General features: G+C 59.6%; 109 protein-coding genes, 9 tRNA genes and 2 pseudogenes (2 of these 120 only partly in view). 58 read left to right on the top strand and 62 right to left on the bottom strand.

Features of this window, described 5'->3' with window-relative positions; translation table 11 throughout:
* The 4 genes from HGP16_RS06345 to HGP16_RS06330 all read right to left on the bottom strand — a co-directional run.
* Window positions 1–1154 carry the start of a vitamin B12-dependent ribonucleotide reductase gene (locus HGP16_RS06345; protein ID WP_168839136.1) on the bottom strand. The gene continues 2650 nt to the left of window position 1, outside the view, so only the first 1154 of its 3804 coding nucleotides appear in the window; it begins with the start codon at window positions 1152–1154; its stop codon lies beyond the left edge, outside the window.
* Between the two features lie 770 nt (window positions 1155–1924).
* Window positions 1925–2422, bottom strand: coding sequence for a xanthine phosphoribosyltransferase (gpt, locus tag HGP16_RS06340; protein WP_168839135.1), 498 nt, complete (start codon window positions 2420–2422; stop codon window positions 1925–1927).
* Window positions 2423–2738: 316 nt separating this feature from the next.
* Window positions 2739–3584 carry a universal stress protein gene (locus tag HGP16_RS06335; protein ID WP_168839134.1) on the bottom strand — a complete coding sequence of 282 codons (846 nt, stop codon included), beginning with the start codon at window positions 3582–3584 and terminating at the stop codon, window positions 2739–2741.
* Between the two features lie 114 nt (window positions 3585–3698).
* A complete protein-coding gene (locus HGP16_RS06330; RefSeq protein WP_168839133.1) occupies window positions 3699–4472 on the bottom strand; it encodes a competence/damage-inducible protein A in 774 nt (257 codons plus the stop codon).
* Window positions 4473–4711: 239 nt separating this feature from the next.
* Between HGP16_RS06330 and wrbA the strand changes: the two genes are divergently transcribed.
* Entirely contained in the window at window positions 4712–5311 is a 600-nt protein-coding gene (gene wrbA, locus HGP16_RS06325; RefSeq protein WP_168839132.1) for an NAD(P)H:quinone oxidoreductase type IV, read from the top strand.
* A gap of 75 nt (window positions 5312–5386) precedes the next feature.
* On the opposite strand, the gene HGP16_RS06320 is transcribed toward wrbA, so the two are convergent.
* Window positions 5387–5472 (bottom strand) — tRNA-Leu (locus HGP16_RS06320).
* Between the two features lie 352 nt (window positions 5473–5824).
* Between HGP16_RS06320 and ilvA the strand changes: the two genes are divergently transcribed.
* Complete coding sequence (ilvA, locus tag HGP16_RS06315) at window positions 5825–7075, top strand: threonine ammonia-lyase (RefSeq protein WP_168839131.1); 1251 nt, start codon at window positions 5825–5827, stop codon at window positions 7073–7075.
* A 37-nt stretch (window positions 7076–7112) separates the two neighbouring features.
* Window positions 7113–7451 (top strand): HlyU family transcriptional regulator, encoded by a 339-nt coding sequence (locus tag HGP16_RS06310; RefSeq protein ID WP_168839130.1) that lies wholly within the window; start codon window positions 7113–7115, stop codon window positions 7449–7451.
* A 114-nt stretch (window positions 7452–7565) separates the two neighbouring features.
* On the opposite strand, the gene HGP16_RS06305 is transcribed toward HGP16_RS06310, so the two are convergent.
* Complete coding sequence (locus HGP16_RS06305; RefSeq protein WP_168839129.1) at window positions 7566–8342, bottom strand: SDR family oxidoreductase; 777 nt, start codon at window positions 8340–8342, stop codon at window positions 7566–7568.
* A gap of 105 nt (window positions 8343–8447) precedes the next feature.
* Between HGP16_RS06305 and HGP16_RS06300 the strand changes: the two genes are divergently transcribed.
* A complete protein-coding gene (locus HGP16_RS06300) occupies window positions 8448–9029 on the top strand; it encodes a TetR/AcrR family transcriptional regulator (RefSeq protein WP_168839128.1) in 582 nt (193 codons plus the stop codon).
* 53 nt (window positions 9030–9082) lie between these two features.
* Here the strand turns inward: HGP16_RS06300 and HGP16_RS06295 are convergent, their stop codons facing one another.
* Window positions 9083–9697 carry an FMN-dependent NADH-azoreductase gene (locus HGP16_RS06295; RefSeq protein ID WP_168839127.1) on the bottom strand — a complete coding sequence of 205 codons (615 nt, stop codon included), beginning with the start codon at window positions 9695–9697 and terminating at the stop codon, window positions 9083–9085.
* 137 nt (window positions 9698–9834) lie between these two features.
* On the opposite strand from HGP16_RS06295, the gene HGP16_RS06290 reads away from it, so the two are divergent.
* A complete protein-coding gene (locus HGP16_RS06290) occupies window positions 9835–10803 on the top strand; it encodes a LysR family transcriptional regulator (protein ID WP_168839126.1) in 969 nt (322 codons plus the stop codon).
* A gap of 45 nt (window positions 10804–10848) precedes the next feature.
* Here HGP16_RS06290 and HGP16_RS06285 read toward each other — a convergent pair whose 3' ends face one another.
* Complete coding sequence (locus tag HGP16_RS06285; RefSeq protein WP_168839125.1) at window positions 10849–12837, bottom strand: bifunctional 2',3'-cyclic-nucleotide 2'-phosphodiesterase/3'-nucleotidase; 1989 nt, start codon at window positions 12835–12837, stop codon at window positions 10849–10851.
* Window positions 12838–12975: 138 nt separating this feature from the next.
* Window positions 12976–13353: a PilZ domain-containing protein gene (locus tag HGP16_RS06280; protein WP_246703232.1), complete on the bottom strand. Its 378-nt coding sequence runs from the start codon at window positions 13351–13353 to the stop codon at window positions 12976–12978.
* Window positions 13354–13494: 141 nt separating this feature from the next.
* Between HGP16_RS06280 and HGP16_RS06275 the strand changes: the two genes are divergently transcribed.
* Complete coding sequence (locus HGP16_RS06275; protein ID WP_168839124.1) at window positions 13495–14298, top strand: endonuclease/exonuclease/phosphatase family protein; 804 nt, start codon at window positions 13495–13497, stop codon at window positions 14296–14298.
* A gap of 6 nt (window positions 14299–14304) precedes the next feature.
* Here HGP16_RS06275 and HGP16_RS06270 read toward each other — a convergent pair whose 3' ends face one another.
* The gene (locus tag HGP16_RS06270) at window positions 14305–14766 is read right to left on the bottom strand and encodes an Lrp/AsnC family transcriptional regulator (protein WP_120663731.1); all 462 of its coding nucleotides are present in this window, start codon (window positions 14764–14766) and stop codon (window positions 14305–14307) included.
* 152 nt (window positions 14767–14918) lie between these two features.
* On the opposite strand from HGP16_RS06270, the gene ald reads away from it, so the two are divergent.
* Complete coding sequence (ald, locus tag HGP16_RS06265; RefSeq protein WP_168839123.1) at window positions 14919–16037, top strand: alanine dehydrogenase; 1119 nt, start codon at window positions 14919–14921, stop codon at window positions 16035–16037.
* A gap of 6 nt (window positions 16038–16043) precedes the next feature.
* On the opposite strand, the gene HGP16_RS06260 is transcribed toward ald, so the two are convergent.
* The 5 genes from HGP16_RS06260 to HGP16_RS06240 all read right to left on the bottom strand — a co-directional run bounded on the left by HGP16_RS06260 (window position 16044) and on the right by HGP16_RS06240 (window position 19903).
* Window positions 16044–16553: a DUF1203 domain-containing protein gene (locus tag HGP16_RS06260; RefSeq protein ID WP_168839186.1), complete on the bottom strand. Its 510-nt coding sequence runs from the start codon at window positions 16551–16553 to the stop codon at window positions 16044–16046.
* Between the two features lie 80 nt (window positions 16554–16633).
* Entirely contained in the window at window positions 16634–17248 is a 615-nt protein-coding gene (locus HGP16_RS06255) for a GNAT family N-acetyltransferase (protein WP_168839122.1), read from the bottom strand.
* Entirely contained in the window at window positions 17203–18060 is an 858-nt protein-coding gene (gene sseA / locus HGP16_RS06250) for a 3-mercaptopyruvate sulfurtransferase (protein ID WP_168839121.1), read from the bottom strand. Before sseA ends, HGP16_RS06255 begins: the two co-directional genes overlap by 46 nt.
* A 60-nt stretch (window positions 18061–18120) precedes the next feature.
* Complete coding sequence (locus HGP16_RS06245) at window positions 18121–18858, bottom strand: alanyl-tRNA editing protein (RefSeq protein ID WP_168839120.1); 738 nt, start codon at window positions 18856–18858, stop codon at window positions 18121–18123.
* A gap of 4 nt (window positions 18859–18862) precedes the next feature.
* Entirely contained in the window at window positions 18863–19903 is a 1041-nt protein-coding gene (locus HGP16_RS06240) for a cysteine synthase A (RefSeq protein WP_168839119.1), read from the bottom strand.
* 295 nt (window positions 19904–20198) lie between these two features.
* Between HGP16_RS06240 and HGP16_RS06235 the strand changes: the two genes are divergently transcribed.
* The gene (locus tag HGP16_RS06235; RefSeq protein WP_168839118.1) at window positions 20199–21029 is read left to right on the top strand and encodes an SDR family NAD(P)-dependent oxidoreductase; all 831 of its coding nucleotides are present in this window, start codon (window positions 20199–20201) and stop codon (window positions 21027–21029) included.
* A 248-nt stretch (window positions 21030–21277) separates the two neighbouring features.
* The gene (locus HGP16_RS06230) at window positions 21278–22390 is read left to right on the top strand and encodes a sn-glycerol-3-phosphate import ATP-binding protein UgpC (RefSeq protein ID WP_168839117.1); all 1113 of its coding nucleotides are present in this window, start codon (window positions 21278–21280) and stop codon (window positions 22388–22390) included.
* 166 nt (window positions 22391–22556) lie between these two features.
* On the opposite strand, the gene HGP16_RS06225 is transcribed toward HGP16_RS06230, so the two are convergent.
* The 3 genes from HGP16_RS06225 to HGP16_RS06215 form a co-directional block, all read right to left on the bottom strand.
* Window positions 22557–23471 (bottom strand): ABC transporter permease subunit, encoded by a 915-nt coding sequence (locus HGP16_RS06225; protein WP_168839116.1) that lies wholly within the window; start codon window positions 23469–23471, stop codon window positions 22557–22559.
* Window positions 23472–23478: 7 nt separating this feature from the next.
* Window positions 23479–24363: an ABC transporter permease subunit gene (locus HGP16_RS06220; RefSeq protein ID WP_168839115.1), complete on the bottom strand. Its 885-nt coding sequence runs from the start codon at window positions 24361–24363 to the stop codon at window positions 23479–23481.
* A gap of 99 nt (window positions 24364–24462) precedes the next feature.
* On the bottom strand, window positions 24463–25815 hold the full coding sequence (locus HGP16_RS06215; protein ID WP_168839114.1) for an extracellular solute-binding protein: 1353 nt from the start codon (window positions 25813–25815) through the stop codon (window positions 24463–24465).
* Between the two features lie 328 nt (window positions 25816–26143).
* On the opposite strand from HGP16_RS06215, the gene HGP16_RS06210 reads away from it, so the two are divergent.
* Complete coding sequence (locus HGP16_RS06210; RefSeq protein ID WP_168839113.1) at window positions 26144–26701, top strand: sugar O-acetyltransferase; 558 nt, start codon at window positions 26144–26146, stop codon at window positions 26699–26701.
* A 4-nt stretch (window positions 26702–26705) separates the two neighbouring features.
* On the opposite strand, the gene HGP16_RS06205 is transcribed toward HGP16_RS06210, so the two are convergent.
* Window positions 26706–27017 (bottom strand): hypothetical protein, encoded by a 312-nt coding sequence (locus HGP16_RS06205; protein ID WP_168839185.1) that lies wholly within the window; start codon window positions 27015–27017, stop codon window positions 26706–26708.
* Between the two features lie 116 nt (window positions 27018–27133).
* On the opposite strand from HGP16_RS06205, the gene HGP16_RS06200 reads away from it, so the two are divergent.
* Together HGP16_RS06200 and HGP16_RS06195 are read left to right on the top strand one after the other, a co-directional pair.
* Window positions 27134–27208: transfer RNA gene (locus HGP16_RS06200), tRNA-Asn, on the top strand.
* Window positions 27209–27516: 308 nt separating this feature from the next.
* Window positions 27517–27936 carry a DoxX family protein gene (locus HGP16_RS06195; protein ID WP_168839112.1) on the top strand — a complete coding sequence of 140 codons (420 nt, stop codon included), beginning with the start codon at window positions 27517–27519 and terminating at the stop codon, window positions 27934–27936.
* Between the two features lie 216 nt (window positions 27937–28152).
* Here HGP16_RS06195 and HGP16_RS06190 read toward each other — a convergent pair whose 3' ends face one another.
* The 3 genes from HGP16_RS06190 to HGP16_RS06180 form a co-directional block, all read right to left on the bottom strand.
* Window positions 28153–28464: a hypothetical protein gene (locus HGP16_RS06190; protein ID WP_168839111.1), complete on the bottom strand. Its 312-nt coding sequence runs from the start codon at window positions 28462–28464 to the stop codon at window positions 28153–28155.
* Between the two features lie 210 nt (window positions 28465–28674).
* Window positions 28675–29781, bottom strand: coding sequence for a porin (locus HGP16_RS06185; RefSeq protein ID WP_168839110.1), 1107 nt, complete (start codon window positions 29779–29781; stop codon window positions 28675–28677).
* A 678-nt stretch (window positions 29782–30459) separates the two neighbouring features.
* Complete coding sequence (locus HGP16_RS06180; RefSeq protein ID WP_168839109.1) at window positions 30460–30906, bottom strand: acetyltransferase; 447 nt, start codon at window positions 30904–30906, stop codon at window positions 30460–30462.
* A 163-nt stretch (window positions 30907–31069) separates the two neighbouring features.
* Here HGP16_RS06180 and HGP16_RS06175 point away from each other — a divergent pair.
* A tRNA-Cys gene (locus HGP16_RS06175) sits at window positions 31070–31143 on the top strand.
* 858 nt (window positions 31144–32001) lie between these two features.
* Here the strand turns inward: HGP16_RS06175 and HGP16_RS06170 are convergent.
* Window positions 32002–32427, bottom strand: coding sequence for a Rap1a/Tai family immunity protein (locus tag HGP16_RS06170; RefSeq protein ID WP_168839108.1), 426 nt, complete (start codon window positions 32425–32427; stop codon window positions 32002–32004).
* Between the two features lie 452 nt (window positions 32428–32879).
* On the opposite strand from HGP16_RS06170, the gene HGP16_RS06165 reads away from it, so the two are divergent.
* The 3 genes from HGP16_RS06165 to HGP16_RS06155 all read left to right on the top strand — a co-directional run bounded on the left by HGP16_RS06165 (window position 32880) and on the right by HGP16_RS06155 (window position 37652).
* Complete coding sequence (locus HGP16_RS06165; protein WP_168839107.1) at window positions 32880–33548, top strand: protein-L-isoaspartate O-methyltransferase family protein; 669 nt, start codon at window positions 32880–32882, stop codon at window positions 33546–33548.
* A gap of 246 nt (window positions 33549–33794) precedes the next feature.
* Window positions 33795–34688: a PopZ family protein gene (locus HGP16_RS06160; RefSeq protein ID WP_168839106.1), complete on the top strand. Its 894-nt coding sequence runs from the start codon at window positions 33795–33797 to the stop codon at window positions 34686–34688.
* Between the two features lie 120 nt (window positions 34689–34808).
* Window positions 34809–37652 (top strand): valine--tRNA ligase, encoded by a 2844-nt coding sequence (locus tag HGP16_RS06155; protein WP_168839105.1) that lies wholly within the window; start codon window positions 34809–34811, stop codon window positions 37650–37652.
* Window positions 37653–37663: 11 nt separating this feature from the next.
* On the opposite strand, the gene HGP16_RS06150 is transcribed toward HGP16_RS06155, so the two are convergent.
* The gene (locus tag HGP16_RS06150) at window positions 37664–37855 is read right to left on the bottom strand and encodes a hypothetical protein (protein WP_168839104.1); all 192 of its coding nucleotides are present in this window, start codon (window positions 37853–37855) and stop codon (window positions 37664–37666) included.
* A 299-nt stretch (window positions 37856–38154) separates the two neighbouring features.
* Between HGP16_RS06150 and HGP16_RS06145 the strand changes: the two genes are divergently transcribed.
* The 3 genes from HGP16_RS06145 to exoR all read left to right on the top strand — a co-directional run bounded on the left by HGP16_RS06145 (window position 38155) and on the right by exoR (window position 40898).
* A complete protein-coding gene (locus HGP16_RS06145; RefSeq protein ID WP_168839103.1) occupies window positions 38155–39411 on the top strand; it encodes an OmpP1/FadL family transporter in 1257 nt (418 codons plus the stop codon).
* A gap of 361 nt (window positions 39412–39772) precedes the next feature.
* Window positions 39773–40102 carry a hypothetical protein gene (locus HGP16_RS06140; protein WP_168839102.1) on the top strand — a complete coding sequence of 110 codons (330 nt, stop codon included), beginning with the start codon at window positions 39773–39775 and terminating at the stop codon, window positions 40100–40102.
* A complete protein-coding gene (gene exoR, locus HGP16_RS06135; protein ID WP_168839101.1) occupies window positions 40095–40898 on the top strand; it encodes an exopolysaccharide production regulator ExoR in 804 nt (267 codons plus the stop codon). Before HGP16_RS06140 ends, exoR begins: the two co-directional genes overlap by 8 nt.
* Window positions 40899–40958: 60 nt before the next feature.
* Here exoR and xth read toward each other — a convergent pair whose 3' ends face one another.
* Both xth and erpA read right to left on the bottom strand, forming a co-directional pair.
* Window positions 40959–41750 (bottom strand): exodeoxyribonuclease III, encoded by a 792-nt coding sequence (xth, locus tag HGP16_RS06130; RefSeq protein WP_168839100.1) that lies wholly within the window; start codon window positions 41748–41750, stop codon window positions 40959–40961.
* 127 nt (window positions 41751–41877) lie between these two features.
* Complete coding sequence (erpA, locus tag HGP16_RS06125) at window positions 41878–42210, bottom strand: iron-sulfur cluster insertion protein ErpA (RefSeq protein WP_168839099.1); 333 nt, start codon at window positions 42208–42210, stop codon at window positions 41878–41880.
* 304 nt (window positions 42211–42514) lie between these two features.
* Between erpA and HGP16_RS06120 the strand changes: the two genes are divergently transcribed.
* The 13 genes from HGP16_RS06120 to HGP16_RS06060 all read left to right on the top strand — a co-directional run bounded on the left by HGP16_RS06120 (window position 42515) and on the right by HGP16_RS06060 (window position 57795).
* Window positions 42515–43732, top strand: coding sequence for a deoxyguanosinetriphosphate triphosphohydrolase (locus HGP16_RS06120; protein WP_168839098.1), 1218 nt, complete (start codon window positions 42515–42517; stop codon window positions 43730–43732).
* Window positions 43733–43787: 55 nt separating this feature from the next.
* Window positions 43788–45548, top strand: a complete 1761-nt coding sequence (gene argS, locus HGP16_RS06115; protein WP_168839097.1) for an arginine--tRNA ligase — start codon at window positions 43788–43790, stop codon at window positions 45546–45548.
* Between the two features lie 61 nt (window positions 45549–45609).
* The gene (locus HGP16_RS06110) at window positions 45610–48297 is read left to right on the top strand and encodes an SPOR domain-containing protein (RefSeq protein ID WP_168839096.1); all 2688 of its coding nucleotides are present in this window, start codon (window positions 45610–45612) and stop codon (window positions 48295–48297) included.
* A 126-nt stretch (window positions 48298–48423) separates the two neighbouring features.
* Window positions 48424–49437, top strand: coding sequence for a beta-N-acetylhexosaminidase (gene nagZ, locus HGP16_RS06105; RefSeq protein ID WP_168839095.1), 1014 nt, complete (start codon window positions 48424–48426; stop codon window positions 49435–49437).
* A 15-nt stretch (window positions 49438–49452) separates the two neighbouring features.
* On the top strand, window positions 49453–50304 hold the full coding sequence (locus HGP16_RS06100; protein ID WP_168839094.1) for a ScpA family protein: 852 nt from the start codon (window positions 49453–49455) through the stop codon (window positions 50302–50304).
* Window positions 50305–50341: 37 nt separating this feature from the next.
* Window positions 50342–51034, top strand: a complete 693-nt coding sequence (gene scpB / locus HGP16_RS06095; protein ID WP_168839184.1) for an SMC-Scp complex subunit ScpB — start codon at window positions 50342–50344, stop codon at window positions 51032–51034.
* Window positions 51035–51319: 285 nt separating this feature from the next.
* Entirely contained in the window at window positions 51320–51526 is a 207-nt protein-coding gene (locus tag HGP16_RS06090; RefSeq protein WP_015339687.1) for a twin-arginine translocase TatA/TatE family subunit, read from the top strand.
* Window positions 51527–51581: 55 nt separating this feature from the next.
* Window positions 51582–52283, top strand: coding sequence for a Sec-independent protein translocase protein TatB (gene tatB / locus HGP16_RS06085; protein ID WP_168839093.1), 702 nt, complete (start codon window positions 51582–51584; stop codon window positions 52281–52283).
* Window positions 52280–53107: a twin-arginine translocase subunit TatC gene (gene tatC / locus HGP16_RS06080; protein ID WP_168839092.1), complete on the top strand. Its 828-nt coding sequence runs from the start codon at window positions 52280–52282 to the stop codon at window positions 53105–53107. The genes tatB and tatC overlap by 4 nt, the downstream gene beginning before the upstream one ends.
* 99 nt (window positions 53108–53206) lie before the next feature.
* Window positions 53207–54490, top strand: a complete 1284-nt coding sequence (gene serS / locus HGP16_RS06075) for a serine--tRNA ligase (RefSeq protein WP_168839091.1) — start codon at window positions 53207–53209, stop codon at window positions 54488–54490.
* A 15-nt stretch (window positions 54491–54505) separates the two neighbouring features.
* Window positions 54506–55270: a 5'/3'-nucleotidase SurE gene (gene surE / locus HGP16_RS06070; protein ID WP_168839090.1), complete on the top strand. Its 765-nt coding sequence runs from the start codon at window positions 54506–54508 to the stop codon at window positions 55268–55270.
* Between the two features lie 4 nt (window positions 55271–55274).
* Window positions 55275–55928: a protein-L-isoaspartate(D-aspartate) O-methyltransferase gene (locus tag HGP16_RS06065; protein ID WP_168839089.1), complete on the top strand. Its 654-nt coding sequence runs from the start codon at window positions 55275–55277 to the stop codon at window positions 55926–55928.
* A 169-nt stretch (window positions 55929–56097) separates the two neighbouring features.
* The gene (locus HGP16_RS06060; RefSeq protein ID WP_168839088.1) at window positions 56098–57795 is read left to right on the top strand and encodes a peptidoglycan DD-metalloendopeptidase family protein; all 1698 of its coding nucleotides are present in this window, start codon (window positions 56098–56100) and stop codon (window positions 57793–57795) included.
* A 78-nt stretch (window positions 57796–57873) separates the two neighbouring features.
* On the opposite strand, the gene HGP16_RS06055 is transcribed toward HGP16_RS06060, so the two are convergent.
* A complete protein-coding gene (locus HGP16_RS06055) occupies window positions 57874–58746 on the bottom strand; it encodes an ATP-binding protein (RefSeq protein WP_168839087.1) in 873 nt (290 codons plus the stop codon).
* A gap of 204 nt (window positions 58747–58950) precedes the next feature.
* Here HGP16_RS06055 and yajC point away from each other — a divergent pair, with 204 nt between their 5' ends.
* The 5 genes from yajC to HGP16_RS06030 all read left to right on the top strand — a co-directional run bounded on the left by yajC (window position 58951) and on the right by HGP16_RS06030 (window position 63802).
* Entirely contained in the window at window positions 58951–59298 is a 348-nt protein-coding gene (yajC, locus tag HGP16_RS06050) for a preprotein translocase subunit YajC (protein ID WP_149637551.1), read from the top strand.
* 158 nt (window positions 59299–59456) lie between these two features.
* Window positions 59457–61997 carry a protein translocase subunit SecDF gene (gene secDF, locus HGP16_RS06045; RefSeq protein WP_168839086.1) on the top strand — a complete coding sequence of 847 codons (2541 nt, stop codon included), beginning with the start codon at window positions 59457–59459 and terminating at the stop codon, window positions 61995–61997.
* A gap of 4 nt (window positions 61998–62001) precedes the next feature.
* Window positions 62002–62388 carry an Mth938-like domain-containing protein gene (locus HGP16_RS06040; protein ID WP_168839085.1) on the top strand — a complete coding sequence of 129 codons (387 nt, stop codon included), beginning with the start codon at window positions 62002–62004 and terminating at the stop codon, window positions 62386–62388.
* Window positions 62389–62403: 15 nt separating this feature from the next.
* Window positions 62404–63264, top strand: a complete 861-nt coding sequence (locus HGP16_RS06035; protein ID WP_168839084.1) for a phytoene/squalene synthase family protein — start codon at window positions 62404–62406, stop codon at window positions 63262–63264.
* A 76-nt stretch (window positions 63265–63340) separates the two neighbouring features.
* A complete protein-coding gene (locus HGP16_RS06030; RefSeq protein ID WP_168839083.1) occupies window positions 63341–63802 on the top strand; it encodes a hypothetical protein in 462 nt (153 codons plus the stop codon).
* A gap of 26 nt (window positions 63803–63828) precedes the next feature.
* Here the strand turns inward: HGP16_RS06030 and trmFO are convergent, their stop codons facing one another.
* From trmFO to HGP16_RS06010, 4 genes are all read right to left on the bottom strand, one after another.
* Window positions 63829–65265 carry a methylenetetrahydrofolate--tRNA-(uracil(54)-C(5))-methyltransferase (FADH(2)-oxidizing) TrmFO gene (trmFO, locus tag HGP16_RS06025; RefSeq protein WP_168839082.1) on the bottom strand — a complete coding sequence of 479 codons (1437 nt, stop codon included), beginning with the start codon at window positions 65263–65265 and terminating at the stop codon, window positions 63829–63831.
* Between the two features lie 185 nt (window positions 65266–65450).
* The gene (locus HGP16_RS06020; RefSeq protein ID WP_168839081.1) at window positions 65451–65807 is read right to left on the bottom strand and encodes a VOC family protein; all 357 of its coding nucleotides are present in this window, start codon (window positions 65805–65807) and stop codon (window positions 65451–65453) included.
* Window positions 65808–66066: 259 nt separating this feature from the next.
* Window positions 66067–66210: a DUF1127 domain-containing protein gene (locus HGP16_RS06015; protein ID WP_007690982.1), complete on the bottom strand. Its 144-nt coding sequence runs from the start codon at window positions 66208–66210 to the stop codon at window positions 66067–66069.
* Window positions 66211–66513: 303 nt separating this feature from the next.
* Window positions 66514–66660 carry a DUF1127 domain-containing protein gene (locus HGP16_RS06010; protein ID WP_015339702.1) on the bottom strand — a complete coding sequence of 49 codons (147 nt, stop codon included), beginning with the start codon at window positions 66658–66660 and terminating at the stop codon, window positions 66514–66516.
* Between the two features lie 851 nt (window positions 66661–67511).
* On the opposite strand from HGP16_RS06010, the gene HGP16_RS06005 reads away from it, so the two are divergent.
* The 4 genes from HGP16_RS06005 to tig all read left to right on the top strand — a co-directional run bounded on the left by HGP16_RS06005 (window position 67512) and on the right by tig (window position 71266).
* Window positions 67512–68651 (top strand): DUF2157 domain-containing protein, encoded by a 1140-nt coding sequence (locus tag HGP16_RS06005; RefSeq protein ID WP_168839080.1) that lies wholly within the window; start codon window positions 67512–67514, stop codon window positions 68649–68651.
* Window positions 68648–69265 (top strand): GDYXXLXY domain-containing protein, encoded by a 618-nt coding sequence (locus HGP16_RS06000; RefSeq protein ID WP_168839079.1) that lies wholly within the window; start codon window positions 68648–68650, stop codon window positions 69263–69265. The genes HGP16_RS06005 and HGP16_RS06000 overlap by 4 nt, the downstream gene beginning before the upstream one ends.
* A 146-nt stretch (window positions 69266–69411) precedes the next feature.
* Window positions 69412–69496, top strand: a tRNA-Leu gene (locus tag HGP16_RS05995).
* 279 nt (window positions 69497–69775) lie between these two features.
* The gene (tig, locus tag HGP16_RS05990) at window positions 69776–71266 is read left to right on the top strand and encodes a trigger factor (RefSeq protein WP_168839078.1); all 1491 of its coding nucleotides are present in this window, start codon (window positions 69776–69778) and stop codon (window positions 71264–71266) included.
* 137 nt (window positions 71267–71403) lie between these two features.
* Here the strand turns inward: tig and HGP16_RS05985 are convergent.
* From HGP16_RS05985 to HGP16_RS05975, 3 genes and pseudogenes are all read right to left on the bottom strand, one after another.
* Window positions 71404–72213: pseudogene (locus HGP16_RS05985) on the bottom strand (phytanoyl-CoA dioxygenase).
* A 261-nt stretch (window positions 72214–72474) separates the two neighbouring features.
* On the bottom strand, window positions 72475–73050 hold the full coding sequence (locus HGP16_RS05980) for a flavodoxin family protein (protein ID WP_168839077.1): 576 nt from the start codon (window positions 73048–73050) through the stop codon (window positions 72475–72477).
* Window positions 73051–73234: 184 nt separating this feature from the next.
* Window positions 73235–73597 carry a DoxX family protein gene (locus HGP16_RS05975; RefSeq protein ID WP_168839076.1) on the bottom strand — a complete coding sequence of 121 codons (363 nt, stop codon included), beginning with the start codon at window positions 73595–73597 and terminating at the stop codon, window positions 73235–73237.
* A gap of 145 nt (window positions 73598–73742) precedes the next feature.
* Between HGP16_RS05975 and HGP16_RS05970 the strand changes: the two genes are divergently transcribed.
* On the top strand, window positions 73743–74315 hold the full coding sequence (locus HGP16_RS05970) for a TetR/AcrR family transcriptional regulator (protein WP_168839075.1): 573 nt from the start codon (window positions 73743–73745) through the stop codon (window positions 74313–74315).
* Between the two features lie 129 nt (window positions 74316–74444).
* Here the strand turns inward: HGP16_RS05970 and sthA are convergent, their stop codons facing one another.
* The 7 genes from sthA to HGP16_RS05935 all read right to left on the bottom strand — a co-directional run bounded on the left by sthA (window position 74445) and on the right by HGP16_RS05935 (window position 82178).
* A complete protein-coding gene (gene sthA / locus HGP16_RS05965) occupies window positions 74445–75851 on the bottom strand; it encodes a Si-specific NAD(P)(+) transhydrogenase (protein WP_168839074.1) in 1407 nt (468 codons plus the stop codon).
* A gap of 109 nt (window positions 75852–75960) precedes the next feature.
* Window positions 75961–76557, bottom strand: a complete 597-nt coding sequence (locus HGP16_RS05960) for a dual specificity protein phosphatase family protein (protein ID WP_168839073.1) — start codon at window positions 76555–76557, stop codon at window positions 75961–75963.
* Between the two features lie 262 nt (window positions 76558–76819).
* Window positions 76820–77566 carry a RadC family protein gene (gene radC, locus HGP16_RS05955; RefSeq protein WP_409526816.1) on the bottom strand — a complete coding sequence of 249 codons (747 nt, stop codon included), beginning with the start codon at window positions 77564–77566 and terminating at the stop codon, window positions 76820–76822.
* Complete coding sequence (locus tag HGP16_RS05950; protein WP_168839071.1) at window positions 77503–78459, bottom strand: IS481 family transposase; 957 nt, start codon at window positions 78457–78459, stop codon at window positions 77503–77505. The genes radC and HGP16_RS05950 overlap by 64 nt, the downstream gene beginning before the upstream one ends.
* A 268-nt stretch (window positions 78460–78727) precedes the next feature.
* A complete protein-coding gene (gene map, locus HGP16_RS05945; protein ID WP_168839070.1) occupies window positions 78728–79564 on the bottom strand; it encodes a type I methionyl aminopeptidase in 837 nt (278 codons plus the stop codon).
* Window positions 79565–79566: 2 nt separating this feature from the next.
* A complete protein-coding gene (sfsA, locus tag HGP16_RS05940) occupies window positions 79567–80316 on the bottom strand; it encodes a DNA/RNA nuclease SfsA (RefSeq protein ID WP_168839069.1) in 750 nt (249 codons plus the stop codon).
* Between the two features lie 14 nt (window positions 80317–80330).
* The gene (locus tag HGP16_RS05935) at window positions 80331–82178 is read right to left on the bottom strand and encodes an alpha/beta hydrolase (RefSeq protein WP_168839068.1); all 1848 of its coding nucleotides are present in this window, start codon (window positions 82176–82178) and stop codon (window positions 80331–80333) included.
* Window positions 82179–82338: 160 nt separating this feature from the next.
* Between HGP16_RS05935 and HGP16_RS05930 the strand changes: the two genes are divergently transcribed.
* From HGP16_RS05930 to recJ, 4 genes are all read left to right on the top strand, one after another.
* On the top strand, window positions 82339–82791 hold the full coding sequence (locus HGP16_RS05930) for a hypothetical protein (RefSeq protein ID WP_168839067.1): 453 nt from the start codon (window positions 82339–82341) through the stop codon (window positions 82789–82791).
* A 222-nt stretch (window positions 82792–83013) separates the two neighbouring features.
* Window positions 83014–84234 carry an LL-diaminopimelate aminotransferase gene (locus HGP16_RS05925; RefSeq protein ID WP_168839066.1) on the top strand — a complete coding sequence of 407 codons (1221 nt, stop codon included), beginning with the start codon at window positions 83014–83016 and terminating at the stop codon, window positions 84232–84234.
* 57 nt (window positions 84235–84291) lie between these two features.
* Complete coding sequence (locus tag HGP16_RS05920) at window positions 84292–85611, top strand: homoserine dehydrogenase (RefSeq protein ID WP_168839065.1); 1320 nt, start codon at window positions 84292–84294, stop codon at window positions 85609–85611.
* Window positions 85612–85664: 53 nt separating this feature from the next.
* Window positions 85665–87470, top strand: coding sequence for a single-stranded-DNA-specific exonuclease RecJ (gene recJ, locus HGP16_RS05915; protein ID WP_205926297.1), 1806 nt, complete (start codon window positions 85665–85667; stop codon window positions 87468–87470).
* Window positions 87471–87531: 61 nt separating this feature from the next.
* Here recJ and HGP16_RS05910 read toward each other — a convergent pair.
* From HGP16_RS05910 to HGP16_RS05890, 5 genes are all read right to left on the bottom strand, one after another.
* Window positions 87532–87606, bottom strand: a tRNA-Glu gene (locus HGP16_RS05910).
* Between the two features lie 140 nt (window positions 87607–87746).
* Window positions 87747–87821: transfer RNA gene (locus HGP16_RS05905), tRNA-Glu, on the bottom strand.
* Window positions 87822–87919: 98 nt separating this feature from the next.
* Window positions 87920–87994, bottom strand: a tRNA-Glu gene (locus HGP16_RS05900).
* Between the two features lie 171 nt (window positions 87995–88165).
* Window positions 88166–88960, bottom strand: coding sequence for a hypothetical protein (locus HGP16_RS05895; protein ID WP_168839064.1), 795 nt, complete (start codon window positions 88958–88960; stop codon window positions 88166–88168).
* A 202-nt stretch (window positions 88961–89162) separates the two neighbouring features.
* The gene (locus tag HGP16_RS05890) at window positions 89163–89603 is read right to left on the bottom strand and encodes a VOC family protein (protein WP_168839063.1); all 441 of its coding nucleotides are present in this window, start codon (window positions 89601–89603) and stop codon (window positions 89163–89165) included.
* 197 nt (window positions 89604–89800) lie between these two features.
* On the opposite strand from HGP16_RS05890, the gene HGP16_RS05885 reads away from it, so the two are divergent.
* The 3 genes and pseudogenes from HGP16_RS05885 to HGP16_RS05875 form a co-directional block, all read left to right on the top strand.
* Entirely contained in the window at window positions 89801–90379 is a 579-nt protein-coding gene (locus HGP16_RS05885; protein WP_092715668.1) for a cold-shock protein, read from the top strand.
* A gap of 13 nt (window positions 90380–90392) precedes the next feature.
* Window positions 90393–90893: a DUF192 domain-containing protein gene (locus HGP16_RS05880; protein WP_409526812.1), complete on the top strand. Its 501-nt coding sequence runs from the start codon at window positions 90393–90395 to the stop codon at window positions 90891–90893.
* Between the two features lie 151 nt (window positions 90894–91044).
* A pseudogene (locus HGP16_RS05875) lies at window positions 91045–91329 on the top strand (transposase); the annotation flags it as partial.
* A 44-nt stretch (window positions 91330–91373) separates the two neighbouring features.
* Here the strand turns inward: HGP16_RS05875 and HGP16_RS05870 are convergent.
* The 5 genes from HGP16_RS05870 to HGP16_RS05850 all read right to left on the bottom strand — a co-directional run bounded on the left by HGP16_RS05870 (window position 91374) and on the right by HGP16_RS05850 (window position 93214).
* Window positions 91374–91450: transfer RNA gene (locus HGP16_RS05870), tRNA-Arg, on the bottom strand.
* A 91-nt stretch (window positions 91451–91541) separates the two neighbouring features.
* Window positions 91542–91847 (bottom strand): ETC complex I subunit, encoded by a 306-nt coding sequence (locus tag HGP16_RS05865; RefSeq protein ID WP_168839060.1) that lies wholly within the window; start codon window positions 91845–91847, stop codon window positions 91542–91544.
* Between the two features lie 174 nt (window positions 91848–92021).
* Window positions 92022–92098, bottom strand: a tRNA-Pro gene (locus tag HGP16_RS05860).
* 255 nt (window positions 92099–92353) lie between these two features.
* A complete protein-coding gene (locus HGP16_RS05855; protein ID WP_168839059.1) occupies window positions 92354–92515 on the bottom strand; it encodes a hypothetical protein in 162 nt (53 codons plus the stop codon).
* Window positions 92516–92605: 90 nt separating this feature from the next.
* The gene (locus HGP16_RS05850) at window positions 92606–93214 is read right to left on the bottom strand and encodes a LysE family translocator (protein ID WP_168839058.1); all 609 of its coding nucleotides are present in this window, start codon (window positions 93212–93214) and stop codon (window positions 92606–92608) included.
* A 104-nt stretch (window positions 93215–93318) separates the two neighbouring features.
* On the opposite strand from HGP16_RS05850, the gene HGP16_RS05845 reads away from it, so the two are divergent.
* The gene (locus tag HGP16_RS05845; protein WP_409526811.1) at window positions 93319–93786 is read left to right on the top strand and encodes an Lrp/AsnC family transcriptional regulator; all 468 of its coding nucleotides are present in this window, start codon (window positions 93319–93321) and stop codon (window positions 93784–93786) included.
* A gap of 118 nt (window positions 93787–93904) precedes the next feature.
* On the opposite strand, the gene HGP16_RS05840 is transcribed toward HGP16_RS05845, so the two are convergent.
* The 4 genes from HGP16_RS05840 to HGP16_RS05825 form a co-directional block, all read right to left on the bottom strand.
* On the bottom strand, window positions 93905–94678 hold the full coding sequence (locus HGP16_RS05840) for an amino acid ABC transporter ATP-binding protein (RefSeq protein ID WP_168839056.1): 774 nt from the start codon (window positions 94676–94678) through the stop codon (window positions 93905–93907).
* 19 nt (window positions 94679–94697) lie between these two features.
* Window positions 94698–95852, bottom strand: coding sequence for an amino acid ABC transporter permease (locus HGP16_RS05835; protein WP_168839055.1), 1155 nt, complete (start codon window positions 95850–95852; stop codon window positions 94698–94700).
* Window position 95853: 1 nt separating this feature from the next.
* A complete protein-coding gene (locus tag HGP16_RS05830; RefSeq protein ID WP_168839054.1) occupies window positions 95854–97047 on the bottom strand; it encodes an amino acid ABC transporter permease in 1194 nt (397 codons plus the stop codon).
* 97 nt (window positions 97048–97144) lie between these two features.
* Window positions 97145–98170, bottom strand: a complete 1026-nt coding sequence (locus tag HGP16_RS05825) for an amino acid ABC transporter substrate-binding protein (RefSeq protein WP_168839053.1) — start codon at window positions 98168–98170, stop codon at window positions 97145–97147.
* Window positions 98171–98541: 371 nt separating this feature from the next.
* On the opposite strand from HGP16_RS05825, the gene HGP16_RS05820 reads away from it, so the two are divergent.
* Window positions 98542–99732, top strand: a complete 1191-nt coding sequence (locus HGP16_RS05820; RefSeq protein ID WP_168839052.1) for a cystathionine beta-lyase — start codon at window positions 98542–98544, stop codon at window positions 99730–99732.
* Here the strand turns inward: HGP16_RS05820 and HGP16_RS05815 are convergent, their stop codons facing one another.
* Window positions 99733–100896 (bottom strand): FAD-dependent monooxygenase, encoded by a 1164-nt coding sequence (locus HGP16_RS05815; protein WP_168839051.1) that lies wholly within the window; start codon window positions 100894–100896, stop codon window positions 99733–99735.
* A 28-nt stretch (window positions 100897–100924) separates the two neighbouring features.
* Entirely contained in the window at window positions 100925–101170 is a 246-nt protein-coding gene (locus HGP16_RS05810) for a zinc-finger domain-containing protein (protein WP_168839050.1), read from the bottom strand.
* Window positions 101171–101371: 201 nt separating this feature from the next.
* On the opposite strand from HGP16_RS05810, the gene HGP16_RS05805 reads away from it, so the two are divergent.
* Window positions 101372–102157, top strand: coding sequence for an alpha/beta fold hydrolase (locus HGP16_RS05805; protein WP_168839049.1), 786 nt, complete (start codon window positions 101372–101374; stop codon window positions 102155–102157).
* 98 nt (window positions 102158–102255) lie between these two features.
* Here HGP16_RS05805 and HGP16_RS05800 read toward each other — a convergent pair whose 3' ends face one another.
* Window positions 102256–103056 (bottom strand): enoyl-CoA hydratase-related protein, encoded by an 801-nt coding sequence (locus tag HGP16_RS05800; RefSeq protein ID WP_168839048.1) that lies wholly within the window; start codon window positions 103054–103056, stop codon window positions 102256–102258.
* Between the two features lie 76 nt (window positions 103057–103132).
* On the opposite strand from HGP16_RS05800, the gene cysE reads away from it, so the two are divergent.
* The 5 genes from cysE (at window position 103133) to clpA (ending at window position 108228) form a co-directional block, all read left to right on the top strand.
* On the top strand, window positions 103133–103996 hold the full coding sequence (gene cysE / locus HGP16_RS05795) for a serine O-acetyltransferase (RefSeq protein WP_168839047.1): 864 nt from the start codon (window positions 103133–103135) through the stop codon (window positions 103994–103996).
* Between the two features lie 125 nt (window positions 103997–104121).
* Window positions 104122–104325, top strand: a complete 204-nt coding sequence (locus HGP16_RS05790) for a DUF3126 family protein (RefSeq protein ID WP_112340852.1) — start codon at window positions 104122–104124, stop codon at window positions 104323–104325.
* A gap of 350 nt (window positions 104326–104675) precedes the next feature.
* On the top strand, window positions 104676–105041 hold the full coding sequence (locus tag HGP16_RS05785; protein WP_168839046.1) for a phasin family protein: 366 nt from the start codon (window positions 104676–104678) through the stop codon (window positions 105039–105041).
* Window positions 105042–105332: 291 nt separating this feature from the next.
* Window positions 105333–105686 (top strand): ATP-dependent Clp protease adapter ClpS, encoded by a 354-nt coding sequence (gene clpS / locus HGP16_RS05780; protein ID WP_069612294.1) that lies wholly within the window; start codon window positions 105333–105335, stop codon window positions 105684–105686.
* A gap of 10 nt (window positions 105687–105696) precedes the next feature.
* Complete coding sequence (gene clpA, locus HGP16_RS05775; protein WP_168839045.1) at window positions 105697–108228, top strand: ATP-dependent Clp protease ATP-binding subunit ClpA; 2532 nt, start codon at window positions 105697–105699, stop codon at window positions 108226–108228.
* Window positions 108229–108337: 109 nt separating this feature from the next.
* On the opposite strand, the gene HGP16_RS05770 is transcribed toward clpA, so the two are convergent.
* From HGP16_RS05770 to HGP16_RS05755, 4 genes are all read right to left on the bottom strand, one after another.
* A complete protein-coding gene (locus tag HGP16_RS05770) occupies window positions 108338–108766 on the bottom strand; it encodes an HIT family protein (protein ID WP_168839044.1) in 429 nt (142 codons plus the stop codon).
* A 141-nt stretch (window positions 108767–108907) separates the two neighbouring features.
* Window positions 108908–110095 (bottom strand): GNAT family N-acetyltransferase, encoded by a 1188-nt coding sequence (locus tag HGP16_RS05765; protein ID WP_168839043.1) that lies wholly within the window; start codon window positions 110093–110095, stop codon window positions 108908–108910.
* Window positions 110096–110217: 122 nt separating this feature from the next.
* A complete protein-coding gene (locus HGP16_RS05760) occupies window positions 110218–110937 on the bottom strand; it encodes a glycerophosphodiester phosphodiesterase (RefSeq protein ID WP_168839042.1) in 720 nt (239 codons plus the stop codon).
* Window positions 110937–111404, bottom strand: coding sequence for a RidA family protein (locus HGP16_RS05755; protein ID WP_168839041.1), 468 nt, complete (start codon window positions 111402–111404; stop codon window positions 110937–110939). Before HGP16_RS05755 ends, HGP16_RS05760 begins: the two co-directional genes overlap by 1 nt.
* A 135-nt stretch (window positions 111405–111539) precedes the next feature.
* Here HGP16_RS05755 and HGP16_RS05750 point away from each other — a divergent pair, with 135 nt between their 5' ends.
* A protein-coding gene (locus HGP16_RS05750; RefSeq protein ID WP_168839040.1) for a cell envelope integrity EipB family protein crosses the window boundary here: on the top strand, window positions 111540–112218 show its 5' portion. It continues 149 nt past the right edge of the window; only the first 679 of its 828 coding nucleotides appear in the window; it begins with the start codon at window positions 111540–111542; its stop codon lies off the right edge, out of view.

The raw sequence follows: 112218 nt of genomic DNA, 5'->3' as shown, positions 1-112218 counted from the left end.
TCCCAATCCGTGTCGTAGGTCTTGAATTCGAGATCCTTGTAGCCCTGGCGGGCGAACTGGATGACGCGCTGGACGTAGTTTTCCGGAACCTGGTCCTTCTTGGCGGCGCGGATCTCGCGCTTCAGGGCAGGGTTCTTGGCCGGGTCGAAGCAATCGTCATTGTCGCCTTCGCAGTTGACCGTGGCCTTCATGATCGCCTTCAGGTGCTTGGCGACGATCTTCGAGCCGGTAACGAGAGCGGCAACCTTCTGCTCTTCCTTGACCTTCCAGTTGATGTATTCCTCGATATCCGGATGGTCGATGTCGACGACGACCATCTTGGCGGCGCGGCGCGTCGTGCCGCCCGACTTGATGGCGCCGGCGGCGCGGTCACCGATCTTCAGGAAGCTCATGAGGCCGGAGGAGCGGCCGCCACCGGAGAGCTTTTCGCCCTCGCCGCGCAGCATCGAGAAGTTCGAACCGGTACCAGAGCCGTATTTAAAGAGGCGGGCTTCGCGAACCCACAGGTCCATGATGCCGCCTTCGTTGACGAGATCGTCCTCGACCGACTGGATGAAGCAGGCATGCGGCTGCGGATGCTCATAGGCCGACTTGGACTTCGTGAGCTTGCCGGTAAAGGGATCGACATAGAAATGGCCCTGGCCGGGGCCATCGATGCCGTAGGCCCAGTGCATGCCGGTGTTGAACCACTGCGGCGAATTCGGTGCGACGCGCTGGGTAGCGAGCATGTAGGCAAGCTCATCGCAGAAGGCGGAGGCATCTTCCTCGGAGGAGAAATAGCCGCCCTTCCAGCCCCAGTAGGTCCAGGTGCCGGCAAGGCGGTCGAAGACCTGGCGCGCGTCGGTTTCGGAGCCGCTATGCTGCTCTTTCGGCAGGTCCTTCATGGCCGCATCGTCGGGAACCGAACGCCACAGGAAGGAAGGAACGTCGTTTTCCTCGACGCGTCTGAGCTTGGCGGGCACGCCGGCCTTGCGGAAATACTTCTGCGCAAGGATGTCGGCGGCGACCTGCGAGAACTGCGCGGGAACGTCGATGTTTTCGAGGCGGAAGACGATCGAGCCGTCGGGATTCTTGATCTCGCTGGTCGCCTTGCGGAATTCGATATCCGCATAGGGTGACTGGCCGGCCTTCGTAAAACGGCGTTCGATGCGCATGGTCCCAATCCTCATTCGTTGGTGCGCGCCCGCATCAAGGCAGGGCGCAAAAATTTTCATTCCGGCATCGCGATTTCAACGCGCAGCCAGCTTTCAATCCGCTTTCTGACAGGAGGTGTCGTCCGGAGATGACTTTCCTGTATCTTGTGGTGATGGTGGCTGCAAACACTAAATATAGTATTAACAGCTTATTGCCGCCAGTCCCCGCACATATTTTTTCGACGGCATCGAGATCGACACAAAAACCCCCGCAGCGGTCACCGGCAAAGGTGAATCGCCTTGAATCCAGATCCGATTTCGAATTGAGAACCAGCCCTCGTTAACCCGCCTGGTCCAGTCGCCGCCGCAACGTCGTCCATTAACTTTGAAAGACCCGATTCCGTCAAGGGGTGGTTTGCGATGGATTGTTAACCACAATATCTTGTGGGCTCACCTGTGGAAATTGGGGAAACGCCAGTAGAGTAGAAGATTCAAGAGCTTGGTGGGAGATGCTCGCCCTTTGTGCGACCGAAGAAGGCGCAAGGCTCATCACTGCCGGAGTCAAAAACGACAAAATTGTGACCGTGACCGTGATGCCATTGGCAAGGCAGCGAAATCATGCCGTAGCGCATCATGATTCGCGCGGAAACCCTTGAATCCCACGCATTCTCGCTATTGTAACGCCTACTAAATCTAGTGGGCGCCGCAGCGCCCACCTCTATTACCGTCTTCCGGTTCCATTTTGACGCGCAGCAGAATCAACAGGTGATTCGCAAAGCGAACAAGCAGGCTTAACCGCGGGGACCCTTGGCGATCGGCTCCTGATAGGTGAAGCCCATGTCCCAGGGGAAGTAGATCCAGGTGTCCTGGCTGACTTCGGTGATGAAGGTGTCGATGGTCGGCACACCCTTCGGCTTGGCATAGACGCAGGCGAAATGCGCCTTCGGCAGCAGGTTGCGGACTTCGACGGCAGTCTTGCCGGTATCGGTCAGGTCGTCGATGACAAGGACGCCTTCGCCGCCGTCGACCATCAATTCCGGCGCGATGCCTTTCAGCAGGGTCATTTCGCCCTGGCTGGAATAGTCGTGATAGGAGGCGACGCAGACCGTCTCGATCAGGCGGATATTGAGCTCGCGCGAGATGATGGCGGCCGGCACGAGGCCGCCGCGGGTGATACAGACGATTGCCTTGAAATCGCGGTTGAGGCCGGCAAGCCGCCAGGCAAGCGCGCGCGCATCGCGGTGGAACTGATCCCAGGATACGGGAAAGGCTTTATCGGGCAGGGACATGGCAGAAGCTCCGGGGCATGGAATAATAACGCGCCGGCACCGCCGGCGACCCTGAGCAGACCCCGCGGCGGGCGCGGACCATGAACCAAATCCGGAACGCGATTCGCTTGCTATCTGCTTGAACAGGATCTCATCGGGAAAAAAGCCATATGCTTTTTCGGGACCATGCTCCGTCGACCGCGCGAACGGTTCCCTGGCGGGAATTCTGTCATCGGTCGCTGCTTTCTGCTGGATTTGCCGGCAAAAGGCAATAGTCGCAAAGCGGGCAATCGGTGCCCATCTATACCGGAAACCGTTTGATTCGAGCTTTCGCGGCTCAGCGGGCCAGAAGCGTCATCGCCGTCATCGATTGCAGCAGGGTACGCGTCGTGCCGCCGAAGATCATCTGCCATAGCCAGGAATGCGTATAGGCGCCCATGACCAGCAGATCGATGCTGTCATCCGCCAGGCGGTTTTCGATGACCTGCGACGGCGTCAACTTGCCGGTGCAGGCCGCCGTTTCGAACTTGGCGCGAACGCCATGGCGCGTCAGTGCCGCCGCGATGCGAACGCCGGTTTCCCGCGATGGGCGGGTTTCCTTCTCGGACGTGCTGACCGAGAGGATCTCGACCGAATCCGCGGCCTTCAGGAAAGGCAGGGCATCGAAGGTGGCGCGCGCCGCTTCCTTGGATCCGTTCCAGGCGATCAGCACGCGGCGGATCGGTTTCGGAACGGTCAATATATAGGGAATCAGAAGCACCGGGCGGCCGCTGTCGAACAGGAAGGTTTCGACATCGACCTGAGAGTCGCCATATTTGGATAGGTCCGGCTGCACGGCAACCAGCAGATCGGCGCTGCGGGCGCTTTCGATCAGCGGTTCGGTGCCATAGCCGATCGTGCTGGCAAAGCTGTGCCATTCGTAGTCGAGGCCGGCGCGTTCCATCTTCGTGCGGAACAGCCGCTCGATTTCGACCGCCTGATTATGGGCGACATCCTGGAGAGCCTGCACGGCGACAGGGTCCGGGATTTCCATCGGCGCCACCAGCGGTACGGTCGAGACGATTTCCGCATGAAGGCCGACCACGTAAGCGTCGTGCTCCTTCGCCAGCGCTGCCACAAAATCGGCGGCGATGCGCGTGTTGCCGGGATTGTCGAGAACGGTCAATATGGTCTTGTACGCCATGACGTGATCTCCCATGCGGAGGGTTGAATCTGCGCATTATATCTCTATTCCGCGATAAATTAATGCGCTTTGATCACCTCTGGTTCCCCAGCGGACGCACTTATTCGTTGAGTGTCATGCCTCAGCCGACTGATTTTCCTTGGCTTTCGACTGTCTGATGGTTTCGATCATCGCGCGTACTTCGGCCGCGACATTTTCAACCAGTTCGGCGGAGCGGCCCCTCACGACGATTTCGGTCGAGAAGAATTGGCCGACATAGCGCGGATAGGAGCCGATACTGGTATCCGGATGTGCCTTCTGGATAAGCCCGAGCGGCGTGCCGATCTCGCCCTCGCCGTAAGGGCAGGAAATGGCGGTCGACAAAACACGCGCCCCGGTCTTGAGCGTCGGTATGACATTATCGAGCATCGCCTGGAAAACCTGCGGCACACCCGCCATGACGTAGACGTTGCCGATGTTGAAGCCGGGAGCGGTCGAGACCGGATTGGCGATATGCTTCGACCCCACAGGCATACGGGCCATGCGCTGGCGCGCCTCGGTGAATTCCATCTCGCGCCGCGCATACATTTCGCCCATGATCCGCATGGCTTCGCCGTCGTGCTCGCAGGGCACGCCGAAGGCCTTGGCGATGGCATCGGCGGTGATGTCGTCATGGGTTGGGCCGATGCCACCTGACGTGAAGACATAATCATACTGGCCGCGCAGGGCATTCAGCGCCGATACGATGGCATCCTCTTCATCGGCAACGATGCGGACTTCCTTCAGGTCGATGCCGGCCAGCAGCAGCACATCGGCGAGATGGCCGATATTCTTATCCTTTGTCCGGCCGGAGAGCAGTTCGTCGCCGATGGCCAGCATGGCCGCTGTGACAATGGTATCGTTTGACATGAGGAGATCCGTGAAAATGCGCATCGGCGCGTTCGCAAAAAGTCCGAAATAGGTAGCGCCGTTTTCCGCGAATGCAAACGGTCGATTTCGCATCGTCGGCAATCATCGGAAGGCAATGCAAATGAATTTTCGTCTATAAGGGATGAACAGTGCGTTCCGGGCATGGGGGCTGCGCTGCTGTCGCATCGCTGATACAACATCCCGCAACAATCAACGCGTCCAACAAACGGGAGACGTTCATGGCTAAGGTTCTGGTTCTTTATTATTCCTCCTACGGTCATATCGAGAAGATGGCCTATGCCGTGGCGGAAGGCGCAAAGTCCACCGGTGCGGAAGTCACCGTCAAGCGCGTACCCGAACTCGTGCCGGAAGAGGTTGCCAAGGCCTCCCACTTCAAGCTCGACCAGGAAGCCCCGGTTGCAACGCCGGACGAACTGGCTGACTATGACGCCATCATTGTTGGCGCCGGCACCCGCTTCGGAACGGTCGCCTCGCAGATGCGCAATTTCTGGGATCAGACCGGCGGCCTCTGGTTCGACGGCAAGCTCGTCGGCAAGGTCGGCTCGGTCTTCACTTCGTCCGCCACGCAGCACGGCGGCCAGGAATCGACCATCCTCGGCTTCATCCCGACCTTTCTGCATCAGGGCATGGTTGTCGCCGGACTTCCCTATGCCTTCCAGGGCCAGATGGGCACCGAGGAAGTCAAGGGCGGCTCGCCCTACGGCGCTTCCACCATCACCAACGGCGACGGCTCGCGCCAGCCTTCCGAAATTGAGCTGGAAGCCGCAAAGTACCAGGGCGCCCACGTCGCCAAGATCGCGGCCAAGATCGCGGCTTGATCTCAGCTTTGCATATTATCGAAAGAGGCGCGGCGAAAGCTGCGCCTTTTCCGTTTGGGCTACTGGATTGGTCTTTGGTGCGGACGACGGGGGTCGAACCCGTACAGCCAAAGGCCGAGGGATTTTAAGTCCCTTGCGTCTACCAGTTTCGCCACGTCCGCGCGCCTTTCCCCTTCAAGCACTTGAGCGATTCAGTCAAGGAAATGTTTTTCGAGACGGACCAAGTTGTATCAGCGCCGAAATAGCCGTTGAGAATGCTGTGCAAAACAGGCGAAGCCCGCCGGAGCCGACGGATCGGTTTTGGGCGGGCCTCTAACCATCGTCATGATGGCTGTCACGTATTGGAGACAGGCAAAGCCGCACTGTCAATTCGCAGAATTAGGGGATGAGGCGGCGGACGGCATCATTGGGAAGAATATCGTTCCGGCAGGCCCAAAACCGCGCTAAACAGGCTTTCTTTACTCATCTTTCCTGTGTCATAGCGGGCGTGGATTGAAGAAGGACGGATAGACCGTGGACAAGCAGACTGTTCTCGAAGCCACAGAGGCCATGCGTGGCCTTTTCCCCGCAACGCCGCTGCAGTTGAATGAGCATCTTTCGGCCCGCTACGGCGCCGATATCTGGCTGAAGCGCGAGGATCTGACGCCGGTGCGTTCCTACAAGATTCGTGGCGCCTTCAATTTCCTCCGCAAGGTGATTGCTAAAGGCGGTACGGAAAAGACCTTCGTCTGCGCCTCCGCCGGCAATCACGCCCAGGGCTTCGCCTTCGTCTGCCGGCATTTCGGCGTGCCGGGCGTCGTCTACATGCCCGTGACGACGCCGCAGCAGAAGATCGACAAGACCCGCATATTCGGCGGCGAGTTCATCACCATCAAGCTCTTCGGCGATTTCTTCGACCAATGCTATCAGGCCGCGCGCGATCATGTCGAAAGCATCGACGGCGTCATGGTACCGCCTTTCGATCATGCCGATATCATCGAAGGGCAGGCAACCGTCGCTGCCGAGATCGCCGAGCAACTGCCTGACGGCGTTGTCGCCGATCATATACTTCTTCCAGTCGGCGGCGGCGGTCTTGCGGCCGGGATCACCGGCTATTTTGCCGACACGCTTGCCCGTGACGCCTTCACCTTTGCCGAGCCGGCGGGAGCGCCGAGCCTTCGCCGCAGCATCGAGGCGGGGCAGGTGGTGACGCTTGCCAAGGTCGATAATTTCGTCGACGGTGCTGCCGTCGGCCGTGTCGGCGAGCTGAACTTCGCCGCCCTGAAGGGTTTTGCCGCAGAACAGGTCAAGCTCATCGACGAAAACGCCATCTGCGTCACCATCACCGATATGCTGAATGTCGAGGGCGTCGTGCTGGAGCCGGCCGGCGCTCTGGCGATCACGGCGTTGGAAAAGCTCGATCGCGACAGCATCCGCGGCAAAACCATCGTTGCAGTCGTCTCCGGCGGCAATTTCGATTTCGAGCGCCTGCCCGACGTCAAGGAGCGCGCCATGCGCTATGCCGGACTGAAGAAATACTTCATCCTGCGCCTGGCGCAGCGCCCCGGCGCGCTTCGCGATTTCCTCAACATGCTCGGGCCGGAAGACGATATCGCCCGCTTCGAATATCTGAAGAAAAGCGCCCGCAATTTCGGCTCCATTCTGATTGGCATCGAGACGAAGAATCCCGATAATTTCAAGCAGCTTATCGCCAATTTCGAAAGTTCCGGCATGGGCTACGAGGACATCACCGAAAACGACATCCTGGCAAACCTGATCATTTGACTTTGCGAGCCCGCAACCTTCATGCTAAAGGCGATCCATGGCTTCGTTGTTTTCAAATATCCTTTCGATCTTCACCGGTGGCGCATCGCAGGCGGGCACCGAAAAGTCTGCCGCTCCGGCTGTCAGCGCCGAGCCGCAGATGCATGGCGGTTGCACGATCTATGCGACACCGCAGCGCGAGGGTAATCAGTTCCGCCTCATGGGCCGGATCGAGAAGGATGTGAACGGCGAGATCCTGGTGCGCAATTTCATTCGCGCCGATGTTTTCACCTCGTCGGATGATGCCGTGGAATCGACCTTCCGCAAGGGCCAGCAGATCATCGATCAGAACGGCCCAGGTCTCTTCGGCGACGGCGAAAAGGTCCGCCAGGTGTGATACCAGGCGGATTTCCTTAATATGCGCCTGCTGGTGCGGGGGCCGCATCCCACATCTGCTTAGGCGGCCCATAACACTCACTGAATCGATAGCTGGTCGGACTTTCGCTACGGCTCAAGCCGTGCGGAACATCTTCGCGCCGGCGGGGGCGTTGACGGCGCCTCCGTCGACCGTGATTTCGATCGCCGTGACATTGGCGGAATCGTCGGAGGCGAAGTAGAGCGCGGCCTTGGCGATTTCATCGGCTTCGCTCATGCGGCCGAGCGCGCTCAGGCCGCCAAAGCGGGCCTGCAACGCATCCAGGGCCTCCGGCGTGGCAGCGCGGGGCTCCCAGATCGGCGTCTTGGTGGCGCCCGGCGTAACCTGGTTGACGCGGATGCCGCGGGGCGCAAGCTCGGAGGCAAGATTGCGGGTCATGGCGCGGACGGCGCCCTTCGTGCCGGCATAGGCCGAGGCGCCGGGAATGCCGAGGACGGCATGCACGGAGCCATTCAGGATCACGGAGCCGCCATCGTTCAGATATGGCAGGGCGGCTTGCACGGTGAAGAAAACGCCGGTGAAATTGATGCGGACGATGGTTTCGAACTGCTCGAGCGTAGTGTTGCCGAGCGGGGTATCGCCGGCAATGCCGGCATTGGCAAAGACCGCATCGAATTTTCCAAGCTTCTCCGCAGCCTCGGCAAACGCCCTCTCCATGGCGGGGATGTCGGTCGTGTCGGCCTGCAATGCCAGCACGCCGCCGCCGAGTTGTTCCGCTGCCGCCGCCAATGTCTTGGCGTTGCGGCCTGTTATGGCGACCTTGGCGCCTTCGGCGAGGAAGAGGCGGGCGGTGGCCAACCCGATACCGCTGTTTCCGCCGGTGATGACGGCAACCTTGTTCTTGAGACGCATGTTCGTAGCTCCTGTTGGCTTTTGTCGCGATCTGGATTATGATCGTCATCTATAAGGATTATGATCGTAATCCATTTTGTCAAGCCGGGCACGAAAGGATTTTCGATGGGCCGCTCACAATTGGAAAAGCAGAAGACGCACGAACGCATCGTGACGCTCGCCGCCAAGCGTCTGCGCGAGGAGGGATTGGAAGGGATCGGTGTTGCCGACCTGATGAAGGAGGCGGGTCTCACCGTCGGCGGCTTCTACAAGCATTTCGCCTCGCGCGACGAACTCGTGGCGGAAGCCATGGAATCGGCGATCGGATCATGGCGGCGGCAGCAGGAGGACAAGGGGATCGATCCCGAAAGCATCTCGCTCGACGAGTACGTCGATGCTTATCTCAGCGAACGCCACCGGGATCATTGCGGCGAGGGCTGCGCCTATGCGGCGCTGACGGCGGATATGGCGCGCGGCAGCGATGCGGTCCGCTCTGTTGCGACGGATGGCCTGCGAAGGAATTTCGACGCCATGACGGCGCGCATGCCGCGGCTGGGAACCGCCGAAGCAAGGCGAAAGGCGATCATCGCCTCATGCCTGATGACCGGTGCGCTCGGCCTTGCGCGCGTGGCGAGCGACGAGGCTCTTTCCGATGAAATCCTGGAAACCGTCAAGCAATTCGTCAAGGAGCTGCCGCGAGCAGAATAGCAAAGCGGCCGATTGAAGCCGGCCGCCTGTCAGTATCTGAATATCGCAGTCAATTAAGCGGCGAGGGCCAGCTCGGAAGCGCGGACCTGGGCGGCGCCGATTGCCTTCTCGGCAGCTTCCGGACCGAAGGCAACGCCCTCGATGTAAACGGTCTCGACATCGGTGATGCCGATGAAGGCGAGAACCGACTTCAGGTAGGGAACGGCATGGTTCAGCGGAGCAGCCGGGCCTTCCGAATAGACGCCGCCGGAGGCGAGTACGATATAGGCCTTCTTGCCGGTAGCGAGACCCTTCGGGCCGGTTTCCGTATAGGTGAAGGTGCGGCCGGCGCGGGCAATGTTGTCGATCCAGGTCTTCAGCGAAGAGTAGATGTTGAAGTTGATGAGGCCGGTGCCGATGACCAGCGTGTCGGCTGCGAGCAGCTCGTCGACGAGCGCGTCGGAAACCTTGACCAGTTCCTGCTGCTCGGGCGTACGGGCGTCGGCCGGCGTGCGGATGGCAGCGGTGAAGGGGCCGTCGATGTGCGGCAGGTTGTCTGCAGCGAGGTCGCGGTGAACGAGGGTCTTGCCGGGATTGTTGGTCTTAATCTTCTCGGCAAGCTCGGTTGCGATCTTCGTGGAGAGCGAGTCCGGACGCGGGCTCGAAGTCAGAAGCAGAATGGACGACATATCCGTTTTCCTTTTCAATAGGTTGCGAAAATCGGCTGGGAGAGTCCGATCACGTTCGCCTCCATAAATAAGTCGTCAGTGCTATCGAGAAAAACTGTGATAATATGGATCGGAATTATCGATAGAATGGATGGCAGATGCTCCCCAATCCCACCCTTGACCAATTGCAGGTCTTTCTGACCGTCGCTGAATCAGGCAGTTTCTCCGCCGCCTCGCGCGCGCTCAATCGCGCTCAATCGGTGATCAGCTACACGATTGCCAATCTGGAGGCCCAGCTCGAAATGCCGCTGTTCGAACGGTCCGGTTCGCGCCAGCCGAAATTGACGGATGCGGGCAGGGTGATGCTGGAGGATGCCCGCCGCATTCTTTCCGATCTCCAGGTGATGCGTGCGAGAGTGAAGGGCCTGAAGAGCGGGCTTGAGGCGGAGGTGGCCGTTGCCATCAGCGTCATGGTGCCGGTGCATGCCACCGTCGACGTGCTGCGGGAATTTCGGGATCGCTTCCCGTACGTTTCCTTGCGGCTCGATACCGGCGAACTTGGTTCGATGCTGGAGCTCGTCACCGGCGGCAGATCGACGATCGGTATTGGCGGCTCGGTGTTGAAGCAGGATGATGCCCTGGTCATCGAGCGCGTCGGACATTCCTTCATGATGCCGGTTGCCGCCCCGACGCATCCGCTTGCTCTGCTGGGACGACCGCTGACGCTTGCCGATGTGCGCGAAGAAGTGCAACTGGTCGTCACCGACGCGTCAAACCTCACCAACGGCAAGGATTTCAACGTCCTGTCCTACAAGATCTGGCACCTCAGCGATATCGCCACCAAGCATCAGCTGATCCGCGGTGGTCTTGGCTGGGGCGGCCTGCCGGCCTCGTTCATCATGGAGGATCTGCAGAAGGGCAGGCTCGTGCCGTTGGCGCTTGATGCCTATGACCAGAGCGAATATCCGCTCTATGCCATCCGCAAGGTTGATAATCCTCCGGGTCCTGCGGCCGCCTGGCTGATCGAGGCTTTCCGCGATCGCCTGTCGCGATGCCCCAATCAGGAAGACTTCAAGGCGGCGGTCGAAATGTTCCATCCCGGCGACAAGCGATTGGCTGCCGAGTGAAAAAGGCCTCTCCCTGTAACGGGGAGAGGCCAGCAGCTGTCGGGATTACAGAACCAGCCGGTAGTTGCGGAAGCCGTCCGCACCTTCGCCGGCGTCTTCGATCTTCACGCTCTTGACCTGGTCGAGGAAATCCTTGGCCTTCGGGGAGCTCTGGAACGTCGCCGTCGCGCCGGACAGCGGCGTGAAGGTCCAGTTGCCGTCGGCGGTCGGATTGATCGTGCCCTGATCATGGACATAGCGCACGATGACGTCGCGGTTGGTGTCCGGCGCCTGATAGACGACCTTGTCCGCGGCGATCTCAGGGAAATTGCCGCCGCCGCCGGCGCGGTAGTTGTTGGTCACGACCAGGAACTTCTGCGCGACGTCGATCGGCTTGCCGTCGAATTGCAGGTTCTGGATGCGGTTGGCATCGGCATTCAGAACCTTGCCGTCATCGCCGAAGCGGCGCGGCTGCGAAAGGTCGATCTGATAGGTGACGCCGTCGATGACGTCGAAGTTGTAGGACGGGAAGCTGTTGTTGATGAGATCCGCATCCTTGGCGCCCAGCTTGACCTGGTTGAACATGGCCGCCGACATTTCCAGCCAGTTCTTGACCTGTGCGCCGTTGATGACGACGGCCTGCACGGTATTGGGATAGAGGTAGAGGTCGGCGACGTTCTTAATGGCGATATTGCCGGCGGGAACGTCCGTATAATAGTCGGCGCCGTTGCGTCCGCCGCACTTGAAGGGGGCTGCCGCGGAAAGAACCGGCAGGTCCTTATACTGCGTTTCCTTCAGCATATTCTTGATGTACCAGACCTGCGCCTGGCTGACGATCTGCACCGACGGATCGTCGGCCACCAGCGCGAAATAGGAATAGAGCGGCGCGGAGGTCTTGCCGACGGGCGTGCGGACATAGGTCAGCGTCGCCTCATGCTCGGCCTTTGCCGCTTCCACCACTTCCTTCTTGTCGGCGACGTCGGCGATGACCTTCTTCTTGTCGTCGCGGTGGTAGATCGGCCGCGCTTCGGAGGTGAAATCCACGATCTTCCAGCTCTTGCCGTCCTTCTCCAGAAGCAAGTCGATGAGGCCGAGATGCGAGCCCCAGAAGCCGGCCATGACGGCGGGCTTGCCATGCAGCGTTCCCTTGACCGGATCGGCGTCCTTGATGCTGTCCCAGGTCTTCGGGCCAGGGAAGACAAGATGCTGGTGGCCGGTGAAGACGGCGTTGATGCCATCGACCGCCGCGACATAGAGCGAAGCGTTTTCCATCTTCTCGCTCGGCCCGCTGCCGTCGATGCCGGAATGGGAGAGGGCGATGACGATGTCGGCGCCTTCGGCCTTCATGACCGGGACCCAGGCCTTGGCGGCTTCGACGATATCGCGCGTCTGCGCCTTGCCTTCGAGGTTCTTGATGTCCCAGAGCATGATCTGCGGCGGCACGAAGCCGATGAAGCCGATCTTGATCGGGCTTTCATTGCCGGCGCCGTCCTTGATCTTCCTTTCGAGGATCAGATAGGGCTTGAAGAACAGGTCGTCCTTCGTCGGGTCGGCGGCAAGCTGCCCCTTGGTCAGGTTGGCGCAGACGAACGGGAAGTTCGCGCCGGCTAGCACCTTGAACATGAAGTCGAGGCCATAGTTGAATTCGTGGTTGCCGAGCGTGCCCACGGAATAGCCGAGCGTGTTCATCGCCTTGATGACCGGATGGACGTCGCCATCCTTCATGCCGTGCTGATAGGCCATGTAATCGCCCATCGGATTGCCCTGCAGCACGTCGCCATTGTCGATGAGGAGCGAGTTGGTGGCTTCGGCGCGAATATTGTCGATGATCGTCGCGGTACGAGTCAGGCCCATCGTGTCGTTCGGCTTGTCGGCATAATAGTCATAGGGGAAGACGTTGACGTGAATGTCGGTCGTTTCCATGAGGCGCAGATGCGCCTGGTTGCCGGCGGCGCGGGCGGCGAAAGGATGCAGCACGATCAGCGCTGCCGCAGCACTCAGGCCTTGCAGCAGGGAACGGCGCGACATGCTGGGCAAATCCAGAATGGAAGACATAAGACACTCCTTCAACGATGGGGCTATAAGTCCGTCGATCATCTCTCGGGCGAGGGAGATTAGGACGATTTTCGAAGGTGTGCACCAGGAATGTGACAGGCTTATTGTGGATCGTAGCCGGCTTGCACCGGTATTCGATCAGCGCTTGAGAACCGGCTTTATGTCCTTGTGGAAAAAGCGGAAGTAGGACGCGACTTTCGCCGACGCGTTGGACGAGCGATCGAACTCGATGCCGATGCGGCCGTTATGAGCCCAGCGCACGAAACCATCCAGGAGGCCGATATCGTCGCATTCGACGCGAACCTTGCTGCCTGCGGCCGCATAGAGTGGCGACTGCAGATCGAGAGCAATGCCGCTGGTGGAAATATCGACGACGCGGCCAGCCACGAGCTTGGTGAAATAGCGGACTTGGCCCATCAGCCGTGCATGATGGCGCGGCGAACCTCGCGTCTTGATTTTCAGATTGCCCTGGACAGGTGATTTCGAAGAGAACTGCATGATGTTATCCCGGCTCATACATCTTTTTCCCCGCCTGGATATCAGGTGAGCATTGAGAGCTGCTTAGGATAAACGCTAAAATTGTAGCCGGACGTCCCGAATCGGTACCGGAATCGGTGGTGAACCCGGCCAGCTATACGAATGTCGAGAGGGCAGAACATGCGCATCGTTTCTTTGAATGCATGGGGTGGCCGGCTGCATGAGCCGCTTATACCTTATCTCGCCGAAGTCGATGCAGATGTCCTGTGCCTGCAGGAAGTGGTCCGCACGCACGACGCGCAATCCGAATGGCTGGTCTATCGCGATCACGGAATCGAACTCCCGCAGCGGGCCAAACTCTTCGACGAACTCAAACTTGCTTTGCCGGCTTACGATGCATTTTTCCTTCCGGTGGCGCGAGGCGATCTCTTCGATGGCGACCGCCGGTTTTCCTCTGAATTCGGCCTGGCGACCTTCGTGCGCAGGAGCTATCCGATCGTCGCTCAGGCCGCTGGATTCATTCATGGTGAATTTTCGGCCGATGGTTACGGACCGCATCCGCGCTCGCGCAATGCCCATTGCATCCGCCTCTTCGACTATCAGCGCGGCTATCCCATCACCATTGCCCATATGCATGGCCTGCGGGATCTGGAAGGCAAGGGCGATACGCCGGAACGTCGCCATCAGGCCAATGCGCTTGTCGAGTTGATCCGTCAGGTGAAACACGACGGCGACCGGCTGGTCGTCTGCGGCGATTTCAACGTGCTGCCGGGCAGCGAGACCTTCGAAATCCTCGGTACCCTGGGCCTTGTCGATCTTGTTACTTCACGAGGACATGACGACACGCGCACGTCTCACTATCGCAAGCAACCCCGTTTCGCTGACTACATGCTGGTGACTGCGAATGTCGAAGTGATCCATTTCGATCCCGTGGCCGAGCCCGAGGTCTCGGATCACCGCGCATTGCTGCTGGACCTGCGCTGACGAAGATCACAGGCCGACATTCGGCCGCTCGATGATTTCGCGCAGTGCAAAGCTGGAATTGATCTTCACCACATGCGGCAGCGCGGAGAGCCAGTCGCGGTGGATGCGTTCGTAGTCTTCGAGATCCCGCGCGGCAACGCGCACTATGTAATCGTATTCCCCGGACATGAGATAGCAGGCAAGCACGTTCGGACAGCGTTTTACCGCCGTCTCGAATTCCGACAGCGTTTTGGCGAACTGGCCTGACAGCGAGATGTGCACGAAGGCGATCATCTTATAATCAAGCGCCTTTTGCGACAGATGCGCATGATAGCCGTCGATAACGCCGCTCTTTTCGAGGATATCGAGCCGGCGAGAACAGGCTGAGGGCGAGAGGCCGACCTTTTCGGCCAATTCCGCGTTGGTGATCCGTGCATTCTGCTGAAGCATCCGTAGAATCGAATGATCTATGGCGTCGAGGTCAGACATTCGAAGAACTTTCGAAAAAACTCCTGTTCGCGCAATAAATCATGAAAAATGACCGCCGCGCAAATCGTCTTTGCAAGGACATTGCGGGGCGGAGGTGGTCTGATTTCCAGCGGAGAAAACGAAAGACGCAAAAGCATTCGAGGAGGAATGAAATGCGCGTTGGTTGCCCGAAGGAAATCAAGAACCACGAATATCGCGTCGGCCTGACGCCGGCGTCGGTTCGCGAATATGTCGCCCATGGCCACGAGGTCTGGGTCGAAACGAAGGCCGGTGCCGGCATCGGCGCCGACGATCACGCCTATGTGGCCGCCGGAGCTAAGATCGCCGCAAGCGCTAAGGACATTTTCGAGAAGTGCGACATGATCGTAAAGGTCAAGGAGCCGCAGCCCTCCGAATGGGCGCAGCTCCGCGAAGGCCAGCTTCTTTACACCTATCTGCATCTCGCACCCGATCCGGAACAGACCAAGGGCCTCCTTGCTTCAGGCGTAACGGCCATCGCCTACGAGACCGTGACCGACGAACGCGGCGGCCTGCCGCTGCTGGCGCCGATGTCGGAGGTCGCCGGTCGTCTGTCGATCCAGGCGGGCGCAACGGCCCTGCAGAAGGCCAATGGCGGCCTCGGCATCCTGCTCGGCGGCGTGCCGGGCGTGCTGCCGGCCAAGGTGGCGATTATCGGCGGCGGCGTTGTCGGCCTGCATGCCGCCAAGATGGCGGCAGGGCTCGGCGCCGATGTCAGCATCCTCGATCGCTCGCTGCCGCGCCTGCGGCAGCTCGATGACATCTTCAACGGCCGGGTCCACATGCGCTATTCCAGCATCCAGGCGCTGGAAGAAGAAGTCTTCTCCGCCGATCTCATCATCGGTGCCGTGCTGATCCCCGGCGCCGCCGCGCCGAAGCTGGTGACGCGCGAGATGCTGTCAGGCATGAAGAATGGCTCGGTGATCGTCGATGTCGCCATCGACCAGGGCGGTTGCTTCGAGACCTCGCATGCGACGACGCATTCCGATCCGACCTATGTGGTTGAAGGTGTCGTGCATTATTGCGTCGCCAATATGCCGGGTGCGGTTCCCGTCACCTCGGCCCATGCCTTGAACAATGCCACGATCTATCATGGCCTTGCGCTCGCCGATCGCGGCCTGCGCGCCATCGCGGAAGACAAGCACCTCCGCAATGGCCTCAATGTGCACAAGGGCCGTATCACCAGCCGGCCGGTGGCCGAGGCGCTCGGCTATGAGGCCGTTGCGCCCGAGAGCATTCTGAACGTCGCGTAATATCAATCAAATGGAGGCGCCGGCATCGGCATAGGCCGGCGCCTCCACCTTATCGATGCGGCACTGGTAGCAATTGTTGCGCGCCGAGCGGACGTGGACATAGGCGATGTCGGGGCGTTCCAGCAGCGAAGCCGCATAGGTTGCGATATCGTCGGTCGGCGTTACGGCGCCGGTTCCGTAGACGATGCGATCGTTCTTTCCATAGCCGCGCACGATGAAATCCCGGCTGGTCGTCAGCACGGGCGGCAGGATTTCTTCCGCTCCGTAGCGCCGGCACGGTGTCTTGTGGAGGAAGATCGGACCCGTTTCCGCGTAGGGCTGCAATTCGGGGAAGGGGCGATAGGCAAAGACGAACAGCGCTTCACCGGCATCGATATTGCGCAGGCAGTGGCGGCAGGGATGGCCCGGACCATCTGAGATCATGGTCTCCGGCTGGTGACCATAGGCATCGGTGCCGCCGTTCCAAAGAGTTTCGGCGTCGGACGTGGGCATGGCTGCAAAGGCGATGGAAAGCATGGCAACACTCCTTTCGAGATTTGCCATGTTATGCTCTGGAGCGAGATGCGAAACCACCCGATTCCTGCTGGGTCGACGAGTCAGCTTTTCTTGGCGAGCTCCAGCAGTTCCTTGTCGCTGAGCGGCCTGACGATGCCTTCGCCGGTCGAGATCGGCGAGAAGCCGAACATCTGGTAGAGCTGCAATGCCCGCGGATGATCGAGATTGTTCGTCGTCGTCACGATGCGTTGCGGGTTCAGCGTCCATATGGCGTAGAGCGACTGCAGCAGGAACCATTTGCCGATACCGAGGCCGAGCGCATTTTCGATGAGGCCGAAATGGCTGAGCTCAATCGTCTCCTCGTCCTGGCGGAAATATTCGAAGAATCCCCCCGGAGCGCCGTTGACGTAAAGCACGCTGATATCGTTGCGCTGATCGTGAAGAACAGCGGCCAGTTGCTCGTCGGAGAGGCGCAGCCGCTCCACCCAGTGCCAGCGGGCACCCACCTGGCGATAGAGATAGCGATAGAAGGGCAGCGGAATAGTAGGCGAACGCATGATCGCCGTCTGGATGTTGACCGGCACCGGCAGGCTTGCCTTGGGCGGCGCGGTCATTTCCAGTCGGGTGATATGAACCTTGATGGACGAGGGTGTCTTCACGGCCAGCACGCTCAATCTTGACCGGTGACGATGGGGGTATCCGTCCGGCTGCCCCATTCCGACCAGGAGCCGTCATAGAGCTTGTTGTTGCCATGGCCGAGGGATTCGAGCGCCAGCGTGATGATGGCGGCGGTAATGCCGGACCCGCAGGTCGTCACAACTGGCTTTTCGAGATCGATGCCGGCCTTCTCGATCGTTTCGCGCAGTTCCGGCAGCGACTTGAACTTGCCGTTGGTGGCAAAGACGCCCGAGGGCAGGTTTCTCGCTCCCGGCATATGGCCCGAGCGCATTCCTTCGCGCGGCTCAGGCTCTGTTGCCGCAAAACGGCCGGCGCTGCGGGCATCGGCGATCTGCAGCGAACGGCTGTGGACGATTTCTCGCATCTCGTCGAGCGAAACGACGCGGCTGCCATTGAACTTGGGTTTGAAGGTTGCGGGTTCGAAGCCGGGCAGCGCCGTCTCCAGCGGCCGCTCTTCGGCCTTCCAGCCATCCAGACCGCCATCGAGCACGAAGACGTTCGGCGCACCCATGACGATGTGGAACAGCCACCAGACGCGCGGCGAGGCAAACAGGCCGGGACCGTCATAGATGACGATGCGATCGGTCTCGCTGATGCCGAGCTTGCCGACCTCGGCCGCGAAAAGTTCGGGCGAGGGGACCATATGCGGCAGGTTGGTCGAATGGTCTGATATCTTGTCCTGGTCGAAGCGGATCGCGCCGGGAATATGTCCGCTGGCATATTCAGCATCGGCATCACGCTTCTGCGCCGGCAGATAGAAGGATGCGTCGAGGATGCGCAGGTCCTTGGTGCCCAGCTCGCCTTGCAGCCAGTCGGCGGATACGACGAAACGGCTCTTGTCCGCTGCCATGATGATCACTCCCTGCTATGGTTTATTGGTCTTGATATCGAGATATAGGCGCTTGCGCGGTCAATTCTCGTCGGCCGGCGTGCCGAACCGAATGCGGAAGCGTCGGTTTTCCTTGCCCTTCTTCTCGATCTTGGCGATGTGGATCGCGCCGACCTCCTGCGTCTCCGACACATGCGTGCCGCCGCAGGGCTGGCTGTCGACGGCCGAATCCTCGCCGATGCAGACGAGGCTGACACGGCCAAGGCCCATCGGCGGGCGTACATTCTTAGATTTGACGATGCCGGGATTGGCAATCAGCTCTTCGTCCGTGATCCAGCGGACGAAAACGGGATGGTTCTCGTTGACAAGCGCCATCATCCTGGCCGTCACTTCATCCTTGTCGATTGTCTCGCTCATGTCGAAATCGACGCGGCTTTCATCCTCGCCGACGGCCGCGCCCGTAATCGGATATTGGCAGACCACGGAAAGCAGATGGCAGGCCGTATGCATGCGCATCAGCTTGTAACGGCGCGCCCAGTCGATGTGCAGCACCAGCTTCTCGCCGACGATGGGCAGGGGCTGATTTTCGAGCGGCACGTGGATGATGATGTCCTTGATCGGCCCATGCTTCGTCTGGCCGAGCATGATCCTGGAACCGTCGCCACGCTCCAGGAAACCCGTATCGCCCGGCTGGCCGCCCGAGGTGGCGTAGAAGCAAGTCTGATCGAGCTCGATGCCCCCGTCTTCGTGAATTGCGGTTACGACTGCTTCGGCGGTCGAGAGATAGAAATCATCACGGTAGAGGGCATTGACGGTCATAAGATCACGCTGTTGTTTCGTATGGGACGGCGATTTCAGCCCGCTTTTCGAGATAGCCCGGCAGCGGCAAGCCCTTCGACTTCAGGAAATCGGGATTGAAGAGCTTGGACTGGTAGCGATTGCCGTAATCGCACAGGATGGTCACGATCGTATGTCCGGGGCCGAGATCCCTGGCGAGGCGAACCGCACCGGCGATGTTGATGGCGGTCGAGCCGCCGAGGCACAGGCCCTCGTGCTCGACCAGATCGAAGACGTAAGGGAGTGCTTCGGCATCGGTGACCTGATAGGCGAAATCGGGCGTGAAACCTTCCAGGTTTGCTGTGATGCGACCCTGGCCGATGCCTTCGGTGATCGAGGAGCCGGAGGATTTCAGCTCGCCATTCTTGTAGAATTCATAGAGGGCAGCACCTTCCGGATCGGCGATGCCGATCTTGATGTCCTTGTTGAAAGCATGCAGGCCCATGGCGACGCCCGCAAGCGTGCCGCCGGAGCCGACCGAGCAGATGAAGCCGTCGACCTTGCCTGATGTGTCGGTCCAGATTTCCTTGGCGGTCGTCTCGATATGCGCCTGGCGATTGGCGACGTTGTCGAACTGGTTGGCCCAGATCGCCCCGTTCGGCTCGGTCTTTGCCAGCTGTTCGGCAAGCCGGCCCGAGACCTTCACGTAGTTGTTCGGGTTCTTGTAGGGGACGGCGGGAACCTCGACCAGCTCGGCGCCGAGCAGCTTCAGCGCGTCCTTCTTTTCCTGACTCTGGGTTTCCGGAATGACGATGACGGTGCGGTAGCCGAGCGCCTTGGCAACGAGCGTCAGGCCGATGCCGGTATTGCCGGCCGTGCCCTCGACGATGACGCCGCCGGGCCGCAGCAATCCCTTCTTCTCGGCATCGCGGATGATATAGAGCGCGGCGCGATCCTTGACCGATTGGCCGGGGTTGAGGAATTCGGCCTTGCCGAGAATGGTCGAGCCCGTCGCCTCGGAGGCGCCCTTGAGCTTGATCAGCGGCGTATTGCCAATTGCTTCGAGGACGGACGGATGGACGGTCATTGGAATCTGCCTTCTGTTCGCAACTACTGTAAGAACGGTCTTTTCCCTTCACAAGGCGGCATAGGCAAGAAATTCTGTTCCTCGCTATTTGTTCGTGCCGCAAAATTCGACTTGGCAGCCTTCGTTGGCCGAAGTCTGCCGTATGGCGCGCCAGTCTCCATTCGGTGACATTGTTTTCCCCGTTGGGCCGCCAAACAGGCCGAAAGCGGCCACAATGATACGCTATCTCTAAAATGCCACGGACGGCCGCGGTAAAGCGTTTGATTCAGGCGGCCGCCAGCCAAGGAGAAGAGCCATGAGCCCGTTCATCGCACGTCCTGAACACGGAGTCGCCTGGATTACCGGCGCCAGTTCCGGTATCGGCCGCGCGCTGGCGTTGAAACTGGCGGAGGAAGGCTACAAGGTTGCCGTGACTGCCCGCAGCCATGACAAACTTCTGGCCTTGCAATCGGAGGCAAGCGCACTTGCAGGCAGCATCGTCGTGCTCGACGGCGATGTGACCGATGCCGAGGACATGGAACACACCGTCGCGGCCATCGAATATCAGCATGGCCCCGTCGCTTTGATGGTCCTGAACGCCGGCATCTATCTGCCCGCGCGCGGCGAAGACCTCAATCACGAGGCGTTCGAGCGCAGTTTTGCCGTCAATCTTCATGGCGTCGTCAACTGTCTCGTTCCGGCGGTCCGGCATATGCGTGCCAGGGGATACGGCCAGGTTGCCCTCGTGTCTTCCGTCGCAGGCTACGGCGGCCTGCCCGGCGGCGCTGCTTATGGGGCCAGCAAGGCCGCGCTCATCAACATGGCCGAAAGCTTGAATTTCGAGCTCGATCGCATGGGTATCCGTATCCAGCTCGTCACTCCAGGCTACGTCGATACGCCGTTGACGGCAAAGAACAAGTTCGAAATGCCCGATATAGTGTCGGCGCAGCAGGCAGCCGATGCGATATCAGCCGGATTGAAATCGTCGGCCTTCGACATCAGTTTCCCGAAGGGGCTGGTCTTCCGGGCAAAGCTTCTGAAGTTTTTGCCCTATAGCCTCTATTTCCGCGTGCTGAGATATTTTCTCGGCATCGGTCATAAACGCCGGTCCGTCGGTCCGCGCGTGACCCCGCATCCGGCGGAATAGCGCCGCCATCCATCCTTTTTCAGGGACGCGTGGGCATCTGATTTATGGCTGCCGGAACCCGTATGCGATGTCTGTCGCAAAATGGTTCCACCAATGCGCGTTTCATCGCGAAATGGCACCCGCAACTCTCGTGAGGAAATCTGGATGCGGTTTGTGATATAAGGGGTGCTTGTCACTGTTCTGTAATGCAAATTCGCTAGCAGTCCACCCGATTGACGGCCCAGAATTGACAGGCGGGGAAGATTAACATGGCGGAAATCCGCATCGAACAAGTTCGCAAGGCCTATGGACGCAATCAGGTCGTCCATGGCGTCGATCTGAATTTCCGCTCGGGCGAATTCGTCGTCATCCTCGGACCTTCCGGCTGCGGCAAGTCCACGCTGCTGCGCATGATCGCCGGCCTCGAGGATATTTCCTCGGGCGAGATCGTAATCGACGGCAAGGTGGTCAATCAGCTCGAGCCGCGCGAGCGCGGCTGCGCCATGGTCTTCCAGAACTACGCGCTCTATCCGCACATGGATGTCGCCGCCAATATGGGCTACGCGCTCAAGGTCGCCGGCGTGCCGCGCGCCGAGCGCGATCGCCGCATCAAGGAAACCGCCCGCATCGTCGGGCTTGAAGATTTCCTCACCCGTAAGCCGGCCGAGCTTTCCGGCGGTCAACGTCAGCGCGTCGCCATGGGCCGCGCCATCATCCGCGAGCCGAAGGTCTTCCTTTTCGACGAGCCGCTGTCCAACCTCGATGCTAAGCTGCGCGTGCAGATGCGCGTCGAGATCCGCCGCCTGCACAAGCGCCTGTCGGCGACGTCGGTCTTCGTGACGCACGATCAGGTCGAGGCCATGACGCTCGCCGACAAGCTCGTCGTTATGTACAAGGGCAATGTCGAGCAGGTCGGCACGCCGCTCGAGGTCTACAACACGCCGCGCACCCGCTTTGTCGGCTCCTTCATCGGCTCGCCGGCCATGAATTTTCTGGAAGGTACCTTCGCGGCCAACGGCGAGCAATTTATCTTCGACGGCATTCCGATTGCCATCGATGCCAATATCGGCAAGCGCCATGCCGGCCAGCCGGTCGCCCTCGGTGTCCGTCCTGAGCACGCGCGTCTCGTTCCCGCTGGAACGCCCGGCGCTATCCCGGCAACCGTCGATTTCGTCGAAGAACTCGGTGCCGGCCGCGTCATCCATTGCGACATCAATGGTTCGAGCTTTGCCGTTGCGGTCGCCGACCACACGACCGGCCAGACCGGCCAGTCCGTCGCGCTGGAGCTGCCGCAGCAGCACACGCATCTCTTCGCCCGGGATACCGGCCTGCGGCTCGACGCCGTCGCTTCCGTCACACCGCTCAAAGTGCTGGCAAGCTGATTTCAAACATAACTTTTCAGCAGGTGCGCCCGGAAGTCTTTCCCGACTTCCGGGTTTTTTATTTATGCGGCCATTTTTGTTGGTGCCGTCATAAGAGTCCCTTCGCGGAGAGAAGGGACCGGCTCGCAATGGCCGCACCCCAAGCAGGGCGCGGCAGATAAACAGATTACTTCTCGGTTGCGATCAGGCCGCGAACGAACCAGCGCTGCATCAGGACGACCACGAGGAGCGGCGGCAGCATGACGATCAGCGTGCCGGCCATGGCGATGTGCCATTCCGGAAGACCACCCACGTTTGGGATGAGCGACTTGAGCTCGTGTACGGCCGTCACATGCGCGGGATCGGTGGTCACCAGCAGCGGCCACAGATACTGGTTCCAGGCCCAGAGGAACATGATGGTGCCGAGTGCGGCCATGTTGGTGCGCGACAGCGGCAGCAGGATGTCGATGAAGAAGCGCAGCGCTCCGGCGCCGTCCATGCGTGCGGCCTCGGTCAGCTCCTCCGGTATCGTCAGAAAGAACTGACGGTAGAGAAACGTTCCGGTCGCGGTCGCGACCAGCGGCAAGATCAGGCCGATCGAGGAGTTAAGCAATCCAAGATTCAGCGAGACCTCGATGCCTGTTACTTTTTCGATGAGCCAGGTGATGCCAGTAACGTCAAGAATCCCCTGGAAGGGCGAGAGTACGTTCGCTGCGACCGCATAGGTCGGAACGATACGCACTTCGAGTGGCAGCATCAGCGTTATGAAGATCAGCCAGAAGATGAAATGGCGGCCCGGATAGCGAAAATAGACCAGCGAAAAAGCCGTGATCGCCGAAATGATCACCTTTCCCGCCGCAACCCCGGAGGCGAAGATCAGGCTGTTCAGCAGCTTGGGGCCGAGATTGGCTGTCGTCCAGGCTGTCTTCATGTTGACCCAGAAATCCGAGCCGGGGATCAGCGACATCGGCACTTTGTTGACGTCGGCGATATTGTGCGATGCGGCGATGGTAACGATGGCTATCGGTCCCACGGCCACCACGAAGCCGAGGAACAGGATCAGATGGGTGAAGAAATTAAGGATAGGTGTGCGCTCGACCATGTCAGCCTCAACGGTAATGTACGCGCCGCTCGATGAAGCGGAACTGGAAGACGGTGAGCACGATGATCAGCAGCATCAGAATGATGCTCTGCGCCGCCGCGCCGGAAAAATCGAGTCCTTTGAAGCCATCGGAATAGATCTTGTAGACCATGAGATTGGTCGAGTTGTGCGGGCCGCCTGATGTCATGATGTCGACGATGCCGAAAGAATCCTGGAAGCTCTCGGTGATATTGATGACGAGCAGGAAGAAGATGGTTGGCGTGATCAACGGGAACTGGACGTCCCAGAAGCGACGGAGCACGCTGGAGCCGTCCATGGCAGCTGCTTCGATCAACGAACGAGGAATTGCCTGGAAAGCGGCCAAGAAAAAGATGAAGCTGTAGGCGATATATTTCCACGAGAAGGCGGCGATGATGCAGGCCATGGCGGCGTTGCCGTCGAGGCCCGGATCCCAGATTCCCGGCCACCACTGATTGACCACGGCAATGAGGCCGGCTTCGGGCGCCAGGATAAAACGGAAGGCCATTGCCGCTGCGGGCGCGGCGATGCCGTAGGGCCAGATCAGCACGACACGGTAGATTTTCGAACCGCGCAGCTGACGGTCAGTCAGGGCTGCGAGGATCAACCCGCCCACCATGGAAATGCCGGTGCTGATCACCGCGAACGTGATGCTGATTGTGACCGAGTTCCAGTAGTCCGCGTTGGCAATAATAGATTTGAAGTTATCGAGGCCGACCCAGATGTTGCCGCCGCCCCAGGGCTGCTGCAGCGTCAGCGACCAGAAGACTGCCTGACCGGCCGGCCAATAGAAAAAGGTGAAGATGAGGAGCAGCTGCGGCACTGCGAACAGGATGCCGACGCTCCATTTGCTGAAAGTTATGCGCTTTTCCATTGTCTCTTCCGGCTTGGTATCCCGATGCCACGCTTGCTCTCATAACGAACGTCCGCCGGGAAACCCCGGCGGACGCTGTCTGTCCGTGAGCCGTGCTGCTTACGGCAGCTGCTTGCCCTTGTAGGTGGCTGCGAAGCGGTCGAGGACGGCGTCGCCGTTCTTGACCAGGTTGTCGATGCCTTCCTGGACGCTGACCTTGTTGGCGAAGATGGCCTGCATCTGGTTGCCGAACTCGGCGCGGATCTGCGTGAAGCTGCCGAGGCGAACGCCTCGGGTGATCGGGGTCGGCTCGGAAGCGGTCAAGCTGGCGATCGCGACTTCACGGCCCTTATAGGGAGCCTTATCGTAGAAGCCGGAGGACTTCATGAAGTCGAAACCGGACTTCTTGACCGGGATGTAGCCGGTGTTGGTCGACCAGAACAGGGCGGTCTCGGGCTTACCGATGAAGTCCAGGAACGCGGCAGCGCCCTTGTATTCGTCAGCAGACTTGCCGGAGAGAACCCAAAGCGACGCGCCGCCGACGAGCGAATTCTTGCGCTCGGTACCGGCATAGACCGGAAGTTCGGCCACATCCCAGTTCATGCCGGCTTTCTGGGTCTTGGTGATCGAACCGTGATCGCCGACCGACGTCATGATCATCTGGCAATCGCCGGAAGCAAAGGCCTGAACCATGTCCTGGCCGAGATCCTTGGACTTGATCTTGATGAGGCCCTGGTCGTACCAGCTCTTGAGGTCGGTGACGTACTTGACGAACTTCGTCTTGTTGACCGTCAGGCGGGCGTCGAGGCCGTCATAGCCGTTGTTCTTGGTGGCAACCGGCTGGTCGTGAATAGCGGAGAACTGCTCCATCAGCTGCCAGCTTTCGTTGCCGGAGATGTTGATCGCCATCGGGCAATCATAGCCGGCGCCCTTCAGGGCCTTCATGTCTTCGGCAGCTTCTTCCCAGGTCTTCGGAGCGGCGGTCTTTCCGATCTTGGCGAACGAGTCCTTGTTCCAGTAGAGCAGGGCGGTCGACGAGTTGAACGGGAAGGAGAGCAGTTCGCCCTTGGAGGTGGCATAATAGCGGGCGATGCCCGGGAAATAGTCGTCCCACTTAACCTTGTAGCCGTTTTCGGACATCAGCTTGCTGACGGGGTAGTAGGCACCCGAAAGCATCATGGTGGCGGTACCGACGTCGTAGACCTGGACGATTGCCGGCTGCTTGCCGGCGCGGAAGGCGGCAATGGTGTTCTGCAGCGCGGCGTCGTAGTTGCCCTGGCTGACGCAGGAGACTTCATAATCCTTCTGGGAATCGTTGAAGTTCTTGCACAGCGTCTGAACGACGCGCTCCAGGTCGCCCGACAGGCCGAACCAGAAATCGAACTTGGTCGGAGCAGCGGCAGCAGGCAAAGCCAGCGCTACGCTCATGACGCCGGCGGCGGCGGCGGAAATGCAGTTTTTAAGTTTCGACATAATCCCTATTTCCTTTTTGAAAGCTCGGAACCGGTGGTCTTGCGCAAGTCCGCGGTAGCGGCGTTATAGACAAGCTGTGTGACAGTTTGTTGAGAGCAAGAATCCCGTATCGCCGGGCATTTTCGGCCAAAATCAGGGATTTCAGGTGGGCCGATCTTTGAACGATCAAGTATTTGAGTCAATGCTAATCAAGGCGTGCAATATTGGATGGTTCGCGTTGAGCTTGTTGCTTGGTCGTGAACCAAAGGTTGGCTTGCTTGCCGCCCGCCCGAACGGTGATGCATGATCGCTTCGGGACGAATCCGGAAAAGCATGGGAGAAGGGATCGATGGATCTCAGCGAACGACAGAAGATGGCGGCGGGGGAATGGTATTGCTGCTTCGATCCCGAACTCGACGGCTTGCGCTGGCAGGCCCGAGAAGCCGTGCATCAGCACAATACGATGCCGCCGGTCGAGCGCAGCAATCTCGGACCGGCTTTGGCTGCACTCTTTGCCGATGTCGGCGAGAATGTTTTCATCGAGGCCCCGTTCCATTGCTCCTATGGCATCAACATCTCGCTCGGGCGTCGAGTCTATATGAATGCCGGCTGCACCATTCTCGACAGCGGCAGCGTTCGCATCGGCGATGGCAGCATGCTGGGGCCGGGCGTCCATATCTATTGCGCCGAGCACCATAAGGATCGCGAGTTGCGCGGCGCGGGCATCGAAATTGCGCGGCCGGTCACCATCGGCAGCAGCGTCTGGATAGGCGGCGGTGCGATCCTTGTCGGCGGCGTGACGATCGGCGATGGCGCAATCATCGGCGCGGGATCGGTCGTGACCAGGGATGTCGCAGCCGGTGCGACCGTTGTCGGCAATCCCGCCCGCTTGATCGGCGCAAGGTGAAAGGCTAGTTCGCCGGCCGGCGCTTCTTGGCCCACCATACGGCGAAGCGACGCCGCCAGCGGCGAACCAGAGGCATATCATGCGAGAGCACGATGAAGCCCAGCGGCAGCATCCAGAAGCCGAGTACCGGCAGGAAGCCGAGCAGGCCGCCAAAGATGAGCGCAACGCCCACACCCAGGCGGGCGAGGCGGGATCGGGGCAGGGGAATTCTCACGGAGCCGAAAACAAGCTCGCGGGTTGAGGGATCAATGCCGAAACGGCGGGTTTTCCGGCCATTTCGATCGGCATTTTCTGTCGTCTGGCTTTGGTCGGTCATCCACAGGAAATGGTAAGGCGGGGAAATAATGCAAGAGAATTCGATTTTTTTGAAAAAACCGCTTGGCAAATCGAGAAAGCATTTGTAGAAGCCCACTCACACCGCGCCAAGCGCATTCCCTGGTAGCTCAGCGGTAGAGCATTCGACTGTTAATCGACAGGTCGCCGGTTCGAATCCGGCCCGGGGAGCCACTTTCTTCCACAAGTGCAAGCACTGAGATAGCGACGACAAGCTTGTCGTTGGGTGGCCGATGGCCATTGTCTCGTGTCGATAGATTTGCCCAGCCTCTAACGGACGAAGCTGTATCAGCGCAGTTTGGCAGTTTTATTGCACATGCTTCGCATTGGCGATTTCTCGATCTTCTGGCCTTCATCCATATTTCGCTGCCCGTATTTCACCGGCAAGCCATTGTTATTGTCAGTGTTTCCAAGTCGTGGCAGGATCGCGGCGCTCATCGGACCGGCATATGGGGACGGCTAGGGGATAGGGAGATCTCGACATGGTGGAGGATGCAGTCGTCGGCAAGCCGGTTACGCGCCGCATTTCATGGGCGGGATGGGTGTTAACGGTAATCGTGACTCTCGTCTTTGCAGCCGACGCCGCCGTTAACTTGTTTTCGCCTGCCACGCTCGCGGCCGAGATGACCGCAACCGGATTTTCGACCAATCAGGCTTGGGTGGTAGGGCTGATCATTCTCGTCTGCGTGGTTCTTTACGCCATTCCGCGCACGGCAATCCTTGGGGCAATCCTGATGACCGGCTTTCTTGGCGGTGCGATCTGCACGCATTTCCGCCTCGGAGAAATCGGCTCGCCACCACAACTTATCAGTTTGCTTCTCGGGGTCATGGCCTGGGGCGGACTTTACCTTCGCGACGAGCGCCTCCGACGCCTCCTGCCCATCCGTTCCGCGATTGGATGAATCGCAAGCGATCAGTCCGCCTGCTACGCGTCCCCCGCTGAGCGCGGTAGGCGGCGAAACCAGCGCAAGCTCCTTCTAAAACAGGTCGGCCGCTACCGATATCTAAGGCGCGGCCGTATTATTTTGAATGTGGTTCGAAAGGCTTTCACCTCCGCCCGTGCGGCTTGGCGCGGAAGAATCGCTCATGACGCCATAGTCGCTACCGGTGCTGGGATATCAGGGGCGAATCTCCAATATCACACCGCTATGGTGCCGACGATAATAGCGACGGTCGTCCCGCCATCTGTCATCCCAATGACGCCGCTCCCAGCGGCGCTCCCGCCAATGACGGTGATCACGATCACGGTCGCGCCAATAAGGCCTACGGTCGTAATCTGGATATCTGCGTGTTCCGCGTTCCTGCACCAGAATGACGTTCGAAGCCGTCGATGAGCCGCCAAGCGAGGCAGACGCGGCGGGCAGGGCAGCCGATAATACGGAACCCACGGCAAGCGCGGTGGTCAAGGCGATTGAAGCGAGATGTTTCAAGGCGATAACTCCTATATTCAGCCACGTCCCTTTCAGCGGTAAACGCCATCGTGGTGACAAGGTTCCTCTCTCCGGTTGATCGAGATACCTTATGACACGCGCGCTGATCGCAGGATGGTGCTGTGATTCCAGGAGTTCTCATCAAAAAAGGGGTCCGGCAGGGAAAGCCGGACCCCTTCCTTCTCTGATCGGAGGTCAAGTCAGATCAGGTTAGAAGTTGCGTTCGAAGCGAAGAATGCCGGAAACGGTGTCGTCCTTGGCATAGTCGTAGTGAACGTAGGTCACTTCCGGCTCGACCAGGAAATCCTTGACCGGGTTGAACTTCAGGTTGGTGGTGGCTTCGAAGATTTTCGAGTCGCTGTAGGCGAGCTGGACATTCCACTTCAGCTTGTCGTTGAACGGTACGCCAACGCCGCCCCAAACAGCCCAGTCACCCCAGCCGCACTTCGATGCATTGACGGTGCCGTTCGGCGCCGTGCAAGCGGAGACGTCCTGGTTGGTGCCGGCATACTTGTTGAGCTTGTCGCCGTCGGTGTTCCAGCCGCCCATCAAGAAGGCCGTGAATGCACCGAAGTCGGCATCGATACGAGCCTTGATGGCGCCTTCTTCGACGATGGAGTCGTAACCGCCGACGACCTTGAAGCCCCAGGCACCAGCCTTGTAACCGAGGCCGGCGACGACATCAGGAGCGTAGTGATTGGACTTGTCGTCCGTCCACCAGCTTGCGCCATAAGATGCGACACCGTCCGAGGCCGAGTTGCTGTCTTCGAGCGAGACCACGGCCGTGAAGCCGTTGCCGGCGTCATAGTTGTAAGTTAGCTGGTTGAGTTCGTACGGGCCGTCATAGATCACGTCGTCGTTGATGACGTCGCCGGCGTAACCGATGTAAAGGTTGTAGGCCGAGTCCTTCTTACCGACGGTGAAGCCGCCGAGGCTGATGTAGGACCACAGCAGATTGGTGGAGGTGGAGCCGCCATCATTCCAGTCCCAACGAACGATAGTTTCGGTCTTCAACGGGCCGTATTCGGTGTCGGTCGCGGTGTCGACGTTCAGCTCGGCGCGGGTGTGCCAGAGCGTGCCCTGGTGGCTGGCACGGTTATAAGCGTTGTACCACTCGCCTTCGGTACGCACCTTGCCGCCGATCTTGAGGCAGGTTTCCGTGCCCGGAATGAAGAAGTAGCCGGCACCGTAAGCGTCGCAGATGCGAACGTATTCGAGCGGCTCCGGCTCAGCGGCAACAATAGCGTCAGCCGCGTGAGCACCGGAAACTGCTGCCAGCGCAGCAGCGGAGCCGAGAAGAAGGCTCTTGATGTTCATAGTAACTCCAATCTTTCTTGATTGGGCATGAGATATCGCGCCGAAAAACGACGTGCCCAACCCATCCCGTTCATGTTCCCTATTCAGTAGGTGCGAAGTAATAAGCTTCGCGAACTATTTCCTGAACCTGCCCCGCTGATTTGGCAAGATACTAAGAGTGGCGAACTATATGTGCGCTAATCGAAAGTGAGGGTTGTTGCAAAAATGACGCAATTCGTTAATCGGGGACCAACTGCGGCCGCTTTTGATCTCGTCCGCATGGTCAGCCTCGTGAGCGTGAAAAGGGCTGGAGTTGCGTTCGGGCGAAGGAATATGCGGGCGGCAGATGCGAAGTGGAGAGGCTGCCGCCGTATGATGGTGATCATCCCGCGCGCCAACTCCGGCCGACCACTATGCCGTTCTACAAAATTGGGGCTTTGAGGCGTGATTGCCGAAATGATTCTCCAAGAAAGAAATCGGAGAAAGGGCGCTTCCTGAACAGGCTCGGCTGCGGGTGCGTCCGACGACATTACTGGGGGCGTAGTCTCGTCGGACGCGGCACTGTCCGGTTCGGGGGTGGCATCCGAACCGGTGGTACTGAGTCTAGCATCTACCGCAGGGACCTATAACCTGCCTGAATGGACTGGCGGTGAAGTTGCCTCGGGATGGGGCTTCCAGAGAGTGGCTTGGACTACCCGGCTATGCCGGTTTCTGCCACCGCATATGAAGGATCGGGTAGGGACGTCCCTGATCGTCGCGTTCCGCGCGTCCCGTTACCACAAAGCCAAGCCGTTCGTAGAAGCCCGTCGCGGCAGAGTTCTGCTCATTAACATCGACCGTGACGACATCTTTTCCCATGCGAAAGCCATCGAGAAGCAAGCGTCCCAAGCCCATGCTTCTGCTGTCGGCATGGACGAAGAGCGAATCGATGTGGTTTCCGGTCACTCCCATAAAGCCGTGCGGCAGGTCGTGATCGTCCACTGCAACCATGAATTCCGCATTCGGCAGATAATCTTTCATCACCATCCTCGCGATTGCTTCCCGGTCCGAGGCATCGAGGAAATGATGGGTGGCGTCGACGGATGTCCGCCATATCTCATAGTTGCGCGCGGTATCGTCGGGTTTGGCTGGTCGCAGCAGGAACATCTCGGAAGTCTCCCGGTCTTGTTTGAAATGCGATGGTTAAAGTCGGTTACGCGGCAAGGCGCAACTTTAGGAATCGAAGAGGACATTTTTCAAAGATTGCCTCTTGCGGTTTTCTTTGGATCATTCTAAATCCGCGCCACCACAACGCAAATTGCTTTCGGATGGCCTCGTGGCGGAGTGGTTACGCAGAGGACTGCAAATCCTTGCACCCCGGTTCGATTCCGGGCGAGGCCTCCATCCTTTCCCCCGGTATCGATAAGCCATTGAAACGGCGCGATTTTTTTGAGGATGCGGCAGTTTGTTCCCGCTTTGGCCTTTGGCCTTTGGCCTTTGGCCTCGGGCCGTACCCTTTCAACTACCTGATGCGATCCATTTGCTGATCGTTCGGCAGACATAGGTATCCAGACCGCGTTTTGGATTGCAGTGCGTTTAGCGGCGAACTGTTCCGATCATACAGACAGGACGAGCAACGTGACGCCAAGCAGCGTCAGAGCTCCGAAGATCGGCAGCAACATCTTCATCATCAGCCGAGCGAGCTTTTTGCGCTCGCACGACCTCAGCGTCGACCACCGTGACCCCGGTAATTCCATAGATATTCCCCCGCCACAGCGTCGCATTCGAAACTGAAATGACGCTTAAGCTACTGAGGAGATGGCATTGTCGCAGACCGGGCTGCGATAACCTTGGGAAGTGCGACACAGTGTTGTGGCGAATATCGTGTCCGGAAAAAGCAAAAGCGGTCCAGTCTAGGGAAAAAACTGGGCCGCCTTTTGCTGGACTAGAGGTCACTCAAATTCAGCGTCCTAATTATAAGTTTGCCTTACTAATTGTCAACAGGAATGACATGCGCCGCGGGCGCGGCGTGGGCCGAGCAAGGGCATTGTTCGACGCGCTGGCGTGCAGGGGTGGGATCGGGATAATTCCGTGCAACTGGAGCATGTCGCGCAAAAATGTTCAGCGGTTTTGCGATTGCGACGTGCAAAAAATCAAGAATTGAAAGCGCACTCGACCAGCGACATTGGTTGCCCACAGGATCGCAAAGGCTCAATTGCTTATACGGAAGTTTGAAGCCGCCGCATCGGGCATCGGGGATGCCTATTCCTCAAGGCATGGAAAGGCGAATTTGTAGGAACGTGCAATCAGCGAGCTGGCAGGCCGTTCGAGCTGCCATGAATGTTCCGCCATCCATTTGCAGGCGATCGCCGTTGCTTTTGCGTTGCTGAGATCGGGCGGCAGGCAGAAGGCGCCGACGAACTGCTGGAGATAGTGCTCGTAGCGGGACGAGTTCTTCGGCGTCTGCTTGGTAGCGCGGATCGTCAGGTTTTTCGTCCGCTGCGCTTCGTCGAGGATGCCCTGTATATAGACCGAGGCAAGCGTGCGATCTTCTTCGCACCATTCGTCGAGCTGTTTGCCGGTCACGAGATGGCCGATGATGGGCGTTGCCTCCTTCGGCGCTTCCTCGCTCAACGCGACCTGGGGTAGGAGAAGGAGAAGCGCTGCGACGGAGAGCGAAAGCCTCATTCGGAAACCTACATCATGGAAGAAAGGCTGGCAGCCAGGAAGACCACAAGTGGCAACGAGGTTGCAACGAAAAGAACGAGAGAGACAGGCATCCCAGCCACCTTCTATTCAAATTTAGTCTTAACCCGGAGGGATATTCGGGTCGGAAGGTTGATCTGTGACCACACTCGGGCGGTTCCACGTCACGAAGCGTGGTCCTGTCAAGTTAACATTTTGCTAACGGATGTTCCGATTTGAGGCGAGGGGAATTGTGCGATGCCACTGGCGAGGGGTGCGTCGAGAGGCTCGGATGTGCATTTCAGGGCGCCGATTGTTGTGCGCGGGCGACGCCTGGCCATGAATCTCCGCCCCGGTGGCCGCAATGCCTTGAAAGCGTGACGTGAGGCGATTAAGACACGCGTAACAGAAAGTAGAGCCGGCCCGTTCGGGCATGAAGGGCGCAAGAGGATAAGATGGATTTCGAAGCAGCGCGCGTGAAGATGGTCGAGAACCAGATCCGGACGACGGACGTCACTTCCCATTCCGTGTTGAATGCCTTTTTGACGGTACCGCGCGAAAATTTCGTGCCGGAGAAGTCGAAGGTCCTGGCATATATCGACAACGACATCGAAATCGCCGCCGCTGCTGCCGGCAAGCCGGCCCGCTTCCTTATGGAGGCATCGCCGCTGGCGAAGCTTCTGCAGCTTGGCGTCATCACCAAAGAGGGCAAGGCTCTCGATGTCGGTTGCGGCACCGGATATGTATCCGCCATCCTGTCGCTTCTTGCCGAGAAGGTCATAGCCCTCGAAAGCGACGAGGAACTTGCCGCCCAGGCCCAGGCCAATATCGCCGCGCTTGGCTATGATAATGTCACGGTCGTCACCGGCGATCTCGAAAAGGGCCATGCCGGCAACGCTCCCTACGACGTCATTTTCATCGATGGCTCGATCGAGCAACTGCCGCAGGGACTGCTCGATCAGCTCGGTGAAGACGGCCGCCTGATCACGGTCATCGGCTATGGCCACGCCGCCCGCGCAACCGTTTTCATGCGCGAACGCGGCGTCTTCTCGGAAAACGTTTTTTTCAACGCATCGATCAAGCCGCTGCCGGGCTTCGCCAAGGCCAGGGAATTCGTATTCTGATTTTCCGAACGGCCTGATGATCCAGCTTGCGACAGGCGTCTTCGGGCGCCTGTTTTTTATTGCCGGCGCCTGTGGCAGAATCGCAGGCAGCAGAGCGATTCGTTGTGATCGTAACAAAACTGTGCATCACCGGGTTTAGTGCTTTGACGGTGATTTTTTTCCCGAGGGCAGTCATCTAGGGTGACCCTGATTCGGGTGCCGAGTTGGCGAGTTTCCGGTCGTTGAATATGGAAAACGGGGATGAATATGGCTCAGCCAAATGTAGTGCGTGAACCGTCCATGGAAGAGATTCTGGCATCGATCCGCAGGATCATCGAAAGCAACGAACCCGTGGGCGCCAAGCCGATTTCTTCCCCTCATCTCGCTGCTTCCAACATGCGCGACGACGATATTCCGTTGACGGTAGACGAAGAGTTCGCTGCCGCGGATCGCGCCCGCGCGGAGCAGGACCCGCGTTTCGTCGCCGCAAACTCGCAGATGCCCGTTGCCGAACCGGAGGGTGCCGGTCGCGGCTTGTCGCTGGCGGATGTCGCAGCGCGCGTCCGCGCCGCTTCCGAGCGCAACGCCGCCGCATTGCTGAACGCCGGGCGCGAGCCGCCGCAGCCGCGTGAACTGCCGCCGGCCATGGCCGCGCGTCTTGCCGAAGTCCATGTCGAGCCGGTCGCCGATGCGCCGCTGCGGCATGCCATTACCGATATGGTGGCGCCGGTCGCTCCGATGGCCGTGCAGGCTCCGGCGGAAGTCGGGGGCGAACCCGAAATGGAAGAATTGCCGGCGACGGTCTCCACTCGTACGTTCCAAATGGCTGCGCCTCGGGCAGCCGCACCGGTCGAGGCCCCGGTTTCCCCGGCACCTGAACCGATCGTAGCCGCTGCGGCGGAATTGGAAACGTCCTTGCCGACGGCCCAGGTCGTGGCTACGTCGCCATTGATGTCCGAAGCGGCCGGCGCGCAGGTTGCCCGCTCGTTTGAAGAACTTGCCGCCATCGTCGATGGAGGCCCGCGCCGTTCTCTCGATGAGCTGGCTCAGGAAATGCTGCGGCCCATGCTGCAGGAATGGCTCGACGACAATCTGCCGACCCTTGTCGAGCGTCTCGTGCGCGAGGAAATCGAACGAGTGGCCCGCGGCCCGCGCCGCTGACAGCCTGAGCTTCGGGTGACCGATCCGCCGCTCCGGCTCCGGGGCGGCTTTTTTATTGACTTGCCCACAGCCATCCTATTTACAACCCGCATCACCCAATCCTCAAGATCCGGTCATAAAATGCTCGACAAAACATATGATTCCGCCGCAGTCGAACCGAAGATCGCCCAAAAATGGGATGAGGCCGACGCCTTTCGCGCCGGTGCGAATGCCAAGCCGGGCGCGGAAACCTTCACCATCGTCATACCGCCGCCGAACGTGACCGGTTCGCTGCACATGGGGCATGCGCTGAACAACACGCTGCAGGATATCATGGTGCGGTTCGAACGCATGCGCGGCAAGGACGTTCTCTGGCAGCCCGGCATGGACCATGCCGGCATCGCCACGCAGATGGTCGTCGAGCGTCGTCTCGCCGAGCGCCAGCAGCCGGATCGTCACAAGATGGGCCGTGAGGCTTTCATCGAGAAGGTCTGGGAATGGAAGGCGGAATCGGGCGGCTTGATCTTCAATCAGCTCAAGCGCCTTGGTGCCTCCTGCGACTGGTCGCGCGAACGCTTCACCATGGACGAGGGCCTGTCCAAGGCCGTTCTCGAAGTCTTCGTCACGCTCTACAAGGAGGGCCTGATCTATCGCGACAAGCGGCTGGTCAACTGGGATCCGAAAATGCTGACCGCGATTTCGGATATCGAGGTCGAGCAGCACGAGGTCAACGGCAATCTCTGGTACCTGCGTTACCCGCTGGAGCCAGGCGTCACCTATCAGCATCCGGTTGCCTTCGATGACGAGGGCAAGCCGACGGAATGGGAAACGCGAGACTATCTGGTCGTCGCCACCACCCGTCCCGAGACCATGCTTGGCGATACCGGCGTCGCGGTCAATCCGACCGACGAACGCTACAAGTCGATCATCGGCAAGCATGTCATCCTGCCGATCGTCGGCCGCCGCATCCCGATCGTCGCCGACGAATATCCGGATCCGACGGCCGGAACGGGCGCGGTCAAGATGACGCCGGCGCATGATTTCAATGACTTCGACGTCGGCAAGCGCCGCGGTCTGCGCGTCGTCAACATTCTGACCCCGGAAGCCACCATCACCATCAAGGACAACGAGGACTTCCTCGAAGGTCTCGATCATCCGGCCGCTCTGCACGGCGCTTGGGATGAGCTGGAAGGCAAGGACCGCTTCGAGGCGCGCAAGATCATTGTTCGCATTTTCGAAGAATCCGAATTGCTGGATAGGGTCGAGCCGCACAAGCACATGGTTCCGCATGGCGACCGCGGCGGCGTGCCGATCGAGCCGCGCCTGACCGAGCAGTGGTATGTTGACGCCAAGACGCTCGCCGAACCGGCGATTGCCTCCGTCCGTGACGGCCGCACCAAGCTCGTCCCGAAGAGCTGGGACAAGACCTATTACGACTGGATGGAAAACATTCAGCCGTGGTGCGTTTCCCGTCAGCTCTGGTGGGGTCACCAGATTCCCGCCTGGTATGGACCGGATGGCCAGGTCTTCGTCGAAAAGACCGAAGAAGAAGCGCTGCAGGCGGCGATCCAGCATTATCTTTCGCATGAGGGGCCGATGAAGGCCTATGTCGAGGACCTGCTGGAGAACTTCAAGCCGGGCGAAATCCTGACGCGCGACGAAGACGTGCTCGATACCTGGTTTTCCTCCGCGCTCTGGCCGTTCTCGACGCTCGGGTGGCCGGATGAGACGCCGGAACTGGCGCGCTACTATCCGACGAACGTGCTCGTCACCGGCTTCGATATCATCTTCTTCTGGGTTGCCCGCATGATGATGATGGGTCTCCATTTCATGGAGGATGAGAACGGCGAACCTGTCGAGCCGTTCAGCACGGTCTATGTCCACGCCCTGGTGCGCGACAAGAACGGGCAGAAGATGTCAAAGTCCAAGGGCAACGTCATCGATCCGCTCGAACTGATCGACCAGTACGGCGCCGATTCGCTGCGTTTCACGCTCGCGATCATGGCGGCGCAGGGTCGCGACGTGAAGCTCGATCCGGCCCGTATCACCGGCTACCGAAACTTCGGCACCAAGCTCTGGAACGCGACGCGCTTTGCCGAGATGAATGGAGCCAAGAGCGACCCGCATTTCGTGCCGGAAGCCGCCGAGCTCACCGTCAATCGCTGGATTCTGACGGAGCTGGCGCGCGCGGAGCGCGACGTCACCGAAGCGCTGGAAAGCTTCCGCTTCAACGATGCGGCAAGTGCGCTCTATCGCTTCATCTGGAACCAGTTCTGCGACTGGTATCTTGAGCTGCTGAAGCCGATCTTCAATGGTGACGACGAGAACGCCAAGGCGGAGGCGCAGTCCTGCGCTGCCTATGTTCTCGAAGAGACCTATAAGCTGCTGCATCCGTTCATGCCCTTCATGACCGAAGAGCTTTGGGCGCATACGGCGGGCGAGGGCAATGAGCGCGAGGGCCTGATCTGCCATGCCGATTGGCCGGCGCCATCCTATGCGGACGATATTGCCGCCGATGAAATCAACTGGCTGATCGACCTCGTTTCCGGCATTCGTTCGGTGCGCTCGGAAATGAACGTGCCGCCGGCAGCGACCGCCCCGCTGGTGGTCGTCGACGCGAATAGCCTGACGCGGGAGCGCCTGTTCCGCCACGACGCCGCCATCAAGCGGCTGGCGCGCGTCGAAACCGTCTCGCTAGCCGATACCGCGCCGAAGGGCGCCGCACAGATCGTTGTCGGCGAGGCGACCGTCTGCCTGCCGCTCGGCAACCTCATCGACCTCTCGGCCGAAAAGGCACGTCTGGAAAAGGCGATCGCCAAGAACGACCAGGAGATCGCGCGCATCAACGGCAAGCTTTCGAACGAGAAGTTCGTCGCGAACGCGAATCCGGACGTGGTCGCCGCCGAGCGCGAACGCCTCGGTGAGCTCGAAGGGCAGCAGGTGAGCCTCAAGGTAGCACTGGCCCGGGTCAGCGAAGCGAGCTGAGAAAGAGGGAACTAAAGCGCATCGCAATCTTTCAGGTGCGCTCTAAGTTCCTGATCCTGCACATGTCCTGATCGCAAAACCGCAACTTGTTTTTGCGCGACCTGCTTTTGAGAATGGTGAAAGGCACGCGGCGTTAGCCGCGTGCCTTTCTTGCTTTCTTCTTCGATTCGATATCGATCAACGGGCTTTACACCCTGATTCATCGTCAGTTTCGCACAGGCGAAACATATTACACCTAAATCTGCTAGGCACTCGCGAAAAGCAGAACTGTTGTCATATTGTAACGGAATTGTTGCAAAGAAGAATAAAAATCTAACCGGGGAAGAAAATGACATTAAAAAGAAAAAATTTACCTAATCGCACGGTTTTTGCGCGGCGTAGTTCGTTTTCTTACGTAAATCAATCACTCTTTTACTGGGTTTCAGCCCTTGTAGGCCGCATTGCCAATTCAAGTGATCGTCGCAACAATCGAAAAAGCGAATGCACACGTGGGGGAGTTACAATGGCATTTTCTATTGCGTTGAGGAGCGCAGTTTCATTCATCATCGGTACGTCTTTTGCGAGTGCGGCCTTTGCGGGCGGTCTCGACCGTTCCGGTTATGACATCGACTTGCTCTTCGACAAGGGTCGTTATGTCTTCGAGTCCGGCGTTACCTATGTCATGCCCGACCGCAAGTTGAAGAACGCGAAAGACACCGATCCGAGCGACGGCAATCTCAATAACCGAAGCCACTCGACCGATGCCTCGGAAAATTATGCAATGCCTTATGCCGCCTTCAAGATCGGCATCACCGACAACATCGACTGCATGGCCGATTATTCCCAGCCATTCGGCGGGCATCTCAACGAAGGCCAGAACTGGGCCGGTGCCAACAACGAAATCGAGGTCAAGGTCCGCACGAACAATTATGGGGCGACCTGCTCCTACAAATTCGATGCAGGCCCGGGCGAATTTCGCGTTATCGGTGGCGGCTTCTATCAGGAAGTCAGTGGTTTCAAGTCACGCCTTGTCTCGGCCATCCCGGCTCCGCTTTCCTCCGTCTACGATGGCGTCGGCTCGCTTGATGTCGATGGTCACGGCTGGGGCTGGCGCGCCGGTCTGGCCTATGAAATCCCGGAATATGCCTTCCGCACGAGCCTCGTCTACAACAGCCGGGTCAAATACGACAATCTCAAGGGCAGTGTCGATCTGACCGAGCTGCCGCCGATTCGGCCGTTCTTCGGCGCGGCTACCTCGGTCTTCGGCTCGGCCGACGCTCCGGACTCGCTGGAATGGAAGGTGCAGAGCGGCATCGCGCCGGACTGGCTGGCATTCGGTTCGGTCAAATGGACGAATTGGAGCCTCTTGCAAAGCATCGCCCTTTGCCCGACCTCGACCCGTGGCGTCGCCTCCTGCCGGACCGGCGGGCCGACGCAGCTGACGTCGCTTGACTTGCTGTATCGCGACGGCTGGACCATCACGGGCGGTGTCGGACACAAGTTCAATGACAAGTGGAGCGGCGCCATCAGCCTGAGCTGGGATCGTGGTACGAGCGATGGCTATGGCATGAACTCGGATACGTGGACGCTCGGTGCAGGTGTTGCCTACAAGGCGACGGAGCACGTTCAGTTCAACTTCGGCGGCGCGCTTGGTCTGATGACATCAGGCAAATCCGGACCGGTCACTCGCGGCGGCATCGTCTACGGCGATGACGCGAGCTACAGCTTCGGCAATGACTTGGTCGCCGCTCTTCAGACGTCGGTAAAAGTCAGCTTCTGACAATAAGTCATTGGATTGACGAACTTATCATCTATCACTTCATCTCATTGAGAGCGTCGCGGACTTGTACAAGTCCCGCGGCGTTTTTTTGCCGCGCGCGGACGGATCGGAGCGCCAAACCGGCCTCCTTGCCGGATTTATGGTTAAGGAAGTTACAAGATCGGTAAAATCTTTGTGACGAATTAGCAACACTCTATTTCAAGACATTGCAGCCACGTGATCAGATTACAATTTGTCCATTTCCCGCCACAAATGGGGAGCAGCGATTACGTGGGCACAGGGGTTAGCCTTGTAGAAAGTGCGTAAACGATCGATGGGTGAGCTTCCACTTTGGCATAAGCAACGATCCGGGATCGGAGCCATGACGCTTCCGATGCAGGGGAAAAGTCTTTGCCCACCAAGGGAAGGCGTCAGCCTGACGACGTTCGATGTCACTCCTCGGCAAGCGAACGGGAGCGCGGGTTCTGTGATGGGATACGATAACGGCCGCACAAATGCTGGTTTGGACATAATTGCAAGCTATGCTCGCAATTGTGGCAAACAGCCTCGGTTGAATGCCATGGGAACCGTCTTTGCAAAGGATGATTCAGTCTCATGCGCCATCAGGGAAAACATTCGCGAATCTGACGGCGTTCATGCAAGCGCCGTCATAGGCCCGAATGGAGCGAAAGAAATCGACTGTTATGTTTAAGTCCGAGTTCATATCAGCGAGAGTCATGATGCTCAGCCTGTCCCTTGCCACGGCAGTGGCGCTGGCGGGTCAAGCCAAGGCATTCGATATCACTGCCGGTGTCACCAAGGAATCGGGTCCGTTCGATCTCTTCAAGTTCGGCTTCAAGGCCTACAAGAACGGGCAGAAGGAAGAAGCGGTCGAAGCCTATCGCTATGCCGCCGAAAAGGGCCATACCGGGTCGCGCTGGGCTCTCGCCAACATGTATGCCGACGGCGACGGTGTGACGCAGAACGATTTCGAAGCTTTCAAGATTTATAGCGAGATCGCCCAGCAGGGCGTGGAGCCCGGCTCTGAAGACACCGGCTTCTTTATCAACGCGCTGCTCGCTCTCGCCAGCTACTACAAGACCGGCATTACCAACAGCCCGGTCAAGATCGATCTCAACCAGGCTCGCCAGCTTTATTTCCAGGTTGCATCCACCTTCGGCGTTCCCGAGGCGCAGTTCCAGCTCGCGCAGATGATGCTGACGGGCGAGGGCGGCGCCACCAATGTGCAGCAGGCCAAGAAGTGGCTGAACCAGGCACGCAAGAGCGGCCATCCGGGCGCCATGGCGGTCTTCGGCAATATCCTGTTCCAGGAAGGTCAATCCGTCCGAGGTCTCGCCTTCATGACCGCGGCATTGGACAAGTGCAAGCCGAAGGACTGCAGCTGGATGGAAGATCTGCAGGAGCAGGCATTCTCTGTTGCCAATGAGAACGACCGTCGCGTGGCGGTCTCCATGGCTCATCAGCTTGACGTCGCCGGCTCCGATTGATTGCCGCCTTAACTGCCCGTTGCCGGGCAGTTGCCGAACTGCCTTGTTTCGGGCTGACGTTTAATTGCCGAAATCGAGGTGCGCGATGACCGGGACATGGTCGGAAGGCTTTTCCCAGGCGCGCACATGCTTTTCGATTGCCGTCGCGGTAAGGCGATCGGCCGCCTCCGGCGAGAGCATCAGGTGATCGATCCGGATGCCGTTGTTCTTCGGCCAGGCGCCGGCCTGGTAATCCCAGAATGAGTAAAGCTTCACGGCATCCGTCGTCGCCCGCACCGCATCCGTAAAGCCGAGATGTTCGAGCTGGCGGAAGGATTGACGCGTTTGCGGCAGGAACAGCGCATCGCTCTCCCAAACCTTCGGATCGAAGCAATCATGCGGCTCCGGAATGACATTGTAGTCACCGGCAAGCACGAGAGGCTCCTCGAGCGCGAGGCGATCCGCCGCAAATTTGCGCAGGCGTTCCATCCAGGCGAGCTTGTAGGGATATTTCTCGGTATCGACCGGATTGCCGTTCGGCAGATAGAGGCAGCAGACGCGCAGAGCGCCATGCCCTTGCACGGAAAACACTGCTTCCATAAAGCGGGACTGTTCGTCGCCGTCGCCGCCGGGTAGACCCCGCGTCACTTCATCCGGCTTGATCTTGGAGAGAATGGCGACACCATTGAAGCCTTTCTGCCCGTGGGTCTCAACATGATAGCCGAGCGCCTCCACCTCCAGCCGCGGAAAACCTTCGTCGACCGTCTTGATCTCCTGCAGGCAGACGATGTCCGGGCTCGAATCCTTCAGCCACTGGCAGAGGTTCTCGATACGCGCTTTGACACCGTTGATGTTCCAGGTGGCGATTTTCATGGGTAGCTCGTTCCTTTGCTTCGCCTCGTTGTATCCGCAGCTGACCGGCTTGACTACAGCCCATATGAAAGCCGGCCCGAAGCGATGGCTCCGGACCGGCGATCAAACTGTGGAAAAAGAGGAAGCCTCAGATCGAGAAACTCGTGCCGCAGCCGCAGCTTGCAACCGCATTCGGATTCTTGATCTGGAAGGATTGGCCGAGCAGGTTGTCGACGAAATCGATCTCGGAACCGGCCATATAGACCAGCGACATCTGGTCGATCAGTACGGTGGCGTTGTCCTTTTCGACAACGATATCATCGTCTTCCGGGCCTTCGACGAGATCGAATTTATAGGAAAAGCCGGAACAGCCGCCGCCTTCGACGGCAACGCGAAGTGCGTGCTTGCCCGTCTCCGCGCCGACGATCGCGGCGATTCGCTTCGCCGCGGCATCCGATAGGGTAACGTTAGTCTCAGTCATGCTTTCCTCCTGCCGGGGTCAAGATCCGGAGAGAACCAAATAGGCCGTCGCACTTTCAAACGGCTGATATCCATAGCCTTTATCATGAAAGTCAGGCCGGTGACAGCTCTGGTTTCGTGGTTGAGCCACACGCCATTTTGCTGTTTTCTTGTCTATAGGTATGAAGGCCGCAATGCGGCGTCAATGGGTCACGCTTGGCGACGGGATCGTATATTCCGATCTGCAGGCAACGCCTTCGTCGGTTATGATGAAACGACCTTCGCATCTGTAATGGTGCGGGGGCCAAATGCCGGAATGGATTGATATGACGATCGATACGCATGCACTGGGTTTTGGATATGGTGAGAAGGCGGTCTATGCGACGGACCCCTGGGCATCGCGCGGAAGGCTCTACGACGAGGGATCGAGCCCGACGCGCTCCGAATTCCAGCGCGATCGCGACCGTATCGTCCACGCGACCGCTTTCCGGCGCTTGAAGCACAAGACGCAGGTCTTCATCGCCCAGGACGGCGACCATTACCGCACCCGGCTGACGCATACGATCGAGGTGGCGCAGATCGCGCGCGCCTTAGCGCGTGCCTTGAAGCTGGATGAAGACCTGGCGGAAGGCGTGGCGCTGGTTCACGATTTCGGCCACACGCCTTTCGGTCATACCGGCGAGGATGCGCTGCACGAGATGCTGCTGCCCTATGGCGGCTTCGATCACAACGCGCAGTCGCTACGCATCGTGACGAAACTCGAGCGCCGCTATGCCGATTTCGACGGGCTCAATCTCACCTGGGAAACGCTCGAAGGGCTGGTCAAACACAACGGCCCGCTGATGACAACAGACGGCAAGGGCATTAGCGGGCCGGTGCCGCAGCCGATCCTCGACTATTGCGAGATCCATGATCTCCAAATTGCGTCCTTTGCCAGCCTGGAGGCGCAGGTCGCCGCGATTGCGGACGATATTGCCTATAACACCCATGACATCGACGACGGGCTGCGCTCGGGCTATCTGACTTTCGACATGCTGGAGGAGGTGCCGTTTCTCGCGGGGCTGATGGCCGAGGTGAGGGCGCGCTATCCGCATCTGGAGCCGAGCCGTTTCACGCACGAGATCATGCGCCGGCAGATCACCCGCATGGTCGAGGATGTCATTGCGGTCTCCCAGCGGGCGCTTGCCGAAATCAAGCCGGGCAACGTCGCCGATATCCGTGCCGCTGGACGCATCGTCGCGACCTTCTCGGCGGAGATGGCGGAAACCGACAAGCTGATCAAGCAGATGCTGTTCAAGCGCATCTATCGTCACCCCGATATCATGCGCATCCGGGCCGGCGCGGCGCAGATCGTAACGGACCTCTTCCACGCCTATATGGAAAATCCCAAGGAGATGCAGAGCCATTACTGGGTGGATCATATCGCCGGACTTGCGATTGCTCCCAAGGCAAGGCATGTCGGCGATTATCTGGCCGGCATGACGGACACATACGCCATCAGCGCCCACAAGCGTCTGTTTGACCAGACTCCCGATTTGCGGTAGGCAGCGGCGGCGTCGGGCCGATAGCGGCCTGATCAAGCTATGCGTGGGCGATATCATGAACCTTTTCACCGACTTCGAAGTAAGAATTAAGAACGCTCTCGAGCAAATTGATATTGTGAGGGAAAAGCGATCGGAACTTGACTTCGGACGTATCGGCGTGGAGCCGCCGCGAGACGCCAGCCATGGCGATGTCGCCACCAATGCGGCCATGGTGCTGTCCAAGCCGCTGGGCACGAATCCGCGTGCGCTCGCCGAGATTATCGTCTCCAAGCTGAAGGAAGACGCCGATGTCGCCGAAGTCTCGGTTGCTGGTCCGGGCTTCATCAATATCCGCCTTTCGGTCGGCTATTGGCAGCGGCTGCTGGCGACGATGATCTCCGAGGGCGAGAAATTCGGCCGCTCGAATCTCGGCGGGGGGCAGAAGGTCAATGTCGAATATGTTTCGGCTAACCCGACCGGGCCGATGCATGTCGGTCATTGCCGCGGCGCCGTCGTCGGTGATGCGCTGGCAAACCTGCTGGCCTTCTCCGGCTATGAGGTTACCAAGGAATATTACGTCAACGATGCCGGTTCGCAGATCGACGTGCTGGCGCGCTCCGTCTTCATTCGGTATCGCGAAGCGCTTGGCGAACAGGTGGGCGAGATCCCGGCCGGTCTCTATCCCGGCGATTACCTGGTTCCCGTCGGCGAGGCGCTCGCCAAGGAATTCGGTACCAAGCTGCGTGGCATGCCTGAGGACCAATGGCTTCCCATTATCAAGGATCGCGCCATCGACGCGATGATGGCGATGATCAAGGAAGACCTGGAGGCGCTGAACGTCAAACACAGCGTATTCTTTTCCGAACGCACACTGCATGCCAATGGCGCTGCACTGATCCGCACCGCGATCAACGACCTGACCTTCAAGGGCTATGTCTACAAGGGCGCGCTGCCGCCGCCGAAGGGACAGCTACCGGAGGATTGGGAGGATCGCGAGCAGACGCTCTTCCGTTCGACGGAGGTGGGCGACGATATCGACCGCCCGCTGATCAAGTCGGACGGCTCCTATACGTATTTTGCCGCCGATGTCGCCTATTTCAAGAACAAGTTCGACCGCGGCTTCAACGAGATGATCTATATTCTCGGCGCCGACCATGGCGGCTACGTCAAACGCCTGGAAGCGGTCGCGCGCGGCGTTTCCGATGGCGCGGCGAAGCTGACCGTGCTCTTGTGCCAGCTGGTCAAGCTGTATCGCGACGGCGAGCCGGTGAAGATGTCGAAGCGCTCGGGCGATTTCGTCACGCTGCGCGAGGTCGTCGATGAAGTGGGCCGCGATTCGGTGCGCTTCATGATGCTCTACCGGAAGAATTCCGAACCACTGGACTTCGATTTTGCCAAGGTCACCGAGCAGTCCAAGGACAATCCGGTCTTCTACGTGCAATATGCGCATGCCCGCTGCATGTCGGTCTTCCGTCAGGCCAAGGAGGCCTTCCCGGATCTCGATATCGCCTCGCTCGATCTGTCAAAGGCTGTTGCCGGCGCCATCTCCGATCCGGCCGAACTGCAGCTTGTCGCCAAGATTGCGGAGTTCCCGCGAATCATCGAAGCTGCAGCGCAGTCGCAAGAGCCGCATCGCATCGCATTTTACCTTTACGATCTAGCAAGTTCCTTCCATGGACACTGGAATAAAGGTAAAGATTTACCTGAATTACGTTTTGTTAACGATAAGAACCGAGAATTGAGCATTGCCAGACTTGGGCTGGTGTACGCTGTCGCGTCGGTTTTGAAGTCGGGTCTTGGTATAACCGGGACCGCAGCACCGGACGAAATGCGATAAACGTCACCATTTACCCACATTGCGCTGGCATTAACTGTAGTGTTTGCGAGTGGAACGGGTGATGGCAGAAAAACAGTTGGCGTATCGCGCAAGCGGAAACGACGAGTTCTTTGCGGATGATGATCCGCTCGCAGAACTCGCGCGTATCGTAGGTTTTGAGCCGCGCCCCGCTGCTCAGGCAACTCCTGCGGCTCAACGGCAGGAGCCTGCCTTCAATCTCGAAGACGAGCTTCTTCGCGAATTCGAGCGGTACGATACGCCGCGAATGAGTCCGGCAAATGACATTTCCGTTCCGACGGAGCCGGTATCTCCCCCGATCCAGGCTGAGGCGCCGGTGCCCGTCGAGCCGGTGCGGGTCGAGCCGAAATTTGAAGAGCCTGCTCAGCAGGTCGCCGCTCCCGTCAAGCCGACGATCGGCGCTCGTGACCTGATCGACGAGCTGGAGATGTCGATTGCGCCTGCTCTGCAGCCGGCGCCGAAAGCCGCGCCCGTCGAACCGCCGGCGGCAGCTCCGGTCGCCAAGACACCGCAATCCGCTGCTGCCACGATGCGGCTGCCGATAGCCAATTTCACGCTCGCAACCCCGGTTGCGCCGCGCGAGCAGCCGGCGCCGGCCGCATTGCCTTCCGTTGCGCCGCCCGTCGAGGCAATGTTCGACGAGGTGCCGGATTTTGAGCAGCTTGGCCCTGTCGAACCTTTCAAGGTCCAGGAACCGGCTTCGCAGCCCGTAGCGTCTCAGCCGGCTCCGGCCGTCTTCAGGGCGCCCGAGCCGCCAAAGATCGCCAAGGCCGATCCCGCCGCGCTTGCAGCGGAGATCGATGCCCTGCTGGCCGATGTAAATCGATACCCGGTCCCTTCCAGGACCGCGACGCCAGCAGAACCGGCCTTTGACGATTTCAGCGTTTCGTTTGACGAACATTCGATAGCATCGGCTGCTTCTGCGGCCGCACCGTCGCGTGAAGAGCCGAAGCCGATCGCCTTTGATGCGGAAGATCCGTTTGCCGGTCAGGAATTCGAATTCGATCTTGCCGATATCGAAATGGAACTTGCCGGTCTCGATTTCGCCGAAGCCGACAAATCCTCCAGCGCCCAACCGGCCCCGGCTGTGGAGCCGATCATCTCCCGCGCAACGCCGGTTATGCCGGCGCCGGTCGCTCCTGTGGCTGCCGTTGTAGCGCCGCAGCCGGTACAGGCCACGGCGTCGGTTACACCTGCCGCGCACAAGCCAGCCCCGGTGTTCGAGGCAGAACAGGCATTGCCTTTCGATCCGACTGAGATCGCCGAGACAGAGGATCGTGTCGAGACCTTCGAAGGCTCGCACGTTCCGCACCTACCGCCGATCGAGCCCGAAGAGCCGGTCGCCGTTGCGCCGGAATATGATTTCGATCTCGATTCCGAGATGGCGAGTCTTCTCGGTGCTCCGGCCAAGGAGGCGGCACCCGAGCCGACCAAGTCGGCTGCCACTGCCTTTGGCGGTGCCGCCGTTGCGGCTTCCTGGTCGAAGAACGCAGCCGCCCAGCCTGCCGCTGCCGTCGCCAAGCAGCCGATCGAGGAATTCGACGAGTTCGAGCGCGCGTTGGAGGAAGACTTCCGCCGCAGCTACCGCGAAGCGTCCAGCCCCGTCGAGAACGTCGCCAGAATGACACTGAACCCGGCCGCGGGTGGGCGCCGCCCTGTGCGCTCGGTGCGCGGCATGGCGACCGCCGCTGCCATTATCGCGGTTCTCGGTGTTGGTGCCTATGGCGCCTATAGCTGGGTACGCCACGGTGCGCCGATCTCCAGCCTCTCCGGCGAGCCGCGCGTGATCACCGCCGACAGCGACCCGGTAAAGGTCGCTCCGGAAAATCCGGGCGGCACCGTGGTCCCGAATCAGGACAAGGCCGTGTACGACCGCGTCGCGGGCGACAGCACCGCTGCGCCGAAGCAGAAGGCGCTCGTCTCTTCGAACGAGCAGCCTGTCGATGTCGTGCAGAAGACCCTGATCCCGGAAGCGGTTTCTCCGGATGACGGCAGCGCCGAGCAGGTCACCTCGACGCCGGTCGGCGAAACCGAAGATCCGCGCCTGTTGCCCGACCAGAACGGCGGAAACACCAATGTCGCCGCCAATGGCGACGATCAGGTCCCGGCCGTCTCGCCGCGCAAGGTCCGTACGATGATCGTCAAGCCGGATGGCTCGCTGGTTCCGCGTGACGAGCCGGCCGTCGATACGACGACGACCGCTGTCGCCAAGCCGGCGAACAATCAGGTCGCAGCGGCCAATCCGCGCCCGTCTCAGGCAAATACCCCGACGGCAGCCCAGCCCGATAGCAGCGATACTGCCAGCGCCGAAAGCACGCCGATCCGCGTCGTCAAGACGAACCCGGTTCCGACGGCGCGTCCCGAGCCGGCCGCCAAGGCCAATACAGCCGCTCCGGCCCCGGAAGCTCAGCCCAAGGCGCAGCCGAAGCAGGTCGCATCGGCAAGCCCGGCGGCGGCAGCTCCGGCTGCGACATCGGCGGCGAGCGGCGGCGCATATGGCGTTCAGATCGCATCCCTGCCGACGGAAGCCGACGCGCAGAAGTCGCAGGCGAACCTCAAGGTCAAGTTCGCCAGCGTCATCGGCAATCATCCGCTTGAGATCCGCAAGGCCGACATCGCCGGCAAGGGCACTTACTATCGCGTCCGCGTCGTCGCCGGCTCGAAGGACGAGGCCGCGGCCATCTGCACGCGCTATCGCGCCGCTGGTGGTACCTGCCTGATCTCGAAGTAAGGATCTGATACGAAACTTCTGAAAACGGCGGGCCTCGGCTCGCCGTTTTCGTTTGAAATGTGCTGTTCTTGTGTATCTCCGCTTGACGTCACTCGCATTTCCCGGCGCAAGCCTTATGATTCGGACATGACCGAATCGAAATCCATGATCCTTGGCTGTAGCGGCCACTCCATCACGCCCGAAGAGCGTTCCTTCTATCAGGGGGAGCAGCCATGGGGTTTTATCCTATTCGGACGCAATATTTCCGAGCCGGCGCAGATCACCGATCTCGTTGCGTCCCTGCGTGACAGCGTCGGGCGCGATGCTCCGGTTTTTATCGATCAGGAGGGGGGCAGGGTGCAGCGCATCCGCCCGCCGATCCTGCCGCATTACCCCTCGGGGCAGGCGCTCGGTGATATCTACCGTCAGGATCGCGAGCGTGGCCTGCGTGCCGCCTGGCTGATGTCGAGGCTGCATGCCTTCGATTTGCTGAAGTTCGGGATCAATGTCGATTGCCTGCCGGTGCTGGACGTGCCTGTGGAGGGATCGAGCAATGTCATCGGCAATCGCGCTTATGGCGGCGATCCGGTGACGGTGACCGAGATGGGGCGTGCGGCGGCGGAAGGTCTGAAAGCGGGTGGTGTGCTGCCCGTCATGAAGCACATGCCCGGTCATGGGCGCGGCTTTGCGGATTCGCATCACGAACTGCCCGTCGTCTCGGTACCGCGCGCCGAGCTCGAGGCGCATGACTTCGCGCCCTTCGTAGCGCTCAAGGACGAGCTGATGGCGATGACATGCCATGTCGTCTTCACCGATATCGATCCGGAGAACCCCGCCACGACATCGCGCAAGGTGATCGAGGAGATCATCCGCGGTCATATCGGCTTCCAGGGGCTGCTCCTGTCGGACGATACCTCGATGAACGCCCTCAAGGGTACGATCGGCGAGCGTGCGGCAAATATTATTGCGGGCGGATGCGATATCGTGCTGCATTGCAATGGCGTCATGGACGAGATGCGGCAGGTCGTGCGCAATGTTCCCGCGCCGGCGGGCGCATCGCTGGCAAGGGTCAAGGCGGTCGAAGCGGCATTCGGAAAAAGCGACGGTGCCGACGAAGCTGCGGTCCGCGCAGAATTCGACGCGATGTTCGCGGTGGCGTAAACCGGGCTTCGAGGAATGGACGGTGACAAGGTGAGCGGCACGGAAAAGCTTCAGCAGGCGGCAACGCCGATGGACAAGCTCTGGCAGGAGGGCGAGGCGCAGCGCGGCTTGCATGAGCCGGCTCTGGTCGTCGACCTTGCAGGTTTCGAAGGGCCGCTTGATCTCCTGCTGCACCTGGCGCGCACCCAGAAGGTCGATCTGTCCCGCATTTCCGTTCTGGCGCTTGCCGAGCAATATCTCCAGTTCATCGAACGTGCCCGGCGCATTCGCATCGAACTCGCGGCCGATTACCTCGTCATGGCCGCATGGCTCGCCTATCTGAAATCCAAGCTGCTGATCCCGCAGCAAATCAAGGAAGACGGCCCGACGGGCGAGGAGATGGCGGCGACGCTCGCCTTCCGCCTGAAGCGCCTGGAGGCCATGCGCGACGCGGCAACCGACCTCGTCAATCGCAATCGTCTCGGCCGGGATTTCTTCGCGCGCGGCGCACCGGAACATATTCCCGATCGGCGCCAATCCGCCTTCGATGCCAGCCTCTATGATCTTCTGACGGCCTATGCCGGCCTGCGCCAGCGTCAGGCTGTGACCCAGGTGACGATCGAGAAGCGCAGCGTCTGGTCGCTCGCCGATGCCCGCGTCATTCTCGACCGCATGATTGGTGAGATCACCGATTGGACGGCATTGGAACATTACCTGCTGAGCTATATGACGACGGCCAGCGAGCGCGTAACGGCCATCGCCAGCGCGTTTGCGGCTTCGCTCGAACTGGTGCGCGAGGGTCAGCTGGAAATTCGCCAGGAAGGCGCGTTTCAGCCGCTCTATATGCGGCGCGGGCCGAAGCATTCGTCGCTGGAAGCAGCGGAATAGGACAGGGACGAGCGTGAACGAGCCGGACGACGAGCACATGGAACCCGAGGCGGAAACGCTTGAGATCGACGAGCGCCGGTTGAGCGAGGCAGAGCGGATCGCTGAAGCGCTGGTTTTCGCCTCGGCACAGCCGGTCTCGGAGGCCTTCATCGCCGAGCGCGTGGCGCGCGGCGTCGATATCCCCGCCGTCATGCGGAAGCTCAAGGCCGATTACGCCATGCGTGGCGTCAATCTTGTTCAGGTGGATGGAGCCTGGGCCTTCCGTACGGCTGCGGATCTTTCCTTCGTGATCCGGCGCGACGAGAGCGAGGTGCGCAAGCTGTCGCGCGCCGCGCTGGAGGTGCTGGCCATCATCGCCTATCACCAGCCGGTGACGCGCGCCGAAATCGAAGATATCAGGGGCGTGCAGACATCCAGGGGCACGCTCGACGTGCTGATGGAGGCCGGCTGGGTTCGCTTTCGTGGCCGCCGCCGGACGCCGGGGCGGCCGGTCACGCTCGGCACGACGCGCGATTTCCTCGACCATTTCGGCCTGGAGGAGCTGCGCGATCTGCCCGGTCTCGAAGAGTTGAAGGGGGCAGGGCTGCTGTCAGGTCGGATTCCGGCCAATTTCAACATCCCGTCGCCCTTGATGAACGACGAGCTGACCGAGGACGAGGATCCGATTACCCAGATGGATCTAGAAGAGCTAGGGATCCTGCCGCCCAGCGGCGCAAGCTCCGGCGACTGACTCCATCGGTTGCCTGCCACGGTCTCACCGGGAATGGCCCTCCAGGAACGACCTGTGAAATGGGGTCGTAATTCTATCGGCGGATTTTCGCTAAACTGCCGGCCAAGTCTCGCTTTTGCCATCAGCGGATGCGAATATGAAAATCATCCTCTCGATTTGGAGACGTTTGGTCGCCTGCATGGACGTTCATCATCCTGATATGCGTGGATGCACTGCATTTTGTTGTTTGAAAAACATCCGCAAACGTCTTACATCGGGAAGACACTGTAATTGGGAGTTAAAGCAATGGGTTCTCTAAGCATATGGCACTGGCTCATCGTCCTGGCCATCGCGCTTTTGTTGTTCGGCCGTGGAAAGATCCCGGAGCTGATGGGTGATGTCGCCAAGGGCATCAAGAGCTTCAAGAAGGGCATGAACGACGACGAGGATACGTCGACATCCGCGACGACGACGTCCCGTACGGTCGAGCACAAGGCTGACGAAACGAAGTAATCATGTCGGGCAGGCCGCAAGCTGAAAGGCTTGCCGTTAGCCCAGGAGCCTTTGCATGTTCGATATAGGCTGGTCCGAGCTTGTGGTTATTGGCGTCGTGGCCTTGGTGGTGATTGGCCCCAAGGAGTTGCCGTCGACATTGCGGACCATCGGCAAGATGACGGCTCGCGCGAGGAAAGTCGCTGGCGAATTTCGCGCTCAGTTCGATGAGGCCATGCGCGAGGCGGAGCTGGGCGATGTGCGCCAGACGATTGCCGATGCCCAGAAGCTCAATCCGGTCAACGCGCTGCGGGAGGCGATGAACCCGCTGCGCGAGATGGGCAATGAGATAAAGGCCGATCTGCAGCGCGCGGCAACGCCGGATCAGGCCGCCGCAACCTCGACTCCTTTGCCAGCCGAACCGGTGCCCGGCGTTTCGGCTGGTTTGCCGGAAGCGCTTGCGGCTACGGCCACGCCGAGCAATTCGCCGCTGGTGACCGCTCCCGCTCCGCAGCCATCCGCCGTTGCCAGTGAGGTCGCCGCAGGCAAAGCCGTCGAAAAGCCGAAGGCCGTGCGCAAGCCGCGTGCGAAGACGGTTGCCAAGGTTGACGATGTCGCGGCCGCCGTTGTCCAGACGCCCGTCGTTACGGAAAAACCGAAGCGTGCCCCGCGCAAGGTTGCGACCGCCGCTGTAGCAAAGACGCCTCCCGCTCCCAGGGCGCGTGCTGTAGCCAGCAAGGCGACGCCTAAAACGCCCAAGAAGAAGGACCAGGCATGACGGGTGATATCGATGATAAGCCGCAGCCGCTTATCGAACACCTTATGGAATTGCGAACGCGGCTGATCTGGTCGATCGTGGCCTTCTTCATTGCCTTCATCGGATGCTTTGCAGTGGCAAAGCATCTCTTCAACTATCTGGTCTATCCCTATAAATGGGCGGTCGAATGGGCTCATCTCGATCTCTCCAAGGCCGAGCTGATCTATACGGCCCCGCAGGAATTCTTCTTCACCCAGGTGAAAGTCGCGATGTTCGGCGCCCTGGTGATTTCATTCCCGATCATCGCCGCGCAGATTTATAAGTTCGTGGCGCCGGGTCTCTACAAGAACGAGCGTTCCGCCTTTCTGCCGTTCCTCATCGCATCTCCGATCCTGTTCCTGATGGGCGCGGCGCTCGTCTACTTTTTCTTCACGCCGATGGTGATGTGGTTCTTCCTGAAGATGCAGCAGGCGCCGGCCGATGGTCAGGTGGGCATCGCGCTGCTGCCGAAGGTCTCGGAATATCTGAGCCTCATCATGACGCTGGTCTTTTCCTTCGGCCTCGTCTTCCAGCTGCCCGTCATCACCACGCTGCTGGCGCGCGTCGGCTTGCTGACCTCCTCCTGGCTGGCCGAGAAGCGCAAGTTCGCGATCGTTTTCGCTTTTATCGTCGCTGCAGTGCTGACGCCGCCGGATCCGATGTCCCAGATCGGCCTTGCACTGCCCACGATCCTTCTCTACGAGATTTCCATCTACGCGGCGCGACTCGTGGAACGCCAGCGTAACCGGCAAGCGCTTGACGAGACTGGCGGGACTTCCGAGATCACCAAGACGGATAACGTCTAGGCAAGGAAGGCTTAGCCTCGTTTCCCAGCCATTGCCGTTTCGACCTCCGACCGAGACCTCGGTCGGAGTTGTACTTATGTCAAACGACCTGGAACGAAGATGCTTGATATCAGATGGATTCGTGAGAACGCCGAGGCTCTGGATGCCGCGCTTGCCAAGCGCGGTGCGGAGCCTCTGTCGCAAAGCCTCATCGCGCTCGACGAGAAGCGCCGCTCCGTCATCCAGTCCGTCCAGGATATGCAATCCCGCCGCAACGCCGCTTCGAAGGAAATCGGCGCGGCGATGGCGCAGAAGAACAGCGAGCTTGCAGAGAAGCTGAAGGCCGAAGTCGCCGACATCAAGACCTCGCTTCCGGCTGCGGAAGAGGAAGAGCGCACGCTGACGGCCGGGCTCCACGACGCGTTGTCTCGCATTCCCAACATCCCGCTCGAGGATGTGCCGGTCGGCAAGGACGAGCATGACAACGTCGTCAAGCATGTCTGGGGTGCCAAGCCGACCTGGAACCACGAACCGAAGGAGCACTTCGATATCGGCGAAGCCCTCGGCTACATGGATTTCGAGCGTGCCGCCAAGCTTTCCGGTTCGCGCTTCACCGTGCTGACCTCGCAACTCGCGCGCCTTGAGCGGGCGCTGGGTCAGTTCATGCTCGATCTGCACACCAGCGAGCATGGTTATACCGAAGTCAGCGCACCGCTGCTGGTGCGCGACGAGGCGATGTTCGGAACCGGCCAGCTGCCGAAATTTACCGAGGATTCCTTCAGGACCACGGATGGTCGCTGGCTGATCCCGACGGCGGAGGTTTCGCTTACCAATCTCGTTTCCGGCGACATCCTTGATCAGGAGAAGCTTCCTCTGCGTTTCACGGCGCTGACGCCGTCCTTCCGCTCGGAGGCCGGTTCCGCCGGTCGCGATACGCGCGGCATGCTGCGCCAGCATCAGTTCTGGAAGTGCGAGCTTGTATCGATCACCGATGCTGAAAGCTCCATCGCCGAGCATGAGCGGATGACGGCCTGCGCCGAGGAGGTGCTGAAGCGCCTTGGCCTGCACTATCGTGTCATGACGCTCTCGACCGGCGACATGGGTTTTGGCGCGCGCAAGACCTATGACCTCGAAGTCTGGCTGCCAGGGCAGGATACCTATCGCGAGATCTCGTCCTGCTCGGTCTGCGGTGATTTCCAGGCCCGGCGCATGAATGCACGCTATCGCGGCAAGGACGATAAGGGTACTAGGTTCGTTCATACGCTGAACGGTTCCGGCACGGCGGTCGGCCGCTGCCTGATTGCCGTTCTCGAGAATTATCTCAATGCCGACGGGTCCGTCACTGTTCCGGACGCACTGCTGCCATATATGGGTGGTGTGAAGAGGATCGAGAAAGCGGCATAATCGAACGGTGGGGCGATGCGTATTCTTCTGACCAACGATGACGGCATTCACGCCGAAGGACTGGCGGCGTTGGAGCGTATCGCCCGCACTTTGTCTGATGATGTATGGGTTGTCGCGCCCGAGACGGATCAGAGCGGCCTTGCCCATTCGCTGAGCCTTTCCGAGCCGTTGCGCATGCGCAAGGTCTCCGACAAGCACTTTGCGCTCAGGGGAACGCCGACCGATTGCGTCATCATGGCGATCCGGCAGGTTATGGACGGCAAGCCGGATCTGGTGCTTTCGGGCGTCAATTCCGGCTCGAATGTGGCCGATGACGTGACCTATTCCGGAACCATAGCCGGCGCGATCGAAGGCACGCTGCAGGGCGTGCGCTCCTTCGCGCTGAGCCAGGCCTATGTCTATGAAAACGGCGCGCGTGTCGTGCCCTGGGATGTGGCCGAGACGCATGCGCCGGCCTTGCTCGGCAGGCTCATGGATGTCGATCTGCCGGACGGTACCTTCCTCAATCTCAACTTTCCGAACTGCCGCCCCGATGACGTGGCGGGAGCGGAAGTGACGGCGCAGGGCAATCTCGCCTTCAATGTGCAGGTCGAGGAGCGGGCCGACGGTCGCGGCTTCCCTTATTATTGGCTTCGCTTCGGCGAACGCAATGGTATCTTCCGTCCGGGAACCGATATTCAGGCGTTGAAACAAAATCGTATTTCGGTAACGCCTTTGAAACTCGATCTGACGGATTATTCGGCGCAAGACCGCGTGGCGCGGGCGCTCGGTATGGAGTAGCGGATTGACACCTCGTTTGGTGGAAAAGGAAGGCTTTGCGGCCGTGGTTCTGCGGCTGCGGGCGGAAGGCATATTGGATATCGATCTGATGACGGCGGTCGAGCAGACGCCGCGCCTACCTTTCGTGCCGCCGCAATTTTCCGATGATGCCTATTCCAGCCGCACGATTCCGATCGATTGCGGTTCCTTCATGGAGGGCATCGATCTGGTCGTGCGCATTCTCCACAGCCTGAAGATCAAGCCGGGGCACCGCGTTCTCGAAATCGGAACGGGAAGCGGTTTCACCGCCGCCGTCATGGGGCGAATCGTGGAGCGTGTTCTGACGATCGACCGCTACAGGACGCTGACGACCTCGGCGCAGCAGCGCATGGATACCCTCGGGCTGCGCAATGTCGTCATCCGTCAGGCAGATGGCAGCGCCGGCTTGCCGGGCGAGGGCACCTTCGACCGCATCCTGGTCACCTCCGCATTTCCGACCATGCCGCGCTTCTATGCCGAGCAGCTGGTATCGGGCGGATCGATGATCGCGCCGCTGATGGTATCGGACGATGTTTGCCGCCTGGTGCGGCTGACGAAGACCGGCAGCCGCTTCGAGCGCGAAGAGCTGTTCGATGTTCCCTATCAGCCCATCGTGCCGATGCTTGCCTCTTATCTTTGAGGCTCAATTCGGGATAATGCCTGTGAAACAAGGCGTCTCGGCGCCGTTTCATCCTCTATGGTTAGCAATTCCTCAAAAAAACACATGCCGCACCAGTGCTTTAACCGCATGGTAAGATTAACGCGCTTTAATCGACCCATAATCGGTTGCGTCTCAAGTGGGTCGAGTCATGGGTTTCAGTCTTTCTTCGAATTTCGGTAAATCGGCAGGGAAAGTCCTGGTGGCCATTCTTCTGGCGAGCACCGCGACGGCTTGTAGCTCAGACACGACCCGGTTCAGCGGGCTCTTCAATAAGACCGACAATGTGACGACCGGTTCGATCAACCGGCGCGGTTTGAATGGTCCGAATGGCGATCCGGTGCCGCGCGCCGATGTCGCGCAGGCCGGCGGTTACGGTCAGCAGGATTATTCGCAGCAGAGCGCGCCGGTATCGCAACCCTACCCGAACTCGCCGGCTCGCTATAATCCGTCCTACTCCAGCGCGCGTGCATCCACCGCACCCGTTGCAATTCAGCGCACCGAACTTGCTCCTCCCGGCGCCTCCGCCAGTGCGGCGCGTCCCCGTGGTGGTTCGCGCGCCGAAAGCGAAGCGCTTGCTCAGCCGTTCCCGGCGTCGCATAACAATAACGGCTCTCGCCCGGCACCGGCTCTCGCACCCGACGCAATGTCGACCGGCACGATCAAGACGGCCGCCGCGCCTGAAATGTCTCCGGGCTGGACCACCGTCAACGCGCCAAGCGTGACGCTGCGCCAGGGCGAAAGCGTTGCGCTTCTGTCGCGCCGCTACGGCGTTCCGGAAAAGGAAATTCTGCGCGCCAACGGCCTGCGTAACAGTGCGGGTGCTCAGCCCGGTCAGCAGATCATCATTCCGACTATGAATGGCGCTGGTGCCTCAAGCCCGGCCAAGATGGCGTCCGAAGCGACGGATCTTTCCAAGGGCGGCAAGATGCCGGCTCCGGCCAAGGCGCCGCAGCAGGAAGCCCTCGCACTGCCTTCCGGCAACCAGATGCGCGGCAAATCCCAGGCCGGCCTTGCCGATCCCAACAAGCTTGCCGCCGGAAATGGCAAGGGTCCGACCCCGAAGGGCACCGGCACCTACGTGGTCAAGCCGGGCGATTCGCTCGCTCGCATCGCAAAGGAGAGCGGTGTCACCGTCGCCGAACTGAAGCGTGCGAACAATATGCAGGCCGGCGACAGCATTCGCATCGGTCAGGCGCTTGCCTTGCCGCACGGCGCCGTTGCCGCTGCAGATCCGGTCAAGACCGCTTCCATCGAACCGCAGAAGGTTTCGGCCAAGCCCGGTGCCGTGCCGGTCGCGGAACCGAAGCAGGTGGCCGCCGAACCGATCGCAAAACAGGCCCCCAAGGCTGTCGCTCATGCGGATACCGCAGCCGATGCCAAGCCGCAGGCGGTTGCCTCCGCTTCCCCGAGCCAGTCCATCAACGACGCGGCCAAGTCGGATGCGCAGGCCGATGCGCCGGAAGCAACCGGCATCGGCAAGTATCGCTGGCCGGTTCGCGGTGCCGTGGTTGCCGGCTACGGCTCCAACGTCAACGGCAGCCGCAATGATGGTATCGACATCTCCGTTCCCGAGGGCACGCCGGTCAAGGCCGCCGAAAACGGTGTCGTCATCTATGCCGGCAACGGCCTGAAGGAGCTCGGCAACACGGTTCTGGTTCGTCACGACGACGGTACCGTCACCGTCTACGGCCATGCCGATGCGCTCAGCGTTACCCGCGGCCAGAAGGTTCAGCGCGGCCAGACGCTGGCAACCTCCGGCATGAGCGGCAATGTCAGCCAGCCGCAGCTGCACTTCGAAGTCCGCAAGAATTCGGCCCCGGTCAACCCAATGACGTTCCTTGAATAGATAGTGCGTCTCAAGGACTCTGCAAAAAGCCCGGTCAACGCCGGGCTTTTTGTCGTTCATGGCCTAGTTGATTGAAGATCAATCCCGTTCCAGCACGATACGCTGGCGCCCGGCGAGATCCTGGATATATTGCCACGCGACGCGGCCGGAGCGGGCGCCGCGGGTCGTTGCCCATTCAAGGGCTTCATGATGCATTTGCGCGCGCTCGAGGCCGAGCTTGAAATGATCGGCATAGGCGTCGATCATCTGCAGATAATCTTCCTGGCTGCACTTGTGAAAGCCGAGCCAGAGCCCGAAACGGTCGGAGAGTGAAACCTTCTCTTCCACGGCCTCGGAGGGATTGATCGCCGTCGACTGTTCGTTTTCCATCATATGACGTGGCAGGAGGTGGCGGCGGTTGGATGTTGCGTAAAACACCACATTGTCCGGCCGTCCCTCGACGCCGCCATCCAGCGCCGCCTTCAGCGATTTATAGGCTGTGTCGTCGTGATCGAAGGAGAGGTCGTCGCAGAAGATGATGATGCGATGCGGTGCGGCTTTCAGGATATCGAGCAGCACGGGCAGCGACGAGATGTCCTCGCGATGCACCTCGATCAGCTTCAGCGAAACGCCGGTCGAGCGGCGCACGTCCTCGTGCACGGCCTTGACCAGCGATGATTTGCCCATCCCGCGCGCGCCCCAGAGCAGCACGTTGTTGGCGGCAAAGCCGTCGGCGAAACGCAAGGTATTTTCATGCAGGATGTCGCGTACATGGTCGACGCCGCGAATGAGGGTGAGCGCCACGCGGTTCGGGCGGGGAACCGGCTGCAGGTGGAGCCGGACTGGAACCCAGACGAAACAATCGGCGGCATTCCAGTCGTTGACGGCCGGAGCCGGCCCGGCGAGGCGTTCGACAGCGTCGGCAAGGCGGCGGACCTCGGCAAGGATCAGGGCGTTTTGGTCTTCAGTCACCGTTTCCTCCTGAATATTGAACAAGAAAGTCGTAAAATGCGCGCTGTCTTGCCGGGTATCATGCTCCTTTGGGGGCTGAAAGGCTAACAGACCGGGAAAACGGTACGGTTGGCGGCTGTTTTTGTTGCAATCGCCATGCGCGTAACTATATTCCGGCCACCTGAGGCGGGGCCTGTTCCCGCTCGGAGTTCAAGGGAGTTCTCGATGTTTATCACCAACGCATATGCGCAGAGCGCGACAGATTCGGCCGCAGGCATGTTCGGCGGATCCGGCTTTGAAATGATCATCCTGTTTGTGCCGCTGATGGTCGTTTGGTATTTCCTTCTCATCCGGCCGCAGCGCGCACAGGCGAAGAAGCGTGACGAGATCCTGAAGAACATCCGTCGCGGCGATCAGATCGTCACCAGCGGCATCGTCGGCAAGGTCACCAAGGTCATCGACGAAAAGGAACTGGAAGTCGAGATCGCCGAAGGTGTGCGCATCCGCGTCGTCCGCAGCGCCATTTCAGAAGTTCGCGTCAAGGGTGAGCCGGTCAAGGCGGATGCCGCGTAAGGCGCTTGGCTGAAGCGGCGCTCGCCGCCGCCCGCGCATTCTCGAAAATCGTCATCGACTTTCTTGAAGGATTGTGCACAAATTCAAGATGTTACTGCGCCCGTTGCATTTTCTTTTGAAAGCGGGGCGCGGTAGGGAAGCCCTAACTCGAGAGAGCGATGTTGCACGTCTCCTGGTGGAAGACCGCCCTGATCTGGTTCGTCGTTCTCTTGAGCGTGCTTCTGGCCGTTCCCAATCTGCTCGGCGAGCGCTCGCTTTCATCGTTGCCCGCATGGGCGCATCGAAAGATCGAGCTCGGGCTCGATCTTCGCGGGGGTTCTCATCTTCTGTTGAAGATGGAGCGAGGCGATGTCGAGAAGGATCGCCTGGAAACCATTGTCGGCGATATCGCAACACGGTTGCGCACTGTCAATGTCGCTTATTCCGGCCTCACTGGCACCGGCCGCAAGATCCAGCTTCGCATCAATGATCCCGCACAGGTTCAAGCCGCTCTGACGGCATTGCAGCCGCTGACGACCGGCTCCGACAAGCAGGCGGTCGCTCTGTCGCAGGGCGAAAACGGCGCGATGACGCTCGATATCACCGACGCGGATATCGATCGCCACGTTACCTCGGCAATCGCGCGCTCGATTAAGGTCATCCGCGCCCGCATCGCGCAGCTTGGAGTAGGGGAACCTCAGATCCGCAGGCAGGGCGCCGATCGCATTGTCGTGCAGGTGCCTGATCTCGCCGATGCACAGCGGCTGAAGAATCTCCTCGGGCAGCCCGCCAAGCTCAGCTTCCGCCTCGTCGATCCATCGATGACGGTACAGGATGCGATGGATAATCATCCGCCCGCCGGATCGGACGTGCTGTTTTCCGAAGATGACCCGCCGGTCGGCTATCTCGTGCAGAGGCAACCTCTGCTTTCGAACGTCGATTTTTCCAACGCGGTTTCCGTCACTAACGACCAGAGCGGCGAGGGGACGGTCTCCGTCAAGCTGACGCCGGAAGCTACCCATCGCTTCGCGCAATCGACCGCAAGCAATCTCGGCAAGATCACCGTCGTCGTTCTCGATGATCAGGTCATCTCCGCGGCTTCCCTGAAGACGGTTATCGCCACCGGCGAGATCGATGTTCCCGGAGATTTCACTGTTCAGGGCGCGCAGGATCTGACCGTCATGATCAAAAGCGGGCCGCTGCCGGCAACATTGACGACGGTCGAGGAGCGGACCATCCAACCGGGCCTCGGCGGCGAGGCCGCACGCTATGGCGTGATAGCCTGCATCGCAGCCGGCATATTCGTCGCGGCCCTGATGATCGGCTTCTATCGTCTGCTCGGGATCATCGCGACCATCGCGCTCCTCATCAACATCGTCATGGTGATCGCGGCCATGGGGTTGCTCGGCATCACGCTGACGCTTCCGGGTGTTGCCGCCATCGTCCTGATCATCGGCATCGGCCTCGATGCGCTGGTGCTGGTCTATGAGCGGGTGCGCGAGGAGGAAAAGAAAACCCATCTGCTCGTCGATGCCTTACGGCATGGCTTCAACCGGGCGGCCGCGACAGTGGCCGACGCCAATCTGACGGTGCTCATCGTCGCAGCGATTCTCTTCTATGCGAGCACAGGTGCGGTTCGCGGCTTTGCTGCCACCCTCATGGTCGGCGTCTTCACCACGTTCTTCGCCTCCTGCTTCGTTACGCGGTCGCTGGTGAATATGTGGATATCGCGTCGCAAGCCGCGCACGTTGCTGGTCGGCGTGCGGAGCGGAGTTTTCGACAATGCCAATATCCGCTTTATGGGCATCCGCCGTTACACCTTCACGGTATCGGCGGCTCTGTCTGTCATCACGCTTGTCGCCTTCGCGACGGTCGGCATGCATCTCGGCATCGATTTTGCCGGCGGATCGATCATCGAGGTCCGCGCCAAGCAGGGTGTTGCCGACGTGGCGGATATTCAATCGCGCCTCGAAGCCGTCATTCCCGGCGATGTGCGCGTCGAGCGGCTTGCCGATCGCCTCGGCGCCGTGATTCGCGTCCACGCACAGGAGGGTGGTGAAAATGCCGAACAATCCGCCGTATCCCTCGTGCGGGAGGAATTGGGCAAGGACTATAATTTCTCACGCGTCGAGGTGGTCGGTCCCGCCGTATCGGGTGAAATCACCACCACCGCATCCCTTGCCGTTTTGGCGGCGCTGGCAGCAATTCTCATCTACATATGGGTGCGTTTCGAATGGCAGTTTGCGATCGGCGCGATCATCGCGACGCTCCACGATGTCATTCTGACGCTCGGTCTTTTCGTGCTGACCGGCATGGAATTCAACATGACCGGCATCGCTGCGATCCTGACCATTGTCGGTTATTCGCTGAACGACACGGTCGTCGTCTACGACCGCATGCGCGAAAACCTGAAGCGCTATTCGCAGATGCCGCTGCCGATCCTGATCGACGCCTCCATCAATCAGACACTATCTCGTACCATTCTGACGTCCGCGACGACGCTCCTGGCGCTCTTCGCGCTCTACATCTTCGGCGGCGAGGTGATCCGTGCCTTCACCTTCGTGCTGCTTTTCGGCGTTGCTGTCGGCACTTTCTCGTCGATTTATATTGCGGCGCCGGTGCTGATCCTGTTCAAGCTGCGGCCGGACAAGTTCCAGACCGGCGGCGAAAGCAATGGACCCGCTGCCGGCGATATCCAGTCAGGCAAACCAGCGGTGTGAGACATTGGCTAAAGGAATAGAAATCCGTAACGCGCATTTTCCCGGGCGCGCCCCGATCGACGCTTATGGCAATGGCGGCTTCCGTTTTGCCGACATGTCGCATCGCGGCTCGCTGCTTTGCCTGCCCTCCGGCATTTACGCCTGGGACATGCTGCAAGGCGATGCGCTGACACCGGACCGCTTTCAGAAGGTGCTCGATGAAGCTGCGGAGATCGAAGTGCTGCTCGTAGGCACCGGCACGGAGCTGCGACCGCTCCCCGCCGAGCTGAAGGCCGCCCTGCGAGGCAAGCAGATTTCGTCGGACCCGATGAGCACCGGCGCTGCCGTGCGCACCTTCAACATCATGCTGTCCGAGTCGCGTGCCGTGGCTGCGGCGCTGATCGCCGTCTGACCTTCGGATCCACGTATGACGACAACAGCTGCGCCCCGTAGCAACCGGGACATCTGCCTCGCCACGCTTCGCGACACCGATCGCGATCGCTATCTCGCCTGTCTGCTGGCGCCGGAAGAGAAGCGTCCTGCGCTTGCCGCGCTCTATGCCTTCAATGCCGAGCTGGCGCGCGTGCGGGATCTTGTGCACGAACCGCTGCCCGGTGAAGTGCGCATGCAATACTGGCGCGATCTTCTCGAAGGGCAGGCCCATGGCTCGAGCGAGGCCAATCCGATTGCCGCCGAACTCCTGACGGCTATCGAGCAATACCGCCTGCCGCGCCAGACGCTGGTTGACATGATCGATGCGCGCATTTTCGATCTCTACGACGATCCGATGGAAACGCGCGGCACTTTGGAAGGCTATGCCGGCGAGACGGCTTCGGCGCTGATCCAGCTGGCAAGTCTGGTCTTGTCGGCGGATGACGCCAAGCGTTCCGCGGATGCCGCGGGACATGCCGGTGTCGCACAGGCGATTGCCGGGCAGCTGCTGCTAATGCCGACCCATCGTCATCGCGGCCAACTTTACCTGCCGCTTGAGATTTTGACGGCAACCGGTCTCGATCGCGATTCCTTCCTTGCCGGCGAGGATGGGCCGCGCATTTCAGCGGCGATCGAGGCATTTGCCGGCCTGGGCCGCGAGCATCTTGCCAAGGCGAGGGCGGCGGGGGCCATACCGCAGGCGGTATTCCCGGCCTTTCTGCCCGTCACCTTGGCCGAGCCGGTCCTGAAGCAGGCACAGAAGCATGGCGCCGGTCTTTTCGATCGATCCCTGGCATTGCCGCAATGGCGCCGGCAGATGCGCATGGCGATGGCGTCGATTACAAAGAAAATCTAAAATACGCCAAGTTCGCGCAAGTCTCGGCATGTATGGAGAGGGCCGGGCACTGAATTGCATGTCAGGGGGAGTCGCCGTGGGTATTGTCGTCTGGTGCATATTGTTCGCGATCGTCATCGTCGTTGCCTACTACGCGACGCGCATGGCATCGCAGAACAAGGAAGACGGCCTGCACGATACCGGCCTCGCCATTCTGGAATTCGGCCGCGCCTTTCCGACCGAGGCGATCCGCCAGCTACAGACGGCGATCGATGGACAGGCGGTCTTCGTACGACTTCATGACGACAAAGCCGGATTCATGCGCAACGTGCGCAACCATTTCAGCGTTCATTTGATCGAGCCCGGCAGGGCTTATGCCAAGATTTCGGCAACCGGTCGCGGCTTGACCGTCGATTTTCTGGACGCGCCTCACCATAACGGCACGTTCGAATTCAAGACGCCCGCCGAAGCCGCGGAAGTATCGCTCTGGCTGCTCGGCAATTATATCGCCGGTGAAGACGCCAAGCCGCAGGAGCAGGCATCGCCGGCCAAAGCTTGAAATTTCCGAAAGCTCAGCTCGAACCGTCAGGCACTCTCCGCAAGCAAAGGCGCCTGAACGCCTAACCACGCGGCGCAGTCGGCAAGTGCACGCTTGGCGATGAGCTGGCGCTTCATGATGGTCTTGTCCTTGCCGCGGAAGCGCTTGACGCCCTCCGGCTTGACGATCGATCCCGGCTGCAGTTCCGGGAAAAGCCCGAAATTGATGTTCATCGGCTGGAAGGAGCGTTTGCCCGGCTCCTCGTGCGAGACGATATGACCGCCGGTGATATGGTTCAGCAGCGAACCGAGCGCCGTCGTAGTTGGCGGCAACGACGGTGCTTCGCCCTTGCGTTCCGCAGCCGCGAAGCGGCCGGCGAGCAACCCAATGCTGGCGCTTTCGACATAGCCTTCGCAGCCGGTGATCTGGCCGGCAAAACGCAGGCCCGGCCGGGATTTCAGCACCAGCGAACCATCAAGTAGGGTCGGCGAGTTGATATAGGTATTGCGATGCAGGCCGCCGAGGCGCGCGAATTCCGCATTCTCAAGGCCGGGTATCAGCCGGAAGATCTCCGCCTGTGCGCCATATTTCAGCTTCGTCTGGAAGCCGACCATGTTGTAGAGCGTGCCGAGCGAATTGTCCTGGCGCAACTGCACCACGGCATAGGCCTTGACCGTCGGGTTATGCGCATTGGTCAGGCCCATCGGCTTCATCGGTCCATGACGCAGGGTCTCGCGCCCGCGCTCCGCCATGACCTCGATCGGCAGGCAGCCGTCGAAATAGGGCGTGCCTTCCCATTCCTTGAAGCCGACGGCATCGCCGGCGATCAGGGCGTCGACGAAGGCATTATATTGGGCTTCGTCCATCGGGCAGTTGATATAGTCCTTGCCGGTGCCGCCCGGGCCGACCTTGTCGTAGCGCGACTGATACCAGCAGATGTCCATGTTGATGCTGTCGCGGTAGACGATCGGTGCGATGGCGTCGAAGAAGGCAAGCGCATCGGCGCCGGTTTCGGCCTGGATCGCGCTGGCAAGATCGGGCGCCGTCAGCGGACCTGTGGCGATGATCGCCTGGTCCCATTCCCTGGGCGGCAGGCCCTGGATTTCCTCGCGGGCGACGGTAATCAAGGGATGGCTCTCCACCGCCTGGGTTACCGCTGCGGAAAAACCATCGCGATCGACTGCGAGCGCCCCACCAGCCGGCACCTGATGCTTGTCCGCACATGCCATGATGAGAGAGCCTGCCATGCGCATCTCGGCATGGATGACGCCGACGGCGTTGCTGGTCGCGTCGTCGGAACGGAACGAGTTGGAGCATACCAGTTCGGCAAGGCTGTCGGTCTTGTGTGCTTCCGTGCCGCGCACGCCGCGCATCTCATGCAGGATGACGGGCACGCCGGCCCTGGCGATCTGCCATGCGGCTTCCGAGCCGGCAAGCCCGCCGCCGATGACGTGGATGGGGGAATGGGAGTTGGTCTGTGTCATGCGCGCGTCATTATCACGGGCGAGGCAGCGATCCAATGCTTTGCTAAAGCATGTCGCGCAAAAGTGTGCAGTGATTTTATGGCAACGACATGCGCAAGAGCGATGTCTTCTTTCGTTGCATGCAATCAGTTTCCGTTCGTTCGGTCTTCCGCCGAACTTGTCTCTGGTCTCGCGCTTAATGGGGGCTATGTGTTGAAGGGCCTCGAAGGCGGCTCTGCAAGAGTGATGCGATTTCCGTCAGGGTCTGCGAACTGGGCGATCCGTCCGTAGTCACCGTCCAATTCACCTGTGAGCTTCACGCCAAAGTCTTCGAGCGATTTGCGGGCTTCATCCATTTTCGGCACGACAATGGTCAGTCTGCCGGACCCCGCCTTCTCCTGGTCATGGAAGATTTGAATGTTTGCGCCTGCGACGTTGCGCCATTGGATCAACCCATCCATGGGGCGATCGTCGGGCTCCCGGTCGAAAAGTTGGGTATAGAACGTCTCCGCTCTATCCATGCTCGCCGTCGCGAGCGCGGCGTAAATTCCTTGGATTTGCATTCTCACGCCTCCCTGTCAAAAGATCTCCACCTGTAAATGAGAAAAGACGCGGTTCCGTTCCAAAATCGCGCGTGATGGCGGCAGCGGCTATTCCGCTTGGGGCACATGGTTGCCATCCCGGCGCCAGTGGGGGCGAGCGGCTCGCCGCTAATCAACGCAATCTCCGCGAGCCGATGAAATCGAACGATGCACGTTAATCGCCGGAATCAAAAACGGCGCCGAAAGGCGCCGTCTTGAAGCAGTCTGCAATTCCTAACGATTAACGGAAGGAACGAGAAGCGATATTGCGGATCTCGTAGCGGCTGACGCCGATGTCCGAAAGGGTCTGGCTGGAGAGGTTGCCAAGTTCGTTCAGAGTGCGGCGGTAGCTGATCCAGTTCTTTGCAATGCGAATCGGGTTCATGATCTTATCCTCGGTATCTTGGTTGCGAGCGGTACGATTACCGTCTCAGCGCTTGCACTCCATATAGGCGCGAGGAGGTCTTTTGTGCAGTGCAAATAAATGGCGTCTGCTATGCATTTGTGCAATGTGCCGCCCAAAAAGCCATCAATGCTCAAAATTTAACTGCCTTGCATGTGGCGAATAGCTGAATGATGCCTGGGAATGCTGCACTTGCTCAATGACAGGCAAAAAAGAACGCCCGTCGCGGCGGTCCGCAACGGGCGTTGAGAAGGCTTTCGCTATTGGGCGAAGCCTATCCGGCTATTAGCGGCCGGTGGCTTCGCGGGCAACGCGATGGATGTCGGCGCGGTCGATGCCGAGGTCGTGCAGTTCGCGCGAGCTCATGCGGCCGAGTTCGTTGACGGTCTGACGATACTTGCGCCAGTTATTGAAAGAACGGGTCAGGTTCATGTTAAGTCCCTTTCGAGGATCCGGGATCGAGCGGTTCCGCGATTGGTTCCGTCGTCGATCTAATGGATTTAAATATATGCTGCGCCGCGAAAACTAAAAGAGCGAATGCTTCATGCCACCTATGCACAATATGCAAGTCTCGTGGGTAATCTGCCTAAGATAATGGCTGCTTTATGTGCATATCGCGGCCGAATGAAGAACTGCTTGAGAGGTTCGCTTCACGGCAATACCCGGCTTTCGCAAGCGCTTTCCGTTTGTTGCCGGCCTTCGGCCATGTTTTGGCCAGCCATGCTGTTTGGGGAGAGGTCGTGTCGCTGCAGCGGCTTGTTTTCCGGCTGCGGATTTTCGCTCGACTGCTTGGGTGTCAGGTTCCGGCATTTGCCAACCCATTAGGGTGTTCGCAGCATATGAAGCCGATTTGGACCGGAAAAAATAACGCCCACCGCGGGAGGAGGTGCGGTGGGCGTCATTTGAGATGATTGACGACTGGGAGGAGGAGTGTCGTCAATCTATCGGAGCGCACTGGGAGGAGGAGTGTGCAGCTCCGAATTCCGTGTCGGGACATAAGTCCCCAGGCTTTTCCGACTGAAGCCGGCCCGGCGCGCCATTGCCGTGTTTTGTTGATCTATTAATAGTATGACTTTTTGATTTTGTGCAGCGCAATAATTTCATAGGAGACATGTCGAACGTGCATGCCTTGTAAGGGTATCGTGATACCTTTCCTCATAATGCCAAATCATCGCTTAATTCCGTATTAACGTGGGACATATTTCCGCCGGAAGGTGCCGGCGGCATAGTTGGCGGAATTGTGATATTTCTCCCCGCAACGGAGTCGCAGCTAGGGAGCGGGGATGTACAGGGGCAGGCTGGAACGAGATCTGAAAATCTGGGTCGAAAAAGGTCTTGTCGATGTAGGCGCCGCGGAGGCGGTGCTGCGTGAATATGACGGCCGCCGGACGAGCTTCAGTGCCGGGCGCGTGCTGACTATCATAGCGGCCGTGCTTCTCGGCCTTGCGATACTGCTTTTCGTTTCCGCAAATTGGGAGGCAATTCCGAGAATCATGCGGCTTGCGGGGCTCGTCGCCATGATATGGGCCTTCTATCTCGGCGCGGCGCATCTCCTTACCCTGGGTCGCTCGATTGTCGCATCCGGACTTTTGATCTTGGGTACGCTGAGCTTCGGCGGGGCCATGGCGCTCGTCGGCCAGATGTACAACATGTCCGGCGACGAGCTGACAATGATGCTCGTCTGGTTTGCGGCGGCCTGCATCGTGGCGGCGCTGTTTCGCTTGAGCGCGCAGGTAGCCCTTGCCGGCTTCCTCGCCTGGGCATTCTGCGGCGTCTATCTGTGGGACCATTTCGATCAGTGGCATGGCATCATGCCATGGGTGCCGCCTCTGATGGCCGTCATTTTGATTGCGCTCGTCAGGTATGTCGACGCGCCGGGCGCGCGGCATCTCGCTTACATCATGCTGGTGGGGTGGTTTACCTGGCTTTTCGCCCGGCATGAGAGCCTGAACACCGCGATCCTGTTTGCCGGCCTCGGAATGGCGGCCTTTCTTCTCGCAAGCATTCCCGCTTCGCCGCTGATGGCGCTTGCGCGAACGGCTGGAGCGGCCCCAGCCTTCTATGCCTTTCTTGTCGCATCGATCGGCTTCTTCCTGGTCCATGCGGAGATCAGCAACGGCTCTTTCGAAAACAATGTCTGGGTGGAAGACAAGCTGCCGCTCATCATCGTGGCCGCAGTGACGCTCGTGAGTTCGGTGATCGCAATCGTCCTTGCTGGCCGTGATAACGGTGCGGTTCGCTATCTCGCCTATTTCGTCTTTGCCTGCGAAATTCTCTATCTTGCCGGCGAGACGATCGGCTCGATCATCGGCACGGCCGGCTTTTTCCTGGTCGCCGGCTTGCTGGTGGCCATTGCCGCCTGGCTGGTCATACGGCTGGAAAGGCGATTTTCAGCGGCTAGCGGGCAGGGAACTCGGGCATGACCTATATAACTGACAAGAACATAGTCCTCGGCGGTCGTTCCCGAGCGTGGGTTGCCGCCATCATCGTCGCGGTGCTGCAGACCGCGGTCCTCGGATATATGGTCGGCGAGCGCGCCTGGGGGCTGCGAAGCGGCACCGAAGTCCTCTTGAAGACCGCGCCGGTCGATCCGCGCGATCTCCTGCGTGGCGACTACGTGATCCTGAACTATGACATATCGCGGGTTCCGATCTCGACGATGGTCGAAGGCCCGCCGAAGATGAGCCGGAATGACGCGATTCTGTCCGTTCGCCTGAAGAAGCAGGACGACGGTTACTGGGGCATTGTCGAATCATCCTTCGGAGCGCTCGCTCCGAAACCCGACACGGTCGTGCTCAAAAGCCTGCCTGTCGATTATGTTTTCTATGGTGATGCGATCGATCCGTCGCAGGCGATCATCGGGGTGACCTATGGCATCGAGCGCTATTACGTGCCCGAGGGGCAGGGGCACGATATCGAGAGCGCCCGCAACGACAATCGCGTCGCCGTCGCGGCTCGCGTGTCTTCCGATGGCGTTGCCCATATCAGAAGCCTGCTGCTTGATGGCAAATCCGTCTACGAGGAGCCGCTTTATTGACGACATCTGCGCGAAGAGCTCCGATAAGCTTTAAGCGTCGTCGCGGAACCGTCATTTTTCCTTTGCGTGGTTTGAAACGGGTGATATAGAGACGCCGCGCTCCGGAAGGCCCCATGGGCAGGCATTCGCCATGCGGTTTTGGGAACGCGGGTATGGTGAAATTGGTAGACACGCCAGATTTAGGTTCTGGTGCCGCAAGGCGTGGGAGTTCAAGTCTCTCTACCCGCACCAACACTGTCTTGTGGACGGGGGGAGGCCGACCAAGCCTGTCTTCCAATATGCCGCAGGACGCGCCATCTTGCCCAAAGCATCCCGCTTTCGATGAGGAAGGGGATAAGATGTTTTGGCTCGTGACGGGATAGAGCTGCCTTTTGCGCGTTCAATTGAAGGCGCGGCGCTCTGGCAAGGTGAAAGAGAATTGCATCCAAGCCACGCTCGGGATTTTCCGGCGTCGTGCTCATCGAAACGAACGGCTGTCTGGGCACGGCCGCCATGAATGAAGGTAGGACAATGCAGGTTATCGAAACGCTCGCTGAAGGGCTGAAGCGCGAAATCAAGGTGGTCATCCCGGCCAAGGACATGGAAGTGCGCATGAACGAGCGCCTCGCCGAGGTCAAGGACAAGGTCCGCATCAACGGCTTCCGTCCGGGCAAGGTTCCGGTCTCGCACCTCAAGAAGGTCTACGGCAAGTCGATCATGGCCGATCTGGTGAACGAAATCGTTCGCGATCAGCCGCCGGCAATCCTGACCGAGCGCGGCGAAAAGTCGGCGACCCAGCCGGAAGTTGCCATGACCGAGGACAAGGACGAGGCGGAAAAGATCCTTTCCGCCGAGGCCGATTTCGAATTCACGCTTTCCTACGAAGTGATCCCGGCGATCGAGCTGAAGCCGGTCAACGGTATCAAGGTGACCCGCGAAGTCGCTGAAATCAGCGAAGACGAAGTGACCGAGCAGATCCTCAAGATCGCCGAGAGCGCCCGCAGCTACGAGACCAAGAAGGGCAAGGCCGCCAACGGCGACCGCGTCACCATCGACTACCTCGGCAAGGTCGACGGCGTTGCCTTTGACGGCGGCAAGGATGAAGACTCGCAGCTCGTCCTCGGCTCTAACCGCTTCATCCCGGGCTTCGAAGAACAGCTCGTCGGCGTCAAGGCTGGCGATGAGAAGGTCATCACCGTAACCTTCCCGGCCGACTACCCGGCCAAGAACCTTGCCGGCAAGGAAGCCACCTTCGACATCAACGTCAAGGAAGTCGCAGCTCCCGGCGAAGTCGAAATCAATGACGAACTCGCCACCAAGCTCGGCCTCGAATCGGCCGACCGCCTGAAGGAAATCGTTCGCGGCCAGATCGAAAGCCAGTACGGCTCGGTGACCCGCCAGAAGGTCAAGCGCCAGATCCTCGACCAGCTCGACGAAATGTACCAGTTCGACACGCCGCAGAAGCTCGTCGAAGCTGAATTCGCCAGCATCTGGCGCCAGATCGAAACCGATCTCGCTGAATCGGGCAAGTCCTTCGAAGACGAAGACACGACCGAAGAAAAGGCTCGCGAAGAATACCGCAAGCTCGCCGAGCGCCGCGTTCGCCTCGGCCTCGTTCTTTCCGAAATCGGCGAGAAGGCCGGCGTCGAAGTCAGCGAAGACGAACTGCAGCGCGCGCTCTACGCACAGCTCCAGCAGTTCCCGGGCCAGGAAAAGGAAATTCTGGAGTTCTTCCGCAACACGCCCGGCGCTTCCGCCAACCTGCGCGCTCCGATCTTCGAAGAAAAGGTCATCGACCACCTGCTGACCGAAGTCGCCGTCACGGATAAGACCGTTTCCAAGGAAGCGCTGCTCGCCGACGACGAAGCTGAAGACAAGCCGGCTGCCAAGAAGGCTGCTCCGAAGAAGAAGGCCGCTGCCAAGGCTGAAGCAACGGAAGCTGCCGCCGAAGGCGAAGAAGCCGCCGCGCCGAAGAAGAAGGCCGCTCCGAAGAAGAAGGCTGCTGAAGACAGCGCCGAGTAATTCCGTTTTCTTCCGGATTGAAATTAAGCCCTGCCGGCAACGGCGGGGCTTTCTTGTTGGTAGGCAAGGAAAAAAGCTCCCTCTCCCCGTCAAAACGGAGGGAGGGTCTGGGTAAGGGGTGCGGGCTATCGCACCGATTATTCCTTACCCAACGCGTGGCGGATGGCTGTCTCGACCGGGCTATAGGCTTTGTCAGGTCGCTCCAATCGATAGGGCTCGGCGAGGCCGATCGAAGGTTGAGCCATGAAGCGCGGCGTCGTTCCACGATGCTTTTGGGCAGCATGGATCAGAAAAGGATGGCAGATATAGACAGTTCCTGCTTTCCCAGTTGCCAGTGCTTGAGGGCGATGGCCGGCGACATTCTCCAGCATCATATGGGAGCATCCATTCTCCCCCGCCGGCTCGAGGTAGCGCGCCACATCCATGTGCGAACCGATACGGATGCGCGTCGATGCATCGTCTTCGCCGACGTCCGAAAACAGGAACAGCGTCAATAATGCGCGCCCTCGCGACGTGACATTCACACGCCAGGCCGAGAAGTCGCTCCGCTCGTTCGGATCACAGTCGTCCCCGGGGAAGCTTAGATCGATATGTCAGCCAGCGTCGCCCGGATCGTCCGGATGCGGAAAGCGCACCGGAAAGGTGCCGAGACCGTCCCGCGGCAGCCATCGTCCCGGCCCAACCAGCTGGTCGAAGGCGGCGTGCAGGATAGGCATATTGGCGATGGTGCGGAATGGTTCGCCGCCATAGCCCGGCAGTCTCACGACCGGAAATCTCCAGCTTGCCGGATCGTGCTCGCTGCACGGAAGATCGTGCCACATCAGGGCGCGGGCTTCTGCGGCCTGTTCCCGTGAAAACGCATCATCGATGCGCACAAAACCATGTTGAATGAAATCGTTCAGTTGCGTGCTGGAAAGCGCAGCCGGATACTGTTCTTCGGTTCGCATGAAATCTCTCTCATCGTCGCGCCGTATTTTGCCCTTCCTATGTGGGAATACGGCCGTTTCGGCATAGACCAGCCGCGGCTACAGCCGCTGAGGCGGTCGCGTCTTCATTTGGCTGAAAGCCAGCGGATTAGCGGCTTATGAAGAAGATCGAAGCGATGTTGAGAATTTTCATCATGCCGCCAGGGTAATAAGCCCCGACGGCATGGTCAATATTGCCTAAGTCTAAAGTTCCGACTTGATACCGCCCATGCGGCCCGTGCATCAATGCCCGGCTGACGCGAACCGCTGCGCAACTCGTGTTACGCGCTCGCCGTAAGCGCGAGCAGTTTCCAGATCGCCGATCGACATTTCGCTCGGGGCTGCGTCGGCATCGGACTGCGCCATGGGCGCGATGTACGATCCCATCCTGTTTGCATCATCGCGCTTGGAGGCTTTCACGTTCGCTGGCTTCATCCCCAGACTGACCCACAGGCCTCCATGCTGTCCCGCCAGGAGAACGAAGTATTCGAGGGTATTGAGCTTGTCGCCGTTCAAACTGGCGCTGTTGGTGAAGCCCCCGAAAACCTTGTCCTGCCACTTATTGGTGAACCAGGCCTTGGAGGACGTGTCGGCAAACTTCTTAAACTGCCAGCTCGGGCCTCCCATGTAGGTTGGTGATCCGAAGATGATGGCATCGGCGGCGTCCAACGCGCCCCATCCGTCGTCGGAAAGATTGCCATCCGCATCGATGGCGTAAAGGACTCCGCCCGCACCCTCCGCCACGGCTTCCGCCATCCGCTGGGTGTGGCCGTAGCCGGAATGATAAACGACGACTGTGCTTGCTGTGCGATTTGACATGATGGTTTTGGCCTCCTTCTGGCCATGGCTTTACGCTGTCCGGAAGCGCGTTCGCTCGGACTGACGTCTTCTTCTCGGTGGGTTGATGATTGGGGGGGATGATACCCGACGCCCTGGCGATAGGACCTTTTCCAGCCAGTCACGCATGCGTTCTCATTTGGATGGCATGTTGCCCGCGGAATACTCAGACTTGGCCGCTGACACCCGCCAGTGCCAGCAGCAACAGGAACACGAGAGGCGGCGGGAGTTCCCGATAGTTCCGGATGCCGACAATGGCGGTGATCGCGGCGAGCATGATGCAGGCGCCCAACGCGACCCCGATATATCGGGCGCCGGCTGTGACCAAAAGTACAGCGGTTACGAGTTCAAGGGCGGCCGTGACCCAGCACCACCAGAAAGGAAATCCAAGCCGCACGAAGCCCGCGCGGATTTTCGGATGTCCACTCGCGTTGACGATAGCGCCGACGAGAAACGCCCCGGCGGCCAGCCAGACGAGGATGGTATCGAGTGACGTTGTGCCCGTGAAAATTGGAATTGGAAGATTCATTGATTTTCTCTTCGATGATGAGCCATGACGCTCAGGCCTAGCATAGCGATAGGATATATTCTAGCATTGCTAGATTGTCAATCAACGTTCCTTTTCGGCAGTTTTGGCATTACAAAATTCACTCCAATGGAGATGAGGAAGCTAGGTGGGCATCAGCGAACGCAAGGCCAGGGAACGCGGGGAGCGCGAACGCAGGATCGTCGTCGCTGCGAGGACGATCGCGGAACGCGACGGCTGGGCATCCGTCACGATCCGGCGTCTCGCCGAGGAGATAGAATACAGTCAGCCGGTTCTCTATTCGCATTTTGAAAATCGCGATCAGATCGTCGGTGCGGTCGCGCTCGAAGGCTTCGGCGAATTGGCAGCGATGCTACGCGCCGCGATCCGGCCATCGTCCACGCCAAAGGAGCGAGTGCAAGACGTCGCAGCCGCCTATCTCGATTTCGCTTTCGCTCGCCCTGCGCTATACGAGGCGATGTTCGTCCTGCCGACTGGTCTCCGCTTTGCCAGATCCGACACGCCAGCCCAACTTCGTGATGGTTTCGGAGCCATGGCGACGGTGATCGCGCCGTTCTCCCAGGATGTGGATACCGCTACCGAAACCTTCTGGTCGGCACTTCACGGTCTGGCGGAACTTGAACGTCACGGCAGGATAAGGCCCGCTTTCCGGGCTCAACGTATCACGCTCATCATGCAGATGGTGTCGGGTCAACGCTGAGAGGGGATTTTGCGATTAACCTGATCCCGCATGAATGGTTTGGAAAACGCGGGATAAGGCAAAGGGCTTAGGCCCTCGGAGTTTGGCCGCTTCCGGGGAAGAGGGGCTATTGCCGCACCCATGAAAAATTCAAATCTCCGACTTGATGTCGCCCATGCGGTTCCAGGCATCGAGGCCGGCGATCTTGTAGGCTTCGGCGAGCGTCGGATAATTGAAGGTGTTTTCGACGAAGTATTCGACGGTGCCCTTGAGGTTCAGCACGGCCTGGCCGATATGCACGAGCTCGGTGGCACCTTCGCCGACGATGTGGACGCCGAGGAGACGGCGGGTTTTCAGCGAGAAGATCATCTTCAAGAGGCCGGTGTCGAGGCCCATGATGTGGCCGCGCGAGGTCTCGCGAAAGCGCGCGATACCGCATTCGTAGGGGATATGCCGGTCCTTGACCTCTTCCTCCGAGAGGCCGCAGGTGGAAATCTCCGGCACGGCATAGATGCCGTAGGGGAAGTATTTCGGCGGCTCCTTGGCAATCGCACCGACGGCGACGCGGGCGGCGATGCGGCCCTGTTCCATCGAGGTGGAGGCAAGGCTCGGGAAGCCGACGACATCGCCTGCGGCAAAGATATGCGGGACCTTCGTGGCGAAGGTTTCGGGATTGACGCTCAGGCGACCGCGATTGTCTGCCTCCAGGCCGGCTGCGGGGAGATTGAGCGTATCGGTCGCGCCCATGCGGCCGGCGGCAAACAGCACCATGTCGGTGGTGATGTGGCGGCCGTTGTCGAGCGTCAGCTCCACTTTACCGCTCGGCAGGCGCTCCACCTTCTCGGCCTTCTGGCCAAGCAGCAGCTTCATGTTGCGATCGCGCAGCTGGTAGGTGAAGTCTTCGACGATCTCTTTGTCGATGAAATCGAGCATGGTCGACTTCGGATCGATCAGCGTTACCTGCGTGTCGAGCGCGCTGAAGATCGTCGCATATTCGATGCCGATGACGCCGGCACCGATGACGACCATCGACCGCGGCAGTTCCTCGATGTCGAGCAGTTCGTCGCTGTCGAGCACTGTCTTGCTATCGAAGGGTATGTAATCCGGACGGAACGGCTTGGTGCCGACGGCAAGGAGGATGCTTGCCGCCGTGACATTGACGACTTCGCCGTCGTCCTTGACGACCTGCATGGTTTGCGGATCGACGAAACTTGCCTTGCCCCGAATGTGCTGGACGCGATTGCGGGCAAACTGATGCTCGAGCACTTCGACTTCGTGGTCGAGGGTGATCAGGAGGCGGCGGCGCAGGTCCTCCGCGCTGATTTCCTGTTTGACGCGATAGGCCCGGCCATAGAAGCCACGCTCGCGCCAGCCGGAGAGGTTGAGCGCGGTTTCGCGCAGCGTCTTGGAGGGGATGGTGCCGGTGTGGACCGAGACGCCGCCGACGCGTTTGCCCTGCTCGATGACGAGCACCCTCTTGCCGAGTTTGGCGGCCTGGATAGCGCCTCTGCGGCCTGCAGGGCCGCTACCTACGACTAGGAGATCGAATTGGTCCATCGGGAAGCCTCGGATGACTGGATAGGGAATCAATGTCGCAACGCAACATGCACTCCGTCAACCGGTAGCTGCTCAATGTTACAGATTATCTAACGGGATGGGCCGGCGGTCAGGACGCGGAAAAGCCGAGCCAGGGTTCCAGCTTCTCGAATGTCCGATCCATGGCATAGGCGCGGGTAAACGAAAATGAAAGATGGCCGTAGAAGATCGACATCTGGTTTTCTGCCGTTGACTCGTTCGTCTTGGCAATGGCGGCGAGATAGAGCGCCGAGGCGAGCCCTGTGCGGTCCGCTCCCGCCTGGCAATGAATGAGAAGCGGTTTCGGCGCATCGCGCATGATTTCGATAAGCTGTGCGGCCTGCTGCTGCGTCAACTCACGAGCAGACGACATGTGAAAGTCGATGTGGTTGATGTTGAGTTGCTTGGCCTCGGCGACTTCCTTGTCATACCAATGACGACCGCTGTTTTCGCCGCGCAGGTTGATGATGGTCTTGATGCCATATTGCTTTTGAAGCTCCGCAATCGTGGCGGCCGTTGGCTGAGAGGAGCGATAGAGTTCGCCGGCGATGACCGGGTGGAAGTTCGTTGTCCAGAGCATATGCGCGTAGAAACCGACTGCCACCGCGGTGAAAGCTCCTAGGGCGACAAGCGCGCCGCGGCCAACACGACGGAGGCGATGGGAAAGCGTCGGCGATGTCTTCAGCATGCGATCTCCGGGGCGGGCCGACCGCGCAAGCAGATTGGCCAAATCAAAACAACGACTTCCGCCGGCGGATTCGCCGACTGAATGCGGCCATCCTTCTGCCAGATCATCCTGACGCTGAACTGAAAAGCGAAAATGGAGACAGCGACGGGCGATCTTGGAGTTTTTGAAAAATTGGAAATACGCGATGGTTCTGAAAAGTGATATTATATCAAAATGATATGATACGTTTTTGAATAATTAAATTAGGGCGTGCGCGACAATTTCAGATCAAACGCAATGCGCGGAAGCTGACATGACCGTTCTTGCCGATGATAACATGATCGTGAACAGTTATGCCCAAGGGCTTGGCGGTGTCGACAATCGTCTTGGTCATGTCGATATCGGCGCGAGACGGCGTCGGATCGCCCGAGGGGTGGTTGTGGACGAGAATCACTGCTGAAGCGGAGAGTTCCAGCGCCCGTTTGACGACTTCACGGGGATAGACAGGCGTATGATCGACCGTGCCAAGCCCCTGGATTTCATCTGCGATCAAGGCATTGCGCTTGTCGAGAAACAGCAGGCGAAATTGCTCGCGCGTCTCATGTGCCATGGCGGCATGACAGTAGTCGATGAGCGCCTTCCAGGAAGAGAGCACCGGCTTGCCTGTCAACTCGCTCTTCAGCATGCGCTGGGCGACGCTCGCAACCAGCTTCAGGTCGAGCGCGACCGCATCGCCGACGCCGCTGACCTCGGTCAACAGGCTGACCGGCGCACCGAATACGCCGCCGAGCGAGCCGAAGCGGGCGAGCAGAGCCTTGGCGATCGGCTTCGTGTCGCGGCGCGGGATGAGCCGGAAGAGCAGCAGCTCGAGCATTTCATAATCGGCCAGCGCCGCGTCGCCGCCGTCGCGATAGCGATTGCGCAACCGCTCGCGGTGGCCATGATAATGGGCTTCGGCATCACGCTCTAGGTGTGGAGCCTCAACAGGTTGTCTCGGTTCAGACCGAGGCGACTGATTGGCGGTTTTGATTTTAGGCCGCCGTGAGGGCGGTGCCAATTGTACATATGGGTCCAGCTTGGCAGATGAGTTTTTCGTGTCTCTGACGATGGATAGGCCCGCGCATACGCCCATTCGCGCAATGCGGTCTGAATGAAGCGTTCTGCTTTGCCGTTTGTCTGTGGTGTGTAGGGTTTGGTGCGGATGTGCTTGAGACCGAGAGCCTTGCAGGCTCGTGCGAAATCCTTGGCGATGTAGCAAGAACCGTTGTCGGTCATGACCCGCGTAACCGTCATGCCGAGGCTGGCGTAATAGGCAACTGCCGCCTTGAGGAAGGCGATGGCGCTGACGGCCTTTTCGTTCGGGAAGATGTCGGTGAAGGCGACCCGGGAGGTATCGTCGATTGAGACATGGACGTATTCCCATCCGATGCCGCGTGAGTTGCTCTGGCCGGTTCTGTCGCCGGTGATCCGGTGACCGACCCGATCGAAGCGGCCGAGGCGCTTGATATCGAGATGGATCAAGCCACCTGGCTCGGCATATTCGTAACGCACGACCGGTTTGGCTGGAGCAATGTCTTTCATCCGGGACAGACCGGCCCGCTTGAGAACGCGGCTGACGGTGGCCGGTGATACGCCTGTCTCCATGGCAATGTGCTTGCCGGTCAGGCGCTGGCGACGAAGAGCGACAATGCGATCGCTTAAAACCTGATCCGTCTGCCTGGGGCTGTTTTTGGGCCGAGACGAGTGATCCGCCATCTTGGCGCGCCCACCCTGTTCGAAGCGTTCAATCCACCGCGATACGATCTTGGGCGAGACGGCATAGACGCGGGCGGCTTGCGCTTGCGACAGTCGGCCACCGACAACCGCCGAGGCCATTTCCTCTCGACGCAGCGGGGTCAGTCGGGCATTCTTGTGAATGTTCATTCGGGGCGATCCTGGCATACTGAGGTGTGGTAACTCCAGTCTCCCAAATCCGCTCCGAATGGACAACCTCCTGAAACCTCACAGCTAGGGCGGCGGGTTTGGCCGCTGGCGCGGATTTGGTGGCTTGTGTGGCGGATTTGGCGGCTTGTGGTGCGAAGAATAGTCGCTCGTCCAGAAGCGGGGCCTCTTCCAAAGCTTCCGTCTCCCCGCTTCTATCGAGGGGCATGTCGCCATGTCCGTTGGAAGAAGCGGGACGTTTCGCCATGATTTACCCCTGCAGCGGCGGCAGGCCGGGGCGGTCGAGGCCGCCGGGCGATAGGGTGAAGATTTCGCAACCTGTCGCGGTGACGCCGACCGTGTGCTCGTATTGCGCCGAAAGCGAGCGGTCGCGGGTGACCGCCGTCCAGCCATCGCCGAGCACCTTCACATGCGGCTTGCCGAGATTGATCATCGGCTCGATGGTGAAGATCATGCCTTCGCGCAGCTCCGGGCCGTCATTGATCCGGCCGTAATGCAGGATATTCGGCGAGTCATGAAACAGGCTGCCGACGCCATGGCCGCAGAAATCGCGCACGACCGAGCAGCGCTCGCCCTCGGCATAGGTCTGGATCGCTTCGCCGATGGCGCCGGTGCGGGCACCCGGCCGGACGGCGGCGATGCCGCGCATCAGCGATTCGTAAGTGACTTCCAGCAGCCGCTCGGCAGAACGCTTGATTTCGCCGACCGGATACATGCGGCTGGAATCGCCGTGCCAGCCGTCGAGCACATAGGTCACGTCGATATTGACGATATCGCCTTCGCGCAGCGGCTTGTCGTTGGGAATGCCGTGGCAGACGACGTGGTTGATCGAGGTGCAGGAGGATTTCATGTAGCCGCGATAGTTCAGCGTCGCCGGATAGGCGCCGTGATCCATGCCGAATTCGAAAACGAAGCGGTCGATGACATCGGTGGCCACGCCGGGCTTGACGATCGCGGCCAGTTCATCGAGGCAGCGGGCGGTCAGCTGGCATGCCTTGCGCATTCCGGCAAAGGCATCCTGCCCGTAGATGCGGATAGCGCCCGTATTCTTCGCCGGCGCCGTTGCCGCTTCGATGTAATTCACCATGACTAGCCTTCAGCAGAAATCTTTATACTCGTATCTAATGCAGCTATGCCGGGTTCGTCTATCGGGATCAACCCGGCTGGCGTTATTTCCGTCGGCGAGACCCTGCATTTCAGCGCATATACTTCGACGCCGCGCGCCAAAGCCCGATCGTAGGCCTTGGCGTAGACCGGATCGAGATCGCCGCAAATCCGGAAACGATTGCAATCATGGCGCTGGATCACGAACAGCATGACGGCGCGGTAACCGGCCTCTGCCATATCGCCGAGTTCTTCTAGGTGCTTGGCGCCGCGGGCCGTTGCCGTATCGGGAAATTCCGCAAGGCCCGGCCGTCGCATGAAATGGACGTTCTTCACCTCGACATAGGTGGTTGTCCGCAAAGGGTCGGTCAAGAGCAGGTCGATGCGGGAATTGCGGCCATAATTCTGCTCGCGCTTTACCGTCGTATAGTCTCCGAGATCGGAAACCTGTCCAAGCGCGATCGCTTCCGCCGCGGTCCGGTTCGGCATGGCCGTGTTGACGCCGACGGTCGTGCCATCAGCCTCGATCAGTTCGAAGACGTGACGGTATTTTCGCTTCGCTCCTTCGTGTTCGGAGAGCCAAATGCGCGAGCCCGGCGCCGTCAGGCCGAGCATCGAGCCGGTATTCGGGCAGGAACCGGTGATGAAGGTTCCGTCCTCCAGCTCGGCATCGAAGAGGAAGCGCTTGTAGCGCGCGATCAGGCGGGCGGGAACGAGAGGCGAAGGAAAGAGCATGGTCTGGCGATCGCCTACGCCCGTTCCATGACGAAGCTGCCGGGCGCCTCTTCAAGCGCATTGAGCGCCTTGCCGCCCGGCGGGCGGGCTGTCGTCATGCGATGATCCTGCGAGAGGATCCAGGCGTGCCAATGCGGCCACCAGGAACCCGGCGTCTCCTTTGCCTCGGCCAGCCAGTTCTCATAGTCGCCGGTTGTCGGGCCGCCGGTCCAGAACTGGTATTTATGTTTGTCCGGCGGGTTGACGACGCCGGCGATGTGGCCGGAACCCGTCACGACGAATTCCACCGGGCCGCCGAAATATTGACTGCCGATGAAGACGGACTTGGCCGGCGCGATATGATCCTCGCGCGTTGCCAGATTATAGACGGGGATGCGCACATCCTTCAGCGACAGCGTCTTGCCATCGAGCATCATCCTGCCCTGGCTGAGCGCATTGTTGAGATAGCAGTTGCGCAGGTAGAAGGAATGGTTGGCGGCCGCCATGCGCGTGGAATCGGCGTTCCAGAACAGGAGGTCGAAGGGCAGGGGATCCTGCCCCTTCAGGTAGCTGTTGACGAAATAGGGCCAGATCAGTTCCGAGGCGCGCAGCATGTTGAAGGCCGTCGCCATCTTCGAGCCTTCGAGATAGCCGAGCACATTCATCTGCTCTTCGAGTGCCGCAATCTGTTCTTCATCGACGAAAACCTTCAGGTCGCCGGCGAAGGTGAAATCGACTTGGGTCGTCAGGAAGGTCACCGTGCGGATGCGCTTGTTCTTTTCCTTGGCGTGGAGCGCGAGCGTGGCGGCCAGCAGCGTGCCGCCGACGCAATAGCCAACAGCATTGACCTCCTGCTCTCCCGTCGCCTTTTCGATCGTGTCGAGCGCGAAATCGATGCCTTCGCGGGCATAGGAGGTCCAATCCTTCGTGGCATGGCGCTGATCGGGGTTCACCCAGGAGATGACGAAGACCGTGTGACCCTGCTCCACGCACCATTTTATGAAGGATTTCTGCGGGTTGAGGTCGAGAATGTAGAATTTGTTGATCCAGGGGGGGCAGATCAGCAGCGGCCGCTTCAGCACCTTGTCCGTCGCCGGCTCGTATTGGATGACTTGGCAGACATCGCTTTGCGCGATGACCTTGCCGGGGGTCAGCGCCATGTCGCGGCCAACGGCGAATTTCGTCATGTCGGTCTGCCGCAGGCGCAGTTCGCCGTGGCCGAGGCTGATATCTTCCGCGAGCATCTTCATGCCGCGCACCAGGTTCTCGGCATTGGAGGCGATGGTTTCGCGGTAGACCTGCGGATTCGTCACGATGAAATTGGTCGGCGAAAAGGCGGCGGTGATCTGCTTCGTGTAGAACGCAGCTTTGTGACGCGTATGCTCGTCCAGCCCCTCGGCTTCGCCGACCAACTTTTCCGCCCAGTTCGATGTCAGCAGATAGGTCTGCTTCAGGAAATCGAAGAAGGGATTCTTCTGCCAGTCCTCGTCGGCGAAACGCTTGTCTTTGACCGGTTCGGCTTCGGCCTCGGCGGACGAATCGCCGCTGAGACGCTGCATGGTTTTTGTCCACAGGCCGAAATAGCCGGACAGGAGATGTGTCTGCGCCTCCAGCGTCCGGCGAGGATCGGATAGCCAGTATTCGCCGACCTTGGACAGCGTCTTGACCATGTCGGTAAAAGGATCGGCAACCGTATCGACCTTCTCGCCGCGCTCGCGTGGCGCAAGCCAGGCGGAGGCCGCCTTGCCGAGATTTTCCAGCGCGCGGGCAAAGTTGACGGCCATCGCTTCGGGATCCCTGACGATGTAAGGCTCCACTGACTTTGGGTCGAAGCCGGGGAAGCCGCCGTTACCTTCATTATTGTCCCGCTTGCTGTCGGTCACGCATCATCCTCCCGGCGGCAGCTTGTGTCTTGTTTTCCATTTGTACATCTTGCGGGAAAAGGAATACAAGTCGAATGAAACGCAACCCTGCTCTTGCTTTGCTGCTGCGACAAATTTAACAGTCGCAACCCACAGCAAGGAATAGCGCAGGAAGACAATTATGGGCGGCGGCATGGTGGCAAGACTGAACCGGTATTCCGTATTCTGCGGTGCAATGTGCGGGATTCTCGCATTGACGCTGGCGGGCTGCTCGACGCCCGAGGAGAAGGCGGCCTACGCCAAGCGCAAGCAGCCGCCTGAGGCGGTGATCGTAAAACCCGCCAAGGGCACGCCGGTCGTGGAAACCAGCACGCAACAATATTACAAGGACGGCTATCCTTCCTTCAACGCGCCTCCGACGGCTGCAAACGTGCAGATCAACGATCAGCAGGCGGGCGACATGGCCAAGCAGTTGACGGCGCTCGGCGCGCAGCGCAAGGCCGGCACCATATCGGAGGCCGAATACCAGAAGCGCGTCGCCGAGATGCGCAAGCTTGCCGCCGAACATGGCCAGGATACGCTGCAGGAAATTCAGAAAGAGGGCAGCGCCCAGCCGGCCCCGACGGAGAATTAGCCTTGCGTTCCAGGCAATTTGGACGCAAAGCGTTCGGATCGGCCGAATTTGAATGTGTCTGACCGGCGAATTGCACTTTGCGTGCATAGCCGCCCAAGATTCACCTTATCTTTCGAGATAGCATGAATACGGCGCCGCGAGTCCCAAGTTCGTATCGCGGCTGGCCGGAAGATCAACGAACTTCAGTGCGGTTTTGAGGGCCGCTGTCCCATGGGGAAAGAAATGGAAGAGTTTCATAAAGTCCGGCGTTTGCCGCCCTACGTTTTCGAACAGGTCAATCGTTTGAAAGCGAGCGCGCGAGCGGGCGGGGCGGACATTATCGACCTCGGCATGGGCAATCCAGATCTTCCGACCCCCAAGGCGATCGTCGACAAGCTGTGCGAAGTGGTCCAGGACCCGCGCACGCATCGCTATTCCTCCTCCAAGGGCATTCCCGGCCTTCGCCGTGCCCAGGCCGCCTATTATGCCCGCCGGTTCGGCGTGAAGCTCAATCCGGATACGCAGGTGGTCGCCACCCTCGGCTCCAAGGAAGGCTTCGCCAACATGGCGCAGGCGATCACGGCGCCCGGCGACGTCATCCTTTGCCCGAATCCGACCTATCCGATCCATGCCTTCGGCTTCCTGATGGCCGGCGGCGTGATCCGCTCCATGTCGGTCGAGCCGGACGACAGTTTCTTTCCGCCGCTGGAGCGGGCGGTGCGCCACTCGATCCCGAAGCCGCTGGCGCTGATCCTGAACTATCCGTCGAATCCGACGGCCTATGTCGCGACGCTGGATTTCTACAAGGAAGTCGTCGCCTTTGCGAAGAAGCACGATATCATCGTGCTTTCGGATCTAGCCTATTCGGAAATCTATTTCGATGACGTGCCGCCGCCGTCGGTGCTGGAAGTTCCGGGTGCGATGGATGTGACGGTCGAATTCACCTCGATGTCGAAGACCTTCTCCATGCCCGGCTGGCGCATGGGCTTTGCCGTCGGCAACGAGCGGCTGATTGCGGCCCTGACGCGGGTAAAATCCTATCTCGATTATGGCGCCTTCACGCCGATCCAGGTGGCGGCGACCCATGCGCTGAACGGCGACGGCTCCGACATCGCTGAAGTGCGCAGCATTTACAAGCGCCGCCGCGACGTCCTGGTCGATACGTTCGGCAAGGCCGGCTTTGAAGTACCGCCGCCGGCGGCAACGATGTTTGCCTGGGCGAAGATTCCGGAAAAGTTCCGTCATCTCGGTTCGCTGGAATTTTCCAAGCTTCTGGTCGAGAAGGCCGACATTGCGGTCGCCCCTGGTATCGGCTTCGGCGAGCAGGGCGATGATTATGTTCGCATCGCGCTCGTTGAGAACGAACACCGCATCCGGCAGGCCGCGCGTAATCTGAAGCGCTTCCTCTCCTCCGCGGACGAGACGACGCACAATGTTATTTCGCTGAACGCTCATCGTTCATAATATCGAGCGGCAGCCGTTCCCGCGGCTGCCGTCCCCAATACTGATCAGGAATTTTCCATGGCAGATGCCCTCAAAATCGGCATTGCGGGCTTGGGCACCGTTGGTGCTTCGCTGGTCCGCATCATCCAGAGCCGCGCTAACGAGCTTGCCGTTACCTGCGGTCGTCCCGTCAAGATCGTCGCCGTCACCGCGCGCGATCGCACGCGGGATCGCGGCATCGATCTTACCGATATCGAATGGTTCGGCGGTCCTGTCGACCTCGCGCAGAAGGCCGATATAGACGTCTTCGTCGAGCTGATCGGCGGCTCCGAGGGCGCTGCCAATGCTGCCGTGCGCGCGGCGCTTGCACGCGGCCTTCATGTCGTCACCGCCAACAAGGCGCTGCTTGCCTATCACGGTGTCGAGCTCGCGCAGATTGCGGAAGAGAAGGGCGCCCTTCTCAATTTCGAGGCTGCTGTTGCCGGCGGCATTCCGGTCATCAAGGCGCTGCGTGAATCGCTGACCGGGAATACCATTTCCCGCGTCTATGGCATCATGAACGGCACCTGCAACTACATCCTCACCCGGATGGAGAAGGAAGGCCTGTCTTTCGCCGATTGCCTGAAGGAAGCGCAGCGTCTCGGCTATGCCGAGGCCGATCCGGCCTTCGATATCGAAGGCAACGACACTGCGCACAAGCTCGCCATCCTGACGACGCTCGCCTTTGGCAATCGCATCGCGGCCGACGACATCTATCTTGAGGGGATCACCAACGTCTCCATCGAGGATATCCGCGCCGCTGCCGATCTCGGCTACCGCATCAAGCTGCTGGGCGTCGCCCAGCGCACCGAAAGCGGCATCGAGCAGCGCGTGCATCCGACCATGGTGCCGCTTGATTCGGTCATCGCCCAGGTCGATGGCGTCACCAATGCCGTGGCGATCGAATCCGATATTCTCGGTGAACTGCTGATGGTCGGCCCCGGCGCCGGTGGCAATGCGACGGCCTCGTCCGTACTTGGCGACATCGCCGATATCGCCAAGAGCCGCCCGGGCGAGCAGCGCGTGCCGGTGCTCGGTCATCCCGCCAAGGCGCTCGAACCCTATCGCAAGGCGCAGATGCAGAGTCACGAAGGCGGTTATTTCATCCGCCTGACCGTTCTCGACCGCACCGGCGTCTTCGCAAGCGTCGCGACCCGCATGGCGGAAAACCATATTTCGCTTGAATCGATCGTGCAGCGCTCGAAGCAGCATCTGGCACCATCCGATCACCAGACGATCATCCTCGTCACCCATGCGACGACAGAGGATTCGGTGCGCAAGGCGGTTGCGGCAATCAAGAACGAAGGCTATCTCGTCGGCGAACCGCAGGTCATTCGTATCGAGCGGCCGAAAGAATAGGCTGATAACGGCGGCGCATCGCGCAAAGAAGCCGCCCTCAAATTCCAGGAGAGATGGTGGAGCAACCGGTCGATCCAGTTCAGCGGGCATTTCTGGGCGTGGAGCGCTCGGTGTTAGGCAATCGCTGGGTTTCCCGGCTCGATCAGGCTGGCCAGAACAGGGCGCTTGCCATTGCGCAGACGCATGGCTTGCCCGAGCTGATTGCCCGCGTGCTTGCCGGGCGCGGCGTCGGGCAAGACGAAGCCATGGCCTTCCTCGATCCGACCATCCGTGGCTTGATGCCGGACCCGCATCTGCTGACCGATTGCGAAAAGGCCGCGCAGCGTCTTCTGCATGCGGTCAGGAAAGGCGAGACCGTCGCGATCTTCGGCGACTACGATGTCGATGGCGCGGCCTCCTCGGCGCTCATCTATCGCTTCCTGACGCATTTCGGCGTTCCGGCCAGCATCTATATTCCCGATCGAATCTTCGAAGGCTACGGCCCCAATCCCACAGCCATCAATCAGCTCATCGACAATGGCGCGACGCTAATCGTCACGGTCGATTGCGGCTCCACCAGCTTCGAATCGCTTGACGCGGCGAGGGCGCGCAATATCGACGTCGTCGTGATCGATCACCACCAAGTGGCGCACGAGCTGCCGCATTGCCATGCCCTGGTCAATCCCAACCGTGAGGATGATCTGTCGGGGCAGGGGCATCTCTGCGCCGCCGGCGTCGTCTTCATGGTTCTGGTCGCGGCGCTGCGGCTGCTGCGCGAGGCCGGCGATTCCCGCGTGCGTTCGATCGACCTGCTTGCCTGGCTCGATATCGTCGCGCTGGCGACCGTTTGCGATGTGGTGCCGCTGAAGGGCCTCAATCGCGCCTATGTCGTCAAGGGGCTGATCGCCGCCCGTCATCAGGGCAATCTCGGGCTAGCCGCTCTGTTTCGCAAGGCCGGTCTCAACGGTCCCGTCTCGCCTTATCATTTCGGCTTTCTGATCGGCCCGCGCATCAATGCCGGCGGCCGTATCGGCGATGCCGCGCTCGGCGCTCGGCTGCTGACGCTGGACGATACCAGCGAGGCGGAAACGATCGCCGCGAAGCTCGACGAGCTCAATCGCGAAAGGCAGGCCATGGAGGCCGCCATGCTGCAGGAAGCCGAGGCCGAGGCGCTGGCGGAATATGGCAATGGCGACGGCGCCTCCGTCGTCGTTACGGCGCGCGAGAACTGGCATCCGGGGATCGTCGGCCTCATCGCCTCGCGCCTCAAGGACAAGTTCCGCCGCCCGGCCTTTGCCATCGCCTTTGATCCGACCGGCAAGGGCACGGGCTCCGGCCGCTCCATCAATGGTTTCGACATGGGGCGCATGGTTCGCGCGGCCGTCGATGCCGGCCTGCTGGTCAAGGGGGGTGGCCACGCCATGGCCGCCGGCCTGACGGTGGAACGAAGCAATCTCGGAAAGCTGCGGGCTTTCTTTACCGAAAAGGCGGAGAAGCAGGTAGCCGGGCTCGTTGCCAACGAGACATTGAAGATCGACGGCGCGCTCGGCGCAAGCGGCGCGACCGTGGAGCTCATCGACAGGCTCGAGACGGCTGGTCCCTATGGCTCGGGCCATCCGCAGCCTGTCTTCGCCCTGCCGAGCCACAGGCTGCGCGATTCCCGTCTTGTCGGCCAGTCGCATATCAAGATTACGCTCGAGGCGCAGGATGGCGCCCGGGTGGACGGTATTGCCTTCCGTGCGGCTGAGACGCCTCTGGGCGAGCTGCTGATGTCCTCCCGCGGCGTGCAGATCCATGTTGCCGGCACGCTCGGGGCCGATCACTGGCAGGGAAGCCGACGCGTGCAGCTTCGCGTCACGGACGCGGCAAAAGCTCTGTGAAATAAATCATCCACAACGTCGCTTAAAGAAGCAAAATCAACGATTTCGAGGGGAGGGACAGTGGCACGCCCTAGGGGAGTCGAACCCCTCTTTACAGAATGAAAATCTGTCGTCCTAACCGATAGACGAAGGGCGCGTGCTGTGGCGCCCTTATAGTCAGCACCCTTCATTCCCGCAAGCGGAAAAACGAGAAAAATCCCAGAAAAATCCCAGAAAAATTCATGACTAGACAAGATTTTTCGAGGTGATTGTGGAAAACGTTGTGCCATCGCGATCTGGTACGCCCTAGGGGAGTCGAACCCCTCTTTACAGAATGAGAATCTGTCGTCCTAACCGATAGACGAAGGGCGCATGCAGCACACTTTTGCGCGACATGCTGTAAATAGGAATAGCCTATTGCATCCGCAAGCGGTAGCTCAATGAATGTATAATGGGAAGAAGAACAACAGTGGCACGCCCTAGGGGAGTCGAACCCCTCTTTACAGAATGAAAATCTGTCGTCCTAACCGATAGACGAAGGGCGCGTGCGCTGTTGTGTGGCGCGCTTATAGCGGGGTGATTTCATTCCTGCAAGCGGCAATTTTGCTTTTTTGTGGAAAAAATGACAGATGGGTGAAGCGACCGGTCTTCTCGAATAATCGAGCCTTAACAGGGCTTTGCGGCGATATCGAAGGCGTCCTGGAAACAGGGGCTTCCTACTGGCCGTTGGCGCCTTGCACCGGCTGTACCATCAGCTTGCCGTTCTGAGGCTGGTTCTTCGATGCGACGAACTGCGCCAGGATCGCTGCCTGTTTGCTGTTCAACACGCGGACGTTAGGGTTCGGTGTAGCCACGACGCCCGAGGGTGCCGCCTGCGCAGCCGGCTGCCCCGAATTCGCTGCGGGAGGGCTTGCATTGCGGATGACGGGCGGCGGCAGCATATCGGCCGAGGTGCGGCCGTTCGGCACGCCTGTGGCGTCCATAGCCTGCGGCTCCGTGGTCTGCATCGCTGTCGGCGGCGTGCTGTAGACGCTGTGCATCATCGGCGTGATGGCTTGTGTGCCGTCGGGCTGCGTCTTGGCAAGCGTCCCGTCCGGGTTGACGGCGATCGGCGGCGGAGCTGAAAAGATGCTGCTTCTGTTCGCATTGACGCCGGTCGGCTGTGTCACCAGGCCGGCAATGCCAGTCTGTCCTTCCGCGGGAGCTGCCGTCGGGGCGGGATAGAACGCTTGATTCTGCTGGGCGACGATCTGCTGGCGCGTATCGTTGACGCTATGCACCAAAGGGTCGCGATAGGTGCCATCCGCCTTGCGTCGCCGGGCGTCGGCCCTGTTGTTCATGTCGGCCGCAAGCTGTTCGGCCGCCGTCGGTTGGGCGGCGGGCGCCGCTTCCGATGTCTCTACCGGCTTCTTGGCCGTGGTCGCGCAGCCCGCGATCATCACAAATGACGCGATGACGGCAATAGTGCTTGCTAGCTTCTTCCCGCCGTATAAAATCTGCTGATCGCACATGGGACGTTCCCTGCAAGAGGTTTGCATCGGAACGGCCTCCTGCGAGGGACGATGATACCGCACGGGTCGACTGGGAACGATAACCGCGCGATATCCGATGCATGATGCTTCGAGTCGTCCAAGCATGCCGGAGGATGGGCATAGGCGGCAAGCGCGAAACGGATGGCTCCGCGCGTGCCGTAAGCCTCGCGAAAGCTTGCGCCTACCAGGAGCCGGTATTGGGCATCGAGGACCAGGGCTCGGCGGACGGAAGATTGTCGCCCTTCTGCAGGATTTCGATGGAAATGCCGTCCGGAGAGCGCACGAAGGCCATGTGACCGTCGCGCGGCGGGCGGTTGATGGTGATGCCATTGTCCATGAGCTTCTGGCAGGTCGCATAGATGTCGTCGACTTCATAAGCGAGGTGACCGAAATTGCGCCCGCCGCTATATTCCTCCGGGTCCCAGTTATAGGTCAGTTCCAGGCTGGGGGCACCGTTGCTGCGAGACGATTCGGCATCCTCGCCCGCTGCAAGGAACACGAGTGTGAAACGGCCTTTCTCGTTCTCGTAGCGGCGGGTTTCAGTGAGACCGAACAGGGTGCTATAAAAATGCAACGAGGCGTCGAGATCGGTGACGCGGACCATCGTATGGAGATAACGCATTCTATTTCCTCTCTTAATGTTGAGCTGGCCGGATCTTCGATCGAGGCACCAGCTTCGCGCAAGTCTTGGAGCGGTAATCTTAGGGTGGGAATAAACGAAAACTAGGACTTGCGCTTTTCCGTTACCAAGATGTTAATCTTGATATCAGGGAATCAGTTAACCGTAACAGTGTGACGCGTAATCGAGGGCTGGCTAGGATGGGTGACAGAATTTCATCGAAGGGAGTTGACGACTTCGAGGAGATGTCGGGCGATACCGTCGAGCTCATCGAAATCTCAGGCGTCGTCAAGTGGTTCGATGTCGCCAAGGGATTCGGTTTTATCGTGCCCGACAACGGCATGCAGGATGTCTTGCTGCATGTAACGTGTCTGCGCCGTGATGGTTATCAGACGATCCTTGAAGGAACCCGCATCGTCGCGCTGATCCAGCGCAGGGAGCGTGGCTATCAGGCCTTCAAGATCCTCTCCATGGATCAGTCGACCGCAGTGCATCCCTCGCAGATGCCGCCGGTGCGCACGCATGTGCAGGTGACGGCGACGAGCGGCCTGGAGCGCGCACTGGTCAAGTGGTTCAACCGCACCAAGGGCTTCGGCTTCCTGACGCGCGGTGAGGGCACCGAGGATATTTTCGTGCATATGGAAACGCTGCGTCGTTTCGGCCTGGCCGAGCTGCGGCCGGGGCAGGTGGTGCTCGTCCGCTTCGGGCCAGGCGAAAAGGGCCTGATGGCGGCGGAAATCCATCCGGATGCGCCGAGCCCGGTTACGCGGCCGCATTGATATGAACAGAGACATGTTTGTTCGAGTTCTGAGAAGCGCCATTTTGGCGCTTTTTCTCGTTGGGGCCATGGCCCCGTCTTCCTTCGCGGCGCAAACCGCGGGACAGCAGTTGATGGCCTTCGATTCGGAGCCGCTGACGATCGCATCGGCCAAGGGCCAGACACATAAATTCACCGTGGAGCTGGCGCTGACGCCGGCGCAGCTTGAATATGGCCTGATGTATCGCGACAAGATGCCGGCCGACCACGGAATGCTGTTTGCTTTCGGCGCGCCGCGGCCGGTCATGATGTGGATGAAGAACACCGAGCTGTCGCTCGACATGCTCTTTCTGGACCAGAACGGCACCATTACGCATATCCAGGAAAACGCCGTGCCCTATTCCGAATCGATCATCAATTCCGGCGGACCGGTCGCCTATGTGATCGAATTGAACGGCGGAATCGTTAGGAAGCTCGGCCTTGCCGTCGGCGACAAGGTGACGAGCGCCACGATCTCGGCAAAGCTCGGCAAGTAGCGCGTCTTCGATACATGGCGATCTGAAGGCCACGGCGGTAGGGGCAGGGTCGGCCAGCGCTATCGTCGTCGCAATGCCGATTCACTACCGGGCACGAGGTTGTCACCCATGTCTTAGGGACAAACTGTTACCTATGTCTTCGGTATGGACAGTCTACGCGGCCTCGCCACGCCCCTATGAGGGACTGCCCGAGATCAGCTATCCCTTCCACGACCGCGATGCCATCGTCACCAACTGCGGCCGTCTGTGCATCCATCGCAAGAAGATCAACATCTCGACCGTCATGGCCGGCCAGAGGCTCGGAATCAAGGAAGTCGACGACGGTATTTGGCTCGTCAGCTTCATGCATTATGATCTGGGATATATCGATCTGGAGCAGAGAACTTTGCAAACCATCCACAACCCGTTCGGCACGAGGTTGTCACCCATGTCTTAGGGACAAACTGTTACCTATGTCTTCGGTATGGACAAGAAAGATTTTGGCGACCCCTGCAGGATTCGAACCTGCGACCACCTGCTTAGAAGGCAGGTGCTCTATCCAGCTGAGCTAAGGGGCCTAGGGCCAAGCCGCAAGTCAATTGCGGCCGCCAACTCATGCCTGAAACCGCCGTCAAACTCAATGGGCGGCGGCCTCAATAAACGCCGTCCTCAGTGAGTCCAGGGCTGGATGCGTGTAAAGCGAAAATTGTCGGAATAGGAAACAACCTGTCGAATCGCATCCTTCGGAGCAATGACGCGATAGTCGATGCCGTTACGCTGGGCATAGGCCTCAGCCTGTTCCTGGGTATCGAACGTCAGCTTGAGCTGCTGGCGCGTATCGGCCGAAGATGTATAGCCCATGATCGGATCGATCTTGCGCGGGGTCTCCTGATCGAACTCCAGGACCCAGATATTGGTCTTGGCCTTGCCGGATTGCATGGCGGTCTTTGCGGGACGATAAATCTTGGCAGGCATTGCTGCAGCGCCTCCGAATAAAGCGGGAACTCCCGCTTTTGCTTCCTTTGCCGTTGCGCGACCCATACAGGCCGCGCGAACACGACTTTTGCTTAGCCGCGAATCCCTTTGTTTTCAAGCGAAAAGGCGATCCGCATGAGCATGGATTCGTCGATATGAATGGGGATTTAAAAATGGTCGGAGTGGAGAGATTCGAACTCCCGACCCTCTGGTCCCAAACCAGATGCGCTACCAGACTGCGCTACACTCCGTACCGTCACGCATGGTCTTCAGAATGCCGGCCTATGCCGAAAGATCATGCTTCAAGTTCCTGTACCGCCTGACATCTGCCTTGCGGAACGAGTGGGGAGATACACGGTTCATCTTCCTGCTGCAACAGCTAAAATCATGCAAAACGCATTCCGTGCGAAGCGACCTTCATCAATTTGGGGAAATGGCTCCAGGAGCCATGCAGCACAAACAGCGTATCGTGCGTCTGCTCCCGTGTGCCTTGATTTCAGTAATCCCTAGTTCGCCGCTCGCGGCCAGCCCGCGGCGTCCGAAGGTCTTGTCGCATCGACCGTCATCTGGATGAGATCGTAGCCGAACATCGATCCGGCCAGTTTGATGGCGATGATGGCTGCACTCAAAAGCGCCAGCCCGCCGATGATTCTATCGCTTTTCTTCACGGCCCGCTTCCCCTGACGTCTCGTGAATGCCGCGTTATTCACGGCGGCAAAGAGTATATCGGGTTTTATGCGAAGCGCTACGGGGCTTACTCACGCTGCCAATCGCGAGGCCGCAATCAGGAGAAGACAGCCTGCGATGCCCTCGGTCCAACGCCGGTGGCGATCGCTGAAGCCGTTGCGCGATCCGATCGTTGCAAGGACGAGGCTGAGGAGGACATTGACGGCCGCGCACAGCCCGATGAATACGGATGATAGCAAGGATGCCTGCAGCGCTATGTTTCCATCGTGGTTGATGAACTGCGGCAGGATGGCGAAATAGATCATCATGCCCTTGGGGTTGAGGACAGAGGTCAGAAAGCCGCGCCGAAATCCACCTGTCGCAATTCCGGATACCGCCGTGACCTCGCCAGCCTTCAGTGAGGAGCTTATGAGGCGGGCTGCGAGGTAGGCGAGATAAGCGATGCCGATCCAGCGCAGCAGCATGAACAGGAGAGGAAAGGCGGCGATGATGGCTGCCACGCCGAGGGCAGCCAGCGTGGAATGGACGATGTAGCCGATGCAGATACCGGCCGTCGAGCGTAGTCCGGCGATGGCGCCGCCGGAGATCGTCTGCGATGCCACAAACAGTATATCCGGCCCGGGCGTGCAGATAAGAGGCAGGACGGTGGCCGCAAAAAGAAGAAGATTGGCGTTTTCCATGGATGGAAGCCTAGAGGCTTTCCGACGCAATTGGCTTGCAAAAATGCTAGTTTCTATCTGATAATTGGCATTGAAATTCAAAAAATCTATTTTATCGGTGGAGAATGCCAATGCGGCTGGACGAGATCGACAAGCGCATCTTGCGCGCGCTGCAGCGCGACGGGCGGATGCAAAATGTAGAGCTGGCAAAAGAGGTCGGGCTTTCGCCATCGCCTTGCCTGCGGCGTGTGAAGCTCCTGGAGGATGCCGGCATCATCGATCGCTATGTGGCGGTGCTGAACTCGGTCAAGGCCGGCTTGCCGCTGTCACTGTTCGCTCGCGTCTGGCTGACGGCACAGGACGCCGAAACGATCGATCGCTTCATAGCGGCCATGAAGAAACTGCCCGAAGTGATGGAATGCTACATCATGCTTGGCGAAAGCGATGCGCTGCTGCGCGTCGCCGTGTCCGATCTCGATGACTACAGACAATTCCAGTCCACGCATCTGACGAAGGTCAACGGCATCCAGAACGTCAAGACCGACGTGCCGAGCCAGATCGTCAAACAGACCTATGCTTTGCCCTTGCGCTGACAGGCTTGCCTCGCAGCCTGTGTCGCGAGGGCTAGACATGAAAAACCCGCCGGCTGCGATGCAGCGGCGGGTTTTTCTGGTCGAACTGTTGCTAGATTAGAGCGTGATGCATCCGGCTCTAGTGCAGGATCTGGCTAAGGAACAGTTTGGTGCGTTCATGCTGCGGATTGTCGAAGAATTCCTTCGGCGAATTCTGTTCGACGATCTGGCCCTGGTCCATGAAGATGACGCGGTTGGCGACCTGGCGGGCGAAGCCCATTTCATGGGTCACGCAGAGCATGGTCATGCCTTCTTCGGCAAGGCCTACCATCGTGTCGAGCACTTCCTTGATCATTTCCGGGTCGAGCGCGGAGGTCGGCTCGTCGAACAGCATGATCTTCGGGTTCATGCAAAGCGAGCGGGCGATTGCCACGCGCTGCTGCTGGCCGCCGGAAAGCTGGCCGGGATATTTCTTTGCCTGTTCGGGGATCTTGACGCGCTTGAGGAAGTGCATCGCAATTTCTTCCGCCTGCTTCTTCGGCATCTTGCGCACCCAGATCGGCGCCAGCGTGCAATTTTCCAGAATGGTCAGGTGCGGGAAGAGATTGAAGTGCTGGAACACCATGCCGACTTCGCGGCGCACTTCATCGATCTTCTTCAAATCGTTCGTCAGCTCCACGCCGTCGACGATGATCTGGCCTTTCTGATGCTCTTCCAGGCGGTTGATGCAGCGGATCATCGTCGATTTGCCCGAGCCGGAAGGGCCGGCAATGACGATGCGCTCGCCGCGCATGACCTTCAGGTTGATATCGCGCAGCACGTGGAAATCGCCATACCACTTGTTCATGTTGATCATGTCGACCGCGACTTCAGTCTCGGAAATGGTCAGTTTTTTCGGTTGGGCGTCAGCCATTTTCTATTTCCCTCAATTTTTATCGCTTGTGGCCAGTGTCGAGATGGCGTTCCATGAAACCTGAATAGCGCGACATGCCGAAGCAGAACAGCCAAAATACGAATCCGGCAAATACCAAACCCGTGATTGGGGTCACTGCGCTTGCCCATGTGGCATCCGAGAAATTCTGACGGACGATGCCGAGCAGATCGAACATGCCGATGATCGCCACAAGCGACGTGTCCTTGAACATGCCGATATAAGTGTTGACGATGCCCGGGATGACCAGCTTGATCGCCTGCGGCAGTACGATCAGCCGCATCTTCTGCCAGTAGCCGAGGCCGAGCGAATCGGCCCCTTCGAACTGGCCCTTCGGTATTGCCTGGAGACCGCCGCGAATGACTTCCGCCATATAGGCCGAGGTGAAGATCGCAACGCCGACCACGGCACGCAGCAGCTTGTCCACCGTCCAGCCCTGCGGCATGAACAGCGGCAGCATGTAGCTCGCCATGAACAACACCGTGATCAGCGGCACGCCGCGGATAATTTCGATGAACATCACGCACAGCATGCGAAGGATGGGCAGTTTCGACCGGCGTCCCAGCGCAAGCAGGATGCCGAACGGAAAGGAGACCGCGATTGCGACGAAGGCAATCACCAGCGTCACCAGCAGGCCGCCCCATCTCTCCGTTTCCACGGTCTCGAGGCCGAAGCCGCCATGGAGCAGGAAGAACGAGATAATCGGCAGCACGAAGAAAGCCAGGATCGCATTCAATCCTTTCCTGGGAACCGATGGTATCAGGAGCGGCGCGAAGGCAATGATCGTCAGGATGATGACGAGTATGGGCCGCCAGCGTTCGTCCGGCGGATAGAGACCGAACATGAAGATGACGAATTTCGCGCGGATGAAGGCCCAGCAGGCTGCATTCCACCCATCCGGCTGGGTTCCGCCTTGAACGGTCGTGGCGCAGAATGTGCGGTCGGTTCCGCTCCAGACGGCATTTATGAAAAGCCAATTGACCAGATGCGGTATCGCCCAGGCAAGCAGGGCAATGGCAAGAACAGTCAGAACCACGTCCTTCGGTGAGGCAAAGAGGTTCTTTTTGATCCAATGCCATGCGCCTTTTTCGCCGGCCGGTGCGGGTTGCTGCGACAAAAGGGTCTTGCTGACGAAGCTTTGATTTGGATTCGGCATCTTATCTCTCCACCAGAGCCATCTTGGCGTTGAACCAGTTCATGAACAGCGAGGTTACGATGCTCAGGGCGAGATAGATGATCATCCATATGATGACGACTTCGACCGCGCGGCCGGACTGATTGAGGATCACGCCGCCGACGGCGACGAGATCGGCATAGCCGATGGCGATGGCGAGTGACGAGTTCTTGATCAGGTTGAGATATTGGCTCGTCAGCGGTGGAATGATGATGCGCATGGCTTGCGGGATGACCACAAGCCTGTTGATCGCCGAAGCGCGCAGGCCGAGCGCCCCCGCCGCTTCCGACTGACCTTTCGCTACGCCACGAATGCCTGCGCGCACGATCTCGGCAATATAGGTCGCGGTGTAAAGAGACAGCGCCAGAAGAAGCGCGAGGAACTCCGGTCCCACGACGAAACCGCCCGTCAGATTGAACTTGCCAGCCACGGGATAGTCGAATGAGAGCGGCAGGCCGGCCGCGAGGAAGGCCAATAGCGGCAGACCGATCAATAGGCCGATCGATACCCAGATCGTATGGAATTGCTGGCCCGTCGTCGCCTGGCGCTTATGTGCCCAGCGCGCTACGAAAAACACCACGGCGATGGCGACCAGGAAGGCGACGCCGACGGTCCACATGCCCGTGCCAAAAATCGGGCTGGGGAAGGCGAGACCGCGATTGCTGAGATAGGTGGAGAATGGCAGGTGCACGGCGTCTCGAGCCTGTGGCAGCAGAACCAGAACGCCGCTGTACCAGAAAAAGATGACGAGCAGTGGCGGTATGTTGCGGAAGAGCTCGACATAGGCCTGTGAAAGTTTTGCAATCAGCCAATTGTGCGAAAGCCTGCCAATACCGATGATAAAGCCGACGATCGTTGCGAAGACGATGCCGACGGCTGAAATAAGAAGCGTATTCAGCAGGCCGACGAGGAGCGCCTGGGTATTGGTGGAATCGCTCGAATAGGGAAGCAGCGCCTGTCCCAGATTGAAGCCGGCGCGACCTTCGAGAAAGCCGAAGCCGAAGGAGCGGTTCAATGCGTGCAGATTGTCGATCGTATTCTCAACGATGAACCAGCAGATACCCGCCAGAATGATGATCGTGATGGCCTGATAAAACGCCCCCCTGACTTTGGGGTCGTATAGCGCTGCCGATAGGGATGAGCGCTCGCCTTCAGGCGAATTGGTAGTAATTGCCATACAGAATTTTCCCCAATGTGCCTGTTTCAGGCTTGTTTTCTTGAGGTGAGAAAGGCGGCTTGCCGCCTTTCTCCGAGAGTTGGGCCGTTCGCGTGACTTAGCGAACCGGCGGTGCGTACTGGATGCCGCCCTTGTTCCACAGAGCGTTGAGACCGCGAGCGATCTTCAGCGGGCTGCCTGCGCCGATGTTGCGGTCGAAGACTTCGCCGTAATTGCCGACGCCCTTGATGACATTGTAGGCCCATTCGTTGGTGAGGCCCAGGTCGGTGCCGATCGTGGAGCCCTGTTCGACGCCGAGGAAGCGCTTGATATCAGGATTTGCCGAACCCTTCATCTCGTCGACATTCTTCTGCGTGATGCCGAATTCTTCGGCATTGACAAGCGCATAGGCGGTCCAGCTGACGATGTTGAACCACTGATCGTCACCCTGGCGAACCGCCGGGCCAAGCGGCTCCTTGGAGATGATTTCAGGCAGAACGACGTTGTCGTCCGGGTTCTTCAGCGTCAGACGCAGCGAATAGAGGCCGGACTGGTCGGTGGTGTAGACGTCGCAACGGCCGGAATCGTAGGCGGTGTTGACTTCCTCGAGCTTGTCGAAGACCACCGGATTGTACTGCAGGTTGTTGGTCTTGAAGTAGTCGGCAAGATTGAGTTCCGTCGTCGTGCCGGACTGGACGCATACGGCGGCGCCGGAGAGTTCGAGAGCCGACTTCACGTTCAGTTCCTTGCGAACCATGAAGCCCTGGCCGTCATAATAGGTGACGGGGCGGAACTTGAGACCAAGCGCGGTGTCGCGGTTGATGGTCCAGGTGGTGTTGCGCGACAGCACGTCGATTTCGCCGGACTGCAGAGCCGTGAAGCGGTCCTTGGCGCTGAGAGGGGTGTATTTAACCTTCGTCGCATCTCCGAAGACGGCCGAAGCGACGGCCTTGCAGAAGTCGACGTCGAAACCGGCCCAGTTACCGGATGCGTCAGGCTGTGCAAAGCCGAGAAGGCCGGTATTCACGCCGCATTGAACAAAGCCCTTGGCCTTCACGTCGCTCAGCGTCGAGGCCGAAGCGCCCGATGCGGTGTAGGCCAATGCTGCGACTCCGAAGAATGCGGAGAGAGCAAACTTTTTCATTTTCCCTACCTTTGTCTATTTGTCTTATAGTTAAAATGTAATCGCTTCCGAAGCAGGTTCTTGGAGAACCACGTTCCTTCCCTTCCCGGTGCGAGTGGTCCTATCACAGTCGCAAATGGTGTAACGGTCAAGAGATCGCCTCAATAATTGCGGATTTATTCGGCATTTTTGCCCTTCGAGGCTGAAAAAATGGCGTTTGACGCCAAAATAGGCGGCATTTTGCCGAAAAACTGCGCGAAATTGGAGTTTTTTCAATAGTTTCGTTATTTTAGCCTTCGAATAAAAAGCACTGCGGAAAGGATCGGGGTTGACCCCACCGGACTTGCCCGCCACAAATCCGGTTTCCTACAGCGCCAAAGGCATATCCGGACATGAAAGACAAAGACACATTCCTGCAGAACGCCGGCATCAATACGCGTTTATCCCACATCGGCAATTCGCCCTTCGATTTCCACGGATTCGTCAATCCGCCCGTCGTGCATGCCTCCACGGTGCTGTTCCCCAATGCGCACGTCATGGAGACACACGACCAGAAATACACCTATGGAACGCGCGGCACGCCGACGACGGATGCGCTGTGCGAGGCGATCGATGCGCTGGAAGGGTCGGCTGGAACAATCCTCGTGCCGTCCGGGCTTGCGGCCGTCACCGTGCCGTTTCTCGCTTATTTGTCTGCCGGCGATCACGCCCTGATCGTTGATTCGGTCTACGGTCCAACACGCTTCTTCTGCGACACCATGCTGAAGCGCCTCGGCATCGAGATCGAATACTACGATCCCATGATCGGAGCCGGCATCGAACAATTGATCAGACCGAACACCAAGCTGGTTCACACCGAGGCGCCGGGTTCCAATACTTTCGAGATGCAGGATATTCCCGTGATCTCGGCGGCGGCTCACCGGCATGGCTGCGTGGTGACAATGGACAATACCTGGGCGACGCCGCTCTATTTCAAGCCGCTCGATCACGGCGTCGACGTTTCCATTCATGCCGTCACGAAATATCCGGCCGGCCATTCCGATATTCTGATGGGAACCGTTTCCGCCAATGCGGCGCACTGGAAGCAGTTGCTGGACGCGCACGGACAGCTCGGCATCTGCGGCGCGCCTGACGACGCGTATCAGGTGCTGCGCGGCTTGCGCACCATGGGCGTGCGCCTGGAGCGGCATCAGGAGAGCGCGCTTGCGATTGCCCAGTGGCTCGAGGGCAGGGAAGAGGTCGCGCGCGTGCTGCATCCGGCACTGCCGAGCTTTCCCGGCCACGAATTATGGAAGCGCGACTTCAAGGGTGCAAGCGGGATCTTCTCTTTCGTTCTCGCGGTCGACGATGCGCGGAAATTCAAGGCGAAGGCGCATGCCTTCCTCGATGCCTTGCGCATTTTTGGTCTCGGCTACTCCTGGGGCGGTTTCGAAAGCCTCGCCCTGCGGGTCAATCTCAACGACCGTCGCGTCACCAAGGCTCCGACGGAGGGTCCGGTCATCCGCCTGCAGATCGGCCTGGAAGACGTCGCCGATATCAAGGCGGACATTGAGAAGGGCTTCGCCGCAGCCAAGGAGGCTTGATCAGCCGATGGCGCGATAGCCGTAGATCCAGTCCATGTCCGCCGCAAGGCTTTGCGGCGGACGAAGCGAGAGAACGAGGTCGCGCGCCATCCGGATCGGCCCGCGGGCGTGATAGGCAAATTGATTGAAGGCGGCGCGCTGGCGCAGGCGGGCGATGCGCGGCGCTCGATGTTTCTCGTAGAGATCGAACGCTTCCGACGGCGGACGTGTCGCCAGCATGCCCGCCAGCTCGAAGGCGTCCTCGATCGCCATGGCCGCGCCCTGAGCCGCAAACGGCATCATCGCATGCGCGGCGTCGCCGATCAGGATCGTGTCGTTGCCGTTGTGCCAGCGGCCCGCACCCATCTCGTAAAGTGGCCAGAAGCTCGCCTGTTCCTGTCTTTCCAGCATGTGCAGGATCGTGTCGTTCCAGCCGGAGAAGCCGCGCAGCATACCCTCCCGTTGAGCCTTGCTGCCGGTGGCGTTCCAGTCATGGCTGGCGCTGCTGCCGGAAACGATCGCGACGATGTTGAATGCCGCATTTTCCCGGATCGGATAGCAAACGAGATGGCTGGAGCGGCCTAGAAAGGCCGTGACGCTGGTGCGGTTCAGGATCGCCGGCGCGGATGCTTCCGGAATCGTGAAACGCCATGCGATATTTCCGGAAAAGAGCGGCAAGGGGGCGCCAGGCACAAGGGAGCGTGTCTTCGACCAGACGCCATCGGCGCCGATGATGAGATCAAAGTCGCGGCCAGCGATTCCATCCGGCATCGTTCGGTCTTCAATATCGATGCGCCGGCCAAGATGCAGCGTGCACAGCGCATTGGCGGCAACGGCATCGAGAAGCGCCTTTTGCAGCGTGGCGCGATGTGCCGTCCCGTAGGGCGCTCCCCACCGTTGCCTCGCAAAATTCCCGCATGGAACGGACGCGATTTGCCGCAGCGAGGAGCCGGATACCAGCTGAACCTCTTCAGGCTCCAGCCAGAGGGGCCGAAGCGCATCGAGCACGCCAAGCGTATCGAGGATGCGGGAAGCATTCGGGGATATCTGCAAGCCGGCGCCGACTTCGGTCAGCGCTTCGGCCTGTTCGAAAATGTCCGATTCTATGCCGTGTCTCGCCAGCGCCAGCGCTGCAGTCAATCCGGCTATTCCGGCACCGATGATGGCGGCTCTTTTGATCGGCATCGATTATGTCCGATCGGAATCGACGGTATTACGCCGCCTTGAAGTGGAAGACGCAGCCCGCAGGATTGGTCTGATCCGCCTTCAGCGACGGATTGTAGCGGTACAGCGTCGAGCAGTAGGAGCAGACCTTCTCGCTCTCGTCACCGATATCGATGAAGATATGCGGATGATCGTAGGGAATCGAGGCGCCGGTGCACATGAATTCCTTCACGCCGATTTCGATGACGCGATGTCCGCCGTCGTTCTGGAAATGGGGAATATTGTGGCCGGCCATGATGATCTCCGAATGCGTCCTGCCGTGAGCGGCATGAATGTTGCGCCAGACTTGGTAGCCCCTCTTTATAATCCTTCTTCCTGATTGTGTAGTGTGAAAGTCCGGCTTGATGCAGAGATTTTCGCACGCGCAGGGTTCATTTGATACTGCCGATAAAATATGGTCCGGCGCCAACGGAACCCAGCTTGCGAAGACGAAGCCATGAATTTGAATGCTCCTGCGATGTCCAATTTTGTCCGAGACGGACTGAAGCTCGCCTTTTTCGATGAAGGCGAGCCGAGCGGCCCGCCGGTGCTGCTGATTCATGGCTTTGCCTCGACGGCGATTGCGAACTGGGTCAATCCGGGCTGGCTGAAGACGCTGGGCGAAGCGGGTTACCGCGCGATCGCCATCGACAATCGCGGCCACGGCTTGAGCGACAAGCCTTATGACGCCGATGTCTACCACCCCTGGATCATGGCCGAGGATGCCGTCGCTCTTCTCGACCATCTCGGCATACCGGAGGCGCATGTGATGGGCTATTCCATGGGCGCGCGCGTTGCCACCTTCATGGCGATCGCCCATCCGGATCGCGTCCGCTCGCTGGTGCTGGGCGGTCTTGGTATCGGCATGGTCGAGGGGGTCGGCGATTGGGATCCGATCGCGGACGCGTTGGTTGCGCCGTCGCTCGATGATGTCACGCATGCGCGCGGGCGCATGTTCCGGGCCTTTGCGGAGCAGACGAAAAGCGACCGGCAGGCGCTGGCCGCCTGTATCCAGGGCTCGCGCGATCTGGCGGCGAGGGAAGATGTGGCAAGGATCGAAGCGCCGACTTTGATTGCCGTCGGCACCAAGGACGATATTGCCGGCTCGGGGCATGAACTGGCGGCGCTGATGCCGAACGCCGAGGCTATCGACATACCGAACCGCGATCATATGCTTGCCGTTGGAGACAAGGTCTTCAAGGCGGCGGTTCTCGAATTCTATCAGCGTCTCGACAAGCGCTAAGAGCATTCCCAGGAAAAGCGGCGGCGGGCCCGGAATGCGTCAGGAAACAAAAGGATGGAGCGGTTCCGCGATTCGAAGAAAAGCGGAAATGCTCGAGGTCACTTGCCGGTGAAATGGGGTTTCCGCCGCTCGGCAAAAGCAGCGCGGCCCTCGGCATAATCGGCGCTGTCGAAGGTCTCGGCGCCGATCACTTCCGCTTCGCGCAGCAGGTCGGGGTTCTGCTCGATGGCGGCACGGATCGCGAGCTTTGAGGCATGGAGCGCGATCGGCGCATTGGCGGCGATCGCGTGGGCGAGGGCGGAGACTTCACTGTCGAAAGCGTCCGCTTCGATTTCCTCCAGAAGAAAGCCGGCGGTAACCATTTTTTCGCTCGACATGGGCGCGCCCGTAAACAGCGTGACCTTGGCCATCTGCGCCCCAAGGGCATTGACGATATCCTGCACGGCATCGGCGGGATAGGCGATGCCGAGGCGAACGGCGGGTACGGAAAACCGGGCGCCTCGTTCGGCGATCCGCAAATCGCAGGCGGCCGCCAGCCCGAAGCCGCCGCCATAGCAGATGCCGCGGATTGCCGCGATCGTCGGCACGCGGCAATGCCGGATTGCCTCGAAAGCCTGGCTGTTCAACGCCTCGTAAGCGACTGCGGTCTCGGTGTTCTTGCGTACGCTATCGAATTCGCTGATATCGGCGCCGGCGGAAAAATCCCCGCCGCTGCCACGAAGGACGACCACATGTGCATGCGCTTCATCGGTCAGGATGCGCACGGCTTGCGGGATGGCACGCCACATGGCGGCGGTCACCGCATTCTTCCGGTCGGAGTTGCAGATGGTGATGGTGCCTATGGCATCGCTGCACGTCGCGCGGACGAGACCACCGGCAAAGTCATGCTCGAAATTCATGCGCGGCCAACCCATTTGTCTTGTGTGGCATTTAATCTATATAATGTATCCCTGACAGAAAATCGGGAGGCCGCCAATGGTCGCAGCAACGGACATTCGCCCGGTAGAGGGCTTAGGCGCGGTTAAGGTCATGGATCCCATCTGGGACAGCATGCGCGAGGAAGCTCGCGCCGCTGCCGAGCGGGATCCGCTGCTTGCCGCCTTCCTCTATTCGACGATCATCAACCATCGTTCGTTGGAGGAATGCGTCATCTATCGCATCTGCGAGCGCCTCGACCATCCGGACATGCAGGCCGTCCTCCTGCGGCAGACCTTCGAAGAGATGCTGACCGACTGGCCGGAGTGGGGATCGATCCTCCGCGTCGATATTCAGGCGGTCTACGATCGTGATCCCGCCTGCCTGCGTTTCCTCGAGCCCGTGCTCTATTTCAAGGGTTTCCACGCGCTGCAGACGCATCGTCTCGCGCACTGGCTCTACAATCACGGCCGCCGCGACTTCGCGCTCTATCTGCAGAGCCGTTCCTCCAGCGTCTTCCAGACCGATATCAATCCGGCGGCGCGCATCGGCAAGGGCATCTTCCTCGATCACGCCACCGGCCTCGTGGTGGGTGAAACCGCCGTGATCGGCGACAACGTCTCGATCCTGCACGGGGTCACACTTGGCGGAACCGGCAAGGAAGGCAGCGACCGTCATCCGAAAATCGCCCATGGCGTATTGATCGGCGCTGGCGCCAAGATTCTCGGCAATATCCAGATCGGCCACTGCTCGCGCATCGCCGCCGGCTCGGTGGTGCTGAAGGAAGTGCCGCCGAAGACCACGGTTGCCGGCGTTCCGGCCAAGGTGGTCGGCGAGGCGGGCTGTTCCGAGCCATCGCGCTCCATGGATCAGCTGCTCGCCGAACGAATGGTCGTCGACCAGATCATGGGCGCGGGCATCTAGGAAAAATTCAGCCTGACTTTCGGAGGCTTGCGCTGTCGCTGGACAGGTATGCGCGGTTCCGGTCTTTACACCGCCGCTTTTCCTATGCAAGAAGCGGCCAACCGAGATCCTCACGGAGAAGCATTGTGAAGCCTGAAGAAATCAAGAAGCTCGACGCCTATTTCAAGCGCACGTTCAACCCGCAGATGGTGGTGAAGGCCCGTCCGCGCAAGAACGATTCTGCGGAAGTCTATCTCGGCGAAGAGTTTCTGGGTGTCGTCTATATCGATGATGAAGATGGCGATCGCTCCTATAATTTCTCGATGGCGATCCTGGATGTCGATCTCTAATTTCGTCGATCTCGTATAGTGATTGAATATTCGGGCCGTATTTCATTGAAATGCGGCCTTTTTCTTTGGCAATTGCCCGTTCAATCATTCCGTAGCCGTTTTGAATCGCTGCAGCTTTTCCAGCCCAATTGCTAATATTTTGGCCAAAGCCTGTGGTTGCAAGGGCAATGATATATATTAGAAAAAACAGAATGATGCGGTGCACTCATCATCACTGACACTGCGTTGTCATCGGAAACGCAACCAAAGGGAGATATTGCGCCGCACAAGACTACTTGACTAATTGTGCGTCGCATTTAAGCTTTATCCTGTAAACCGGCCGCCGGCCGGCCAACAAGGGACGGAGAAGCATGTTTAATTTCGATGAAGCGAACAAGAAGGGCAAGGAAGCCATGGACACGGCGCTGAAGAGCTATTCCGATGTCACCAAGGGCTTTCAGGCGATTGCTGCTGAAGCCGCCGAATATTCCAAGAAGTCTTTCCAGGATGGCGTGACACACTTCGAAACGCTCGCCGGCGTCAAGAGCTTCGAAGCTGCCTTCGAATTGCAGAGCAGCTATGTGAAGTCTTCCTACGAAAACTTCGTCGCCGAAGCCACCAAGCTCGGCGAAATGTATGCCGATATCGCCAAGACCGCCTATAAGCCTTACGAAGCGCCCGTCGCGGCTGCGACGAAGGCTGCCGGTAAGGCAGCACCAACGGCAACCGCCGCTTAAAACTTTCGCCGAAAGGCAAAATTTCCGGAAAGACCGGCGACGCGGTATGCGTGGCCGGTCTTTTGCGTTTTGGCGCGCTGAACCGAAGTTGAGGATATGCAGCGACTTTTTTGGCCGCAGCCCGCTTTGTCAGCGAATTGTGATTGCAGTGTCCAGCAAGGGGCTTAAAATCACGCCAATATGAACTAAGTTAGAGGTTCGGATATCCGGCCCGACCAAGTGAAGAAAATAATCCTAGTTGCCAAGTCGGAATGCGATAGCTTGTGCCGGATGATTTGAGGAATGAATGAAATGATCGCTGAGCCGATCCGGATGCAAAACAACAGCGAAAGGAACGGGGACAACGGAAATCGCGGGACCTCGGTGATTACGCGCACCAAGCCCAAAACCAAGAAACCCAATCTATACCGCGTGCTGCTTCTGAATGATGACTATACGCCCATGGACTTCGTGATCCATATCCTGGAGCGTTTCTTTCAAAAGGATCTCGAGAGTGCCACCCGCATTATGCTTCATGTTCACAACCACGGCGTGGGCGAATGCGGGATATATACATATGAAGTAGCCGAAACGAAGGTGAGTCAGGTGATGGATTTTGCCCGGCAGCACCAGCATCCGCTGCAATGTGTTATGGAAAAGAAGTGAGGATCTGAACGTGCCAACATTTTCGCCTAGTCTTGAGAAGGCGCTGCATCAGGCACTGACCTACGCGAACGAGCGGCATCACGAGTATGCCACGCTGGAACATCTGCTTTTGGCGCTGGTAGACGACGCCGATGCCGCAGCTGTCATGGGCGCGTGCAATGTTGATCTCGACGCGCTCCGTAAGACTCTGACTGAATACGTCGATAATGAACTTTCCAACCTGGTCACGGGCTATGATGAAGACTCGAAGCCGACCTCCGGCTTCCAGCGCGTCATCCAGCGCGCCGTGATCCATGTGCAATCTTCCGGCCGCGAGGAAGTGACGGGCGCCAACGTTCTCGTCGCGATTTTCGCGGAGCGGGAAAGCCATGCTGCATTCTTCCTGCAGGAGCAGGAAATGACCCGCTACGATGCGGTCAACTATATCTCCCACGGTATCGGCAAGCGTCCGGGCTCTACCCAGACCCGCACGCCGCGCGGTGCCGAGGAAAGCGAATCCGAGAGCAAGCCGACCTCCCGCGGCGAGCAGGAGGAAGGCAACGGCAAGAAGCAGCAGGATGCGCTGAAGGCCTATTGTGTCAACCTCAATGAGAAGGCCAAGAACGGCAAGATCGATCCGCTGATCGGCCGTCACTCGGAGGTCAACCGCACCATCCAGGTGCTGTGCCGCCGTTCGAAGAACAATCCGCTCTATGTCGGTGATCCCGGCGTCGGCAAGACGGCGATCGCCGAAGGTCTTGCCAAGCGCATCGTCGAGGGCAAGGTTCCCGAGGCTCTGGCAGACGCAACGATCTTTTCGCTCGATATGGGCACGCTGCTGGCCGGCACCCGTTATCGCGGCGATTTCGAAGAACGCCTGAAGCAGGTCGTCAAGGAACTCGAAGAGTATCCGGGCGCGGTGCTGTTCATCGATGAAATCCACACCGTTATCGGTGCGGGGGCCACGTCCGGTGGCGCGATGGATGCTTCGAACCTGTTGAAGCCGGCGCTTTCCTCGGGTGCGATCCGTTGCATCGGTTCGACCACCTACAAGGAATATCGCCAGTTCTTCGAAAAGGACCGGGCACTTGTGCGCCGCTTCCAGAAGATCGACGTCAACGAGCCGAGCATTGAAGATGCCATCGAAATCATGAAGGGCCTGAAGCCCTATTTCGAAGAGTATCATCACCTGCGTTACTCGAACGACGCCATCAAGTCGGCTGTCGAACTGTCCGCTCGCTACATCTCCGACCGCAAGCTGCCGGACAAGGCGATCGACGTCATCGACGAAACCGGTGCCGCGCAAATGCTGCTGCCGCCGTCGAAGCGCCGCAAGCTGATAACCGAGCGCGAGATCGAGGTGACGATCGCCACCATGGCTCGCATCCCGCCGAAGACGGTTTCCAAGGATGACGAGATGGTTCTCGCCAATCTTGAACAGGAACTGCGTTCGGTCGTCTACGGCCAGGATACGGCTATCGAAGCGCTCTCGACCTCGATCAAGCTGGCCCGTGCGGGCTTGCGCGAACCGAACAAGCCGATCGGCTGCTACGTCTTCTCCGGCCCCACGGGCGTCGGCAAGACGGAAGTCGCCAAGCAGCTTGCCTCGTCGCTCGGCGTCGAGCTGCTGCGCTTCGACATGTCGGAATATATGGAGCGTCATACGGTTTCCCGTCTGCTCGGCGCACCTCCCGGCTATGTCGGCTTCGACCAGGGCGGCCTCTTGACCGATGGTGTCGACCAGCATCCGCACAGCGTCGTCCTGCTCGACGAAATCGAGAAGGCGCATCCGGATATCTTCAATATCCTGCTGCAGGTCATGGACCATGGCGCGCTGACCGACCACAACGGCAAGAAGATCGACTTCCGCAATGTCATCCTGATCATGACGACCAATGCGGGCGCTTCGGAAATGGCCAAGGCCGCCATCGGCTTCGGCTCGTCCAGGCGCACGGGCGAGGATGAAGAGGCTCTCAACCGCCTGTTTACGCCGGAGTTCCGCAACCGTCTGGATGCGGTCATTCCCTTCGCGCCGCTGCCGACGACTGTTATCCACAAGGTCGTGCAGAAGTTCATCATGCAGCTGGAAGCGCAGCTTTCCGAACGGAACGTTACCTTCGACCTGCACGAGGACGCGATCGCATGGCTGTCCGAGAAGGGCTATGACGACAAGATGGGCGCCCGTCCGCTGGCGCGCGTCATCCAGGAAAACATCAAGAAGCCGCTGGCGAACGAAATCCTCTTCGGCAAGCTGAAGAAGGGTGGCGTCGTCACCGTCACGGTCGGCAAAAAGGAGGACGGTTCCACCGGCATCCTGCTCGACGCGATCGCAGACACCGCTCCGATCCGGCCCAAACCGGAAGCCGAAGTCGGCGACGGGCCGGTCGAGGTGGAGGAGGATGACGGCGATACCGTCAAGACCCGGAGCCGCGTCGGCAAGGCCGGAACAGCAACCGATGCCCGCCGTTCCGCGAAGGCTTCGACATCAAGCGAAAGCGATGAGCCGGGAGGCAAGTCGCCGCGCAAGGGTGGCGGCGCGGTCCCGAAGGTTCCGCGCAAGTAATCGCCGATCGGCTGCTTGAAAAAAATAAAACGGCTGCATTAGGAATAATGCAGCCGTTTTTATATATTTATGAAGAAAACCTCAGAAATGACTTGAGGAGTTCAGCGCGTCAGGCCAAGGCCTCGATGATCTTCTTGGCATTGTCAGCCAGCACCGCGCCATCTTCCATCTTGCCCGAATGCGGCTTCAGCGCGACGCCTTCGAGGCGCGGGATGATGTGGAAATGCAAATGGAACACCGTCTGGCCGGCGGCCGGTTCGTTGAACTGGGCGATATAGACGCCGTCGGCATCGAAAGCCTCCTGAACCGCGATGGCGATCTTCTGTACCACGGTGATTGCGTGCTGCAACGCGGCCGGATCGGCATCGAGAATGTTGCGGGAAGGTGACTTCGGCATAACCAGCGTATGGCCGGGCGACTGCGGCATCACATCCATGAAGGCAACCGTGTGCTCGTCTTCATAGACGCGATAGGACGGGATATCGCCCTTCAGGATCTTCGCGAAGATATTGTTGTCGTCATAAGCGGGACTGGTCATCCAGGGTCTCCTCGTCTTCCGTTTATTGTTGTCCTGAACGGCTGGAGCAATTCCAGGAAAATTCTAGAGCGGCTTCCGTCCGGAATTGCGTAAAAACAAAAAAGATAGAGTGTTTTCGCGATTCCAGGAACGCGGAACGCTTTAGATATCCTGCCGTTCCCCTTTGCGGAAGGGGCTATGTTCGGTAAGGATTTCGCTCATTTCCTCCACTTGTTCCCGTTCGTGCTCCAGGTAGTCGGCAACGGCGCGCCGCAGGCCATGATGACCGATATAGTGCGCGGAATGCGTGATGACCGGAAGATAGCCGCGCGCCAGCTTATGCTCGCCCTGCGCGCCGGCTTCCACCCGCTTCAGCCCCTTCTCAAGCGCAAAATCGATCGCCTGATGATAGCAGACTTCGAAATGCAGAAAGGGATGATCTTCGATGCAGCCCCAATGCCGGCCAAACAACGTCTCGCCGCCGATGAAGTTGATGGCGCCGGCGATGTAGCGGCCCTCCCGCTTGGCCATGACGAGCAGGATGTCGTCGGGCATGCGCTCGCCGATCAGTGAATAGAATTTTCGGGTGAGATAGGGACGACCCCATTTGCGGCTGCCCGTATCCATGTAGAAGGCGAAGAACTGGTCCCAGATGTTTTCGGTGAGATCGCTGCCGGTCAGCCAGTCGATGGTAATGCCGTGCTCGACTGCCGTGCGCCGCTCCTTCTTCAGCGCCTTGCGTTTGCGCGACGCCAGCGTTTCCAGGAAAGCATCGTGATCCGCATAGCCTTCATTGATGAAATGAAACTGCTGGTCGGTGCGATGCAGATAGCCGTCGCCCTCGAAGACGGACGCCTCTTCTTCCGGCAGAAAGGTGATGTGCGCCGAGGATACGCCGAGTTGCCGGGTGACTTCCTTGAGGCTCTCGGCGAGCGCCGGCTGCAGCACGCTCCGATCCTGCCCCTCGGCGACAAGCAGCCGCGGCCCGGTGGCGGGCGTGAAGGGAATCGAGCATTGCAGCTTCGGATAATAGCGGCCGCCGGCGCGCTCGAAAGCATCGGCCCAGCCATGATCGAAGACATATTCACCCTGGCTGTGGCTCTTGAGATAGCCCGCGACGGCACCGAGCAATTCGCCGCCGTCGGTTTCGAGCAACAGATGATTGCCGAGCCAGCCCGTCTTGTCGGTCGCGGAGCCGGACTCCTCGAGCGACGACAGGAAGGCGTGCGAGACGAAGGGATTGTATGGCAGCAGGCTGCCGGTTCTGGACGCTCCGGCTAGCTTGGACCAGCTCTCCGGGGCGATGTTCTTGAAGGATCGTTCAACTCGAATGGATAATTCGTCTGTCATCAAGTTCTTGCGCTGAGAAGGAAGGGAGGGCTCTCACCGCTGCGCCTCCATCCGGGAGGATACGTCGCAGGCGCAGCGGTAATTTGGGTTTGCGCAAAGCCTCTCCTTCAATCGATCCCGATTTACGAGGCCAGGCGCGGGTCAAAACCTTCGAAGGTCATTTGGTCTGCATTGGCAAATGTATGTTTGCGGGCCGCCTCATCGCGCACGGTCCAGGTGATGACCGGAATACCGCGCTGGCGCTGCGCCGTGACGAAAGGGTTCGGCAGGTGGCCGTAAAAGTACGAAATGAAGTCTAGCCCAAGATGCATGGCTTCGTCATGCTGAAAAAACGTCTCGGGCTTGTTTCCTTCGGCCGTAAGCCCGACGGGGTAGGGTGCTTCCAGGCCTTTAAGGTCCTTGAGCAGCCAATGGTCGAAGCTCATCAGCGCGACATGGCCCTTATAGCCTTCCAGCACCTCGAGAACGGATTCCGCAAAGCCTTCGTCATCGTCTTCGCGTCCCTTGAGTTCCAGCACCAGCGGCACCTTGCCGTCGCAGAGCCGCAGAAGCTGCTTCAGCGTCGGGATCTTGTCCTTGGTGCCGCCGATCGAGAGCAGGCCGAGCTCGGCCGAGGTGCGCTCCCGCACTTCGCCGGGCAGGTTGCAGACGCGCTGCAGGTCATCGTCATGGAAGACGACCGGAACGCCGTCCGAGGCGTAATGCAGATCGCATTCTATCGCGAAACCTGCCTCGATGGCGCGGCTGAAGGCCGAGAGCGTGTTCTCCCATATTTCCTTGTTCATGTCATGATAGCCACGGTGAGCGACGGGATGCTCGGTCAGCCAGGCAAGCTTGCTCATTATGCGATTTCCAGAATGGCATCGATTTCAACGGCGGCATTGAGCGGCAGGGCTGCCATGCCGACAGCGGCGCGGGCATGCTTGCCGGCTTCGCCCAATACATTTGCCAGAAGATTGGAAGCGCCGTTGATCACAAGATGTTGTTCGACGAAATCCGGGGTCGAAGCGACGAAGCCGTTCAGCTTGATCAGCCGCTTGATCCGGCCGAGCTCGCCTCCGAGCGCGGCCTTCGCCTGGGCGAGAATATTGATGGCGCAGAGTTCTGCCGCGCGCTGGCCGCCGGCGACATCGACGTCCTTGCCGAGATGGCCCGTCACGCCGATCTTGCCGTTTTCCATCGGCAGCTGCCCCGACAGATAGAGAAGATTGCCGCTGATGACATAGGGAACATAGTTGGCGGCCGGTGCCGCGGCTTGCGGCAGAACGATGCCGAGTTCCTTCAGGCGACCCTCGATGGCGTCGGACATTTTCATCTCCCGTTTTGTTGTAAAAACTTCAAAAATCCGGCATCAAGACTAAATTCCGTCACTTGGGATCGGCAGTCTCGTTTTAGCCGAAAGCGTTCTTATAACATCGCATGCGAGTCCAACAGGAGATAATGAATGTTCCGCTCGAGTCTTGCTGCCACCGTCGTTTCGGGGCTGGGCATTCTGTCACTGGCGACTTCGGCAGCTCATGCAGCCGGTCCGAGCGGGCTGATCGCGCATCGCGCCGTCTATGATCTCGAGCTGAAGGATGCTTCCGATCGTTCCGGCATTTCCGGCATGGTCGGCCGCATGGTCTATGAGTTCGAAGGCTCCGATTGCGCCGGGTTCACCACCAATTTCCGCTTCGTGACAAGGATCGACACGGGCGATTCCACCCGCGTCAGCGACCAGCAGACGACGACATTCGAGGATCTCGGCAAGCGCCTGTTCCGCTTCGAGACCAAGTCCTTTACCGATAACCAGCTCGACAAGGACGTACGGGGTGCCGCAAGCGACGATCAAAAGGGTATCAAGGTCGATCTGACGCAGCCGCATAACAAGCAGGTCGAACTCATCCAGAGCCGCTTCCCGACGGAGCATATGCTCGACATCATCCATAACGCCAAGCTCGGCAGGAATTTCTTCGAGGCGCAGGTCTTCGACGGCTCCGATGACGGCGACAAGCCGCTCATCGCCACCACGGTCGTGGGGAAGGAACAGCCTCCGGCCACGGATGATCCCGATGCCGACAAGGCCGGCGCCTTCGCCAAGACGTCCTTCTGGCCGGTGACCGTGGCTTATTTCAACGAGAAGT

The organism is Rhizobium sp. P40RR-XXII, from assembly GCF_012641405.1.
In the GTDB taxonomy this organism is placed as follows: Bacteria; Pseudomonadota; Alphaproteobacteria; order Rhizobiales; family Rhizobiaceae; genus Rhizobium.
Note: the sequence above shows the minus strand (reverse complement) of the source record. Positions and strands in the feature narration are given on the sequence as shown.

Excerpts from the sequence above, each read along its gene's own strand:
- gpt (WP_168839135.1), bottom strand. The coding sequence starts at position 2,422 with ATGTCCCTGCCCGATAAAGCCTTTCCCGTATCCTGGGATCAGTTCCAC.
- HGP16_RS06335 (WP_168839134.1), bottom strand. The coding sequence starts at position 3,584 with ATGGCGTACAAGACCATATTGACCGTTCTCGACAATCCCGGCAACACG.
- HGP16_RS06330 (WP_168839133.1), bottom strand. The coding sequence starts at position 4,472 with ATGTCAAACGATACCATTGTCACAGCGGCCATGCTGGCCATCGGCGAC.
- wrbA (WP_168839132.1), top strand. The coding sequence starts at position 4,712 with ATGGCTAAGGTTCTGGTTCTTTATTATTCCTCCTACGGTCATATCGAG.
- HGP16_RS06310 (WP_168839130.1), top strand. The coding sequence starts at position 7,113 with ATGGCTTCGTTGTTTTCAAATATCCTTTCGATCTTCACCGGTGGCGCA.
- HGP16_RS06305 (WP_168839129.1), bottom strand. The coding sequence starts at position 8,342 with ATGCGTCTCAAGAACAAGGTTGCCGTCATCACCGGCGGAAACAGCGGT.
- HGP16_RS06300 (WP_168839128.1), top strand. The coding sequence starts at position 8,448 with ATGGGCCGCTCACAATTGGAAAAGCAGAAGACGCACGAACGCATCGTG.
- HGP16_RS06295 (WP_168839127.1), bottom strand. The coding sequence starts at position 9,697 with ATGTCGTCCATTCTGCTTCTGACTTCGAGCCCGCGTCCGGACTCGCTC.
- HGP16_RS06290 (WP_168839126.1), top strand. The coding sequence starts at position 9,835 with ATGCTCCCCAATCCCACCCTTGACCAATTGCAGGTCTTTCTGACCGTC.
- HGP16_RS06285 (WP_168839125.1), bottom strand. The coding sequence starts at position 12,837 with ATGTCTTCCATTCTGGATTTGCCCAGCATGTCGCGCCGTTCCCTGCTG.
- HGP16_RS06280 (WP_246703232.1), bottom strand. The coding sequence starts at position 13,353 with ATGAGCCGGGATAACATCATGCAGTTCTCTTCGAAATCACCTGTCCAG.
- HGP16_RS06275 (WP_168839124.1), top strand. The coding sequence starts at position 13,495 with ATGCGCATCGTTTCTTTGAATGCATGGGGTGGCCGGCTGCATGAGCCG.
- HGP16_RS06270 (WP_120663731.1), bottom strand. The coding sequence starts at position 14,766 with ATGTCTGACCTCGACGCCATAGATCATTCGATTCTACGGATGCTTCAG.
- ald (WP_168839123.1), top strand. The coding sequence starts at position 14,919 with ATGCGCGTTGGTTGCCCGAAGGAAATCAAGAACCACGAATATCGCGTC.
- HGP16_RS06260 (WP_168839186.1), bottom strand. The coding sequence starts at position 16,553 with ATGCTTTCCATCGCCTTTGCAGCCATGCCCACGTCCGACGCCGAAACT.
- HGP16_RS06255 (WP_168839122.1), bottom strand. The coding sequence starts at position 17,248 with ATGGGGCAGCCGGACGGATACCCCCATCGTCACCGGTCAAGATTGAGC.
- sseA (WP_168839121.1), bottom strand. The coding sequence starts at position 18,060 with ATGGCAGCGGACAAGAGCCGTTTCGTCGTATCCGCCGACTGGCTGCAA.
- HGP16_RS06245 (WP_168839120.1), bottom strand. The coding sequence starts at position 18,858 with ATGACCGTCAATGCCCTCTACCGTGATGATTTCTATCTCTCGACCGCC.
- HGP16_RS06240 (WP_168839119.1), bottom strand. The coding sequence starts at position 19,903 with ATGACCGTCCATCCGTCCGTCCTCGAAGCAATTGGCAATACGCCGCTG.
- HGP16_RS06235 (WP_168839118.1), top strand. The coding sequence starts at position 20,199 with ATGAGCCCGTTCATCGCACGTCCTGAACACGGAGTCGCCTGGATTACC.
- HGP16_RS06230 (WP_168839117.1), top strand. The coding sequence starts at position 21,278 with ATGGCGGAAATCCGCATCGAACAAGTTCGCAAGGCCTATGGACGCAAT.
- HGP16_RS06225 (WP_168839116.1), bottom strand. The coding sequence starts at position 23,471 with ATGGTCGAGCGCACACCTATCCTTAATTTCTTCACCCATCTGATCCTG.
- HGP16_RS06220 (WP_168839115.1), bottom strand. The coding sequence starts at position 24,363 with ATGGAAAAGCGCATAACTTTCAGCAAATGGAGCGTCGGCATCCTGTTC.
- HGP16_RS06215 (WP_168839114.1), bottom strand. The coding sequence starts at position 25,815 with ATGTCGAAACTTAAAAACTGCATTTCCGCCGCCGCCGCCGGCGTCATG.
- HGP16_RS06210 (WP_168839113.1), top strand. The coding sequence starts at position 26,144 with ATGGATCTCAGCGAACGACAGAAGATGGCGGCGGGGGAATGGTATTGC.
- HGP16_RS06205 (WP_168839185.1), bottom strand. The coding sequence starts at position 27,017 with ATGACCGACCAAAGCCAGACGACAGAAAATGCCGATCGAAATGGCCGG.
- HGP16_RS06195 (WP_168839112.1), top strand. The coding sequence starts at position 27,517 with ATGGTGGAGGATGCAGTCGTCGGCAAGCCGGTTACGCGCCGCATTTCA.
- HGP16_RS06185 (WP_168839110.1), bottom strand. The coding sequence starts at position 29,781 with ATGAACATCAAGAGCCTTCTTCTCGGCTCCGCTGCTGCGCTGGCAGCA.
- HGP16_RS06180 (WP_168839109.1), bottom strand. The coding sequence starts at position 30,906 with ATGTTCCTGCTGCGACCAGCCAAACCCGACGATACCGCGCGCAACTAT.
- HGP16_RS06170 (WP_168839108.1), bottom strand. The coding sequence starts at position 32,427 with ATGAGGCTTTCGCTCTCCGTCGCAGCGCTTCTCCTTCTCCTACCCCAG.
- HGP16_RS06165 (WP_168839107.1), top strand. The coding sequence starts at position 32,880 with ATGGATTTCGAAGCAGCGCGCGTGAAGATGGTCGAGAACCAGATCCGG.
- HGP16_RS06160 (WP_168839106.1), top strand. The coding sequence starts at position 33,795 with ATGGCTCAGCCAAATGTAGTGCGTGAACCGTCCATGGAAGAGATTCTG.
- HGP16_RS06155 (WP_168839105.1), top strand. The coding sequence starts at position 34,809 with ATGCTCGACAAAACATATGATTCCGCCGCAGTCGAACCGAAGATCGCC.
- HGP16_RS06150 (WP_168839104.1), bottom strand. The coding sequence starts at position 37,855 with ATGAATCAGGGTGTAAAGCCCGTTGATCGATATCGAATCGAAGAAGAA.
- HGP16_RS06145 (WP_168839103.1), top strand. The coding sequence starts at position 38,155 with ATGGCATTTTCTATTGCGTTGAGGAGCGCAGTTTCATTCATCATCGGT.
- HGP16_RS06140 (WP_168839102.1), top strand. The coding sequence starts at position 39,773 with ATGACGCTTCCGATGCAGGGGAAAAGTCTTTGCCCACCAAGGGAAGGC.
- exoR (WP_168839101.1), top strand. The coding sequence starts at position 40,095 with ATGTTTAAGTCCGAGTTCATATCAGCGAGAGTCATGATGCTCAGCCTG.
- xth (WP_168839100.1), bottom strand. The coding sequence starts at position 41,750 with ATGAAAATCGCCACCTGGAACATCAACGGTGTCAAAGCGCGTATCGAG.
- erpA (WP_168839099.1), bottom strand. The coding sequence starts at position 42,210 with ATGACTGAGACTAACGTTACCCTATCGGATGCCGCGGCGAAGCGAATC.
- HGP16_RS06120 (WP_168839098.1), top strand. The coding sequence starts at position 42,515 with ATGACGATCGATACGCATGCACTGGGTTTTGGATATGGTGAGAAGGCG.
- argS (WP_168839097.1), top strand. The coding sequence starts at position 43,788 with ATGAACCTTTTCACCGACTTCGAAGTAAGAATTAAGAACGCTCTCGAG.
- HGP16_RS06110 (WP_168839096.1), top strand. The coding sequence starts at position 45,610 with ATGGCAGAAAAACAGTTGGCGTATCGCGCAAGCGGAAACGACGAGTTC.
- nagZ (WP_168839095.1), top strand. The coding sequence starts at position 48,424 with ATGACCGAATCGAAATCCATGATCCTTGGCTGTAGCGGCCACTCCATC.
- HGP16_RS06100 (WP_168839094.1), top strand. The coding sequence starts at position 49,453 with ATGGACGGTGACAAGGTGAGCGGCACGGAAAAGCTTCAGCAGGCGGCA.
- scpB (WP_168839184.1), top strand. The coding sequence starts at position 50,342 with ATGGAACCCGAGGCGGAAACGCTTGAGATCGACGAGCGCCGGTTGAGC.
- HGP16_RS06090 (WP_015339687.1), top strand. The coding sequence starts at position 51,320 with ATGGGTTCTCTAAGCATATGGCACTGGCTCATCGTCCTGGCCATCGCG.
- tatB (WP_168839093.1), top strand. The coding sequence starts at position 51,582 with ATGTTCGATATAGGCTGGTCCGAGCTTGTGGTTATTGGCGTCGTGGCC.
- tatC (WP_168839092.1), top strand. The coding sequence starts at position 52,280 with ATGACGGGTGATATCGATGATAAGCCGCAGCCGCTTATCGAACACCTT.
- serS (WP_168839091.1), top strand. The coding sequence starts at position 53,207 with ATGCTTGATATCAGATGGATTCGTGAGAACGCCGAGGCTCTGGATGCC.
- surE (WP_168839090.1), top strand. The coding sequence starts at position 54,506 with ATGCGTATTCTTCTGACCAACGATGACGGCATTCACGCCGAAGGACTG.
- HGP16_RS06060 (WP_168839088.1), top strand. The coding sequence starts at position 56,098 with ATGGGTTTCAGTCTTTCTTCGAATTTCGGTAAATCGGCAGGGAAAGTC.
- yajC (WP_149637551.1), top strand. The coding sequence starts at position 58,951 with ATGTTTATCACCAACGCATATGCGCAGAGCGCGACAGATTCGGCCGCA.
- secDF (WP_168839086.1), top strand. The coding sequence starts at position 59,457 with ATGTTGCACGTCTCCTGGTGGAAGACCGCCCTGATCTGGTTCGTCGTT.
- HGP16_RS06035 (WP_168839084.1), top strand. The coding sequence starts at position 62,404 with ATGACGACAACAGCTGCGCCCCGTAGCAACCGGGACATCTGCCTCGCC.
- trmFO (WP_168839082.1), bottom strand. The coding sequence starts at position 65,265 with ATGACACAGACCAACTCCCATTCCCCCATCCACGTCATCGGCGGCGGG.
- HGP16_RS06020 (WP_168839081.1), bottom strand. The coding sequence starts at position 65,807 with ATGCAAATCCAAGGAATTTACGCCGCGCTCGCGACGGCGAGCATGGAT.
- HGP16_RS06015 (WP_007690982.1), bottom strand. The coding sequence starts at position 66,210 with ATGAACCCGATTCGCATTGCAAAGAACTGGATCAGCTACCGCCGCACT.
- HGP16_RS06010 (WP_015339702.1), bottom strand. The coding sequence starts at position 66,660 with ATGAACCTGACCCGTTCTTTCAATAACTGGCGCAAGTATCGTCAGACC.
- HGP16_RS06005 (WP_168839080.1), top strand. The coding sequence starts at position 67,512 with ATGTACAGGGGCAGGCTGGAACGAGATCTGAAAATCTGGGTCGAAAAA.
- HGP16_RS06000 (WP_168839079.1), top strand. The coding sequence starts at position 68,648 with ATGACCTATATAACTGACAAGAACATAGTCCTCGGCGGTCGTTCCCGA.
- tig (WP_168839078.1), top strand. The coding sequence starts at position 69,776 with ATGCAGGTTATCGAAACGCTCGCTGAAGGGCTGAAGCGCGAAATCAAG.
- HGP16_RS05980 (WP_168839077.1), bottom strand. The coding sequence starts at position 73,050 with ATGTCAAATCGCACAGCAAGCACAGTCGTCGTTTATCATTCCGGCTAC.
- HGP16_RS05975 (WP_168839076.1), bottom strand. The coding sequence starts at position 73,597 with ATGAATCTTCCAATTCCAATTTTCACGGGCACAACGTCACTCGATACC.
- sthA (WP_168839074.1), bottom strand. The coding sequence starts at position 75,851 with ATGGACCAATTCGATCTCCTAGTCGTAGGTAGCGGCCCTGCAGGCCGC.
- HGP16_RS05960 (WP_168839073.1), bottom strand. The coding sequence starts at position 76,557 with ATGCTGAAGACATCGCCGACGCTTTCCCATCGCCTCCGTCGTGTTGGC.
- HGP16_RS05950 (WP_168839071.1), bottom strand. The coding sequence starts at position 78,459 with ATGAACATTCACAAGAATGCCCGACTGACCCCGCTGCGTCGAGAGGAA.
- map (WP_168839070.1), bottom strand. The coding sequence starts at position 79,564 with ATGGTGAATTACATCGAAGCGGCAACGGCGCCGGCGAAGAATACGGGC.
- sfsA (WP_168839069.1), bottom strand. The coding sequence starts at position 80,316 with ATGCTCTTTCCTTCGCCTCTCGTTCCCGCCCGCCTGATCGCGCGCTAC.
- HGP16_RS05930 (WP_168839067.1), top strand. The coding sequence starts at position 82,339 with ATGGGCGGCGGCATGGTGGCAAGACTGAACCGGTATTCCGTATTCTGC.
- HGP16_RS05925 (WP_168839066.1), top strand. The coding sequence starts at position 83,014 with ATGGAAGAGTTTCATAAAGTCCGGCGTTTGCCGCCCTACGTTTTCGAA.
- HGP16_RS05920 (WP_168839065.1), top strand. The coding sequence starts at position 84,292 with ATGGCAGATGCCCTCAAAATCGGCATTGCGGGCTTGGGCACCGTTGGT.
- recJ (WP_205926297.1), top strand. The coding sequence starts at position 85,665 with ATGGTGGAGCAACCGGTCGATCCAGTTCAGCGGGCATTTCTGGGCGTG.
- HGP16_RS05895 (WP_168839064.1), bottom strand. The coding sequence starts at position 88,960 with ATGTGCGATCAGCAGATTTTATACGGCGGGAAGAAGCTAGCAAGCACT.
- HGP16_RS05890 (WP_168839063.1), bottom strand. The coding sequence starts at position 89,603 with ATGCGTTATCTCCATACGATGGTCCGCGTCACCGATCTCGACGCCTCG.
- HGP16_RS05885 (WP_092715668.1), top strand. The coding sequence starts at position 89,801 with ATGGGTGACAGAATTTCATCGAAGGGAGTTGACGACTTCGAGGAGATG.
- HGP16_RS05880 (WP_409526812.1), top strand. The coding sequence starts at position 90,393 with ATGTTTGTTCGAGTTCTGAGAAGCGCCATTTTGGCGCTTTTTCTCGTT.
- HGP16_RS05865 (WP_168839060.1), bottom strand. The coding sequence starts at position 91,847 with ATGCCTGCCAAGATTTATCGTCCCGCAAAGACCGCCATGCAATCCGGC.
- HGP16_RS05850 (WP_168839058.1), bottom strand. The coding sequence starts at position 93,214 with ATGGAAAACGCCAATCTTCTTCTTTTTGCGGCCACCGTCCTGCCTCTT.
- HGP16_RS05845 (WP_409526811.1), top strand. The coding sequence starts at position 93,319 with ATGCCAATGCGGCTGGACGAGATCGACAAGCGCATCTTGCGCGCGCTG.
- HGP16_RS05840 (WP_168839056.1), bottom strand. The coding sequence starts at position 94,678 with ATGGCTGACGCCCAACCGAAAAAACTGACCATTTCCGAGACTGAAGTC.
- HGP16_RS05835 (WP_168839055.1), bottom strand. The coding sequence starts at position 95,852 with ATGCCGAATCCAAATCAAAGCTTCGTCAGCAAGACCCTTTTGTCGCAG.
- HGP16_RS05830 (WP_168839054.1), bottom strand. The coding sequence starts at position 97,047 with ATGGCAATTACTACCAATTCGCCTGAAGGCGAGCGCTCATCCCTATCG.
- HGP16_RS05825 (WP_168839053.1), bottom strand. The coding sequence starts at position 98,170 with ATGAAAAAGTTTGCTCTCTCCGCATTCTTCGGAGTCGCAGCATTGGCC.
- HGP16_RS05820 (WP_168839052.1), top strand. The coding sequence starts at position 98,542 with ATGAAAGACAAAGACACATTCCTGCAGAACGCCGGCATCAATACGCGT.
- HGP16_RS05815 (WP_168839051.1), bottom strand. The coding sequence starts at position 100,896 with ATGCCGATCAAAAGAGCCGCCATCATCGGTGCCGGAATAGCCGGATTG.
- HGP16_RS05810 (WP_168839050.1), bottom strand. The coding sequence starts at position 101,170 with ATGGCCGGCCACAATATTCCCCATTTCCAGAACGACGGCGGACATCGC.
- HGP16_RS05805 (WP_168839049.1), top strand. The coding sequence starts at position 101,372 with ATGAATTTGAATGCTCCTGCGATGTCCAATTTTGTCCGAGACGGACTG.
- HGP16_RS05800 (WP_168839048.1), bottom strand. The coding sequence starts at position 103,056 with ATGAATTTCGAGCATGACTTTGCCGGTGGTCTCGTCCGCGCGACGTGC.
- cysE (WP_168839047.1), top strand. The coding sequence starts at position 103,133 with ATGGTCGCAGCAACGGACATTCGCCCGGTAGAGGGCTTAGGCGCGGTT.
- HGP16_RS05785 (WP_168839046.1), top strand. The coding sequence starts at position 104,676 with ATGTTTAATTTCGATGAAGCGAACAAGAAGGGCAAGGAAGCCATGGAC.
- clpS (WP_069612294.1), top strand. The coding sequence starts at position 105,333 with ATGATCGCTGAGCCGATCCGGATGCAAAACAACAGCGAAAGGAACGGG.
- HGP16_RS05770 (WP_168839044.1), bottom strand. The coding sequence starts at position 108,766 with ATGACCAGTCCCGCTTATGACGACAACAATATCTTCGCGAAGATCCTG.
- HGP16_RS05765 (WP_168839043.1), bottom strand. The coding sequence starts at position 110,095 with ATGACAGACGAATTATCCATTCGAGTTGAACGATCCTTCAAGAACATC.
- HGP16_RS05760 (WP_168839042.1), bottom strand. The coding sequence starts at position 110,937 with ATGAGCAAGCTTGCCTGGCTGACCGAGCATCCCGTCGCTCACCGTGGC.
- HGP16_RS05755 (WP_168839041.1), bottom strand. The coding sequence starts at position 111,404 with ATGTCCGACGCCATCGAGGGTCGCCTGAAGGAACTCGGCATCGTTCTG.